The organism is Agromyces tropicus (assembly GCF_039531345.1).
Taxonomy (GTDB): Bacteria; Actinomycetota; Actinomycetes; order Actinomycetales; family Microbacteriaceae; genus Agromyces; species Agromyces tropicus.
In genome coordinates this window covers 677,785-789,290 of the sequence record NZ_BAAAPW010000002.1, presented here as the reverse complement: position 1 = coordinate 789,290, position 111,506 = coordinate 677,785, and the positions used below count along the sequence as shown (strand labels likewise).

Below are 111,506 nucleotides of genomic sequence, written 5' to 3'. Positions count from 1 at the left end.
CCATCCGGGGTAGGGTCGCGACAATACGCGTCCCGGGGGTGCCGATGCGACCGATCGTGGTGGACCGCAGGGTCCCACTCGTTCGCGCCGCCCTCCTGGGCACCGGGCTCGCCGCCGCGTGGGTCGTCGTGAGCCTCGTCGCATCGCCGTCGAGCGCGTCCGCCGAGGAGCGGCCGGACGGGCTGCTCGGTGCGGTCGGCTCCGTCGTCGGCGTCGTCGACGACACGCTGGACGGCGTGGTCGACGAGGTCGTCGACCCCGTCGCGGCGCCCGTCGTCTCGGCGGTCGAGCCGTCGGACCCGACCGTGGTCGAGGCGGTCGACGCGGTCGATGTCGTCGTCACGGACACCGTGGCCGCGGGCGGCGACGTCGTCTCGGAGGTCGTGGACGCCGGCCCGGCCGGCTCGCTCGTCACGCCCGTGGTCGACACGGCCGACGACCTGGTCGGCACGGTGCCGATCGTCGGGTCGCTGCTCGGCGACGACACGATCGGCACGGTCCTCGATCCGGTCGTCGGCGTGGTCGACGACGCCCTCGACGTCGTCGTGGGCGACCTCGGCCCCCTCCCCGACGACGGCATCCTGCCGTCGCTCCCGGGTCTGCAGGAGCCCGCAGGGCTGCTCCCTCCCGTCGAGCCGGTCGATGGTTCCGCCGAGCCCGCGGCACCCATGGCGGCCGCGCCCGGAGCGGGCGCGGCGTCACCGGGCGCCGGTCGGCCCGCGGCATCCGCCTCGACGGTGATCGCGTCCGTCGACTCCTCGCCGCCGGGGCTGTCGTCCGCCGCGGACGACGACCCGACGGATCCGCCCGGTCCTCCCGCCTCCCCCGCCGCGCCACCGGGTTCGTCCGGCGCGCCCGCCGGCGGCAGCGCCTCGGGGGGCGGCGGCTCCGGCGGCACGTCGGGCGGCGACGCCGCATTCGCCGCCGTGCGGCTCGACGCGCTCGCGTCGCCGGCGCTCACGTCCGTCGACGACGACCTCCCGTCGTCGCCGGTCTTCGACACCGACACCACTCCTGACTGACGGGGACCGCTCCGCCTGCCCGCAGGCGGACACGGTCGCCGCTTCCCGCCCGGGGAGCGGATCCAACCCACTCAGTCAGGAGACATCACCATGCACACCTTCGTATCGAGGGCGCTCACCGCGACCCTCTTCACCGGGGGGCTCATGCTCCTCGGGGCCGGCGTCGCCAACGCCGCGGAGTCCACGGGCGACGACGGGATCCTCTCGGGCACCCAGCTCGGGATCTCGATCGACCTGCCCGTCACGATCGGCGGCGACGCGCTGTCGGTGATCGGCGACTCGGCGTCCACGGATGCCGCGGCCGCGGCGACCGCGGACGACGACGCGTCATGGGAGCCCGTCGCCGTCACCTCCGGTGACGACGGCATCGGCTCGGGCAGCCAGGCGATCGTCGACGTGTCGGTGCCGATCACGATCAGCGGCAACGCCGTGTCGGTCGGCGACAGCACCTCGGACGGCGCGACGACGATCGTCGGCACGGACGGCGGCGGAGCCGACGTCGCCGGCGACTCTGACGACGCGGGCGGGGCCCGGACCAGCGGCGAGGACGCCATCCTCGGCGGCACCCAGGCCCTCATCGACGTGGACGCGCCCGTCACGGTCAGCGGCAACGCCGTGTCGGTGATCGGCGACAGCACGTCGGAGGGCGCGACCACGGTCGTGACCACCCGCGACGGCACCGGCAGCACCGGCGGGGCCCGGACCAGCGGCGAGGACGCCATCCTCGGCGGTACCCAGGTCCTGCCCGACCTCACCCTGCCGATCACCATCGGCGGCAACGCGGTCTCCGTCATCGGCGACAGCACGTCCGAGGGCGCGACCACGGTCGTGATCCCGGGCGGACCGACCGAGCCCGGGGACCCGGGCGACCCGTCGGAGCCCGGCGACCCCGGCGACCCGTCGGAGCCCGGTCGGCCGGGTCACCCGTCGACGCCGGGCGGCGGTCACCACGGCGGCCACGACGGCGCCGTGCCGATGGCCGCCCCGATGCCGTCGGCAGCGGTCGCGCCGGTCTCCGCCGGCACGGCTTCGCTCGCCTCGACGGGGGTCGATGCCGGGTTCTGGGAGCGGCTCGCGCTGCTCCTCGTCGTGACCGGCGGCCTGCTCGTCGGCATCCGGCGGTTCGCACTGCGTCGCTGAGACGGCGCGGGCCCGGCGTCGTCCCTCGGGGCGGCGCCGGGTCCGACCGCACGCAGCGTGCGCGCTGCGCCCACGACTCCGTGCCGCGATTCGGGCCGCGGCGCGGTCGGTCGCGCATCTGAGTCGCGACCGGGCGGGGCGGTGGTCATCGGGTTCCCACCGTCCCGCCCCTCCCCGCGCCCGGGCCACGACCCGGGCGCGGGGCGTCGGATCAGAACAGGTCGGCCGCCGACCCGAGACGGAGGAACACGGTCTCGCCCGTCGCATCCTTCAGTCCGTCGTTGTCGGTGACGGCGTAGACCCGGCCGTCGGCCGCGATCGCGAGGCCCTCGAGCTTCTCCTGCGTCCATCCGTTCACGGCCCGGAGCGCGGGCAGGACGTCGACGACGGCCGAGGTGGACAGGACGGGCAGGTCGCCGGGCGCGCCGACGCCGGCGATCCCCTCGACGCCGCCGAGCTCCACGGCGACGACGCGCTTGACCGCGGCTGCCGGGCCGTTGAGCTTGTCGCGCTCGATGACCGCGAGCGTGTCCTCGTCGACGGCCACGATCTCGGACAGGCCCATCCAGTCGCCGGGCGTCGACGTCGCGGCGAGCTGGACGCCGAACCAGGTCCAGTCGCCGGTCGCGACGTCGTAGCGCCCGATGCGGGTCACGCCCTCGCCGTCGATCGGGCCGGATGCCGCGGCCGGGTCGCTCCACAGCGGACGCTGCAGCGCCACGTAGACGACCTCGTCGCCGGTCGCGTCCGTCGTCGCGGTGACGCCCTCGAGGCCCCACTTGCCGACGTGGGAAGAGATGTCGGCGGGCAGTGCGATCGACTCGACGATCGCACCCGAGGCATCCGTCCGAATGAGCGCGTTGCCCGCTCCGGTGGTCCCCTCCGAGGCGAGCCAGAATCCGCCCTGCGGCCGGGCGAAGATGCCCTCGACGTCGAGCGACGCGGGCGCGCCGCCGTCGGTGACCTCGAGCGCGTCCGTGATGCGCGCCGGCGAGCCCGTGACGTCGACGGTGAAGATCGAGGTCGTCTTCAGCGCCGAGTCGTTGGCGGTGTAGAGCGTGCCCGCATCGGCCGGGTCCGCCGACAGCGCGCCCAGCGCGAGCCAGCCGATGGCCTGCCCGTCGACCGCGTCGGAGACGAGGCTCGGCTGCGAGGTGTCACCCGCGCCGAAGCCGAAGAGGGACACGCTCGCGCGCACGCCCGCGTCGGCCTCGTCGACCTCGCTCGACACGGCGAGCAGGTCGTGGCCCGGGATCGGCAGGATGCCTTCGGGGCCGTTGGTCGCGAAGAGGGTCTGCACGAACTCGGGTTCGACCGGGTCGCTCACGTCGTAGACGACCACGATGTTGCTGCGCTCGCTCGCGACGAAGGCGTACGGCGTGCCGCCGAACTCCGCGACGGCGAGCCCCTCGGGCTCGGGGCCCTTCTTGCCGGCGCGGTCGTCGTTGTAGACCCCGTGGGCGATCGCGAGCTGCTCGTAGGAGGTGCCCGCGTCCCAGGCGAGCTCCCCCGTACGGACGTCGAAGATCGACCAGCCGCGGGTGCCGCCGAACAGGTCGCCCTCGTTCGCGGTCGCGACGTGGTGCTCGTCGACCCAGGCGATCGAGTCGGGCTCGCGCGGCACGTCCACGAGCGATCCCGACGCGTCGATGCGCTTGTCCTTCGTCGTGTCGAAGCCGGTCGCGGTGAGCGTGCCCGTCGAGAAGGCGCCGGTCAGCTTCCGGGTGCGGACGTCGACGAGTGCGACGCCGTTGTTCTCCTGCATCGTCACCGCGAGCGTGCCGTCTGGGCCGAAGGCGACGTACTCGGGCTCGGGGTCGGTGGGGGCGTAGAGGCCGGCGTCGGCGAGCGTCGCCTGCGCCGACGGCGACGAGAACGACACGGGCTGCGCCTTCCAGCTCGAGGGCTTCGCGGCCGTGAGCTTCACGACCTGGACGAAGCCGCCCGGCGCCTGCGGCAGGCCGCCCTCGACGCCGTCGACCTCGATCTCCTCGTCGCGCTGGTTCTCGATCGCGATGGCCGCGACCTTGCCGTCGTGCGAGATCGCGATGGAGTCGGGCTGGCCGCCGAGGTCGATGCTCGCGACACGCTCGCGGTCCGACAGGCGCAGCACGTCGAGGCGGCCCTTCGGCTCGGTGAACGCGCCGCCGGTCTCGTCGACCACGACGAGCACGTGGTCGCCGACGATCGCGACCGAGGTGGGCTGGTCGTCGGCGTGGCCGAGCTCGGCGAGGTCGACGGTGCCGAGTCCGGTCGGCTGCGACGGGTCGGTCAGGTCGAGGAAGCCGATGCGCTTGCCCGCGGCGTCCGTGTACACGAGGGTGCGGCCGTCCTCGCTGACCGCGGAGATCTCGGCGACGGTCTCGTCGGCCGGGTCGACACCGGCGGGCACGTTCTGGAAGACCGGGTAGGTGGCCAGGCGGCCGAAGGCGGATGCCGCGGCCGGCGTCTCCTCGGCGAGCGCGGGCGTCGCGGCGGCGCCGCAGGCGAGCGCGGTCGCCGTGAGCATCGCGGCGACGGGCAGGGTGCGTGAAGGCATGGTCGCTCCGGGGTCGGTGACTGGGATCGACCCAAGATCCCGCCCCGGGGCGACGGCGGGGTGAGCGCGAGGTGAACGGTCGGGACCGGCGTGATGAACCCGTGAGGTGCGCGGGCGCCGGGGTCCTGCCCGGCGCCTCAGCCGGCGGCTGGGCCGGGCACGACGCCGGCGGCCGGGAGCAGGACCCCGTCGATGAGCGACACGAGGTAGCCGGAGTCGACCGGCCGGCGCTCGACGAGCAGCCGGAAGGCGACCATCGCGGGCGTGATCGAGGCGATGAGGTCGACGTCGACGTCGTCGCGGACCTCGCCCCGCTCGATCGCACGGCGCAGGAGCGCGCGGTTCACGGCCGCGCGCGGTTCGATGATCGCCGCGTGGGCGGCGTCCGCGAGCTCGGGCGTGGTCGAGATCATGCCGAAGAGGCCGGCCATGATGCGGAGCTTGCGCTGCGCCTCCTCGATCGTCTTGGGCCGGATCATCGCGACGAGGTCGCCGCGCAGCGTGCCGGTGTCGGGCAGGTGGTCGGCGTCGAGTTCGGAGGCCTTCATGCAGGCGACGGCGTCGAGCACGAGGTCGGCCTTGGACGGCCAGCGACGGTAGATCGTCGCCTTGCCCGCCCGCGCCCGGGTGGCGACCATGTCGATCGTCATGCCCTCGAACCCGGTCTCGGCGAGCACATCGATGGCGGCCTCGAGGATCTCGGGGTCGCGGGTGTGGTCGCGCTTGCGGCCGAGCCGCGCGGGCGCGGCATCGGACGCCACGTCGTCGCCGAGGGACTCGGCCGGAGCCTCGGGGTCGACCCGCGTCACGTCGGCCTCCTCTCGCCGTCGACCTGATGTTGCTGCCATGTTACTTCAGGAACTGAATATATCCGGAACTGTCGAGTTTCGTTTAGAGTGGCTCGCATGTCATCTGCTCCGACCGATTCCGCGACCGACGTCGCGACGCCCGGCACGGCTCCCGCCCGGCGCTGGTGGACCCTCGCCACCGTCGCCCTCGCGCAGCTCATGGTGGTGCTCGACGCCACCGTGGTGAACATCGCCCTGCCCGCCGCCCAGGCCGACCTCGGCTTCTCCGACGGCGACCGCCAATGGGTCATCACCGCCTACTCCCTCGCCTTCGGCAGCCTCCTGTTGCTCGGCGGACGCATCTCCGACCTCTGGGGCCGCAAGCGCACCTTCCTCATCGGCCTCGCGGGCTTCGCCGTCGCCTCGGCGCTCGGCGGCGCGGCGCCCACCTTCGAGGTGCTCGTCGGCGCCCGCGCGCTCCAGGGCGCGTTCGGCGCCCTGCTCGCCCCCACCGCCCTCGCGGTCCTCACGACCACCTTCACCATCCCGCGCGAGCGCGCCCGGGCCTTCGGCGTCTTCGGCGCGATCGCGGGCGCCGGCGGGGCCATCGGACTGCTCCTCGGCGGGTTCCTGACCGAGCAGTTCGACTGGCGCTGGAACCTGTACATCAACGTCGTCATCGCGGTCGTCGCCGCCATCGGAGCGATCGTGTTCGTGCGCCACGTCGAGCGCTCGGGACCGCGGCCCAGGCTCGACCTCCCGGGCACGGTCCTCGTCTCGGGCGCCCTCTTCCTGCTCGTCTACGGCCTCTCGAACGCCGAGACCGACGGCTGGGACTCGCCCCTCTCGTGGGGCCTGCTCGCGACGTCCGCCGTACTGCTCATCGCGTTCGTGCTGTGGCAGCGGCGGGCGCGGCATCCGCTGCTCCCCCTGCCGATCGTGCTCGACCGCAACCGCGGCGCCGCCTACCTCTCGGTGCTCATCGCGGGCGCCGGCATGTTCGGCGTCTTCCTCTTCGTCACCTACTACCTGCAGACCTCGCTCGGCTACTCACCGATCCAGACGGGGCTCGCGTTCCTGCCGATGATCGCGATGCTCGTGCTCGCCGCACAGCTGTCGACGAGCCTCTTCGTCCCGCGCTTCGGGCCGAAGGTCATGGTGCCGTTCGGCATGCTGCTCGCGGCGACCGCGCTCGTGATCCTCACGCACGTCGACGCGGACAGCGCGTACGCGATCGACATCATGCCGCCGCTCATGCTGTTCGGCTTCGGCATGGGCTCGATCATGCCCGCGTCGATGCAGTCGGCGACGCTGGGCGTCGACCGCGCCTTCGCGGGCGTCGCGTCGGCGATGGTCAACACCAGCCAGCAGGTCGGCGGGTCGATCGGCACCGCGCTGCTCAACACGCTCGCCGCGACCGCCGCGACCGACTACCTGGCGGCGCACACGCCGCCGAGCGCGCAGGTCGCCGCGGATGCCGCGATCCACAGCTATGCGGTCGCGTACTGGTGGGGTGCGGGCTTCTACCTGCTCGGGGCCGTCGTCGCCGCGCTGCTGTTCCGTCGCCGCGGCGACGGGCTGTCGCTCGCGCAGCCACGGCCGCGGGCACAGGATCACGCGGACGAGCCGGAGCCCGTCGCGGTCGGTTGAGCACTCAGACCACGGCGGTCAGCACGCCCTGGTCGGGCACGGGCGTCCGCGCGAGCGAACCCCATGCCCGCACCAGGGCCTGCACCGCGGCCTCGGTCGTCTCGGGCGAATAGCAGATCGGCAGCCGCAGGAAGCGCTCGAACGCGCCGTCGATGCCGAACCGCGGGCCCGCGGCGACGATCAGCCCCTCGGTGCGCGCCGCCAGTGCGAGCTGCGAGCTGACCGGGGCGCCGAGGCCGACCCACGTCACGATACCGCCGTCGACGTGGGGCACGTGCCACGCGGGGAACGCGTCGCCGAGCAGCTCCTCGAGGCGGTCACGCCCGGCGCGCAGCTGCTCGCGGCGGAGCTCGAGGATGTCGTCCATGCGGGCCAGCAGCCGCGCGACGACGAGCTGCTCGAGGATCGGCGTGCCGAGGTCGCCGGGGGAGCGGACGGCGAGGAGGCGCCGGATGAGCGGCCGGTCGGCGCGGATCCAGCCGACGCGCACGCCACCCCAGACGGTCTTGCCCACCGAGCCGACCATGACGGCCGGGCCGTAGGCCGCGAGCGGCTTCAGGTCGGCGGCGCGATCGATGTCGAGCTCCGCGGTCGTCTCGTCGGCGATCACGACCGTGCCCTGCCGCGCGGCGGCGTCGAGCACCCGCTCGCGCGCGTCGGCGCTCAGCGAGCGGCCCGTCGGGTTGTGGAAGTCGGGCATGAGATACGCCGCGACCGGGTTGGCGTGGCCGATCGCCCGCACGAGGTCGCCCGCCTCGTCCGGGGCGCCGAACCCCTCCGGACCCGCGTCGTGGGGCGAGGTCGCCACGGTGACGAGTCGCGCGCCCGCACCGCGGAAGGCCTCGTACGCGTGCGGGTAGGTGGGCACCTCGATCAGGGCCCGGTCGCCGCGACCCACGAGCGCCCGGGAGAGCAGCGCGATCGCGTGCTGCGCGCCGATCGTGACCATGACCTGGTCGGGGCTCGTCGGCAGGCCGCGGGCGGTGTACCGGTCGGCGATGGCCGCGCGGAGCTCCGGGATGCCGAGCTGCTCGTAGCCGCTCTCGCCGAGGTGGAGCGGGAGGTCGTCGACCGCGGCCCGCGCGATCTCGGGGAGCCACGGGAGCGCCGGGAGGGCGGCCTTCGAGAAGTCGACGTAGTCGGCCGCCGGCGGCGCCGGCAGGATCGCCGGGGCACCGGGCAGGCGGGCGACGCTCCCGGAACCGCGGATGCTGTGGAGCATCCGCTGCTCGCGCAGTTCGCGGTACGCGGCGGTCACGGTCGTCCGGCTGAGGTGCAGCCGCTCGGCGAGGTCGCGCTCCGCCGGCAGCCGGGTGTCGACGGGGATCCGCCCGTCGAGGATGAGCAGTCGGATCCGGTCGGCGAGCGCCCGATAGGCGCTGCCGCCGTCGCCGCGCCAGTCGCCGAGCAGGGTGTCCAGCGCGCGGGCGCTCAGGGTGGCATCCATGATGCGGGCCACTTTAGGCGAATTGGCTTCTTGCCGAAAGGCCAATCTGAGGATTGGATTGCCACCATGCCGTTCCGTACCCTCCGCACCGCCGACACCGCGCCCGTCTTCGCGCGCCGGCTCGCGCAGCTCTTCATCGGCCTGTACCTCTACGGCCTCGGCATCGCGCTCATCGTCCGCGGCGAGCTCGGCGTCGCCCCGTGGGACGTCCTCACGCAGGGCATCGCGAAGCAGACGGGCCTCGGCTTCGGCCTCATCACCGTCATCACGAGCGGCATCGTGCTGCTGCTGTGGATCCCGATCCGGCAGCGACCCGGCTTCGGCACGCTCATGAACGCGCTGCTCGTCGGCCCGTTCGCGGACCTCTCCCTGTGGATGATCCCCACCGGGCTCGACCTCTGGGCGCGGATCGTGATGCTCTTCGGCGGCATCCTCGTGCTCGCCGTCGCCACGGGCCTGTACATCGGGGCCCACTTCGGCCCCGGGCCGCGCGACGGCCTGATGACCGGGCTGCACCGCCGGACCGGCTGGAAGATCTGGGTCGTCCGCACGGGCATCGAGGTCACCGTCCTCGTGACCGGGTTCTTCCTCGGCGGCAACGTCGGCATCGGCACGCTCGCGTTCGCGCTCCTGATCGGCCCGCTCTGCGGCTGGACCATCCCGATGTTCGCCGTCCGGCGCGAGGCATCGGCACGTCGTCGGCCGCGCGCCGCGCGCGAGCTCCCGCCCGCCACCGGCGCCACGCCCGCGCAGGCCTGAGCCGGGCTGCGGGCGTCGGCCGGCGAACCGACGGATGCCGCGGGGCGCGCTCCCGCGGCATCCGCTACAGGTTCGCCTCCGCGTACACGCGGAGCGCGTCGCGGACGAACGCCGCGCCCTGTTCGCCGCCGTAGTTGGCCGCGAAACGCGGGTCTGCGACGTACATCTCGCCGAGGCCCTCGACGTACGCCCTGACGTCGCCGCCGGGCGTGGTCGCGGGCGTGCCGGGGATGCCCGTCAGCCACTCGACGTGGCGCTTCGCGAGCGCCTGCGCCTCCGCACTGCCGGGCGCGATGCCCGATGCGGCGGCCGCCGTCCAGTCGCGGCCGAGGGCGGCCGTGCGCTCCTTCCAGGCACGACGCTCGTCGTCGCCCATGCCGCGCCACCAGCGGTCCCCCGCGGCGTACGCGTCGGCGCCCCAGCGCTCCTCGACCTCCTCGCGGTACTGCGTGTGGTCGAACCCGTCCAGCATGTCCTTCGCCATGATCTGCTCACCTCCCTCCAGTGCCTCGATGGTCCGCTCGACCGACGCGACCTGCCGCGCCAGCCGGTCCTGCTCCTGTCGCAGCCACGCCAGGTGGCCGGACAGCGCGCGCGACTCGTCGGACTGCCCGTCGAGCACGTCGGCGATCGCGGGCAGGCCGAGGCCGAGCTCGCGCAGCAGCAGGATCCGCTGCAGCCGCACGAGCGCGGCGCGGTCGTAGTAGCGGTAGCCGTTCGCGCCCACCCGGCTCGGAGCGAGCAGGTCGATGTCGTCGTAGTGACGCAGCGTCCGGCTCGTGGTGCCGGCGAGCTTGGCGATCTCCTGGATCGACCAGTCCATCGGTTCCTCCTCTCTCTCTGCGCGGTGGTCGCGTGCGGATGACTCCACCGTAGAAGTTGACGTCGCGTCAATGTCAAGCGGGAATCCGCGGCGTCTCCGCACGTCGCGCGCGCCCGCCGTCGTGCACCCCGCCTCCACCGCCCCCAGGTTCGGGAGGAACTTCCGAGCGGATTCCGGCGCGCCGCGCGGCGCGCGCCCGCGTGTCGCTCGGAACCTCCTCCCGAACGCGGGTGGGGGCGGGGGGCGGGTGAGGGGCGGGGGTCGGGTGGGGCGCGGGCGGGGCGCGGGTGGGGCGCAGGTGGGGGAAAGAGGGGAGGGCGCGGCGGGAGGGCACGGGGGGGCGGCCCCCGCCGACCCCCGCCCTTGACGCCGCCGCAAACGCGATATATCGTGAATCTCACTAACGCGATATATCGCGAATCGCGCCCGGAGGGCGCAGGGCGCGGCATCCGCCCCGCCGCAACCAGAAGGAGCACACGCAATGGCCATCGAGAAGTGGGTCGTGAACCCCGGCGAGACCCGGGTCATCGACCTCGAGCTCGTCCGCAAGCTCAAGGTCGGCCTCATCGGCGGCAAGGTCGACGTCATCGCGCACGACGAGCCCGGCGCGCGCGTCGAGGTCTCGAGCGTCACCGGCAAGGACCTCATGATCCAGATCGACGGCGACGCGCTCGAGATCGACCACGCCCAGCTGCGGTGGGACAACTTCCTCGAGGTCTTCAAGGGCTTCCGCGGCAGCGCCAAGGCCGAGGTCTCGATCCTCGCGCCGCGGCACGTCGCCATGAAGCTCGGCGTCGTCTCGGGCGACGCGCTCGTCTCGGGCTTCGACGACGACGGCCGGTTCAGCTCGGTCTCGGGCGAGCTCGTCATCGACAACCACGCGGGCGACATCGAGTGCTCGACCGTCTCGGGCGAGGTCTCGGTCGGCGACCACACCGGCAAGGTCGTGGCCCACACGGTCTCGGGCGACGTCACCGTCACCGGCGACATCCACGCGTTCAAGGCCGATACCGTCTCGGGCGACATGATCGTCGACTCGCGCGGCACCCCCGGGCGCATCGACACGAACACGGTCTCCGGCGACCTCACCGTCCGCTTCGACGCAGGCAGCGGCGCCCGGTACCGCGTGAACACCGTCAGCGGCTCGCTGCTGCTCGACGACACGCAGATCAAGGGCACGCTCGGCAAGGGCTTCGAGCGCGTGACCGGCGAGCTGGAGGGCACCTGGCTCGACCTCGGCGCCAACAGCGTCTCGGGCAACATCTCCGTGATCCGCCGTCAGCCGGCCTCGGCTGCGGCGAACGCGACGGGCGAGTCGACGGATGCCGCGGGCGCGGCCGCGCACGACGCCGACGCGTCGCACGGCCCGGCCGGCGAGGCATCCGCATGACCCCGCCCGTCTTCGCCCACGGCAACCTGCGCCTGTACCTGCTGGCGCTGCTCGAGGAGCAGCCGCGGCACGGGTACGAGCTCATCCAGGCCCTCTCGGAACGGTTCGGCGGCACGTACTCGCCGAGCGCCGGCACGATCTACCCGCGCCTCGCCAAGCTCGAGGAGGAGGGCCTCGTCGCCAAGCGCACCGACGGCCGCAAGTCGGTCTACGAGATCACGGACGCGGGGCGGGCCGAGCTCGACTCCCGGCGCCACGAGCTCGACGCGATCGAGGAGGACGTGACCGACTCCGTGCGCCGCATGGCCGAGGGCGTCCGCGCCGAGGTCGACACCGCGATGCGGAGCCTCCGCGCCGAGCTCGCCTCGGCGGCACGGGAGGCGAAGAAGGCCGCGACCGAGACGAGCGCGACCGTGAACCTGCACGCCGACTCGAACCGCGCCGTGCACGAGGCCGACCTCGTGCTCACGGAGTTCCGCCAGCAGCTGCGCGTCGAGCTGCGGCGCCAGGCCCACCGCGGCCGGGTGTCGGCCGACACGGTCTCGCTGCTGCGCACCCGGCTCGCCGACGTGAAGGCCGAGATCGTCCGCGAGCTCGCCCAGCGCTAGCACCACCGTCGTCCCCCACGGATGCCGCCGGCACGCGATGTCGGCGGCATCCGCTTTCATGGGGGGCATGTCCGACGTGTCGCTGCGCCCGTGGTCCGACGACGACCTCGACCTGCTGCGCCGTACCAATGCGCCCGAGCTCACGGCGAACCTCGGCGGGCCCGAGTCCGACGAGCAGGTCGCCACCCGGCACGAGCGGTACCTGCGGGGCTGGCGCGACGGCTCGTCGCAGATGTACGCCATCACGACGCCCGACCACCCGGAGGGCGTCGGGGCGATCGGCTTCTGGCCGCGCGACGAGGGCGGCCGGGCGCTGTTCGAGGCGGGCTGGACGGTGGTCGCCGCACACCAGGGTCACGGCATCGCGCGCGCCGCACTCGACCTGCTCGTGGCCGAGGCCCGTGCGGCCGACCCGGCGCGGGCGCTCGCGGCCTACCCGCGGGTCGACAACGAGGCCTCGAACGCCCTGTGCCGGCGCGCCGGCTTCGTGCTCGAGGGCGTCGAGGAGTTCGAGTACCCGAAGGGCACGTGGCTGGCGTCCAACGTCTGGGTGCTGCCGCCCGAGGCCGACGCGACGGCGTAGCCACGGTCCGCACCGCCGGGCGCCGGAACGCCCTGCCGACGCCTAGATCATCGCCATGATCTGCCGCGCGATCATGCGCCCGGCGCGGCTCGCGCCGATCGTCGACGCCTGCGGGCCGTACCCGGCGAGGAAGATCCGCGGATCCTGCCACGCCGCACCCTGGCCGACGGTCACGCCGCCCGCCTTCTCACGAAGCCGCAGCGGGGAGAGGTGGCGCAGCTCCGGCCGGAAGCCGGTGGCCCAGATGATGGCGTCGGCACGCGCCGAGCCGCCGTCGTCCCACACGACGCGGTCCTCCTCGATCCGGTCGAACATCGGCTTCGCGACGAGGAGGCCGCGCTCGATGCCCGCGGCGATGCGGCGGCTCTTGGGCACGCCCGTGCCGCTGACGACCGAGGGGAGCGCGCGGCCCGCCCGGGCCGCCTCGTCCTGGCGCGAGACCGCCGCCGAGGCGCCCTCGAGGTCGAGCTCCTGCCGGTCGAGCCAGTCGATGGGGCGTCGGGACACCCAGGTGAGCCCGGATGCGACGCCCTCGAGCTCGAGCATGAACCCGATGGCCGACGTGCCGCCGCCGACCACGACGACGTTCTGGTCGCGGAAGTCCTCGGCGGACCCGAAGTCGGAGGTGTGCAGGTGGCGCCCGCCGAAGTCGGCCATGCCGGGGTAGTAGGGCACGAACGGCGAGCCCCAGGTGCCCGTCGCATTGACGAGGAACTGCGTTCGCAGTTCCCCGCCAGGCACCTCGGGCGGCGGCGCCGCCTCGAACGTCCTCCGTCTTCGACCGAAGAACCCGCGCGACTTCAGCTCCTCCACGGGTTGCGGGCTGAGGTCGCGGTACTCGATCCGGAGGTCGACGCCGTCGTTGGTGACGCGGCGCACGTCGACGGGCCGGTGCACCCGGAATCCGTAGTGCTCCTCGTACCGGCCGTAGTACTCCGCGACGACGTCCTTCGCGGGCATCGTGCGGTCGGCGGTCTCGAAGCTGAGGCCGAGCTCCCCCAGGCCCGGCAGGTCGTTCACCTTGTGCGCCGTTCCCAGGCGCAGGGACGACCAGCGATGCTGCCACGCGCCACCCGGTCCGGGGGCGCGGTCGAGCATGACGAAGTCCTCGTCGGCGACGAGTTCGAAGCGCCGCAGGTAGTAGGCGACGGACAGCCCCGCCTGTCCAGCGCCGACCACCGCGACCTTCACGCGGTCGGGGATCGCATCCACCCCTCCATCCCACCATGTCCTGAGGGTCCGCGTCGGCCGTTCCGTGGTGTCCACAGCGCCTCCACAGCGCCGCCGCGTCGGCCGAGCCCGGGTCGGGGCGGTGGTAAACTGTCGGCCGGGATTGTTCATTATCAGAAGAGCCGGGTGACGACCATCCCATCCGGCCAGACGTCGTAAGGGGGTCACGCATGGGGCGCGGCCGTCAGAAAGCCAAGCACACCAAGGTCGCACGGGAACTGAAGTACTTCAGCCCGGCCACCGACTACAGCGCGCTCGAGCGCGAGCTCACGGCTTCCCACCACGACCACAGCGACGAGGAGCTCGCCAAGTGGTCGGAGTACGCCGACGACGACTCCTACGTGACCGACGACGGGTCCCACCGCTCCTGATCCCCTCCGCGTGAGCCGTGCCGACCCGGCCGGCTGACGTTCCGAGGTGCGCGCACCCGCGCGATGCCGTCTCCCGCGGCTCGCGCCGGGTCGAGTCGATCCTCCGCGTCCCCGACGCGGGGTCACGTCGTCGTGCGCTCGCGCAGCATCCGCCGCAGGCCGATCCCGGTCACCAGTGCCATGACCACGGCCATGCACAGGCCGGATGCCGCGAACAGCGCGAACACGACCGGCGCCGGGGTCGACAGGCCGACCATCGGCGACGGCGCGAACGTGAACGGCAGGCCGGCGAGCCAGGCGACCATGCCGATCGGCACCCACCGCCATGCGCGCGGCACGCCCGCGCCCGCCAGCACGGGCCACTGCGCGAGCGGGATGCTCGCGAGGAGCACCAGGCCGGCGATGCCGGCGATGACCCACGTCGCCGGCGCGCCCCAGTCGACCGTGGTCCCGGCGTCGGCGAGGGTGGACGGCAGCATCCCGATCGCCCACGCCCCCGACGCGGCGGCGGCGGTCACGGCGATCCAGCGCCCGATGGGGACGGCCGCGGCGCTCCCCCGAAGCGCGAGCGACTGGCCGGCGCCGAGCAGCGCGCCCTCCCCCGCACCGACGGCGACGAGGAGCAGCCACGCGGGCCAGCCGGCGAGGCCGGCGGCATCCGCGAGCGCGAACGCCGTCACGGGCAGCAGGAAGCCGACGGATTCGCCGAGCACCGTGCCGGCCGTCCATCGCCCGAGCCGGAACGGCCGACCCGGCGGGGACGGCCGCGCGGCCTGGGCCCCCGTGGCGGCCGTTCGCGTTCCCATGACCCGATCGTGGGGCGGGCCCGGCCCCGCGGCCACGGCCGATGGTCCCGCCTGTCTCAGCCCGCCGCGTGCGCCGAGGTCGTGGCCGACGCGAGCGATCCCCACGCGAGGATCGCGAACACGATGCGGGCGGCCGCGACGATCCACGGGATCGGCAGGTCGAAGCCGATCCAGAAGACCGCCTCGACCGGCAGCGTCGCGAGGCTGAGGACCGCTCCGATGCGCCAGCCCTGCCAGAGCAGCCATGCGGCGAACCCGACGACGAGCGTCGTGACCGCGAACGCCACGAGCAGGCCGGCGAACATCGGCGGTGCGAACTGGTCCGACCAGCGACCGCCGTACACGGTGAACAGCCCGAAGAACGTCGGCAGCCGACCGGTGGCGACGTGGTACGCGGCGATCGGGATCGCCGTGACGCCGAAGCCGACGACGTACACCCACGTGAGGACGGCGTCGATGCGGGCGAAGACCATGGCGCACCTCCACGGGGCGGACGATGGCCGCATCCTACGCCGGTGCCGATCACCCGACGTCGATCCGGCGGGGAGGTCGTGGCGGTGCGGTCGGCGTCAGCCGACCGACGCGCGCCAGGCGGCGGTGGCCTCCGCGAAGCGCTCGAGCTCGTCGAGCGTGCCGCCGGCGGTGATGGCCCGCAGCACGACCTCGTCGACGACGTCGTACGCCGCGAGCGTTCCGGCGCGGTCCATGGTCGCGTCGATCGCGTGGACGCCCAGCCGGCGGAAGTTGGCCGCGTACGACACGTACGACTCGTACCGGTCGGCCTCCTTCTGCAGTGCCGCCCGCGCGGCGCCGTCGGCGATCGTGCGCACGTAGAGCACGCCGCGCACGTCGTCGGCTCGCGTTCCCGCGTCACGGCGCAGGTCGGCCATCGCGTCCGCCGCGGCCGTGGGCGTCAGCCAGTTCAGCACGACCTCGTCGGCCTCCTCCGCCGCGAGCCGCCGCATCCGCGGCCCCAGGGCGCCGACCGCGATGCTGGCGTCCGTCCGGGCGCGGAGCGCCGCGATGCCGTCGCGCACGGCGGCCACCGCGTGGGACGCGCCGCCCGATCCGATGCCGAACGTGGTGCGACGGGCGGGGATCCCGTCGAGGTCGAGCCCCTCGACCGGCCGCCGATCGAGCGGGATCACGCCGGTCGCGAGGCGAAGCGTCGTCGTGACCTCGGCGACCTCGCGCAGGCCGGCGAGCGAGTCGCCGCCGGGCACGTCGTTCAGCCACAGCCCGTCGAATCCGAGCGCCTCGAGGCGCGGCGCGAGCGCGCGCAGCGTCTGGGCACCCGTGGTCCCGGGCAGTCCGATCGAGACGGCGGCGCGCACCGGGTCAGCCCGCGTACTCGCCGACGAGCCGCACGGCGCCGCCGTCGACGCCCTTGGCGCCCTGCTCCCAGCCGGGCGCCGCGGCGTCGTGGGCGCCGATGGAGACGGTGCCGACCTGCCAGGCGGGCAGGCCGAGCGCGTCGAGCTCGGCGACGACGGATGCCGCGGCGTCGGCGGAGACGACGGCGAAGAAGCCGATGCCCAGGTTCCAGGTGCCCTCGGTGGACTCGAGCGTCGTGCCCGCGAGGTCGTTGAGCACGCGGAACACCGGTTGCGGCGACCAGGTCGCGCGGTCGACCTCGACCCACGAGCCGCGGGGGAGCACCCGGGCGAGGTTCGCGGCGATGCCGCCGCCGGTCACGTGCGAGAGCGAGTGCACGGCTCCGCCGAGACGCTCGTCGGCGAGCAGCTTCACGAGCGGGCCGGCGTAGAGGCGCGTGGGCTCGAGCAGCGCCTCGCCCCAGGTCGTGCCGAGGTCGGCCGAGACGTCCCCGTACGAGAGCCCGGCCGTCCCGAGGATGTGCCGCACGAGTGAGAACCCGTTCGAGTGCAGTCCGCTCGAGGCGATCGCGAGCACGGCGTCGCCGTGCCGCACCCGCTCGGCGCCGAGCGCCCGATCGGCCTCGACGACCCCGACCGCGGCACCCGCGACGTCGTAGTCGTCGGCGCCCATGAGGCCCGGGTGCTCCGCGGTCTCGCCGCCGACGAGCGCGGTCCCGGTCTCGGCGCAGGCGCGCGCGATGCCCGTGACGATCGCGGCGATGCGGTCGGGCACGACCTTGCCGCACGCGATGTAGTCGGTCATGAACAGCGGGGTCGCCCCGACCACCACGATGTCGTCGACCACCATGCCGACGAGGTCCTGGCCGATGGTGTCGTGCACGTCGAGCGCCTGCGCGATCGCGATCTTGGTGCCGACGCCGTCGGTGGACGTCGCGAGCAGCGGGCGGCGGTAGTCCTTGGCGAACGAGAGGTCGTAGAGCCCGGCGAAGCCGCCGACGCCGCCGAGCACGTTCGGCCCGTGGGTCTTCGCGACCGACTCCTTCATGAGTTCGACGGCGAGGTCGCCGGCGGCGGTGTCGACTCCGGCAGCGGCATAGGACGAGTTGGCGCTCACCCGTCAAGGGTACCCGCGCGCGGCTGCGCGCCTGGGGCCCGCTGTCGGCGGCCGGACGTAGAATTCGGGCATGCACGCGGGTGCCACGCCATCGTGGGTGATTCGCGAGAACGCGAGCACCGGGGCACTGATCGCGCTCTACCTGCGCGAGGTGCTCGGCATCGCCTCGCCCGCCGAGTTGCCGCGCCTGCGCGACATCGGTCCGATCGGCGATGCGTCGCGCGACATCGACGCCCACGACGTGCTCGAGAAGCAGTGGCGCGAGTGGTGGTCGATGACCGTCGAGCCCGAGGAGCATCCGTCGCCGGTGCCGCTGGAACTCGTCGACGAGTACGGCACCGCCGTCGCGCTGCCCGTCTCCGGCGCGGAGCTGCTGGCCGAGGCGATCCGCCCGCACGCCGAGGCGGCGACGGCGTGGGCGGAGTGGGCGCACGAGCGCTATCGCACGGCGAGCGCGGCGCGCTCGGGCGACACCTACCGGGCGTACGCGGGGTCGATCGCGGAGCACGAGCGCGAGGTGGGCCGGCGTGCGCACTCGTTCGAGCTCAACGTCGAGGTGCTGCCGCTCGCGGCATCCGGCATCTGGTGGATCGGTCGCAAGACCGTCGCGGTCACCGACTCGCTGCGCTCCGATGCGGCGGCGTTCGACGTCGCGATCCACCCGATCATCGCCGAGCTCGCCTGAGCCGGCCCGCGGTCGGCCGCGTGGCAGACTCGACCGCATGAGCATCTGGTTCGACGAGCCCTCATTGGAGTGGGCGAACTCCCGCAGCGAGCACGCCCTGATCCGAGCCCTCGGCATCGAGATGACCGAGGTGACCGACGACTCGCTGAAGGGGCGCATGCCCGTCGACCAGCGCACCCGCCAGCCCGCCGGCGTGCTGCACGGCGGCGCCTCGGTCGCCCTCGCCGAGACCCTCGCGAGCTGGGGGGCCTCGTTCACGGTCGACCCCGCGAAGTACTACTGCGTGGGCATGGAGATCAACGCGAACCACGTGCGCCCGGTCTCGGAGGGCTGGGTGTTCGGCGAGGCGCGCCCGATCACGCGCGGCCGCACCACGCAGGTGTGGGACATCCGCATCACCGACGAGCAGGATCGCCTCGTCTGCGTCTCGCGGTGCACGATGGCGGTGCTGCCGACCCCGTCGCAGTACTGACGCCGGCACCGACGCGTCGGTATCGTGGGGCCGTGAAGCCGTTCGTGCTCCTCGCGACCCGCGCAGAGGACCAGCCCGCCGACGAGGAGTACGCCCTCTTCCTCCGCGGCACCGGGCTCGACGAGCGGGACCTGATCCGGGTGCGCCTCGAGGCGGGGCCGATGCCGCGGTTCGACCTCGACGCCCTGTCGGGCATCTTCGTCGGCGGCGGCCCGTTCAACGCGTCCGATCCGCCCGAGCGCAAGTCCGCCGTCCAGCATCGGGTCGAGGCGGAGTTCGCGGCACTCCTCGACGAGGTCGTGGCCCGCGACTTCGCGTTCCTCGGCGCCTGCTACGGCGTCGGTACCGTCGGCGCGCACCAGGGCGCCGTGATCGACGCCACCTACGCCGAGAAGATCGGCGTCGTGCCGGTCTCGCTGACCGACGCGGGCGCGGCGGATCCCCTGCTGGCCGGACTCCCGCCGACGTTCAACGCGTTCGTCGGCCACAAGGAGGCGATCCGGAGCCTTCCGGGGTCGGCCACGCTGCTCGGCTCGTCGCCCGAGTGCCCGGTGCAGGCATTCCGCGTCGGCGCGAACGTCTACGCGACCCAGTTCCATCCGGAACTCGACCTCGAGGGCATCCAGGTCAGGATCCGCGCGTACGCGAGCTACGGCTACTTCGGCGCCGACGAGCTCGAGTTCACGCTCGCGGCGGCGGCACGCGCCGTCGTGTCGGAGCCGAGCCGGATGCTCCGGACCTTCGTGGAACTGCACGCGCGATAGCGGTGCGCGAGGCCGACGGCCTCACCCGTGCGACGCGAAGACCCCCCGCAGCCGGGGCCACGCCGCGGCGCGGACGAACACCGGGATCCGTTCGATCGGCACGTCGGCCGTGATCTCGGCATCGCCGGCGATCTCGCCGGTCCATGCGTCGACCCACTCCCCCGGCGGCAGCGCGACCGCGTGCGCCGTCTCGCCCTCCTCGACGACCGGCGAGACGAACAGGTCGCGTCCGAGGAACCACTGCAGCGGATGACTCCACGCGGTCTCCAGCGACGGGTGGTCGAAGTACACGGGGCGCATGAGCGGCGCCGAGGTGCGCACGCTCTCGGCCGCCTCGGCCGCCAGGTACGGCACGAGTCGCTCGCGCAGATGGGCGAACGCACGGAACACGGGCACGATGCGGTCGTCGCCCGTCTGCTCGGCGATGTTCCAGGGCGTGCGGTCCCGTGAGGGCGTGCGGTGGTGGTTGAACTCCGAGTGGTACTGCATGATCGGCACGAAGGTCGACGCCGCGGCCGCCCGCAGGTACAGCTCGGCCGAGGGCAGCGGGCCGGAGAACCCGGCGAGGTCCCAGCCCCAGTAGAGGATGCCGCTCGCGGCGGCCGAGAGCCCCGCGAACATCGACCAGCGGAACGCCTCCCACGTCGAGTCCTCGTCGCCCGCCCAGAACGCGCCGTGCGCCTGCGACCCCGTGAAGCCCGCCCGGCTGAACGTCACGGGCGCCTTGCCCGCCGACCGGAGCAGGTCGCCGTACGCCTTCGCGTAGGCCACCGGGTAGCGGTTGTTCCCCTCGTCGCCGCGGGTGCCGTCGAGGTACGCGAGCTCGCGCCCCCAGGCGTGCTCGCCGCCGTCGGTCTTGAAGCCGTCGATGCCGACCTCCTCGAGGAGGTACCGGCGCTTCTCGGTCCACCACCGCGCCGCGCGTTCGTCGGTGAGGTCGGGCATGGTCGAGAGCGGGAACCACCAACCGCGGTTCCGGTACGGCCGCAGCCCGCCACGGGCGTCCGGCTCGCGGATGAGCACGCCCTCGCGGGCCGCGGCGAGCGCGTCGGCGCGCGCCTGGCCGGTCGGGTGCGGGCGCGCCTTGAGGAGCGGGATCTGCCAGAGGTGCACCCGGATGCCGCGGTCGTGCAGTTCGTCGACCATGCCCTTCGGGTCCGGCCACGCCCCGTCGGCGGGGAACGTGAAGTCGGCGAGCCGGTGCGGCGCGCCGTCCTCGGCGACCTCGTACTCGGCGTCGCGGAACGCCGTGAAGGTGCGCTCGTCGCTCCACGCCTCGATCACGATCGACCCGACGGGCACGTCGTGCTCGCGGTGCAGGTCCATCTGCCGCATGACCTCGGCCTGCGTGTTCCACTCGTTGCCGCTCGCCCAGAGCCGGAACACCCAGTCGGGCAGCTCCTCCGGGCGGCCCGCCTCGTCGAGGAAGGCGTCGAGCACGGCCCGGGGCTCGCCGTCGAAGAACGCGACGTCGACCGCGGGTTCGCCGCGCGCGGCATCCGCCTCGACCTCGACCGCGAGCCGGTCGGCGTCGGTCGCGCCGACGTCGAACCAGGTGCGGCGGGAGGTGCGGATGTGGAGACCCCACCCGTCGCCGCCCACCACGTGCGCGAACGGCATGGGCAGGTACGTCTTCCGCTCGGCGCCCTGCGACTTGTACTGCTCGAACACGACCGCGTCGAGCTCGGTGCCGCGGTGGTCGAGCCGGTCGTAGCGCTCGCCGAAGCCCGTGACGTGCTCCCCGGGGGCGAGCGGCAGCGCGAACCGGACGCGGCGCACGCGCGCGCCGTCCGTGAGGATCCGGACGCTGCCGGGGACGACTCGGCTCGCACCGCTCGTGGCCACGACCTCGTCGGGCGCGTCGCGCCAGTCCGAGACCGTCGCGTCGAACCAGCGCGTGTGCTGCTCCTCGCCGCCGGCGGTCCGGCCCGCCAGGCGGTAGCGGATGGCGCTGCCGGCCTCGGGCGCCGGGAACCCGGTCGCCCAACCGCCGGAGCTGCGGGCGAGCCGCGCCTGCGCGGACGCGAGGTGGCCGCCGTCGACCGTCTGGCCGCGCGAGGTGCTCGCGACGCGCGCCAGCGGATGCCGCTCGACGCGCCGGCCGCCCGCGGCGTCCACGACCTCGACCTCGGCCTCGACGGCCTCGACGTCGGGCGTCGCGCGCACGCCGAGCCGGAGGGGCTCGCCGGCGACGGGGTCGAGCGGCCAGCGCTGCTCCGTGTCGACCGAGTACGGGTGGCCGGAGCCGAGCGGACGGTGGCGGATCATTCGGGGGCCTCCTCGGGGGCGGCGGTGTCGAGTTCGACGGCGAGGCGGATGAGCATGGCGTGGGACCAGAGCAGCGGGTCGGCCGACGGCCCCCACCGCTCCACCCACTCGTCGACGCGGGCGGCGTCGAGCAGGTGCCGTTCGACCTGTTCGGGCATCGACCCGTCGGGCCCCGCGGTTCCGGCGGCCCAGTCCAGCAGTTCGCGCGCCCGGTCGAGGTCGCCGGCGCGCGCGTGCGCGAGGCCGAGGAAGCACGAGAGCAGCGGCCACTGCCCTCCGCCGAAGTAGGTGTCGCCGAGGTAGCGGTGCACGCCGCCGTCGACGGTGAGGTCGCGCTCGATGGCGTCGAGCGTGGCGGCGCCGACCGCGGATGCCGCGGGCACGACCTCGAGCAGCCCGACGACCGCGGCCAGGCTGGCGTCGACGGCCGACGACCCGAGCCACTTCGTCAGGTGCCCGTCGGCGGTGCCCCGGGATCGGATGGCGGCCTCGACCGCGTCGGCGGTCGACGAGGCACGCGCGCATCGCTCGCCGTCGAGGGCGCCGGTCCGGACCGCCGCGCGAAGTCCGGCGGCGATGCAGCCGAACGTGGAGACGTGCGCGTGCTCGGCGTGCTCCTCCCACCAGTCGTAGCAGGGCCGGTCCCACGACGAGACGAGGTAGTCGACGGTCAGGGCGATCGCCGTCGCCCACCGCGTGGCATCCGTGCCGTGCCGCCGCACGTGCTCGCCGGCCGCCCAGAGCCACGTCCCGTAGCCGTCGAGCTGGAAGTCCCACCAGTCGGCGTCGCCCTCGCGACCGTCGAACGTGAACCGGGTCGCGAGCATCTCGGCGTCGGCGGCGGGCTCGCCGCTCGCGGCGCCGTCGACGATCGCGCGGATCCGATCGGCGCGGGCATCGACCACCGCGGCGCACCAGTCGAGGAACCGCTCGGCCGACTCGTGGCGGCCGTACGCCGACATCGCGTCGGCGATGAACGCGCCGTCGCGGAACCAGCTGTACCCGGCGTAGGCGGAGAACGTCGGGCTCGCGGGGTACGCGCCGCCGTCGTCCTGGAGCGACGCGATGAGGTCGGCGCTCGAGGCCGTGAGCGCCGCGATCTCGGGTCGGGCGGTCGTGGGAAGGGTCATCGTGGTGCTGCCTTCGTGCGTGGTGGATGGGTGGGGCCGGGCGCATGGACGACGCCCGGCCCCGAGATGCTACGAGCGCTCAGCCGCCGATGGCGGCGTTGATCCGCTCCTCGGCCGAGTCGAGCGCCTCCTGCACGGTCTTGCGACCGGCCTGCGCCTCGACCAGCTCCTCGGTCATGATGTCCTGCATCTCCTGCTGACCCTGCGCCACGACGGGCGGCAGCGCGACCTGCTCGAGCGAGTCGAACACGGCCTGCCGGTTCTCGGGGTTCCCGAGCGTGAGGTAGCTCTCGAGCGCCGCCTCGTCGGAGGTCGCCGGGAGCTCCCAGCCGGCGTCGAGCCGCGTCTGCACCATCACGTCGCTCGAGGTGAGGAACTCGGCGAACGTCGCCGCCGCATCCTGGTGCTCCGAGCCCGCGGAGACGCCGACCGCGTTCGAGAACAGCGCACTCGCCTGCTGGGCGTTGCCCGGCTCGACCGCGATGTCCCAGCCGAAGGGCGCATCGGCGAAGGCGCCGAACATCCAGATGCCGGTGTGCAGCATGGCGAGCTTCCCGTCGAGGAACAGGTTGGTGTCGAAGTCCGGCGTGCCCTGGCCGTCCTCGATCGTCGGCATCGTCGTGCCGCTCTTGCCGACCAGCCACTCGGCGGCCTCGACGCCCTCGGGCGTGTTGAACGCGACCGCGGTGCCGTCGGCGTCGAGGAACTCGCCGCCGTTCTGCGCGAGCACCTTGTAGAACTCGTAGAAGCTCACCGGCTGGTGGTCGCCCCAGACCCCGGCGCCCTCGTCGGTGAGCTGCTCGGCCGCGGCCTGCTCGTCGGACCAGGTCCAGTCGCCCGTGGGCGTGTCGACGCCCGCGGCCTCGAACAGGTCGCGGTTGTAGAAGAGCACGACGGTGGAGAACGAGCTCGGCAGCGCGTACTGCGCGCCATCCGCCTGGTACGCCTCGAGCACGCTCTGGCGGTACACCGACGGGTCCTCGACGTCGATCTCGGCGAGCACGCCGTTCGCCTGGTACTGGGCGAAGTTGGCGTACTCGATGTCGAAGACGTCGGAGACGGTGCCGGCCGCGAGATCGGTCTGGAGCGCCGTGCCGTAGTCGGCGTACGGGAGCGTGGTCACCTCGACGGTGATGTCGGGGTTCTCCGCCTCGAACGCGTCGACGATGGCCTGGAGGTTCTCCTCGTTTCCGCCGTTCGAGATGAAGTTCGTGTAGCTGATCGTGACGGGGCCGTCGGCCTCGCCGGAGCTGTCGCCCGCGGCGCAGCCGGTCAGGGCGAGGGCGGTGGCGGCGACGAGGCCGACGCCGGCCAGTGCTGTGGTCCTCATGGTGCGTATCTCCTTCGATCGGGATGAGGCGTGGTGCCGGGTGGGTGGTGGACGGTCGGGATGGGGCCGTCCGGGTCGGGGCGCGGGTGCGTCCTCACTTGAGGCCGGTGTTCGCGACCCCCTGGATGACGTACTTCTGGGCGAACAGGTAGACGGCGAGCATCGGGAGGATGCTCACGACCGAGCCGGCCATGACGATGTCCCACTGGGTCGTGTACTGGCCCTGCAGGCCGGCGAGGGCGACGGGCAGGGTCTGCAGCTCGGGCGAGCGCAGCACCACGAGCGGCCACAGGAAGCTGTTCCAGCTGCCCATGAACGCGAACACCGCGAGGGTGGCGAGCGCGGGCCGGATGTTCGGCAGGATGACCGTCCAGAAGATCCGGAAGTGCCCCGCCCCGTCGAGCGCCGCGGCCTCGTCGAGCTCGAACGGCACCTGGTTCATCGCCTGGCGGAGGAGGAACACCCCGAACGCCGCCGCGAGCGTGGGCAGCAGGGCGCCGAGGTAGGTGTCGACCAGGCCCCAGGCGCGCAGCTCGGCGAAGAGCGGCACGACGAGCACCTGGAGCGGGATCATCATCGTGGCGAGGTAGATGCCGAAGACGACCGTGCGCCCGCGGAAGGGCAGCCGGCTGAACGCGTAGGCGGCGGTCGCGCTCGTCACGAGCTGGGCGAGCGTCGTGACCGTCGCGAGCAGCAGGCTGTTGCCGACGACCCGCGCGAACGGCAGGTCGGCGAACAGGCGCTGGTACGCCTCGAGGCTCGCGTCGGCCGGGATGAGCGACGGCGTCGAGCTCAGGCCGCTGCCGGGGGTCAGCGAGGTGACCACCGTCCAGTAGAACGGGAAGAACATCGCCAGGGCGCCGACCACGATCACGACGTGCAGCAGCACGCTCCGGGCGCCGGCCGCCCGGGCCGCCTCGGTGCGACGACGGATGCCGCCGGCCCGGGCCGTCGTCGGTGCGAGCGTCGTCTCAGCCATAGTTCACCCACCTGCGCTGGCCGCGGATCTGGATGACCGTCACGGCGAGGATCACGACGAACAGGAGCCACGAGAGCGCGGACGCCTCGCCCGCCTTGCCGTACCGGAACGTCAGGTCGTAGATCTGCTGCACGACGACCTGCGTCGCGCCGCCCGGCCCGCCCCCGGTCATCGCGTACACCTGGTCGAAGACCTGGAAGCCGTTGATGAGCGAGATCACGATGACGAAGAAGGTCGCGGGGGAGAGCAGCGGCAGCGTCACCGAGAACAGCCGGCGCCACCAGCCGGCGCCGTCGACGCGGGCGGCGTCGAGCAGTTCCGGGTCGATCGCCTGGAGCCCCGCGAGCAGGATGACCATGACGAAGCCGAGGTCCTTCCACGCCGAGGCGAGGATGATCGACGGCATCGCCCAGGCCGGGTCGGTCCACCATCCGGGACCGTCGATGCCGAACCAGCCGAGGACGGTGTTCACGACGCCGTTCGACGGGTTCAGGAGCCACCGCCACACGAGGGCGACGACGATCCAGCTCGTGATGACGGGCAGGAAGTAGACCCCGCGGAGGAGCGTGCGGCCACGCAGTGCGGTGTTCAGCGCGAGCGCGATCGCGAGCCCGCCGACGTACACGAGCGGCAGGTAGCCGACGATGTACGACAGCGTGTGCAGGAACACGTCCGCCGTCTCGGGGTCGGAGAGCAGGTTCGCGTAGTTCTCGAGGCCGACCCACGTCGCCGGGGCGAGCAGGTTCCACTCGGTGAGGCTGATCCACGCCGCGGCGACCATGGGCGCCAGCACGAAGAGCACGAGCGGCACCGCGCTGGGCAGCAGGAACGCCAGCACCGTGAGCGTGTACCGGAGGCGACGGCCGCGCCGGTTCCGCCCGACGGGGCGCGGCGGCCGGGCGCGCCGGGTGGTCGCGCGCTCGGCGTCGCGGACCTCGGCGGCGGCCTCGCCGACGAGCGCGGTCATGACGACACCACCTGCCCGGCGAAGCGGGCCCGGATCAGGCGGCCCTGGTCGCCCGCGGACCCGGCCGCGTCGAAGGGCGTCGCGAGCACCAGTGCCGCGGCGCCCTGCGCCCAGCTCTCGTCGGTCCAGGTCTCGATCTCGACGGGCAGGCTGCGCCGGTGGCGCAGCAGGTGCGACCGGAAGGCGGGCTCGAAGCCCGGCGCCCAGTGCCGCCAGCCGGCCGTGCCCTCGCCGAGGACCACGACGAACGCCGGGTCGACGGTGTGCACGATGCCGGCCAGGGTTCGGCCGAGCAGGTGGCCGGCCGCGCGGTAGACCTCGAGGGCGGCCCCGTCGCCGGCGTCGGCCGCGGCGAGCAGCGCGTCGATCCCCGCGCCGTCGGGGAGGATGCCGCGTTCGCGGGCCTCGCGGACCAGCGCGGCTTCGCCGATGAACGCCTCGAGGCAGCCGTCGTTGCCGCAGCTGCAGCGCGGGCCGTCGTCGGCGACGGGAACGTGCCCGATCTCGCCCGCGCCGCCCGAGGCCGCCCGGAGCACCGCGCCGTCGACGACGATGCCGGCGCCGACGCCCGTGCCGATGGTCACGACGAGGAAGTTGTCGTGCGATCGGCCGAGACCGAAGAGCCGCTCCGCGACGGCGAGCGCGTTGACGTTGTTCTCGACGACGACCGGGAGCCCGGTCGCGCGTCGCAGCGCTTCGCCGAGCTCGACGCCGGTCCAGCCCAGTTGCGCGGAATCGACGACCCCGCTCCCGGGGCGGTCGACGCTGCCGGGCACGCCGACGCCGAGGCCGAGGACGGTCGCTCCGTCGCCGGCGGCGACGAAGCCGCGGATCCGCTCGACGAGCTCGGCGATGAACGTGCTCGCGGTGGCGTCGAAGGGCTCGCTGGCCGACCGGACCACCCGGCCGTCGACCCCGACCTCGACGAAGGCGACGTGGTCGGCGACCACCTTGACGCCGATCGCGCGCCCGGCGGACGTCGCGAGGCCGAGCATCCGAGCCGGGCGACCGCCGTTGGACGGCGCCTGCTCGAGTTCGACGAGGAGGCCGTCCGCGAGCAGGTCCTTCACGAGCTGGGTGATGAGCGCTGGCGAGAGGGAGAGCACCCGGGCGAGCTCGGCCCGCGAGGCCGGGCCGTCGGCACCGAGCCGCGCGAGGATCGCGGAGCGGTTGACGTCGGTGCGGGTGGTGGAGTGGATCGCCATCGATGCCTCCGGGTCGTGGGACCAGGGTCCCGGGGAAGGTCTGGAGTTAATTTAGAACTAAACAAAGTTAGAAAGCAAGACCCGGTCCCGAACACGACGAAGCGCCCCGCACCGGTCCCTCGGTGCGGGGCGCTCCGCGCTCGGTCGGTCGGGCGCTCAGCCCGCCGCGGCCGTGGCGTAGGTGGCCTGCGCCACCGAGCCGTAGTACGGCCCGAACATCACGTTCGGGATGTTGTTGTAGCCGAAGCTGTTCACCGAGTTCTGGGCGCCGTTGCCCATGAACCAGGGGCCGCCCGACGAGCCGCCGGTCATGTCGCAGGGGATCCCCTGCGACTGCGTCTGGCCGTACGGGTCGTCGGTCGCCGTGCCCGAGCACGACTTCAGCGTCTGCCCGTTGAAGGGCGCCGCGGCCGGGTAGCCGAAGGCGTCGTAGGAGAGCCCGCGCGCCTGGTTGAAGGCGATCGCCGTTCCGCCGACCGTCGACTGGAGGGTCTTGCCGGCGAGCGTGCCGACCGTCGCGAACGCCGTGTCGTACGTGATGTCGCCGCCCTTCGTCCACTGCCTCGGCGCCGCGAGCGAGGTCGCGACCCACTGCCCGTAGGGCGCCGCGCCGTTCTCGTAGGCCGGCACGAACGTCCAGTTCGTCGCGTAGCGGCCGTGTCCCTCGTGGACGCAGTGCGCCGCGGTGGCGACGACGCTGCCGTTCGCCGAGCTCACCGCGTTGCCCGAGCACACGTAGTTGCGACCGCCGAGCGTGAAGAACACCTTGCCGATGTTCGACACCGGGGACTCGCTCGCCGCCATCAGCTCGATGTCGCCGACGGGCGCCGGCTTGCCGTACGTGACGGGTGCGCCCGCAGCGACGTCCGCCGCCGGCGTCGACGCCGACCTCCCGGCGAGCAGCGCGTCGGCCGGGATCGCCGCACGCATGCGCTCGGCGGTCCAGTAGCCGGCGGCGGCCGCGCGCTCGGCGGCCGGCACGTCGTGCCGGTCGACGCCCGGCGGCACCGACGGCGGTGCCGCCGAGGCGGCGGTCGGTGCGGCGAGCAGGCCGCACGCGACGAGGGCGACGCCGGCGAGTGCGGCGCGCATGGAGGTGAGCTTCATGGAAGAGCCCTTTCCAGACAGGCGGCGGCGGTCCCCCCAGTCGGTCGCCGACGCCGCGAGATGCGAATGCCGGAGAGCGTGGCACATGTCCCCCGTTCGGGGGGAGGGCTCCGCGCACGGTTCGGGGATCCCGACAACAAGTCCGTGCCGACCGAAGAATGCGCCCCACGCGTGTGCCCCGCGGGGTATGTTCTGAGGTTGGCCCGAACCCCGCTCACCCCAGCGTCGAGGGCCTCCGGCGCGCACTCGGACCACCCGGTGCTCAGGTGAGCAGCGGCATCCGCACAGCCGGCTCACACGCGCGCGTGTGCGAGGATGGATCGTCCAGCTCGGACGCTTCACCCACCTCCCGAGGAGCCATCGCTCGCATGTGCGGCATCGTCGGCATCGTCTCCACCGAGCCCGTCAACCAGCAGATCTACGACAGCCTCCTCCTCCTGCAGCACCGCGGGCAGGACTCGACCGGCATCGCGACGGCCGACGGCCCGATCTTCCACATGTCCAAGGCCCGCGGCCAGGTGCGAGAGGCGTTCCGCACGCGCGACATGCGATCGCTGCTCGGGAACATGGGCCTCGGCCACGTGCGGTACACGACCAAGGGGGCCGCTGAGCGCGAGGAGGAGGCGCAGCCGTTCTACGTGAACGCGCCGTACGGCATCATCCTCGTGCACAACGGCAACCTCACGAACACCCGTGAGCTCTCCGAGGACCTCTTCCGCATCGACCGTCGCCACGTGAACTCCACGAGCGACACCGAGATGCTGCTCAACGTGCTCGCGACCGAGCTGCAGGGCCAGATCACCGGCCTCGACCTCGACCCCGACCAGGTCTTCAACGCGGTGTCGCAGGTGCACGAGCGCGTCGAGGGCTCGTACGCCGTCATCTCGATGATCGCCGGCCACGGCCTGCTCGCGTTCCGCGACCCGTGGGGCATCCGGCCGCTCATCCTCGGCAAGCGCCTCACCGCCGCCGGGAAGCCCGAGTGGATCGTGGCCTCCGAGTCGCTCGTGCTCGAGAACGGCGACTACGAGGTCGTGCGCGACGTCGAGCCGGGCGAGGCGATCTTCATCACGCTCGACGGCGAGATGATCTCGCGCCAGTGCGCCCGGACCACGCGCCTCGTGCCGTGCTCGTTCGAGTACGTCTACCTCGCCCGTCCCGACTCGATCATGAACGGCATCTCGGTGTACGAGGCCCGGCTGCGGATGGGCGACCGGCTCGCCAGCACCATCGCCACGCACATGGACCACGGCGACATCGACGTCGTCATGCCGATCCCCGACTCGTCGCGCCCGGCGGCCATGCAGGTCGCGCAGAAGCTCGGCATCGAGTACCGCGAGGGCTTCTACAAGAACCGCTACGTCGGCCGCACGTTCATCATGCCCGGGCAGGCCCAGCGCAAGCGCTCGGTGCGCCAGAAGCTCAACGCGATGGGCATGGAGTTCAAGGGCAAGAACGTCCTGATCGTCGACGACTCGATCGTGCGCGGCACCACCTCGAAGGAGATCGTCGAGATGGCGCGCGCCGCCGGCGCGAACAAGGTCACGTTCACCTCGGCGGCCCCGCCCGTGCGGTTCCCGCACGTCTACGGCATCAACATGCCCAGCCGGCAGGAGCTCATCGCGCACGGCCGCAAGATCCCCGAGATCGCACGCGAGCTGGGCGCCGACCACATGATCTACCAGGAGGTCGCCGACCTGCGGGCCGCGATCACCGAGGGCACCGGCATCCAGGAGCTCGACCTGTCGTGCTTCACGGGCGACTACGTCACCGGCACGGTGACCGAGGAGTACCTCGAGTGGGTGGAGCGCACCCAGCTCAGCTGAGCCGCCCGCCTCTCGGGCGACCTCAGGGTTCGACTGCGACGATGGCGCCATGGACGCGACCGAGCGCGATCCGCACGCGGAGGCTCCAGCGGCCTACCTCGGCGTCTACGACGCCGACGGCGGCCTGCTCGGCGACCTCGCCTACGTCGTCGGGCACGTCGTCGGCCGCGCCGAGTGCGCGCTCTGCGACGTGACCCACACCTGGCACCGCAAGCCCGAATGGGATCGGATGGTGGCCCGACTCGGCGTGCCGTTCACGCTGACCTACCGCAACCGGGTGACGGATGCCTCGGTGCTCGCCGCGATCCGCGAGTGCGGCCTGCCGCTCGTGCTCGAGCAGGACGACGCCGGGACATGGCATGCGCTGCTCGGCCGCGAGGAGCTCCGTGCGGCGGGCGGCTCGGTCGCGGCGTTCGAGCAGCAGCTCCGCCGGGCCCGCGCGCGCTGAGCGCCGTCAGGCCGCGGACTCGTCGTCCGGGTAGTGCGTCGACTCGTGCTCGGCGACGGCGGTGCCCCGGCGGCGGGCCAGCACGCGGTCGATGACGAGCGCGGCCACGCCGCCGAGCGCGAGGCCGCCCGCGCCGCACCACAGCAGCAGGAAGCCGAAGACCTGGGCTCGGTCGTACTGCGGGTTCTCCGGGAAGACGAACGTGAGGACCAGGGCGACGAGCACGCCGACGACGACGCCGAGCAGCAGGAAGCTGCCGTACCGCGGCGCCCGGCGGACGGTCACCGCATCGCTCGACACGTCGGTCTCGAGGCGCTCGCCGGCGTCGGGGTCGACCTCCATGCGCTCGACCTTCGGGTGCGCCTCGCCGCCGGGCGCGGCCGGCTCGACCGACGCGTCGGGCGACGGCGCGCCGCCCTCGGCACCGGCGGCGCCCGTCTCGGGGTCGGCGGGGTCGGGTCGGTTCGCATCGCTCACGCGTCCATTCTCGCGCACTCCGCCGGGGCGCTCCTGCGAGCGCGCGGGCGACCGCCCCGAGCCGGCGGGCGCACGGGTCAGCCGAGGCGGGCGGCGTCGATCACCGGCACGACGCCGTCGAGGTCGGCGCGCTGCCCGGACGCGTGCACGTTCCCTGCGGCGCGGGCGTCGGCCCAGGTCAGCCCGCCCGTGGCGAGCGCGAGCCAGGTGGCGGCATCCGTCTCGACGACGTTGGGCGGCGTGCCCCGCGTGTGCCGCGGGCCCTCGATGCACTGCACGGCCCCGAACGGCGGCACGCGGACCTCGACCGTGCCGCCCGGCGCCTGCTCCGCGAGCAGCTGGAGCGTGTAGCGGACCGCCGTCGCGAGCGTCGCCCGGTCGACGGATGCCGCGGCTCCGGCGCGCACCACGGCGCCCACGGCGTCGCGCCCGTCGACGTCCCCGATCCTGCGTGGCATGCCCCCATCCTCCCCCACGCGCCGGGCCCTCCCGCCCCGTCTGGCGGAGGGGCGGTCCGGTAGCCTGAGCGGGTGAGAATCCTCGTCCTCGGTTCCGGCGCGCGCGAGCACGCCATCATCCTCGCCCTGCTCGACGAGGAGGCCGGGCACGAGCTGATCGCCGCACCCGGCAACGCCGGCATCGCGGGCTCTCCCACCTCGTCGGCCCGGGGCAGCGTCGAGACGATCGCGCTCGACCCGACCGACCCCGTCGTGGTCGCCGACTACGCCATGGACAACGACGTCGAGCTCGTCGTCGTCGGCCCCGAGGCCCCGCTCGTCGCGGGCGTCGCCGACGCGCTGCGGACCCGCGGCATCGCGGTCTTCGGCCCGGGGAAGGCGGCCGCCGCGCTGGAGGGCTCGAAGACCTTCGCCAAGCGCGTCATGGAGTCCGCGGGCGTTCCGACCGGCCGCGCGAGCCTGGTCGACTCGCTGCCGAAGGTCGAGGAGACGCTCGACGAGTTCGGCGCCCCGTACGTCGTGAAGGCCGACGGCCTCGCGGCCGGCAAGGGCGTGCTCGTCACCGAGGACCGCGACGCCGCGCTCGCGCACGCCGCCCACTACCTGCAGCAGGGCCCGGTGCTCGTCGAGGAGTTCCTCGACGGCCAGGAGGTCTCGCTGTTCCTGCTGTCGGACGGCTCGAACGTGCTGCCGCTCTCGCCCGCCCAGGACTACAAGCGCCTCCGCGACGGCGACGAGGGGCCCAACACCGGCGGCATGGGCGCGTACTCGCCGCTGCCGTGGCTCGACGACCGCGTCGGCGGCGAGGAGGCCTTCGTCGACGAGGTGATCGAGACGATCGCGCAGCCGACCGTCCGGCAGCTGGCCGAGGAGCAGACCCCGTTCATCGGGCTGCTCTACGCCGGCCTGATCCTGACCAGCCGCGGCATCCGCGTCATCGAGTTCAACGCGCGGTTCGGCGACCCCGAGACGCAGGTCGTGCTGCCGCGGCTCGCGACGCCGCTGTCCGGGCTGCTCTACGCCGCCGCGACCGGCGGCCTCGGCGAGCTGCCCCGTCCGGAGTTCCGACCGGATGCCGCCGTCACCGTCGTGCTCGCGAGCGAGGGGTACCCGGAGTCCCCCGAGACGGGCCGCCGGATCGACGGGCTCGAGGCGGCGTCGGGCGTGCCGGGCGTGCACCTGGCGCACGCCGCCACGGCGGTCGGCTCGACCGAGGACGATGCGGAGCCGCACCTCATCGCGACCGGCGGCCGCGTGCTCAACGTGGTCGCGCTGGGCGACGACTTCGCCGAGGCGCGCCGCCGCGCCTACGAGGCGATCGGGCGGCTTCGGCTGGACGGCGGCCAGTACCGCACCGACATCGCCGCGCGCGTCGCGGACTGACCCGGCCCGCGGTCCGCGTCGACGCCGGCCCGCGGCATCCGGATTTCGAGAGGAGACGAGGATGGACGCCACCGGCGACCTCGACGGCTGGACCCACGTGTACTCGGGCAAGGTGCGCGACCTGTACGTGCCGACGTCCGCGATGTCGGACGACGACACGTGGACGGGCGACCCGATGGGCATCTCCCCCGTCGTCCTGGTCGTCGCCAGCGACCGGGTGAGCGCGTTCGATCGCGCGCTCGAGCCCGCGATCCCCGGCAAGGGCGCCCTCCTCACCTCGCTCACGCGCTGGTGGTTCGACCAGCTGCCGGAGGTGCCGAACCACCTCGCCTACGCCGAGGACGACCGCTACCGGGACCTCCCGCCGGTGCCCGCCGAGGTCGCCGACCGCGCGATGCTCTGCCGGACGCTGGACATGTTCCCGATCGAGTGCGTCGTGCGCGGCTACCTGACCGGCAGCGGGTACGCGGAGTACGCGGCGACCGGCGCGATCGGCGGCATCCCCCTGCCCGAGGGCCTGCAGGACGGCGACCGAATCCCCGAGCCGGTCTACACCCCGGCCTGGAAGGCGCCGATGGGCCAGCACGACGAGAACATCTCGTACGAGCGCACGGTCGAGCTCGTGGGCGAGACGGTGGCCGAGCAGCTGCGGGCGATCTCGCTCGAGGTGTTCGCCCATGCGTCGCAGGTCGCGGAGGAGCGCGGCCTCATCCTCGCCGACACGAAGTTCGAGTTCGGCGCCGACCGCGAGCTCGGCATCGTGACCCTGGCCGACGAGGTGCTGACGAGCGACTCAAGCCGGTACTGGGACCTCGAGGCGTACCTGACGGGCGGCACCCCGGAGGTCCGGATGGCGAGCTTCGACAAGCAGATCGTGCGCAACTGGCTGGCGGCGAACTGGGACCAGGAGGAGCTCGAGGATCCGCCGACGCTCCCGACCGAGATCGTCGAGCAGACCGCCGAGCGCTACCGCTCGCTCGTCGAACGGCTCACGATGGGGCTGTAGGGAATACCCGTCGAGGGGACGAGGTTGAAATGGTTGTGCCTACAACTGATTCGGATGCCACGCCCGACCGCCTCGCCGCGGACACCGCCATGGGGCCCGTGACCCTGCGGGTCGCCGACCTCGACGCCATGATCCGGTACTACCGCGACGGCGTCACCCTCGAGCTGCTCCGGCAGGACGGCCCGGTCGCCGTGCTCGGCCGCGGGTCCACGCCCGCCGTGATCCTCGAGCACGCCCCCGAACTGAAGCACGCCTCCCCCCGCAGCGCCGGCCTGTTCCACACCGCGATCCTGTTCGACACGCGCGAGGCCCTCGCCACGGCGCTCTTCTCGGTCGCCTCGAAGCACCCCGGCACGTTCACGGGCAGCGCCGATCACCTCGTGAGCGAGGCGTTCTACTTCGACGACCCCGAGGGCAACGGCGTCGAGCTCTACTTCGACCGGGACCGCTCGACCTGGAGCTGGACCCACGGCACGGTCGAGATGGCGACCATCTTCCTCGACCCGAACGGCTACCTGCGGGAGCACCTGACCGAGCGGGCGACCGAGGCCGCCACCGCCGGCACCGGCCTCGGCAGCGCGGGTGTCGGCCACGTGCACCTCTCGGTCGGCGACGTGGCGAGCGCGCGGGAGTTCTACGTGCAGCGCCTCGGGTTCGACCAGACCGCGACGTACGGCGACCAGGCGCTCTTCGTCTCCGCCGGCGGGTACCACCACCACATGGCCATGAACACGTGGAAGAGCCTCGGCGCCGGACGCCGGCAACTCGCGCTCGGGCTCGGCAAGGTCGAGATCGTCGTGCCGACGGCCGACGACCTGGGTGAACTCGGTGAGCGGATGTCGCACTTCCGCGTGCCCTCCCGAGACGACGGCCGCACGCTGACGTTCGACGATCCGTGGTCGAACGTCGTCGAGGTGCGCACCACCGACTAGGAGCGGCGCCCCCGGCCCCTTCGCGCCCCGCTTGTCCGGTCGCGCGACAGGACGACCGGACGGGGGATCAGTCCTCGGGAAGCTTCCGGTGGGACATGTCGTGGAACTCCTGGAAGTCCAGCGCGGCACCGGGCAGGTCGGTCGTGTCCGGTCGCGCCCGCAGGCCGTCGAGCACGACGGCCAGCTGGCGCCGCCAGAAGGGCACGTAGGCGCCGCCGTACTGGCCGAGCGAACCGAGCATGTCGACGAGCACGCTGAGGTCGACGCTGGTCACGTCGGGCCGGAGCGAGCCCTCGGCCTGCGCCCGGGCGACCACGCCGTCGGCGAAGGCCTGGAGCTCGGCGCCGGGTCGGTGGTCGGGGTCGAGTTCGGCCACGCGCCGCATCACGGCGGGAAGGTACGGGCGCTCGATGAGCCAGGCGGACAGGCGCTCCAGCCACATCTCGATCGCCTGCCAGCCGGACTCGGCCTCCACGATCTCGGCGGTGAAGCTCCGCAGGTCGTTCACGCCGGAGTCGTACAGCTCGCGGATCAGGGCGTCACGCGTGGGGAAGTGGCGGTAGACGGTGCCGGCGCCCACCTCGGCCCGGTTCGCGAGCTCGTCGAGGGGTGCATCGATGCCGCGCTCGGCGAACAGGCGCCTCGCCTCGGCGAGGAGCCGTTCGTGGTTGCGCCGGGCGTCCCGGCGCGACGACACCGTGGTGGTCACGAAACCAGCCTACGCCCGCGTCTTCGGCGTGTGTCCGGATCCGGTAACATTCGGAGGGTAGCCTCCGAATCCCTACGCGGGGGGCACGCCCACTCGGGGGAGGGGGCGTCGGTGCGGCGGGTGAGGACGATGGTTCCGAAGCCGGGGGGCTCCCGCCGCACCCTACTCCAGGGTCTCGATCCGGACCTCGACCGTCTCGCCCTCCTCGATGCCCTCGGCATCGCGGACGGCCCGCTTCAGCGGCAACGCGTAGCGCCCGCCGCCCGGGAAGATCGACGTGCGCCACGTCGTGTCGCCGATGGTCGCCGACACCCGGACCGATCCGAAGCCGCGCGGCACCCGCGGACGGTCGGCGATGTCGGCCGAGGGCCCTTCCGGCACGTCTACGAAGAACCACGAGTCGCTCGCGCGCTCCTGCCACCGGTAGACGGTGGAGGTGAATCGATACGACTCGGCCATGGCCCGAGCCTATTCCCGGCCGGCGACGTCGCGAGCGTCCGGGACCCCGGACGGACGCCCGACCATCGGCCCTGACGCGGTGGACCGGGCGCTGGCTAGGCTGGCGGCGTGGCAGCACCGAACGACGAACCGCAGGTCGACCGGAGCGGCGGGGAGCCCGACGGCGTCGAGGCCAACACCCGGCGCATCGAGGCATCCGTCGTCACCGACTTCAGCGACCGCATGAGCTACGGGGGCTACCTCGACCTCGACACGCTGCTCGCGGCGCAGCGACCCATCTCGCGGCCCGAGCACCACGACGAGCTGCTGTTCATCATCCAGCACCAGACGACCGAGCTCTGGCTCAAGCTCGTGCTGCACGAGCTCGAGACGGCGTGCGAGCTGATGCGCGCGGACGACCTCGCACCCGCGCTGAAGTGCATCGCGCGCGTCAAGCACATCCAGAAGACGCTCACCGAGCAGTGGTCCGTGCTGGCGACGCTCACGCCGAGCGAGTACGCGCAGTTCCGCGGCGTGCTCGGGAACGCGAGCGGCTTCCAGTCGTACCAGTACCGCGCCGTCGAGTTCACGCTCGGCAACAAGAACGCGCGCATGCTGCGGGTCTTCGACGCCGACCCGGTCGCGAGCGAGATCGTGCGCCGCGCGCTCGAGGCGCCGAGCCTCTACGACGAGTTCCTGCGCCTGCTCGCGCGCTCGGGCTACGACATCCCCGCCGAGGTCCTCGAGCGCGACGTGACGCAGGCGTGGACGTACCACCCCGACCTCGTGCCCGTGTTCGCCGCGATCTACGCCGACCCCGACCACAACTGGTCGGCGTACGAGACGTGCGAGGAGCTCGTCGACCTCGAGGACAACTTCCAGCTCTGGCGCTTCCGGCACCTGAAGACCGTCGAGCGCATCATCGGGTCGAAGGCCGGCACCGGCGGGTCGAGCGGCGCGCCCTTCCTCCGCCGGGCACTCGAGCTGACGTTCTTCCCCGAGCTCTACGCGGTGCGCACCGAGATCCCCGGGTGAGCACGATGACGGATGCCGCGCCCCACACCGGCGGCCTCGGGCCCCTCGCCCGTCGCGTGCGGCGGTCGCTGAACGGCGACCATCCCGGCGAGACCGGCATCATGCTGCCGCCGCTCATCGACCACCACGTGCACCTCCAGCTGGCCTCCGCCGAGGCCGGGGTCGCGCGCGGCATCGCGGCGGTCGTGGACCTCGGCGCCGACCCGGGGGCGATCGCGACGATCGCGCGCGCCGACGGGCTCCCCCACGTCCGCTACGCCGGCGCGTTCCTCACGGCGCGCGGCGGGTACCCGTCGACCCGCCCATGGGCGCCGGCCGGCAGCGTGCGCGAGCTCGACCCGGTCGACGACGACGCCGACGCCGCACGCGAGCGGCGCCATCACGCGCTCACGGGCCCCGTCGAGGCCGCCGTCGGCGAGCAGCTGCGGTTCGGGGCCTCGGTCGTCAAGGTCGCGCTCAACCCCGCGGCCGGGCCCGCCTTCGATCGTGCGACGCTCGACGCCGTCGTCTCCGCCGCCCACGCGGCCGGGCTGCCCGTCGCGGTGCACGCGGAGGGCGCCGGCACCGCCGCCCTCGCGATCGCGGCCGGCTCCGACGTGCTCGTGCACGCGCCGTTCAGCGAACGGCTCGACGACGAGCTCGTGGCACGCGCCGCCGCGGCCGGTCAGGCGTGGATCTCGACGCTCGCGATCCACGTGCGCGACGACGCCGAGGTCGCCGAGGTCGCGATCGACAACCTGCGACGCTTCCACGCGGCCGGCGGCCGCGTGCTCTACGGCACCGACCACGGCAACGGCGAGCTCGAACCGGGCGTGAACGCGCTCGAGGTCGCGGCGCTCGTGCGGGCCGGGCTCGCGGCATCCGACGTCATCGCCGCGCTGGCCGACCCGTGGCCGGAGCGCACGCCCGACTGGGCCGACGCGGGCGTCGCGACGTTCGTGCCCGGCCCGGCGCCGGCCGGCGACGACCTCGCCGACGCCGACGCCGTCGCCGCGTGGCTCACCACGGCACGGATCGTGCCCACCGAGGAACTGGAGCTCCGCTGACCATGGACCACCTGCTCGCCTTCGCCCGTCGCCAGGACCGTGCCGACGGCCTCGCGCACCTCCGCAAGCGCTTCGTGGGCGCCGACACCGACCTCGTCTACTTCGACGGCAACTCGCTCGGGCGTCCGCCGGCCTCGGCGATCGATCGCGTCGAACGCTTCATGCGCGAGGAATGGGGCGGGCGGCTCATCCGCGGCTGGGACGAGTCCTGGCTGCAGCTGCCCTACGAGATCGGCGACCGCATCGGCCGCACCGTGATCGAGGCGACCGCCGGGCAGACCGTCATCGGCGACTCGACCACCGTGCTCATCTACAAGCTCGCACGGGCCGCGGTCGACGCCCAGGTCGCGCGCGACCCGCAGCGCCGCGAGATCGTCGTCGACCGTGACAACTTCCCGACCGACCGGTACGTGCTCGAGGGCATCGCGAACGAGACCGGATGCCGGCTGCGCTGGATCGACGTCGACCTCGAGCGCGGCGTCACCTCGGAGCAGCTCGCCGAGGCGGTGGGCCCGCAGACGGCGCTCGTCGTGCTGAACCACGTCTCGTACCGCTCGGCCTACCTCGCCGATGCGCCGGAGCTCACCCGGATCGCGCACGACGCCGGTGCGCTGGTGCTCTGGGACCTGTGCCACTCGGCGGGATCCGTGCCCGTGCACGCCGACCGGTGGGAGTTCGACCTCGCGGTCGGCTGCACCTACAAGTACCTCAACGGCGGGCCCGGCTCGCCCGCGTTCGCCTACGTCCGCGACGACCTCCAGGCGGTGCTGCGGCAGCCGATCCAGGGCTGGTTCGGCACGGCCGACCTGTTCGCGATGGGCCCCGAGTACGTCCCGGCGCCGGGCATCCGGCGGTTCGTGAGCGGCACGTCCCCCATCACGGGCATGATCGCGATGCAGGAGACGCTCGCGATGATCGAGGACGTCGGCATGGCGGCGATCCGCGCCAAGTCGGTCGCCCTGACCTCGTACGCGATCGAGCTCGCCGACGAGTGGCTCGCGCCGCTCGGCGTGACGATCGGCTCGCCGCGCGACGCCGAGGAGCGCGGCGGACATGTCATCCTCCAGCACGACGCCATGCGCGAGGTCACCGCGCGGCTCTGGCAGCGCGACGTGATCCCCGACTACCGCGACGTCGGCGGACTGCGCGTCGGCCTCGCACCGCTGTCGACCAGCTTCGAGGAGGTGCACCGCGGGCTCGAGGCCACGCGGGACGTGCTCCGCGGGGTGCTCGCCGAGCGCGCCGGCCTGGGCTAGGCGGCGCGCGTCGCCCCGGCCTCGGAACGCCTCGCCGGACGTCGGCCGAGCAGCACGGCGATGATGACGGCGAGCGCGAGTCCGGACTCGAAGACGGCCGAGAGCCACAGTTCCGGTGCCGTGATCACGAGTGAGACGCCGAGCACCACGTGCATCGCGGAGATCGCGAGCACGAGCGCCCTCCCGGCCTCGACGCGCCGACCGCGGGCGAGGAGCACGCCGACGGCGACCGTCACGCCCATGAGCATGTTGTAGACCCCGACGTTGCGGGTCCAGAGGGCCACGGCGTCGTACTCGCCGGGCTCGATGAGGAAGATCGCGTACAACGCGGGCTCCCGGAAGAAGAACGTCTCGAGCACGCCGACCACGAGGAGCGTGAGCGCCTCGATCGCGGCGAGCACCTGTGCCACTCCACCCATGCGGCGCATTCTCCTCGCCATCGCGGCGGGCGGCCACCCCGGGTACCACGCGTTCCGGGGGCATGCAATCCCCGCCTGGAGTTCACGCGCCCGGAACATGGCACGCGTAGCATGGCCGGACACGCGAGGCAGATGGAAGGGACGATTCCATGACGGATGCGACGCAGGAGCAGGTCGAGGAGCTCGACGAGCAGGTCGAGGCGGCCATCGAGAACGCCGAAGCCGCGGCGGAGGAAGCCGAGGCGGCCGCCGAGGCCGCCGCGGACGAGGTCGCGGACCGGATCGACGAACTCGCCGAGGCGGCCAGCGCGGCGGCCGCGAAGGCGGCCGCCGCCGCCTCGGACGCCGCCGCGCAGGCGAAGGCGCTGGCGTCGGACGCGATCGACGACGCCGGCGAGTTCCTGGACGACGCGACGGAATGGGTCCAGGCGAAGTACCGCGAGAACCCGGCGCTCGTGCTGGGTGTGGCCGCAGCCGCCGGCGCTGCGCTGCTCGTGGGCATCGGCGCGATCGTCCGCGCCGTGACGCGCGACTGATCCGCAGGTGACGCGCGCGGACGGGGGCACGGACGCACGGACGCCGGGCCTCCGGCCGTGGTCGATGGTGCTCGGGCTCGGGTTCGTGAGCCTGTTCATCGACATGGTCTCGGACGGGGCCATCTCGGTCGGCGGCGCGCTGCTCCAGCAGCTCGGCGCCTCCGCCGCGCTCGTCGGCGCGATCACCGGCACGGCGACGGCCGTGGCGCTCGTGCTGCGCCTGGTCACCGGGCCGTGGGCCGACCGGACCCGCGCGTACTGGGGCTTCTCGATCGCCGGATACGCGATGAGCGCGATCAGCGTGCCGCTGCTCGCGCTGACGCCCTCGCTCGGTGCCGCCGCCCTCGCCACCGCGAGCGGGCTGCTGCTCGCCGAGCGCACCGGCAAGGGCGTCCGCGGGCCGGCGAAGACGGTCCTGCTGGCGGATGCCGCGGGCGCGGTCGGTCGCGGACGCGCCTTCGGCGTGCACAAGTTCCTCGACCAGGTCGGAGCCTTCGCGGGGCCGCTGCTCGTCGCCGGCATCGCGGCCGCGACCGGCGAGCTGTGGCCGGCGTTCCTCGCGCTCGCGGTGCCCGCGGCGACCGCCATGGTGCTGCTCGTCTGGCTGCGTGCGCGCGTGCCGGACACCCGCGTCTACGCCGACCCGGAGACGGCGCCCGCACCGCAGGCGGATCCCGCACCGCAGGCGGCCGCCGCCGCGCCGGACGAACCGGCGCCGCCCGCGCGTCGATCGCCCGCTGCCCTGCTCGCCGGGATCGCCGCGGTGCCGGAGCACGTGCGTACGACCTTCCTGCTCTTCGCGGCGTTCGCCGCCCTCACGACGTTCGGCCTCCTCAGCTTCGGCGTGCTCTCGTTCCACCTGGTCGCCGCCGACCTCGTGCCCGTGGCGGGCGTGCCCCTGGTCTACGCGGTGGGCATGGCGACCGCCGCCGTCGGCGCACTCGCGACGGGCTGGGCGTACGACCGGATGGGCGCCGGCATCCTCTTCGCCGTCCCGCTGCTCACCGCCTTCGTGCCGGGCCTCTCGCTCGGCGGCAGCGTCGGCGTCGTCGTCGCGGGCGTGGCGATCTGGGGGCTGGCCACCGGCGTGCAGGACTCGACGGTCAAGGCGCTCGTCGCCGACCTCGTTCCGGCCGGCCAGCGCGGCTCCGCCTACGGGTGGTTCGCGGTCTTCCAGGGCGTCGGCGCGCTCGCGGGCGCGACCGTCGCGGGCGTGCTCTACGCCCAGCTGCCCGTGCTCGTGGGGCTCGTCGTCGCGCTGCAGGTCGCGGCGGCCGTACTGCTCGCCGTCGTGCTGCGACGGCGCCGCAGCGAACGCGCCGACGCCTGAGCAGGCGACGCTCCCGGCGACGCTACGCCGCGAGCTCGGCGATCCGCGCGAACTCCGACCGGAGCGCGCCGGCGAGCAGGTGCGCGTCGACCGCCTCGGCGTCGCAGTGCACCGAGCAGTGCAGCATTCCGTCGTACGAGAGCGCGGCGACGCCCAGGCGGACGTCGCCCTGGATCGCCGATACCGGCCAGGCGCGCTCGAGCCGGGCACCCGCGAGGGCGAGCGGCCGCGTCGGCCCGCGCACGTTCGTCACGAACATGACGACGAGGCGCTGTCGGCGGGCGAGCCGGAGGAACACTCGAGCGCCGAGCCGGGTCCGGGTCAGCTCGAACGTGCCGCGTCGCCGCGCGTCGTCCTTCGCATCGCGCGTGAGCGCGGCGATCCGCTCGAGTCGCCGGCCCGCGTCGGGCTCCCCCGTCGGCAGCTGCACGAGCATGACCCCGACGGCGTTGCCGGATCGGCCGCGGGCGGGGAGCGCGACCGGCACGCTCGCCGGCAGCACGTCGGGGACCGCCTCGCCGCGGGCGCGCAGGGCCGTCTCCGTCGCGGCCGCCACCGCGGCGAGGAGCGCGTCGTTCAGGCTCGCGCCGACCGTCGCGGCGCCGGCGGCGAGCCCGCCGATCGGCGCCTCGGCGAACGCGACGCCGCGCCACGCCCCGATCCGTCCCAGCAGGACGGTCGGCGCGACCGGGCGACGGAGCATCCCGGACGTGCGGCCGATGCCCGAGGCGACGGATGCCGCCATGCTCGCGAACGACCGGCGGGCGGGCCCCGAGCCGCCGACCGGGTCCGGCTGCCGGCCGGCCCCGTCATCATCCGCAGCGGCGAGCACGCGCTCGACGAGCCGCACCGCGGCCACCCCGTCGGCCAGCGCGTGGTGGATGCGGAGCACCATCCCGACGCGCCCGCGGCCCAGGCCCGGCACGAGGAGCAGCTCCCAGAGCGGCCGATCGGTCGGCATCGGGGCGACCATGAGCCGGGCGCACCGCGTCTCCAGCCCGTGGACGCCGTCGACCGGATCCACCAGCCGGACGCGGTCGTCGAGGTCCGCGTCCACGGGCTCCCACTCGAGCACCCGCCCGCGGCGCACGACTCGCTGCGCGAGGCGCGGCAGCGCAGGGATGCGGGCGGCGAGCGCCGAGCGGACCGCACCGACGTCGACGGCGCCGTCGGGTCCGACCGCGCCGCCGGGAGCGAGGATCCCTGCCATCAGGAACGCGTTGACCTGGTCGGGCGCGTCGATCACGAGGTTCGACGCGTCGGCGGGTGACAGACGTTCGCGATGCGAGGCCGAGGCGACCACGGCCGCAGTCTACGGCGGGCGACGGGACGGCGCCGGGCGACGGATAGAATCGAGGCATCCACACCCTCGACACCGAACGGAGAACCGCGGTGCCCACCATCGTCGTCGACGTGATGCCCAAGGCCGAGCTGCTCGACCCGCAGGGGAAGGCCGTCGCCGGCGCCCTCTCCCGCACCGGGCACGGTTCCATCAGCGGGGTCCGCGTGGGCAAGCGCTTCGAGCTCACCGTCGACGGGCCCGTCGACGACGCGCTGCGGGCCGAGGTCGCCGCGCTGGCCGAGAACGTGCTCTCGAACTCCGTCATCGAGGACGTGGTCGGCATCCACTACGAGCAGACCAACGCCGAGCTGGCGGGCGAGGCGGCGGGCCACCACGACGGCTACGACGCCCCCGCGGGCGAGACCCACTGAGGCGCGCGGTCATGCGCATCGGCGTCATCACGTTCCCCGGCTCGCTCGACGACCGCGACGCGCAGCGCGCGGTCCGGCTCGCCGGCGGCGAGCCCGTCGCGCTCTGGCACGGTTCCCACGACCTCGAGGGCGTGGACGCCCTCGTCCTGCCGGGCGGCTTCAGCTACGGCGACTACCTCCGCTGCGGCGCGATCGCCTCGCTGAGCCCGATCATGACCGAGGTCGTCGACGCGGCGAACCGCGGCATGCCCGTGCTCGGCATCTGCAACGGCTTCCAGATGCTGACCGAGGCGCACCTGCTCGAGGGCGGGCTCATCCGCAACGACCACGGCTCGTTCATCTGCCGCGACCAGGTGCTGCGCGTCGAGAACGCGTCGACCGACTGGACGGGCGAGTTCGAGGCCGGGCAGCAGATCACCATCCCGCTGAAGAACGGCGAGGGCGGGTTCATCGCCTCGGAGGAGACGCTCGACCGGCTGGAGGGCGAGGGCCGTGTCGTCTTCCGCTACGTCGACGTGAACCCGAACGGCTCGCTCCGCGACATCGCGGGCATCACGAACGAGCGCGGCAACGTGGTCGGCCTCATGCCGCACCCCGAGCACGCGGTCGAGCCGGGCTTCGGCCCCGACACGGCCGCGGCCATGCGCTCGGGCGTCGACGGACTGGGCTTCTTCACCAGCGTCATCCGTCGCACGCTCGTCGAGGCGTAGCCTCCGGGCTCGACCACGCCACGTCAAGGCCCCTCGCCCGACGGCAGCCCTCCCATAGGCTTTCCAGCGGGAGGTGCCGATGCCGACATCCGATGGGGCCCGCCGCTGGTGGGCCACGTTCTCCGAGTCGATCTCGTCACGGATCTGGCCCCTGCCCGTCGCCGCGATCGTCGGTGCGGTCCTGGCCGGCATCCTGCTTCCGGTCCTCGATGCCGCCGTCGACGAGAACCTGCCCGCATGGTTCCAGGCGCTCCTCTTCGGCGGAGGGACGGACGCCGCGCGGGCGGTGCTCACGACGATCAGCGGCTCGCTCATCACGGCGACCTCGCTGACGTTCTCGCTCACCGTGGTCGCGCTGCAGCTCGCGAGCAACCAGGCGTCGCCGAGGCTGCTGCGCACCTTCTCCTCCGACCGGATGGTGCACGGGACGCTCGCCATCTTCCTCGCGACGTTCGCCTACTCGCTCACGGTGCTGCGAACGGTCTCCGACACCGGGGAGCAGGTGCCGCGCATCTCGATCACCCTCGCCTTCGTCCTGACCCTCGGCAGCGTGGTCGTGCTCGTGCTCTTCCTGGCGCACCTGGCGAGCCGGCTCCGGGTCGAGACGATGCTGCGCGACGTCCACCGCGAGACGGGCCGCACGATCGCCCTCGTCGGTGCGGACGATCGTCCGACGGCTCCGGCGCCCACCCGTCCCGAGCACGTCGAGGTCGTGGCCGCACGTCGATCGGGGTTCGTGACCGGCATCGACCGCGATCGCCTGGTCTCCGCGGCGCGCGAGCACCGAGCCGTGGTCCGCGAGGTCGGACAGGTGGGGGCGAGCGTCATCGAGGGCACGCCGCTCGCCGAGTGGTGGCCGGGACCCGACACCGGGTCCGACGGGGGCGCCGCGGCCTCGCGCGCGGACCGGTCGGCGCTCGAGCAGGCGATCGTCGAGGCCTACCTCGTCGACTACGAGCGCACGCCGCCGCAGGACATCGGGTACGGCCTGCGCCAGATCGCGGATGTCGCGACGAAGGCGCTCTCGCCGGGCGTCAACGACCCGACGACGGCGGTGCATGCGCTGAGCCATGTGGCGGCGCTGCTCGGCGACCTCGCCGAGCTGCCGCCGACGCCCGCCGCCTTCGCCGACGAGGACGGCACGGCCAGGGTCGTTCCCGTGGGACACGACTTCGGCGACCTCGTCGAGGTCGGCGTGCAGCAGCCGCGACGGTACGGCGCCGCCGACCCGGACGTCGCAGCCCGGCTCTTCGACCTGATCGGCGACGTCGCCCGCCGCGCCACGCGGCCGGAGCATCGGCAGGTGCTCGAGGGCCAGCTCGATCGCCTCGTGGCGAGCGTGGGCGACGCGGACTACGACGCCGTCGAGCGCGCCCGGTTCGCGCGACTCGCGGCGCGCGCCCGCGACACACTCGCTGCGGCGGGTCCCGACGTCGCGTGAGGGACGCCGCCGGGCGTCCGAGCCGTGCCGCGGCACGACCCGGACGCCCCCGCTCCGGTGCCGGCGACTAGGCCGCCGCCTCCTGGGCCTCGGGCTGCTGCGGCGCGTCGCCGTTCACGCCCGCGGCGTGCCCCTCGCGGAGCGCGGCGCCGAGACCGCCGTCGACGTTCGTCCAGTACTGGAAGAAGCGCTCGCGGATGTCGTCGGCCGTGATCGCGTTCGCCTGGCCGGCGAGCGTCTCGAGGAAGCGCGCCTTCGCCTCGGCCGAGTACACGTCGCGGTAGAGCGTGCCGGCCTGGCCGAAGTCCGAGTCGTCGGCGCGCAGCGTGTACGCGGACCGCACGAGCTCGCCGTCGGCCTCCCAGCCGCCCTCGGCGGCGACGGCGGCGTCCGCCACCGGTCCCCCCGACGAGTTCGGCGCGTAGACCGGCGAGGTGGGCGCGTTGAAGTGGTAGCGCGCCGCGCCGTCCTGGGAGGAGTTGTGCACGGGGGCCGCGTGCGGCGCGTTCACGGGCAGCTGGTTGTAGTTCGTGCCGACGCGGTAGCGCTGCGCGTCGGGGTAGCTGAACACGCGGGCCATGAGCATCTTGTCGGGGCTGATGGCGATGCCGGGCACCGTGTTCGCGGGCGAGAACGCGGCCTGCTCGATCTCCGCGAAGAAGTTCTGCGGGTTCCGGTCGAGCGTGAGCGTGCCGACGGGGATCAGCGGGTAGTCCGCGTGCGGCCAGACCTTCGTCAGGTCGAACGGGTTGAAGCGGTAGTCCTTCGCGTCGTCGTAGGGCATGACCTGCACGAAGAGGTCCCACTTCGGGTGGTCGCCGCGCTCGATCGCCTCGTACAGGTCGCGGCGGTAGAAGTCGGCGTCGGCGCCGGCGATCGCCTCGGCCGTCTCGGCGTCGAGGTGCAGGTCGCCCTGCTGCGAGCGGAAGTGGTACTTGACCCAGAACCGCTCGCCCTGGGCGTTGGTCCACTGGTACGTGTGCGAGCCGTAGCCCTGCATCTCGCGCCATGACTTCGGCAGGCCGCGGTCCCCCATGAGGTAGGTCACCTGGTGCGCCGACTCGGGCGAGAGCGTCCAGAAGTCCCACTGCATGTCGGCGTCGCGGAGGCCCGATCCGGGCAGCCGCTTCTGCGAGTGGATGAAGTCCGGGAACTTGATGGCGTCGCGGATGAAGAACACCGGGGTGTTGTTGCCGACGACGTCGTAGTTGCCCTCGGTCGTGTAGAACTTCAGCGAGAATCCGCGCACGTCGCGCCACGTGTCGGGCGAGCCCTGCTCACCGGCGACCGACGAGAAGCGCAGGAGCGTCTCGGACTCGGTGCCGGGCTGGAACACGGCCGCGCGGGTGTAGGCCGAGACATCCGCCGTCACCTCGAAGCGGCCGAACGCGCCGCCGCCCTTGGCGTGGACGATGCGCTCGGGGATGCGCTCGCGGTTGAACTGGGCGAGCTTCTCGACGAGGTACCGGTCGTGCAGCACCGTCGCACCGTCGGCGCCGACCGTGAGCGAGTGCGCGTCGCTGGCGACGGGCGTGCCGGTCTGGGTGGTCGTCACGGGCGGGGTCGTAGGGTTCGACATGTCGTCCTTCTCTTCTCGGTGGGTGGATGCCGCGGCGCGGCGGTGCTCGGCGTGCGGGCACGACGAGCACCGCCCCGGTCGGGCGGTCGGCGCGCGGGCGCGCCTGGGCGAGCGGATGCGGCCGGGCTAGCCGGCGAGCTCCCGCTGGCAGTCGGCGCAGAGGCCCCAGAAGGTGACCTCCGCGGTGTGGATCGCGAAGCCGGCGCCGTCCGAGGGCGCCAGGCACGGCGGCTCGCCCACGACGCAGTTGACGTCGGCGACGGCGCGGCAGCGCGTGCACACGACGTGGTGGTGGTTGTCGCCCGTCCGGCTCTCGTAGAGCGCGGGCGACGCGGCCGGCTCGATGCGCCGGAGCAGCCCCGCATCGGTCAGCGCGCCGAGCACGTTGTAGACCGACTGCAGGGACGTGCCAGGCAGCGCCTCGGCCACGCGCGCGTGGACCGCGTCGGCGTCGAGGTGGCCGTGGTCGGCGACGGCGTCGAGCACCGCGAGCCGCGGCGCGGTCACCTTGAGCCCGGCGCCGCGGATGCGCGCGGCGGCGTCATCGGGGCGGGTCTCGGCGGACATGTCCCCAACGTACCAGTTGTTTTGAGTCACTCAAAACAACGTCGAGGGGATCGCGTTCGTGGCGGGTACCGGGCTGAGCCAAAGCCGGCGCATAGCCGCGCGGCGGACCATCGACCCATCACGGCGTGCGCCCGCACCCGTCGAACCGTTCGAAGGACCGGACATGACCACGACCGCCCAGCCCACGACGTCTGCGACGGACGACCCGACGACGACGTCCACGACCCCGACCGCTCCGACCGAGCCGCTCCCGCCGTCCGGCGGCGCCGCGGACGCCTCGTCCGACGCGGGCACCTCGGCACCCGCCCCGCCGCCGTACCGCCCGACGCCGCCTGCCGGGGCGACGCCGCCGACCGCCGATCGGCCCGCCGACGACGGCACGCGCACGCCGTGGTACCGGCGCCTGTGGCTGCTCGCCGTCGGCGCCGTCGTCATCGCGCTCGTCTTCTTCGGCGCCGGCTTCGCGGCCGGCAACGCCGCCTCGCTCGTGAACGGCCTGCTCGGCGTGCCCGCCGGCGTCCCCGCGGGCCCCGGCCAGTTCGGCGACCGCGACGGCGACGGGTTCGGCCCCGGCGGCGGGCGGCCGGGCTCCGGCGACCGCGGCCCGTTCGGGGACCTCGACGGCGACGACGACTCCGGCGCCGACACGGGCGCCCTGACGCAGTCGTTCTGAGTCGCGGCCGCGCCGCGCCGCCCCGCCGCCGGCTAGTTCGCGGAGCCGTCCGGGGCGCCGCCGCCCTCGCCCTTGCCCTCGAGCCCGTCGGGACCTCCGGCCCTGCGCGACGGATCGTCCTCCGACGGGGGCTGCACGGGGATCGCCTGGGTGAACTCGGACGCCCGCTGCTCGCCGTCGGCCGTGCCCGAGAACAGGCCCGCGCGCGAGCCAGTCACGGGCTTCGGCTCGGATCGCGGCTCGCGCTCCGCCGCGGCCTCCTCACGAGGCTCGGCGACCTCGACGGGCTCCTCGACGTCGCGGACCTCGCCGGAGCGCTCGCGGGCCGGCTCCGCACCGACCAGCACGCGCTGCAGCGGCAGTGCCGCGGCGTCCTGCTCGCGCAGCCACTCCACGAGCTCCTCGCGCACGAGGCAGCGCAGGTCCCAGAGGGCGGCGGAGTCGGCCGCGCTCACGAGCACGCGCACGCGCACGAGCCCGCCCGTGGCATCCGTCACCTGCAGGACCTTGGTGCGGCCGTCGAACAGCTCGTTGCCCTCGAGCAGGCGGTCGAGCTCCTCCCGCATCGCATCCGTCGAGATGCGCCAGTCGACGTCGAGCTCCACCGAGCCGATCAGGGCGCTGTGGTACTTCGTCCAGTTCTGGAAGGGCTTCGTCGTGAAGTACGTGCACGGCAGCACGACGGTGCGCTCGTCCCACGTCATGACGACGACGTAGGTGAGCGTGATCTCGCGGATGCGACCCCACTCCTCCTCGACGACCACCACGTCGTCGACCCGGATCGCCTCGCTGAACGCGATCTGGATGCCGGCGAAGACGTTGGCGAGGACCGACTGCGCCGCGAGGCCGGCGACGATCGACGCGATGCCCGCGGAGGCCAGGACGCTCGCGCCGACCGCGCGCACGCCCGGGAAGGTGAGCAGGATGGCGCCCACCGCGAGGATCGCGATGACCACGACGACGAGCCGCCGGACGATCTGGAACTGCGTGTGCACGCGACGCGCGACGCGGTTGTCGGCCACGTCCATCCGGTACCGGCTGACGCCGACGTCGGCGAGGAACAGGAACAGCTGGGCGACCAGCCACGCGCCGGCCGCGATCATCGCGATCAGGAACGCGTGGTCGACGGGGGGTCGCCATGCGACCCCGGGGAAGGCGAGCGCGATCGAGCCCCAGACGCCGCCGATGAGCAGGACGGTGCGGAACGGCCACCGCGCGCGGCGGATCAGGATGCCCGCCCAATCGCGGCGGCGGGCGGCCGCGCGCACGATGATCGAGGCGATCGCCGACACGATGAACGTGGCGATCACCGCGATCACGAGCGCGATGGCGAAGACGAGCATGGTCTCCCAGGCGGATGCGTCGGGCACGGGGGACTCCCTCCGGTCGGCTCACCAGCGTAGGCGGAGCCCCCGAGGGCGCCGCAAGCCGAGGGCGCTCCTCACGGGCACTGCCCAGCGTCGACCGAGGCCGCGCCGAGGGAGCACGGCGCTCCGGTCAGTCCGCGTCGCGCGCCGCGATCCACGCGCGCACGAGGCCCTGGAGCGCCGCGCGCTTGCGCTCGAGGTCGTCGGCGTCGGCGAACTTCGCCACGCGGGAGGTCTCGCCCTCGCCCTCGAGCAGGCCCTCCGGGTCGGGCAGTTCGGCGCCGCGATGGAACATGAGGCTCGCATGCGCCTTCGCCTTCGGGAAGAAGGAGGCGATGTTGCCGCGGTACGCGAACGTCGGCGCCTGCCACTTGATCGTCTCGGTCACGCGGTCGTCGGCCTCGAGCACCGCGTCGCGCACCGCCATCACGAGGTCGTGCTGCGGGTTGTCGTACCGCTCGAACCACGCGTCCACCGTCGGATCGTGCCGGACCATGCCCGCAGTATGGCACCGGGGCGCCGCCGCGGCCACCGGACCGCGCGGCGGGGGCGTCCCGCAGCGCGGGTAGCCTGAACGAATGGCCCTGAGCGAGCTCGTGACCCTCCCCGGCGGGACGTTCCGCATGGGCAGCGACCACCACTACCCCGAAGAGGCGCCGCAGCACGCGCGCACCGTCGCGCCGTTCGCGATCGAGCGCCACCCGGTCACCAACGCGCAGTTCGCCGAGTTCGTCGCGGCCACCGGCTACGTCACCGTCGCCGAGCGCCCGCTCGACCCCGTCGAGTTCGCCGACGTCCCCGAGGCCGATCGCCTGCCCGGATCGCTCGTCTTCACGCCCACCGACGGCCCGGTCGACCTGCGCGACTGGCGCCGGTGGTGGCAGTGGGTCCCCGGCGCCGACTGGAGGCATCCGTTCGGACCGGACTCCGGCATCGACGACCGGCTCGACCACCCGGTCGTGCACGTCTCGTTCGCGGACGCGACGGCGTACGCCGAGTGGGCGGGGCGTCGGCTGCCGACCGAGGCGGAATGGGAGTACGCCGCGCGCGGCGGCCTCGACGGGGCCGAGTTCGCGTGGGGCGACGAGCGCATGCCGGGCGGCGCCGTGATGGCGAACACCTGGCAGGGCGACTTCCCGTACCGCAACGCCGGATGGGGCGGCACGTCGCCGGTCGGCACGTTCGCGCCCAACGGATACGACCTCGTCGACGTCATCGGCAACGTCTGGGAGTGGACCTCGGACGCGTTCACCCCCCGGCACGTACCGCCGGATGCGGCATCCGTCGACCGCGGCGAGCGCCGCGACCTGCTCTCGGGCGCCGCACCGTCGCGTTCGATGCGGACGACCAAGGGCGGGTCGCACCTCTGCGCGCCGGAGTACTGCCGCCGCTACCGCCCGGCGGCGCGCTCTGCGCAGGCCGAGGACTCCGCGACGACGCACCTCGGCTTCCGGTGCGCCGCCGACGTCGCCTGAGCGGGGATCGCTCCGAGCCGTCCTCGCGGCGCGGGCCGGACGGCGCTCCCGCTGGGGCGGGCGGCGGGGCATGATGGGTCGCAGCCGCTGATCGAAGGAGATCGCATGGTCCACAGCCCGTCGCCCGACATCGACGTCCCGGACGTGTCCGTCCACGAGTACCTCTTCGGCGGCCTGGACCCGGCCGCGCTCGACGACGCCGCGCTCATCGACGGCACGAGCGGGGCCGTCACGACGTACCGCCAGCTGCTCGGACAGGTCGACCGGTTCGCCGGAGCGCTCGCGGCGAGGGGCCTCGGCGTCGGCGACGTGATCGCCGTGCTGTGCCCGAACGTCCCCGCGTTCGCGACGGTGTTCCACGGAATCCTCCGCGCCGGCGCCACTGCGACGACGATCAACTCCCTGTACACGCCCGAGGAGATCGCCGCCCAGCTCGAGGATGCCGGCGCACGATGGCTCGTCACCGTGACGCCGCTCCTGCCCGGCGCGTCGGCGGCCGCCGACCGGCTCGGCATCCCCGCGGAGCAGGTCGTCGTGCTCGACGGCGCCCCGGGGCATCCGTCGCTCGCGGACCTGCTCGGGGAGGGACGCACCGCGCCCGACGTCTCCTTCGATCCGGCCACGCACGTCGCGGTGCTGCCGTACTCCTCGGGCACCACCGGGCTGCCCAAGGGCGTCATGCTCACGCACCGCAACCTCGTCGCGAACGTCGCGCAGTGCCGCGCGACGATCGGCCTCGCCGAGGGCGACCGGGTCCTCGCCGTCCTGCCGTTCTTCCACATCTACGGCATGACCGTGCTGCTGAACTTCGCGCTCCGCCAGCGCGCCGCGCTCGTCACGATGCCCCGGTTCGACCTCGCCGAGTTCCTGCGCATCGTGAGCGAGCACCGTGCGACGTGGCTGTTCGTGGCGCCGCCGATCGCCGTCGCGCTCGCCAAGCACCCGATGGTCGACGAGTTCGACCTCTCGAGCGTGAAGGTGGTGTTCTCCGGCGCCGCGCCGCTCGACGGCGCGCTCGCCGAGCTCGTCGCCTCGCGGCTGGGCTGCACGGTGTGCCAGGGCTACGGCATGACCGAGACGAGCCCGGTGACGCACGTGATCCCCGTCGACCGCACCGACCTCGACCGCTCCAGCATCGGCGTGCTCCTGCCGAGCACCGAGGCGCGCATCGTCGACCCGGAGTCCGGCGACGACGTCCAGGTGCCCGACGACGGCACGGCGAGCGCACCCGGCGAACTGCTCATCCGCGGGCCGCAGGTCATGGCGGGCTACCTGAACCGGCCCGACGCGACCGCCGACATGCTCGACCCCGACGGATGGCTCCACACCGGCGACGTCGCGACCGTGACGGCCGACGGGGTCTTCCGCATCGTCGACCGCCTGAAGGAGCTCATCAAGTACAAGGGCTACCAGGTCGCGCCTGCCGTGCTCGAGGCGGTGCTGCTCGGCCACCCCGCGATCGCCGACGCCGCGGTGATCGGCACGCTCGACGCCGACGGCCAGGAGGTGCCGAAGGCCTTCGTCGTCGTGCAGGCCGGGCAGTCGCTCGACGAGGAGTCCGTCATGTCGTTCGTCGCCGAGCACGTCGCACCGCACGAGAAGGTGCGCGTGGTCGAGTTCATCGAGCAGGTGCCGAAGTCGGCGTCGGGCAAGATCCTGCGGAAGGACCTCCGGGCGCGGGAGGCCGCCGCGCGCGGCTGAGCGGGACGGCCCGCGGCCGCGCCGTGGCCGCGGAGCGGGCTCAGTACTGCAGCAGGCTGCGCACGTCGTAGCGGTCGTCGAGCCGGGCGCGTCCACCGAGCGCGTCGAGCTCGATCGCGACCGAGATGCCGGCCACCTGCCATCCGGCGCGCTCGATGAGGCGCGCCGCCGCCAGTGCGGTGCCGCCCGTGGCGAGCACGTCGTCGACGATCAGTACCCGGGCGGCGGGCGCCAGCTCGCCCTCGTGCACCTCGAGGGCGGCCGAGCCGTACTCGAGGTCGTACTCCTCGCGGAGCACGGCGCGGGGCAGCTTGCCCGCCTTGCGGACCGGGAGCACGCCGGCGCCGCACAGCACCGATGCGGCGCCGGCGAGCAGGAAGCCGCGCGCCTCGACGCCGGCGAGGTGATCGAAGCGGCCGGCGAACGGCGTGGTCAGTGCCTCCGAGAGCGCGTGGAACGCGGGCCCGTCCGCGAACACCGGCGTCAGGTCGCGGAACACCACGCCGGGCTCGGGGAAGTCGGGGATCGTCGCGAGCTTCGACTCGACGAGCTCGCGGACCTGCGCGTCGTTCACCGGATCACCCTACTGCGGCGCTCCGTCCATCCTTCGTTCGATGCGGGCGGACCGCCGGTTTGCGAGGATGGGGCGGTGAGCTCCCCCGATGCGAATGCGAACCCGACGCCCGCCACCATCTCCAACACGCTCCACCTCCCACCCGTCACGACCCCCGTGACCTCGGTCGCGCCCGGCCTCACGCCGAAGCGGCTGTTCCGGATGCTGGCGATCGCCGAGGCGATCACGTGGACGATCCTCATCACCGCGCTCATCATGCGGGCGACGCTCGGGCTCGACTGGGCGGTGCTGGTCGGCGGCTCGATCCACGGCTTCGTCTTCCTGGCGTACGCGTTCACGGCGGCGCTCGTCGGCGTCAACCAGCGGTGGCCGTTCGGGCTCATCCTGCTGGGCGTCGTGTTCGCGATCGTCCCCTATGCGACCATCCCGTTCGAGGTGTGGCTCCTGCGCCGCGACAAGCTCGACGGGCCGTGGCGCCGGCAGCCCACCGATCACCCCGCCGACGGCAACGCGGTCAACCGGATGCTGCACTGGTTCCTCGCGCGCCCGCTGCTGCTGACGGTGCTCGCCGTGCTCGGCATCGCCGCCGTCTTCACGATCCTGCTGCTCATCGGCCCGCCCGGCGGGCGCGACTGACGACCCGCCGCGCCACGCTCGCTGGACTGCGTTTCTCAGGAGGGTTCTCCGCGATCCGCACGTTCCTCAGGACGACACGCCGCTCCGCGTCGCGACCCGCCGGATAACTCCTGAGAAACGCACGACGGGCCGACGGGCACGACGAAGGGCGGGGCGGATGCCGCGGCATCCGCCCCGCCCTCGTCCGTGGGCTACGGGGTCCGGGTCACTCGATCGTCACGCGGTCGATCGAGTGCGTGCCCGTGCCGGCGAAGGTGAGCGAGTAGCCCTGTACGTCGGTGAGGGTCAGCCCGTCGTCGGGCGCCCCCGCCGGCTGCTCGTCGGCCCGCTTGAAGGCATCGAACGGGATCGTCACCTCGTGCCATCCGACCGTGCGGTCGGTGATGCCCGCGACGAACCGCTCGGCCGTGTCGGGCGCCTGGTACAAGCGCACGTAGTCCACCGTGAGCGACTGCGGGAACTCGAGGTCGTCGCCGAGGGCGCCGCCGAAGTTGCCGCCGACCGCGATGTTCGTGATGAGCGAGAACGGGTGGTCGAAGACCCACTCGTTCGGCGCGACATCCGCCGGGTCGGCCTGATGGTAGGCGATGCCGTCGACCTCCCAGACGATCTCGTCGGGCGTCCACTCGACGGCGAACTCGTGCCAGCCGTCGGGCACGGGCGCACCGAAGTCGTAGATGCCGCCGTACGACTGGCCGCCCGAGTAGCCGGGGCCGTGGATCGTGCCGAAGATCTCGTTCGGCAGGCGTCCGACGTACTCCATGATGTCGATCTCGCCGGTCTGCGGCCATCCGACCTCGCGGAAGTCGGTGCCGAGCGACCACACCGCCGGCCAGATGCCGCTGCCCTCGGGCAGCTGCACGCGCGACTCGATGCGGCCGTACTCGAACTCCTGCTTCTGCTCGGTGATCAGGCGCGCGGAGGTGTACTCGCACGGGCCGTACCAGCACTCGAGGCCTTCCGCCTCGCCGTCGACCTCGCGGGCCGTGATGACGAGGTTGCCGTCGCCGTCCAGCGCCGCGTTGTCGGTGCTGTCGGTGTAGTACTGCCGCTCGTCGTTGCCCCAGCCCCAGCCGCCGGTCTCGTACGTCCAGTTCTCGGGGTTCGCGGGCGCGCCCGCGGGGCCGTCGAACTCGTCGCTCCACGCGAGCTCCCAGGTGTCGGGGCCGGCGTCGGGCGCCGGGTCGTCCTGGATGCCGACCGTGATGCGGGTGGGCTTCCCGGTGCCGTTCACCATGAAGCTGATGCCATCGGCGTCGGACCAGTCCTGGCCGCCTGCGAACTCGCGCGTCATCGTGGCGGTGCCCGTGTGCGTGAAGTCGGCGACGCCCTCGTAGGCGGCCTGGCCGTCGTACGCGTCGGCGTCGTCCGCCGCGATCTCGCGCGTCGTGAGCTCGGCGTCGCCCGTGACGTCGTACAGCCACGGCTCCGTCTCGAAGTCCTCGACGAGCGTCGGGTCGATCGGATCGTCGTCCTGGATGCTGACGGTGGCGGTGCGCACGAAGCCGAACTCGGCGCCCTGCGGGTTCGAGAGCCGGACGAGGAACGTCTCGTCGACCTCGTGCTTGCCGTCCTCGATGGTCGGCAGCTCGATCGTCGCCTCGCGCTCGCCCGCCGGGATCGTGACCTGCCCGCTCGCGGGGGTGAAGTCGCGGTCGGCGGTCGCCGAGAGGTCCTCGGTCGCGGTGCGTGCCTCGGTCGCCTCGGAGGCCCAGTCGACGGTGACGTCGGTCTCGGCGAGACGGTTCAGGCGGATGACGCCGGTCGCCGTGTCGCCCTCGTCGACCTCGTACCCCGACCGGTCGAATCCGACCGACAGCGCCGGCGGCTCGGCCTCGCCGTAGACGAGCACGTCGTCGTAGAGGAAGGTCTGCGGCGTCGTCGTGCGGAGCGACCCGAACGCGTACCCGTGCATGTCGGTGAGGGTCAGCCCGTCGTTGGGGGCGCCGTTGCCGATGTTCTTGCGCGAGAACTCGTCGAAGTCGAACGTGAGGAACTTCCAGCCGCGCCAGTCGTCGGAGAACGAGACGACGAAGCGCTCGGCGTCGTCGGTCGTCGAACCCGGGTTGCGGTTGTCGAGCAGGTCGAGGAAGAGGTCGGTGCCCGAGCCGTTGCCGTACATCCAGAAGCCGATGCCCTCGTAGGTCGACCAGTCCTCGGTCGTCCAGGCGTCGGCGGCCTCGTTCGTGAAGTTGCGCACGACGACGCCGAAGCTCGTCACGTCGAAGTCGGCCTGCAGCACGTCGTTGCCCTCGGGGGCGCCCGGCACCGGTGCCGGCGGGGCGTCGGTGCGCTCGAACGCGACGGTGCTGCTCGGGTCCTGCGCCTCGAACCAGCCGACGGGGATGCCGCCGGCGTCGCCGCGCACGAGCGGCGACTCGTGGTCGTCGACGATCGTCGTCCGGCCGCTCGGCGGCCCGACGACCTCGCCGTCATCGTCGAGGATCGTCACCTCGAGGCTCGCGAGCGAACCGAGCTGGGCGCCCGACGGGGCGGCGAGCTCGAGCGTGAAGGTCTCGTCGGCCTCCTCGGCGTCGTCGGCGGTCGTGGCGATCTCGACGGTGCGGGTCGTCTCGCCCGGGGCGAACTCGACGGTCGTCGTCGGGTCCGCGTAGTCGCCGTCCGCGAGCGTGGCGGTGCCGTCGACGGCGCCGAGCTCGACGGTCACGGGCACGTCGGAGGGCAGGTCGAGCCGGACCTCGACGTCGAACGCGTCGCCCTCGATGGCCGAGACCGCACTCGTGGAGAACGACACCGACGGCGTGAGGTCCGAGTCGGAGAAGGCGGCGATGTCGTCGATGCGGATCGTGTCGGCGCCGTTCACGGCCGGGATCGCGTAGCCCCAGACGGAGGTCAGTCCGAGTCCGTCGTCGGGCGCGCCGCCGGGCTGGTAGTCGGTCGCGCGCGTGAACGCCGACCAGGGCAGGCGCACCTCCTGCCATCCGTCGACGTCGTCGACGACGTCCACGTCGAAGCGCTCGGAGGCGTCGGCGTTCGCCCCGCCGTCGAACAGCTCGACCTGGTAGACGGCACCGCTGCCCGAGCCGTCGACCATGAGGGTCACGCCGTCGAAGGCGCTGAGGTCGCGTGCGCCGGCGAACGTCTGGCCGATGCCGCCGAACGAGCCCGGCGCGGTGACGTCCCAGCCGTACGAGACGACCTTCGTCGGCCCGGACTGGCCGGGCTTGGCGTCGGGCGAGTCCGCGGCGACGTCGACGATGCCGAAGCCCGCCGAGCCGTACGAGAAGAACCCGTCGGGTGCGCCGCCCTCGAAGTCGGCGATGACGGCGATGCTGCCCGCCGCGGATGCCGGCGCGGACGCCGCGAACGGTGCCGCGACGACGGCTCCGGCCACCAGTGCTCCCACGCCTCGGCGTGAGAGCGCTCTCATTCTCGAGTCCATTCGTGCTCCATTGCAGTTGGGGAAGGGATCGACCGAAGTGGTCCCGGACAGGGTAGGCAGCCCGTCGCGGTTCGCACAAGCCCCTAGTGAACACTGGGATCGCGGATCGCGCTGTCCGGTTGCGGCGCCCGGTACCCGGGAAACCGCTCACCGGAGGTCGACGAGAGAGAGCGCTCTCACAACATATTCGGCCTCGAGCATCGCGAGCCTCGACGCACGGGCCGCACGAACCAATGCCCGGACAACGGCCGAACTGCCGGATCGCATGCGACGAGCGCGAGGCGACGAGAATGGCCGCATGCCGATCCTCAACAGGGACATGCAGGTCTGCATCTCGCTGTCGGGCCGCCCGTCGAACCTCGGCACGCGGTTCCACAACTTCCTCTACGACGAACTCGGGCTGAACTTCCTCTACAAGGCGTTCACGACCGACGACCTCGAGGGCGCGATCCGCGGCATGCGCGCACTCGGCTTCCGCGGCTGCTCGGTGTCGATGCCGTTCAAGGAGGCCGCGATCCCGCTCGTCGACGTCATGGAGGACTCCGCGGCGGCCATCGAGTCGGTCAACACGATCGTCAACGACGACGGCCGGCTCACGGCATCCAACACCGACTACGAGGCGGTCGCGCAGCTCATCGCCGAACACGGCCTCGACCCTGCCGCGCGGGTCGTCGTTCGCGGGTCGGGCGGCATGGCGAAGGCCGTCGTCGCCGCGTTCCGCGGCGCCGGGTTCGACGACCTCACGGTGCTCGCCCGCAACGCCGGGGCCGGGCCGGCGCTCGCGGAGAAGTACGGCTACGCGTGGGTCGCCGAGGACCCCGAGGCATCCTTCGACGTCATCGTGAACGTCACGCCGCTCGGCATGCAGGGGGCGGATGCCGCGGCACTCGCGTTCGCCGAGCCGTTCATCTCGCGCGCCACGACGGTCTTCGACGTGGTCGCGTTCCCCGCCGAGACGCCGCTCATCGCGGCGGCCCGCGCCGCGGGCACCCCCGTCATCACCGGCGCCGAGGTCGTGGCCCTGCAGGCCGCCCGCCAGTTCGAGCGCTACACGGGCGTCGCGCTCACGCGCGACCAGGTCGAGCGCGCCGCCGCCTTCTCCCGCGCCGAGCCCTGACCGAAGCGTTTCACCTTTCTCAGGAGCGGCCGGCTCGAGCCGCGTGTTTCTCAGGAGGACACGCCGCTAACAGACGCGACACGCCGGATAACTCCTGAGAAGGGCGAGGGGGTGGGCGGTGGCGGGGAGGGCCTGCTCAGGTGAGCACGGCGGGTAGACTCGGGGGGACCGGCATCCGCCCGCGGCATCCGTCTCGCCGCCGTTTCCAGGAGCTCGCCACACCGTGACTGACGCACCCGCCACGACCGCTGCCCACGACGAGGCCGCAGCCCCCTCGACGCCGGTGCTCGACACCGTCGAGGTCGCCACCGCGACCCCCGAGAAGGAGCAGCCCTACGCGGCGCTCGGCGTGAAGCCCGACGAGTACGAGCGCATCCGCAACATCCTCGGCCGTCGCCCGACGAGCGCCGAACTCGCCATGTACTCCGTCATGTGGAGCGAGCACGCGTCGTACAAGTCGAGCAAGGTGCACCTGCGCCAGTTCGGCAAGAAGGTCACGCCCGAGATGAAGCAGCACCTCATCGTGGGCATCGGCGAGAACGCCGGCGTGCTCGACATCGGCGAGGGCTGGGCGGTCACGTTCAAGATCGAGTCGCACAACCACCCGAGCTTCATCGAGCCCTTCCAGGGCGCCGCGACCGGCGTCGGCGGCATCGTCCGCGACATCATCTCGATGGGCGCCCGCCCGGTCGCCGTCATGGACGCCCTGCGCTTCGGGGCCATCGACGACCCCGACACCGCGCGCGTCGTGCACGGCGTGGTCGCCGGCATCAGCTTCTACGGCAACTGCCTCGGCCTGCCGAACATCGGCGGCGAGACCTGGTTCGACCCGACGTACCAGAAGAACCCGCTCGTGAACGCGCTCGCCGTGGGCGTGCTTCGCCACGAGGACCTGCACCTCGCGAACGCCAAGGGCGTCGGCAACAAGGTCGTGCTCTTCGGCGCGCGCACCGGCGGCGACGGCATCGGCGGAACGTCGATCCTCGCGTCCGACACGTTCGCCGAGGGCGGCCCGACCAAGCGCCCCGCGGTCCAGGTCGGCGACCCGTTCGCCGAGAAGGTGCTCATCGAGTGCTGCCTCGAGCTCTTCCAGGGCGACCTCGTCGAAGGCATCCAGGACCTCGGCGCGGCCGGCATCTCGTGCGCGACGAGCGAGCTCGCGGCCAACGGCGACGGCGGCATGTCGATCGTGCTCGACGACGTGCTGCTGCGCGACCCCACGCTCACGCCCGAGGAGATCCTCATGTCGGAGAGCCAGGAGCGCATGATGGCGATCGTGCGCCCCGAGAAGCTCGCCGGCTTCATGGAGGTCGTGCAGAAGTGGGACGTCGAGACGAGCGTCCTCGGCGAGGTGACCGACACGGGCCGCCTCAGCATCACGTGGCGCGGCCAGGAGATCGTGAACGTCGACCCGCGCACGGTCGCGGTCGACGGCCCCGTCTACGAGCGGCCGATGGTCGTTCCGTCGTACCTCGAGGCGCTGCAGGCCGACACGGCGGCGTCGCTGCCGCGCCCCGCGGACGACGCCGGCGACGAGCTCCGCGCGCAGTTCCTCCAGCTGGTCGGCTCCCCGAACCAGGCGGATGCCTCGTGGATCACCAACCAGTACGACCACTACGTGCTCGGCAACACGGCCCTCGCCGCCCCCGACGACGCCGGCATGATCCGCGTCGACGAGGAGTCCGGGCTCGGCGTCGCGGTCGCGACCGACGCGAACGGGCGCTACTGCCAGCTCGACCCGCGTGCGGGCGCGCAGCTCGCGCTCGCCGAGGCGTACCGCAACGTCGCCGCGACCGGCGCGACGCCGATGGGCATCTCCGACTGCCTGAACTTCGGCTCCCCCGAGAACCCCGAGGTCATGTGGCAGTTCGCCGAGGCCGTCACGGGCCTCGCCGACGGATGCCTCGAGCTGGGCATCCCCGTCACCGGCGGCAACGTCAGCTTCTACAACCAGACCGGCGACGTGCCGATCCACCCGACCCCCGTCGTCGCGGTGCTCGGCGTGATCGACGACGTGGCGCGCCGCATCCCGTCGGGCTGGCAGGACGACGGCCACAACATCTACCTCCTGGGCGAGACGTACGCCGAGCTCGACGGCTCCGCGTGGGCGGGCGTCGTGCACGACCACCTCGGCGGCACCCCGCCGTTCGTGGACCTCGGCCGCGAGCAGCGGCTCGGCGAGCTCCTGCGCGCCGCGGCGCTCGAGGGCCTCGTCGACTCCGCTCACGACCTCTCCGACGGCGGCCTCGCGGTCGCGCTGGCCGAGGGCGTGGGCCGCTTCGGCGTCGGCGCCCGCGTGTTCCTCGGCGAGGTCACCGAGGACGCCGGCATCGACCTCGCGACCGCGCTCTTCTCGGAGTCGACCGGTCGCGTGATCGTGACCGTGCCGCGCGAGGACGACGTGCGCTTCCGCGGGCTGTGCGAGGGCCGCGGCTACCCCGTCCGCCGTATCGGCGTGACGGATGCCGCGTCGGGCGCGCTCGAGGTGCAGGGCGCCTTCACGGTGCCGATCGACGAGCTGCGGTCGGTCAACCGCGCGCCGCTGGCCGACGCGTTCGGCCCGGTCGTCGGGTACTGACCGGGTCGGCGGCCGACGGATGCCGGACGGCGAGCGCCAGACGTACTCCGAGGAGTACGCCGCCGCGCACGGCACGTTCGCGCTGATCCCGGCCGCGTACGTGTTCCTCGTCGACGGCGATCGGGTGCTGCTGCAGCGCCGCGCGAACACCGGGTACTACGACGGATGGTGGGCCGCGTCGGCGGCGGGCCACGTCGATCCAGGCGAGTCGGTGCCGGCCGGCGCCGTGCGCGAGACGCGCGAGGAGATCGGCGTCGACGTCGCCGAGGCCGACCTCGAGCCGATCACGGCGATGCACCGCACGGCGCCGACGGGCCTGCCGATCGACCAGCGCCTCGACGTGTTCTTCGTCACTCGGCGCTGGCTCGGCGAGCCGGTGCTCGCCGAGCCGGACAAGGCGAGCGCGCTGGAGTGGTTCCCGCTCGCGGCCCTCCCGGACGACGTCGTGCACCACGAGCGCTTCGCACTCGAGGGCTGGCGCGACGGCGGACTGCCCGCCGTGACGGCGTTCGGATTCTGATGGAGGCCGTGGTCGGGGCCGTCGGCGCGCTGTTCGCGGCGGCGCTCGTCGTCGGCATGACGGTGCGTGCGTTCCGTGCGCCGCGCGGGCACCGGATGCGCGCCGCGTTCGGGCCGATCATGGGTGCGGGCGAGACGTGGCAGGAGCTGCACACCGGGCAGCGCGGGCTGCGGGACTCGGTGCTGGAGTCGAACGCGGAGCAGGAGCAGCGCCCGGCGAGGACCGACGCCGACGACGGGCCCGGGGGCCGACCGGCCTGACCGACGACCTCAGGCACCCTGCGGCGGGTGCACGAGCAGGTCGACGCGTTCGGCGAGGTAGGCGTCGAGCGGCAGCATCGCGTCCGCGAACGCGGGGTTCCATCGCACGCCGACGAACCGGCTGCCGTCCTCGCCCCGCAGGAGCCGCAGCGGCCCCTCGCCTGCGGCGAGGGCGGCCGTGTCGAGCGGCAGCGGCTCGGCGTCGAAGTCGACCGTCTCGCCCTCAGGTATCCCGCCCTTGATCGCGGCAGCGCGGTACGCGCGATGCTCGGCGACCGATCCGGCGGTGATGCTCTTGCGGACCGCCCGCTCGGCGCGCACGACGCGGCCCGTCGCGAAGAGGCGACCCTCGGCATCCAGCAGCAGCACGCCGAGCCGCCAGACCGGGCCGACGACGTGCATGCGCGGCGCACGCGGCACGCCGAGCACGCGCCGGCCCGGGACGAACTCGGCGAGGGTCTCGGTGCGTGCGGATGCCTCGGCGAGCACCCGTGCGGCCCGCTCGACGGCCTCGCGCGCCCGCGCCACGGCCGCAGCGGCATCCGCATCGTCCATGTGCCCGAGCCTACGCACGCCGAGCCCGGGCGCCCCGCTGCCCGCCCGCGCCGCGCCGCGCGCGCCGCTCACCGCCCGCCGCTCACCGCTCACCGCTCACCGCTCACCGCTCGCTGCTCACCGAGTGTCCAAGAAGTGCCGCTCGACGGAACGGCTGCCGACATCGGCTGGACACTGGGCGTCCCGGAGGCGAGGTGGGTGGGTAGGGGCAGCGGATGGCGCGTGCGCGGCCGGGTGGGCGGTGGCGCGGGCGCGGCCGGCGCGCTCAGCGCGTGCGCTCGATGAGCGCGAGCAGCGCCAGGCCGTACGCTTCGGCCGCCTCGGGGTGCTCGAACGCGAGCGCCTCGCCGCCGACCTCGATCTCGACCTCGAAGGCGTCGGGCAGCCGGCGCAGGCCGCGGAACGTGGCCCGCAGCAGTTCGCGGAGCTGGTCCTCGCGCGGCAGCCAGATCGCGTCGCCGATCGCCACGGAGTCGAGCGCCCACTCCGTCGTGCCGTTGAAGCCCAGGATCGTGCCGGTCTCGTGCCGGTGCGTCTCGATCGTCATCTCGCTCACCGTGAACGTGTCGGCCTCCGCCTCGGCCTCGACGTTGCTCGGCAGGTCGAGCTGGAACCGGTCGCCCGAGAGCGGATGCCAGACGAGCCCGGCGTCGCGCAGCTGCAGGGCGAGGTCGCGGCTGATCATGCGGCCACGCTACGCGCTCACCGCTCCTCGCGCCGCTTGCGGATGCGCGCGGGACCCAGCCCCGCGCCGAGGCCGACGATCACGATGCCGGCGAAGAGGAACCCGTAGCGACCGCTCAGCACGCCGAACACGCCGAGCACGACGCCGACGACGACCACGACGCGCGCGATCCGCAGCCGCACGCCGGGGCGGGACCACCACTTCGACAGGGCGTCGCCGATCATGCCCGCACCGCCGGGACCTCGAACGGGCGACCGATGGCCTCCTCGGCGGCCGCCCACACGCGGGCGCCGATGCGCGCGTCTCGGCTCGTGCGCGTCGACGCCGCGAGCGCCGGACGCCCCTTGACCAGCCAGACCGGCCCCCAGTACTGGCCGCCCTCGACGTCGTCGGCCGTCACCGCGTGCACGATCGGCTCCGCACCGCGGTGCTTGCCCTGCGCCCACGCCGCCTGGAGGGCGTCGGCGAAGCGGTCGGTGCGGTTCGGCTCGTTCACGCCCGGGACGCGCGGCGTGCGCCCGGAGATCGAGTACCCGGGGTGGACGACGAGGCTGTGCACCCGCGGGGTGGCGGATGCCGCGCCGACGGCCTCGGCGGCATCGGTCGCCGCACGGCGCAGGCGCCGGTCGAGCTCGAACGCGAGCGACGTGGCCGCGATCTTCGACTGGGCGTACGCGCGCCACGCGTCGTACGAGCGCGCGAGCTGGAGATCGTCGACGCGGAACGTCGAGAGCCGCATCGAGAGCGAGCCGAGCGTGACCACCCGCGCACCGCGCGACAGGTGGGGCAGGATCCCCTCGAGCAGCGCGAAGTGGCCGAGCACGTTCGTCGCGAGCACGAGCTCGTTGCCGTCGACGGACTCGTGCCGCCGCGAGGGCGTGTGCACCATTCCGGCGTTCAGCACGACGGCGTCGAGCGGCGCGCGGTCGAGCAGCCGGTCGACGCCGGCGCGCACCGAGTCGAGTGACGACGTGTCGATGACGAGCGTGTCGACGGCCGCGCGCGGCATCCGCTCCCGGATCGCGGCGACCGCGGCGGCGAGCCGCCCGGGGTCGCGTCCGGACAGGGTGACGTGGGCGCCCGCCCGGGCGAGCCGGGCGGACGTGAAGAACCCGAGCCCGGCGTTCGCACCGGTGACGAGCACCTCGCGTCCGGCCTGCGGCGGCACCGCCGCCGGATACCAGTTCACGGGCGGTCCGTCCCGTCGGCGAGCTCCTCGTGGTGGCGGATGACCTCGGCGACGACGAAGTTGAACCACTTCTCGGCGAAGGCGGGGTCGAGGTGCGCGTCCTCGGCGAGGGAGCGCAGCCTCGCGATCTGCCGCTTCTCGCGATCGGGGTCGCTCGGCGGCAGCCCGTGGCGGGCCTTGAGCCGCCCGACCTGCTGGGTGAACTTGAACCGCTCGGCGAGCAGGTGGATGAGCGCCGCGTCGATGTTGTCGATGCTCGAGCGGATGCCGAGCAGCTCGGCGATCGCGGCGTCGCGCTCGCGCGCGGCATCGGGGCCGGTCGCGGCGGCGTCGCGGTCGGGGGTCTCGGCGGTCATGCTTCGACCCTAGGCGACGCGGGCGGCCCGGCGGACCGCCCGCGTCACGGTCGGCTCGCGGCTCAGCGCCCGGTCGACGGCACCGCGGAGCGGAACGTGCGCAGACGCAGGCTGTTGCCGACCACGAACACGCTCGAGAAGGCCATCGCAGCGCCGGCGAGCATCGGGTTCAGCAGGCCGAGCGCGGCGAGCGGGATCGCCGCCACGTTGTACGCGAATGCCCAGAACAGGTTGCCCCGGATCACGCGGAGCGTCCGCCGCGACAGCCGGACGGCGTCGACGGCCGCGAGCAGGTCGCCGCGGACCAGGGTGAGGTCGGCGGCCTCGATGGCCACGTCGCTCCCGGTGCCCATCGCGACGCCGAGGTCCGCCTGGGCGAGCGCGGCGGCGTCGTTCACGCCGTCGCCGACCATCGCGACCGTGCGCCCCTCGCCCTGGAGCCCCGCGACCACGCCCGCCTTGTCGGCGGGCAGCACCTCGGCGACGACGCGGTCGATGCCGACCTCGGCCGCCACCTGCCGGGCGACGGTGGCGTTGTCGCCCGTGAGCAGGACCGGCTCGAGCCCGAGTCGGCGCAGGCGGGCGACGGCGTCGGCGCTCGTGGGCTTCACGGCGTCGGCGACGCTGAGCGCGCCGCGCACCACGCCGTCCCAGGCGACGACGACCGCCGTGCGGCCGGCCGCCTCGGCCTCGGCGACGGATGCCGCGACCCCGGCGTCCGGCCGGATCGCCCACTCCCCGAGCAGGGCCGGCCGGCCGACGAGCAGCAGGCGGTCGTCGACCACGCCGTGCACGCCGAGGCCCGGGCGGTTCTCGAACGACGACGGCGTCGGGAGCGGGCCGACGCGTTCCGCCGCGCCGGCGGCGATCGCCGCGGCGACCGGGTGCTCCGACGCGTGCTCGAGGGCGCCCGCGAGACGCAGCAGCTCGGCCTCGCCGACGCCGTCGGCGGGGTGCACGCCCGCGAGCGACATCCGCCCACTGGTCACGGTGCCGGTCTTGTCGAGCACGATCGTGTCGACCCGACGCGTCGACTCGAGCACCTCGGGGCCCGTGATGAGCACGCCGAGCTGGGCGCCGCGGCCGGTGCCGACGAGGAGCGCGGTCGGCGTCGCGAGCCCGAGCGCGCAGGGGCAGGCGATGATGAGCACCGCCACGGCCGCCGTGAACGCCGCCGCGGCGGGGAACCCGGCGACGAGCCACGCCACGAGCGTGCCGACGGCGATCACGATCACGATCGGCACGAACACCCCGGCCACGCGATCGGCGAGCCGCTGCACGCGGGCCTTGCCGGCCTGCGCGTCCTCGACGAGCCGCGCCATCTGCGCGAGCTGCGTGTCGGCCCCCACGCGGGTGGCGCGGACCACGAGCCGCCCGCCCGCGTTGACGGTCGCGCCGATGACGGCGTCACCCGCCTCGACCTCGACGGGCACCGACTCGCCGGTCACGAGCGACGCGTCGACGGCGCTGCGACCCTCGACCACCTCGCCGTCGGTCGCGATCTTCTCGCCGGGCCGCACCACGAACGCATCGCCGACGGCGAGCCGCTCCACGGGGATGCGCGTCTCGAGGCCGTCCCGGAGCACCGCGACGTCCTTCGCGCCGAGCTCCAGCAGCGCGCGCAGCGCCGCCCCGGCCGCGCGCTTGGAACGCTGCTCGAGGTACCGGCCGAGGAGCACGAACATCGTGACCCCCGCGGCGACCTCGAGGTACAGGTTCGAGCCGCCGTCGCTCGGGGCGACGGTGGACTCGACGCCGTGGACCATGCCGGGCGTTCCGGCGGTGCCGAGGAAGAGGGCGTACAGCGACCAGGCGAACGCCGCCGACACGCCGAGAGACACGAGCGTGTCCATGGTCGCCGCACCGTGCCGGAGGTTGACGAGCGCCGCCCGGTGGAACGGCCAGGCCGCCCAGGTGACGACCGGCGCGGCGAGCGCGAGCGAGGCCCACTGCCAGGAGGTGAACTGGAGGGCGGGGATCATCGCGAGGAGGATCACCGGGACCGCCAGCACGACCGAGCCGATGAGGCGGGTCCGGAGCGTTCGGAGCTCGGCGTCGGCGCGGGATTCGCCGTGGAGGCCACCGGGCGCGGCGGCGCCCTGGCCCGACCGGTCGGCGACGGACTCGCCCGGGCTGCCCATCGGCTGCGGCACGGCCGGCGGTCGGAGCTCGGCGCGGTAGCCGGCCGCCTCCACTGCGGCGATGAGCTCGGCCGCCTCGACCGCATCGGGCGCCGTGACCCGGGCCTTCTCGGTCACGTAGTTCACGGTTGCGGCGACGCCGTCGAGCCGGTTGAGCCGCTTCTCGACGCGCATGGCGCACGACGCGCAGGTCATGCCGCCGATCTCGAGCTCGACGACGCGCGCGCCGGCGGCGGGGCCTGCGAGATCGGTCGGGCCCGTCATACGCGCGCTGCGGAGTAGCCGGCCTCCTCGACCGCGGCGAGCACGCCGGCGTCGTCGAGGTCGGCGGGCGCCGAGATCGTGAGGGTGCCCGCGGTGGCGGAGACGCGGATGTCGGCCACGCCGGCGACCTGCTCGACCTCTTCGCGGACGGACAGCTCGCAGTGTCCGCACGTCATGCCGGTCACCTGGTACTCGCGCTGCGACATCGGATGCTCCTCGTCTGTATCGGGTCGGAATCGAGGGTACCCCACTGGGGTACCTGATCCTCCAGAACGGTATACCCCATAGAGGTACTACGCAACCCGGTGCGGGACGGGAGGCGCACCCGCATCCGCCGGGCGCTCGCGCTCCCACCACTCGGCGAGCGCGAGCACTCCGCGATCGGCGAACCGCGGGCCCGCGATCTGCAGCGCGATCGCGCGGCCGTCGGTGGTCGTGCCCGCGTTCACGCTCGCCGCCGGCTGGCCCGATAGGTTGTACGGGAGCGTGAACGCGATGTGGGCCATCCCGAGGTCCTCCTCGCCCCACGGCATGGGCCGCTCCGCGGGGAACGCCGCCATCGACGCGACCGGCGAGAGCACCGCGTCGAACCCCGCGGTCGCGAGCACCGTCCGATGCCGCAGCTCGCCGAGGTCGTCGTACGCGGCGAGCACGTCGGTGCCCGAGACGTCCGCCCCGGGCGCGACCCAGCGCGCGATGTACGGCAGCACGCGCGCCCGCGCCGGCGGCGCGAGCTCGTCGTACGTGCGCCGGAATCGCACCCGCCAGAACCGGTCGACCTGTCCGAGCAGGTGATCGTCGATGAACGGCGCGAGCTCGACGACCTCGGCGCCGGCCGCCGCGAACCGCTCGGCCGCCGTGCGGACCGCCGCCGCGACCTCCGGGTCGACGGGCAGTCCCGCGCCGGCGTCGAGCTGGAGGCCGACGCGGAGCCCGCGGACGTCGACCCGGAGGTCGGCCCAGTCGATCGCCTCGTACGGCAGCGACGTGTGGTCGCGCACGTCCGGACGGGTCACGACCGCCATCGCCGCGGCGAGGTCGCCGACCCGCCGGGCGATCGGCCCGCCCGCTCGCCCGAGGTACGGCGGATCGATCGGCACGCGGCCCGCGCTCGGCTTCAGGCCCGCCAGCCCCAGCCACGCCGCCGGGAACCGGATCGACCCGCCGATGTCGGTGCCGAAGTGGATGGGGCCGAGTCCCGCCGCGGCCGCCGCACCGGCGCCCGCACTCGACCCGCCCACCGTGAGCGACGGATCGAGGGGGCTGCGCGTGACGCCGTGCAGGCTCGAGACGCCCGACGAGAGCATGCCCCAGTCGGGCATGGTCGTCGAGCCGAGCACGACGGCGCCCGCCTCGCCGAGGCGGGCCGGGATCGGCGAGTCGACCGTCGGCACGACCGGATCGGTCGCCGCCGAACCCGACCTCGCGGGAACCCCCGCGCGGGTCATGTTCTCCTTCACCGTCACCGGCACGCCGTCGAGCGGGCCGAGCGGCACGCCCCGGCGGAAGCGGTCGGTGCTCGCCGCGGCATCGCGTCGAACCTGCACGGGATCGTGGTCGGCGAACGCGTTCACGACCGGCTCGAGGCGCGCGATGCGCGCGAGCGCGTCCTCCGCGACCTCGCTCGGCGTGGTCCGTCCGGCGCGGTACGCCTCGGCCAGCTCGGCCGCCGACGCCGTCGCGTCGATCGCCCCGTCGGGCTGCGGGATGCTCGTCACGTGCTCACCCAAGCACATCGGCCCGTGCGAGCACAGGGCCCCGCGTCAGGCCGGGCTCGGCGACCGGCGTGCCGGCGGCATCCGCACCCGGCCCTGGGCGAGGAGGATGCCGAGCATCACGACGAGTGCCCCGACCGGCTCGTTCCAGGACAGCGGCTCCCGGAGCACGAGGACGCCGAGCGCGACCCCGACGACCGGGGTGACGTAGGTGACCGTCGACGCGTTCGTCGGGCCCCAGTCGCGGATCACGCCGATGTTCCAGACGTACGCCAGGCCCGTGCCCAGGATGCCGAGGACGGCGAGGCTCGCCACGATCGGCAGGTCGAGCGCGACCGGCCCGACCGCGAGCAGCGGCGTGAGGAGCAGCATCACCGCGGCCCCCATGCCGACCTGGAGGAACGCGAACGTCGTCTGCGCGATCGGCCGACCGCTCAGGAACCTGCGCGTGTAGCCGAACATGATGCCGTAGCAGGCGGTCGCCCCGAGGCATGCGAGCTGCCCGACGAGGCTGCCGGCGAGCTCCGCGCGCCACGGCGCGATGATGACCACGACGCCGGCGATGCCGACGAGCACGCCGAGCCAGCGGGATGCGTCGAGCTTCTCGACGCGGAAGGCGAGCGTCGCGATCAGCGCGGTCATGATCGGCGTCGTCGCGTTCAGGATGCTGGCGAGGCTCGACGTGACGCTCTGCTGCGCCCACGAGAAGAGGAGGAACGGGATGACGCAGCCCACGACGCCGATGACGAGGAAGTGCAGCCAGACGATCGGCTCGCGGGGCAGCACCGGGCCGCGCTCGACGCGGGGCCGCACGGCGAGGACCACGAGGCCGAGCGTGAGGCCGCCGAGGACCGTGCGGGTCCAGGCGACCTGCGTGAACGAGACGCCGCCGAGTGCGACGGTCATGAAGAGGAAGCTCGCGCCCCAGACGAGGCCGGCCGAGAGGAACTGGGCCCACGTGCGCAGGCCGCCGCGGCGCGGGGCGCCGGGTCGTGCGATGACGCCGGCCGCAGCGCCGGCAGGAGCGGTCCCGGTGGTGGGACGCGAGTCGGATCGGGTGGTCACCGGCCCACCGTACGACCGTCGCCGCACCGCGGCGAGGGCTCCGGAACGCGATGTCCGGAACCCGCCGAAGGATGGCAGGGGGGAACCGGCCCCGGTGCCGATCGCGCTCCGCCCGCCTAGGCTTGCGCCATGACCACCCACTTCGACGTCATCGTCCTCGGTGCGGGTCCGGGCGGCTACGTCGCCGCCATCCGCGCCGCCCAGCTCGGCCTGAAGGTCGCCGTGATCGAGGAGAGGTACTGGGGCGGCGTCTGCCTCAACGTCGGCTGCATCCCCTCGAAGGCGCTCCTGCGCAACGCCGAGCTCGCGCACATCTTCCACGCGCAGGCCTCGACCTTCGGCATCTCGGGCGACGTGCACTTCGACTTCGGGGCCGCGTACGACCGCAGCCGCCAGGTCTCCGAGAAGCACGTCAAGGGCGTGCACTTCCTCATGAAGAAGAACGGCATCACCGAGTTCGACGGTCGCGGCTCGTTCACGGGGCCGAACGGCATCGACGTCGCGAAGTCCGACGGCTCGGTCGAGTCCCTGACGTTCGACCACGCGATCATCGCGACGGGCTCGAGGGTGCGCCTGCTGCCGGGCGTCGAGCTCTCGGACAATGTGGTGACGTACGAGACGCAGATCCTCACCCGCGAGCTGCCGGGCTCGATCGCGATCGTCGGCGCGGGCGCCATCGGCATGGAGTTCGCGTACGTGCTGCGCAACTACGGCGTGGACGTGACCGTCATCGAGTTCCTCGACCGCGCCCTCCCGAACGAGGACGCCGAGGTCTCGAAGGAGATCACCCGCCAGTACCGCAACCTGGGCATCCCGATCCTCACCTCCACCAAGGTCGAGTCCGTCACCGACCAGGGCTCGAAGGTCACCGTGAGCTACACGGGCTCCGACGGGCAGAACGGCTCGCTCGAGGTCGACAAGGTGCTCATGGCCGTCGGGTTCGCCCCGAACGTCGAGGGCTTCGGGCTCGACGCCACCGGCGTGGAGCTCACCGAGCGGGGCGCCATCGCGATCGACGAGCGCATGCGCACGAACGTGCCGCACATCTACGCCATCGGCGACGCGACCGCGAAGCTCATGCTCGCGCACGTCGCGGAGGCGCAGGGCGTCGTCGCGGCCGAGACCATCGCCGACGCCGAGACCATGGAGCTCGGCGACTATCGGATGATGCCGCGCGCCACCTTCTGCTCGCCGCAGGTCGCCTCGTTCGGCCTCACCGAGCAGCAGGCGCGCGACGAGGGCTACGACGTGATCACCGCCAAGTTCCCGTTCACGGCGAACGGCAAGGCGAACGGGCTCGGCGATCCCGTGGGCTTCGTGAAGCTCGTCGCCGACAAGACCCACTACGAGCTGCTCGGCGGCCACCTCATCGGACCCGACGCCTCGGAGCTGCTGCCCGAGCTCACCCTCGCGCAGAAGTGGGACCTCGGCGCGCTCGAGCTCGCCCGCAACGTGCACACCCACCCGACGCTCTCGGAGGCGCTGCAGGAGGCCTTCCACGGCCTCACCGGCCACATGATCAACATGTAGGCGGTGTGCCGCGCGTTCTGCGGCAGCGCCCTCTGCGGCCGCGTGTTCTGCGGCCGCGCGCTCGCACGTACGGGAGGAGTTTCCGGGCGACACGCCGCCCGAACGGATGGCGCAGCGGCGCGCCATCCGGATCCTCCTCCCGGACCGTGCTCGAGTAGGAACCGGGTGCCCCGGCACCCCCGTGGAGAGGAGCGTTCGGTGAACCTGTTCATGATCATCCTCGGCGCCGTGCTCGCGATCGCCGGCGCCATCTGGACGCTCCAGGGCATCGGCGTCCTGCCCGGCTCGGTGATGTCCGGGGTCACGATGTGGGCCGTGATCGGCCCGATCGTGGCGATCGGCGGGCTCGCGCTGCTCGGGGTCGGGCTGGCCCGCCGCCGCCGCTCGCGCTGAGCGCCGCCGCGCCGCGCCGCGCCGCGCCGCATCCTGCAGCTGCTCGGGAGGAACTTTCCGCCGACACGCCGGCAGCTCCGGGTGCCGAGCCCGCGTGTCAGCCGGAAGTTCCTCCCGAGCGGATGGCGAGCCCGGCGTCGGCGGCACGATGGCAGGGCCGCACGGCGGCACGGCGGCAGGGCGGCACGACGGCAGGGCGGCACGGCGGCTCGCCGCCCGCACACCGGCGCAGCGCAACGGGGGCGGATGCCGGGCCGTGAGCCCGAGGCATCCGCCCCCGTCGTGCCGGCGACGAGGTCGTGGGCAGGCGGTCCCACCCCGTCGCAGTCGTGTCCGGCGGCCGCCCGCTACCCCATCCCGGAGCGGCCGCCGGAGTCCCTAGTGACTCACCGCCTTCTCGGCGCCGAGCCCGGTGAGCGAGCGGACCTCCATCTCGGCCTGCTTCTCCGGGCTCTCGACCGTCTTGTCGAACACGCTCACGATCCAGCCCAGGAGGAAGGCCAGCGGGATCGAGATGATGCCCGGGTTCGACAGCGGGAACCAGGCGAAGTCGATCGCCTCCGTCTTCAGCATCGACGTCTCGGAGCCCGAGACGACCGGCGAGAAGACGATGAGGAGGATCGCCGAGATGAGGCCGCCGTACATGCTCCAGAGGGCGCCCTTCGTGGTGAAGCCCTTCCAGAACAGTGAGTAGACGATCGTCGGCAGGTTCGCCGAGGCGGCCACCGCGAACGCCAGCGCCACGAGGAACGCGACGTTCTGGCCGTTGGCCCCGATGCCGCCGATGATCGCGACGACGCCGATGATGACGACCGTGCGCCGCGCCACCTTGACCTCGGCACCGGCCTCGGGCTTGCCCTTCTTCACGACCGACGCGTAGATGTCGTGCGCGAACGAGGCGGCCGCCGTGATCGTCAGGCCCGCCACGACCGCGAGGATCGTCGCGAACGCGATCGCCGAGATCAGGCCGAGGAGCACCGGGCCGCCGAGCGCGAACGCGAGCAGCGGCGCCGCCGAGTTCGGGCCGCCCGGCGCGCCGGCGATGACCGACGGGCCGACCAGGGCCGCCGCGCCGTAGCCGAGCACCAGCGTGAAGACGTAGAAGATGCCGATCAGCCAGATCGCCCAGACGACCGACTTGCGCGCCTCCTTGGCCGTCGGGACCGTGTAGAACCGCATGAGCACGTGCGGCAGCGCGGCCGTGCCGAGCACGAGCGCGAGGCCGAGCGAGATGAAGTCGATCTTCGTGGTCTCGGAGGCGCCGTACTTCAGGCCCGGGTCGAGGATCGCCGGGTTCTCCGCCACGGCGACGGCCTTGTCGAGGAGCGCCGAGAAGTCGAACCCGTTGAGGGCGAGCACCCACACCGTCATGACGCCGGCACCGGCGATGAGCAGGACCGCCTTGATGATCTGCACCCAGGTGGTGCCCTTCATGCCGCCGACGAGCACGTAGAGGATCATGAGCCCGCCGACCACGGTGATGACCACGGCCTGGCCGACCTGGTCGCCCACGCCGAGCAGCAGCGACACCAGGCCGCCGGCGCCCGCCATCTGGGCCAGCAGGTAGAAGAAGCAGACCACGAGCGTCGTCGTCGCCGCGGCGATGCGCACCGGCCGCTGCCTGAGCCGGAAGCTCAGCACGTCGGCCATCGTGAACTTGCCGGTGTTGCGCAGCAGCTCGGCGACGAGCAGCAGCGCGACGAGCCACGCGACGAGGAAGCCGATCGAGTAGAGGAATCCGTCGTAGCCGTTGATCGCGATGGCGCCGACGATGCCGAGGAACGAGGCCGCCGACAGGTAGTCGCCCGCGATGGCCGAGCCGTTCTGGCCGCCCGTGAACGAGCGTCCGGCCGCGTAGTAGTCGGCCGCGGTCTTGTTGTTCCGGCTCGCGCGGAACACGATCACCATGGTGATCGCGACGAACGCGCCGAAGATGCCGATGTTGAGCCAGGGGTTGCCGGGCGACGTGCTCGCCGCTTCGAGGTGGAACATCAGCGCACCGCCCCCTCGGTCTCGAAGTCGCCGGACTCGATCTCGGTGCGGATCTTCTCCGAGCGCGGGTCGAGCCGCTTGTTGGCGTAGTGGACGTACCACATGGTCACGGCGAAGGTCGTGACCACCTGCGCGATGCCGAGGACCATCGCGACGTTCACGCTGCCGAACACGCGCGTCGACATGAAGTCGTGCGCGTAGACGGCGAGGAGCACGTACGCGAAGTACCAGACCAGGCACGCCGCGAGCACGGGGAAGACGAAGCTCCGATGGGTCGTGCGGAGCTCCTGGAACTCTGGTGATTGCTGCACTGCGCGGTAGTCGACGTGACTCAGGTCGTGCTCCGCGCTCAGGGCCTCGTTGCCCATGGCGTCTCTCCTTCGAGGGGGGTGCGGCACGGGGCGGGCCCCGCGTCGCTGCGGTCGCAATTGCGTCCATGCTGGCGAGCCGCCGACGTCGACGGGGGGCTCGACCGCTCGTCGTCGGTGAACGGCGCCGACGGTGCGACGAACGGCGGGGAGCGACGACGAACGACGGCTACAGTGACCTCCATGCCCGAGTCGATGCTGCTCGTCGCCGCCGCCGGCGTCGTCGCGGGCGCGCTCGCGGTCGGCGTCGTCGTGGTGCTGCGGCGCCTCGCGGTGCAGTCGAAGGAGCTCGGCACCGACGCCGAACGGGCCACCTACGAGACGCTCCACCTTGCCTCGCGGGCGGCGAAGCACCTTCGCGGCGACATGACCGACACGGATGCCGCGCGCGCCGCGAAGCACCTGCGCGCGATGCTCGGCGCCGACACCCTCGCCCTCGTGATGACCGGCGGCCCGGTCGCGGTCGACGGGGACGAGACCCTCGTCTCGGCCGCGGAACGCCTCGCCGGGGAGGCGGTCGAGACCGGGCGGCCGCAGGTCGAACGGCGGGTGACGACGCCGTCGGGCGAGGCGGATGCCGCGGCCGCCCCGATCGTCGCCGACGGCGTGCCCGTCGGGGCCATCGTCGCGTTCGCCGGTCGGGTGCGCGCCGGCCTCGTGCGGGCGACCGGCGAGGTCGCGGAGTGGGTCGCCGCGCAGGTCGAGCTCGGCGAACTCGACGCCTCGCGCGCGGCGCTCGCCGAGCTCGAGGTGCGCGCGCTGCGCGCGCAGATCAGCCCGCACTTCATCTACAACTCGCTGAACGCGATCGCGTCGTTCATCAACACCGACCCGGCGACGGCGCGCGAGCTCGTGCTCGAGTTCGCCGACTTCACGCGGTACTCCTTCCGTCGGCACGGCGACTTCACGACGGTCGCCGAGGAACTGCGCTCGATCGACTCGTACCTGCGGCTCGAGCGCGCCCGGTTCGGCGACCGGCTGCGGGTCACGCTGCAGGTCGCGCCCGAGGTGCTCTCGACGGTCGTCCCCTTCCTGTCGATCCAGCCGCTCGTGGAGAACGCCGTGCGGCACGGACTCGAGGCGAAGGAGGGCGGCGGGCGCATCACGATCACCGCCGAGGACCGGGGGGCGTTCGCCGAGATCACGGTCGAGGACGACGGCGTCGGCATCGACCCCGAGGTCGCCGCCGAGGTGCTGGCCGGCGGCACGCCGGGCGAGCACGTCGGGCTCCGGAACGTCGACGCCCGGCTCCGCCAGGTCTACGGCGACGAGCATGGGCTCGTCGTGGAGACGAACGTCGGTGCGGGCACGCTCGTGCGCATGCGCGTGCCGAAGTCGCAGCCCGGCCGTTCCGCGGCATCCGTCGACGCCCCCCAGGGCCGGCCCGCCGAGCCGGATGGGAGACTGGTGCCGTGATCTCGGTCCTCATCGCCGACGACGAGCAGCCCGCCGTGGACGAGCTCGCGTTCCTGCTCGGCCAGGACCCCCGGGTCGGCACCATCCACCGGGCGACGTCGGGGGCGGAGGCGATCCGGATCCTCACGCGCGAGCCCGTCGACGCGGCGTTCCTCGACATCCACATGCCCGGGCTGTCCGGCTTCGACCTGGCGCGGGCCCTGCAACGGTTCGAGCACAAGCCGGCGTTCGTCTTCGTCACGGCCGACGAGGAGGGGGCGCTCGAGGCGTTCGACCTCGCCGCCGTCGACTACCTGCTGAAGCCCGTCCGCACCGAGCGGCTGCACCGCTCGGTGACCCGCGTCGTCGAGGCCATGGGCCAGGCGCAGGCGACGGATGCCGCGGACGCCCGCCCCGAGATGGTCGCCGTGACCCTCGGCGGGACGACCCGCATGATCCGCCGCGACGACGTGCGCTACGTGCAGGCGCAGGGCGACTACGCGCGGCTGCACACCGACGAGGCCAGCTACCTCGTGCGCGTGCCGATGGCCGACCTCGAGCGCCAGTGGGCCGACGCGGGCTTCGTGCGGGTGCACCGGTCGTACCTGGTCGCGCTCCCCCATGTCACGCGCGTGCGGCTCGGCGGCGAGCGGCCCACCATCGCGGTCGGGCAGGCCGAGCTCCCGGTGAGCCGGCGGCTCCTGCCCGGGCTCCGCGAGCGACTCGAGGCGGCGACGCCGCGGGCCCGGTCGTGACCGGCGAGCCCCCGGCCGACCCGCCGCCGCGCGTCCGCGTCACCGCGCCGCGCGCGGGTGCGGCATCCGCCCGCCCGTCGGCGCCCACCCGCGCGGGTGCCCGCGGCGCGGCCTCCCCCCACGACGCCCCCGGCGACGTGCAGTCGGTGTACGTGCGCTCGCTCATCCGCTCGCAGCTCCGACTCGGCCTGATCTGCGCCGCGGGCTTCGCGATCACGACCGCGGCCTTCGTGATCGCCGTCGCGCTCGTGCCGGCCCTCGACGAGGCGTTCGTGGCCGGCGTGCCGGCGTCGTGGCTGCTGCTCGGCTTCGGCGTGTACCCGCTCGCGATCACGGTCGCGGTGCTCTACGTGCGCGCCGCCGCCCGCAACGAGGCGCGCTACCGATCGCTCGCGGAGGACCGGTGAACCCCGCGATCGGGTACGCCGCGATCGTCGCGGTCGCACTCGTGTCGGTGCTGATCGGCTTCTACGGCCTGCGGATCTCGCGGACGACGAGCGACTTCTACGTCGCCAGCCGCACGGTGCCGCCCTGGTGGAACGCCTCCGCGATCGGCGGCGAGTACCTCTCGGCGGCATCCTTCCTCGGCATCGCCGGCCTCATCCTGCTGACGGGGTCGAGCGCCATGTGGTTCCCGATCGGCTACACCGCCGGGTACCTGATGCTGCTGCTCTTCGTGGCGGCACCGCTGCGCCGCTCGGGCGCCTACACGATCCCCGACTTCACCGAGGCCCGGCTGGAGTCGGCGACCGTGCGGCGGGTGACGAGCGTGCTCGTCATCGTGATCGGCTGGCTGTACATCGTGCCGCAGCTGCAGGGCGCGGCGCTCACCGTTCGGATCACGACGGGCCTGCCGAGCTGGGTCGGCTCGGTCGCCGTCGCCGCGCTCGTCGCGATCGTCGTCGCCGCGGGCGGCATGCGCGCGATCACGTTCGTGCAGGCCTTCCAGTTCTGGCTGAAGCTCGCGGCGATCGCCATCCCCGTGGTCGCGCTGCTGCTCGTGACCGGGGCGATCGAGCCCGAGCTGCCGCCGGCGCAGGCGTTCCCCGCCGCCGACGGGCCGGGCGGCCTCGACCTGTACCGGACCGTGTCCCTCATGGTGGCGCTGCTGCTCGGCACGCTCGGCCTGCCGCACGTGCTCGTCCGGTTCTACACGAACCCCGACGGGCCGACCGCGCGGCGCACGACCGTCATCGTGCTCGTGCTGCTGTCGGTGTTCTACGCCTTCCCGACCCTGTTCGGGCTGTTCGGGCGCGCGTTCGCCCCCGACCTCGCGAATGCGGGCGACGCCGACGCCCTCGTGCTCGTGCTGCCCGACCGCCTCGTGCCGGGTGTCTGGGGCGACCTGCTGACGGCGCTCGTCATCGGCGGCGCGTTCGCCGCGTTCCTCTCGACCTCGTCGGGCCTCGTCGTCTCGGTCGCGGGCGTGATCTCGCAGGACCTGCTCGGCGGCAGCGTGCGCGGCTTCCGCATCGCGGCGTTCGCCTCGACCGCGGTGCCGCTGCTCGTCGCGTTCCTCACCGAACCGGCCGGCCTGGCCGGCAGCGTCGGGCTCGTGTTCGCGTTCACGGCGGCGACGCTGTGCCCGGTGCTGCTGCTCGGCATCTGGTGGCGCGGCCTCACGGCGCGCGGCGCGGTCGCGGGCATGGCGACGGGCGCGGTGCTCTCGGGTGCGGCGATCCTCGGCGGCGCCCTGGTCACGACCTCCGCCCCCGCGTTCCGCGCGGTCGTGGAGCAGCCGGCCGCCTGGTCGGTGCCGATCGCCGTGCTCGTGACCGTGCTCGTATCGCGGGCCGACCGACGGCGGATGCCGCGCGGCACCGACGCCTTCCTCGCGAGGCTGCACCTCCCGGAGCGCGACCGGGGGTGAGCCGCCGGCGGCGGGCGCGGGTGCGGGCGCCCGGTGGCGTGCGTCAGTCGCGCTCGCCGAGCACCACCGGCCGGTCGCCCCACGCCGCGAGCCGCCCCTCGAGCCCGGCCCGCACGGCGGGCCACTCGTCGGCGAGGATCGCGTATACCGCGGTGTCGCGCCAGGTGCCGTCCGGGCGGCGCATCGCGCGGCGGTGGACGCCCTCGAACGTCGCCCCGAGCTTCGCGATCGCGGCGCGCGAGCGCGCGTTCACGGCATCCGCCTGCAGCTTCACGCGGCCGAAGCCGTGGTCGAACGCCAGCCTGAGCATGAGCAGCTTCACCTCGGGGTTCACGACCGTGCCCCACACGCGCGGGTCGAAGCCGGTCCAGCCGATGTGGGCGGCCTCGTTCGGCAGGTCGAGGTCACCGAGCTTGGAGGCCCCGACGATCGTCCCGTCGTCCGGGCCGCCGCGCAGGCGGACCGCGAACGGGATCGCGTCGGCCGCCGGCGTGTACGAGCCCCGTGCGAACGTCTCGAACGCCGCGTCATCCGCCGGCAGCGCCGACGGGCCGCCCGCGAACCCGCCGGCGAACACCTCACGGCGCCCGATCGCGGCGCGCAGCGCCGGGAAGTCGTGCTCGGTGAGCGGGGTCAGGGCGACGTGGCGCCCCTCGAGGGCGTGGACGAGCGGGCGCGTGGCGGGCACCCGGCAAGTCTGCCACCCACGCCCCGTCGCGCGGGACGCGCGCGGAACGGGAGGAATTTCCCGCCGACACGCCGGCGCGAACGGATGCCGCGACGGCGCGCCGCGCGGAAGTTCCTCCCGAATGGCGGGCGGAGAGGGCAGCGGGGGGCGGCGTGGGTCGGCAGGACTCGGCGGTGGGACCGCGGGGCCGGACCGGCTCAGTCGAGCAAGTCGTGCAGCTGGACGATCTCGTCGCGGCCGGGGCCGACGCCGATCGCCGAGAACCGCGCGCCCGACATCGCCTCGAGCTCGCGCACGTAGCTCTGCGCGTTCGCGGGGAGGTCCTCGAACGACCGCGCCCCCGAGATGTCCTCGGTCCAGCCGGGGAACTCCTCGTACACGGGCTTGGCGTGGTGGAAGTCGGACTGCGAGACCGGGACCTCCTCCATGATCACGCCGTCGACGTCGTACGCGACCGCGACGGGGATGCGGTCGAGGCCCGTGAGCACGTCGAGCTTGGTCAGCACGAAGTCGGTCACGCCGTTGATGCGCGCGGTGTAGCGCGCGATGGGCGCGTCGTACCAGCCGGTGCGGCGCCGGCGGCCCGTGGTCGTGCCGAACTCGTGGCCCTTGTCGGCGAGGAACTCGCCCCACTCGTCGAACAGCTCAGTCGGGAACGGACCCGAGCCGACCCGCGTCGTGTACGCCTTGACGATGCCGATGACGCGGTCGATGCGGTTCGGGGCGATGCCCGAGCCGGTGACGGCGCCGCCCGAGGTCGCGTTCGACGAGGTCACGAACGGGTAGGTGCCGTGGTCGACGTCGAGCATCGTCGCCTGGCCGCCCTCGAAGAGCACCGTGTCGCCCGCGTCGAGCGCGCGGTGCAGCAGCAGCGACGTGTCGGTCACCATCGGCCGCAGGCGGTCGACGTAGCCGAGCAGCTCGTCGACGACCTCGTCGACCTCGATCGCACGCCGGTTGTAGACCTTGAGCAGCAGGTGGTTCTTCTGGTCGAGCGCGCCCTCGACCTTCTGCCGCAGGATGTTCTCGTCGAACAGGTCCTGCATGCGGATGCCGACGCGGTTGATCTTGTCGGCGTAGCTCGGTCCGATGCCGCGGCCCGTGGTGCCGATCTGGCGCTTGCCGAGGAAGCGCTCGGTGACCTTGTCGAGGGTGCGGTGGTACTGGGTGATCAGGTGCGCGTTCGCCGAGATCTTCAGCTGCGAGGTGTCGACGCCGCGGGACTCGAGCCCCTCGATCTCCTCGAAGAGCACCTCGATGTCGACGACCACGCCGTTCGCGATGACCGGCGTGACGCCGGGCGTGAGGATGCCCGACGGCAGCAGGTGCAGGGCGTACTTCTCGTCGCCGACGACGACGGTGTGCCCGGCGTTGTTGCCGCCGTTGAACTTGACCACGTAGTCCAGGCGCGAGGAGAGCAGGTCGGTCGCCTTGCCCTTGCCCTCATCGCCCCACTGTGCTCCGATCAGCACGACTGCGGGCATGTCAGTCCTCTCGTGCCGCACCCGGCGCGGCGGATTCGTCGGACGGGTCGCCGGCGGTCGCCTCGGGCGACGGGATCGGCGGCAGGGGATCCGTGATCACGCTGATGACCTGCGTGGGGGTGAACTCGGAGGCGATGCGGGCGGGTGCCTCGGCATCCGCGGCCTCGAGGTCGGCGGCGGCCCGCGCGGCGCGGTCGGCGAGGCCGAGGCGCGCGGCGGCGCGGCGCTCGGCGTCGAGCGCCCGCAGGTACGCGCGGTTCGGCTCCTCCGCCCAGCGCACGGGCGAGCCGGGCGCCCAGCCGGACGCCTCGAGCTGCCGACGGGCGAGGTCGACGGCGACCACCGAGTAGGCGAAGGCGTCGAGGGCCCGGCCCTCGGAGTCGGCGAGGTCGGCGAGTTCGGTCCAGGCGAGCGGCGACGACGGGTGCTCGCTCACGACTCCGGACATGGACGCCCGGTCGGCCGCGTCGAGCGCGCGCCGGACCTCGGGTTCGTCGGCGAGCACCGCCTCGGCTTCGGTGGGTGGCTGGTCCTGAGTCACACTCAACCGTATCGCATGGGGTTCTCGCGGCCCGGGGTGCCGCGGTGCCGATCAGGCGCGTCCGTGGGGCCGTTCGGAGCGCACCGCGGGCGTCGCCCCGGCGAGCGCGGGACCGAGCCCGAGGTCGACGAGCACGACGCGGCCGGCATCCCGCGACGCCGGCTCGAGCAGCAGCCCCGCCTTGACGGCGCCCATGGTCACGGTCACGTCCGCCGGCAGCACGGTCGGGTCGGGCACGGTGCCGTCGTCCGGGGAGACGCCACTCGGCAGGTCGACGGCGACGACGAGCGGATGCCTCGCGGCGCCGCCGGCACCCGTGACCCACTCGGTCCCGAGCACGTCGCGCACGCGCGCCACGACCTCGCGCGCCCGGCCCCGCAGCGCAGGGCTCGCGGCCGCCCCGATGCCGAGGATCCCGTCGACGAGCACGTCGGCCGACCGGACCACCTCGTCGAACGCGTCGCCGTCCGGATCGAGGTCGGCGGCGCCCGCCCGGTGCGCCGCCGCGAGCCCGGCCTCGTGGATGCGAGCGCCGACCGACACGATCCGCACGTCGGCGCCCCGCTCGGCCAGGTGCGCCCCGGCGAACAGCGCGTCGCCGCCGTTGTCGCCGGACCCGGCGATCACGACGACCAGCGCGCGGGACGCGGCATCCGTCGGTCGCGACCGCGCGACGAGCAGCCGGCCGATCTCGTCGGCGAGCGCGGCCGCGGCGCGCTGCATGAGCGGTTCGCCCGCCTCGAGCAGCGGCAGCTCCGCCGCACGCACCTGGGCGGCCGTGTACCCGTCGCCGGGCGACGGTGCGGCGGCTGGCGTGTCGGTGCTCACGCGCCCGAGCCTACGCCGCGGCATCCGCTCGGCTCAGCGGCCCGGCGATCCGCGCCCGAGCACCCTCCGACCCCCGGCGTTTCTCAGGAGGATTCGCACGGTCGACGGTGTTCCTCAGGAGGACACGCCGCACCTGACGACGACCCGCCGGATAACTCCTGAGAGGCGCATGCAGCCGCCCGCGGGCGGGGGGACGGCGGAGGGGCCGGGCCCGGTGGGCCCGACCCCTCGGTCGCTTCGCTCAGGTCGTCACTGGACGACGTTGAACGCGTTGACGTTGCCGGCGCCGTAGAAGCTGTTGCGCTCCCCGCCCGTGCAGGTCGCCGCGTAGCCGGGGCGCGGCTCGTACACGCCGTCCGGGCACTCCAGCGGGGTCGCCGTGCGCTCGAGGAACGACGCGAGCTGGCCGACCTTCATGTCCGGGTGCGCCGACAGCGCGAGCGCCGCGACGCCCGCCGCGTGCGGTCCGGCCATCGACGTGCCCTGCGACCAGCCGTAGCCGCCCGGCACGGTCGAGAGGACCGCGTCGGTGATGGTGGAGACGGCCCCGTTCGTGCGGAAGCGGGTGTCGCCACCGGGAGCGGTCACGTCGACGACGCCCTGGCCGTACGACGAGTAGTAGCTCTTCGCCTCGGTCGGGCCGACGGCCGACACCGTCACGACGCCCGGCGCCTCGGCCGGGAGGTCACGGCAGGCTCCGGTGATGGTGCGGTCCTCGACGGGGTAGCTGCCGTCGTTCGGGCTGCCGTCGTCGATGAACTTGTGCTGCAGGTCGACGTTGCTGTTGCCGGCCGACGCGATCGTCAGCGTGCCCTTCGACTGCGAGTAGCTCAGTGCGCGCTGCACGGCCTGCCAGACGGGACGCTGGCGCGGGTCGTTGACGCAGTTGAACTCCCACGGGTCGATGTAATAGCTGTTGTTCGTGATCGGCATGCCGTGGTCGGCGGCCCAGAGGTACGCGCAGACCGCGGCCTCGGGGTAGATGTAGCCGTCGTCGTTCACGACCTTGACCGAGGCGACCTTCACACCGGGCGCGACGCCCGCGATGCCGACGCCGTTGATCGCCGCGGCGATCGTGCCGGCGACGTGCGTGCCGTGCGACGAGGTCGTGTTCTTCCACGCCGCGGGGTCGGTGTCGACGACGCCGCCGAGGCACGACGCGCTCTGGTCGAAGGCGACCTGCGAGGCGAGGTCGGGGTGGGTCCAGTCGATGCCCGAGTCGAGCACGCCGACGACGACCGACGGGTCGCCGGTGGTCACCTCGTGCGCCTCGGGGACGTCGATCTGCTCCATGTCCCACTGGTAGCTCCAGTAGGGCTCCGCAGTGGGGTCACCGGACGCCTCGAGCGCCGACTCGTCGAGCACCTCGATGGTCTCGTCGTCGATCAGCGTCGTGCCGAGCCCGTCGGTCGACGCCACGGACTGCACGCCGCCGCCGACCACGGACGACTCGAACGCCGTGTTCGTGGACGTCGCGACGAGCACGCCGATCTGGTCGTAGCTGGCGACGACGGTGCCGCCGGCGGACGCGACGCGCTTGGCCGCGGCCGTCGTGTTCGCGCCCTGCGGCGCGAGCACGAGGTAGGTGTGCTCCGGCCCGGCGGCCGCGGCGGGTGCCACGGCGGTGCCGATCAGGCCGACGGCGAGGGCGACGGCGGATGCCGCGCCGATCACCTTGTGGTTCCTCATCCTGTCTCCATTCGGTGGGTGGAGTCACCGCCGACCGCGTCGGCCGACGGTCCGGCCCGTCCAGTGGATGCAACGACAACGCGACCCTGGTCGGGTCGCGCAGGCCGGTGGCCGAAGCCTATCCACGACCCTCGTCCGGGGGATAGCCCTTGCCCGGGTCCGGTTCCGCGGGCGTCGTCTCGCGCGTGCGCGCGCAAGTAGGCTTGAGCGCATGTCGAAAGTCCTCACGAGCCTCCCCGCCGGCGAACGCGTCGGCATCGCATTCTCGGGAGGTCTCGACACCTCCGTCGCGGTGGCGTGGATGCGCGAGAAGGGCGCCGTGCCCTGCACCTACACCGCCGATCTCGGCCAGCCCGACGAGCCCGACGTCGAGGCGGTGCCGGGTCGCGCCCTCGAGTACGGCGCCGAGCTGAGCCGACTGGTCGACGTGAAGACCTCGCTCGTCGAGGAGGGCCTCGTCGCCCTGCAGTGCGGCGCGTTCCACATCCGCTCCGGCGGGAAGACGTACTTCAACACCACGCCGCTCGGCCGTGCCGTCACGGGCACGCTGCTCGTGCGCGCGATGATGGAGGACGGCGTCGACATCTGGGGCGACGGCTCGACCTACAAGGGCAACGACATCGAGCGGTTCTACCGCTACGGCCTCATGGCCAACCCGCGCCTGCGCATCTACAAGCCGTGGCTCGACAGCGCGTTCGTGACCGAGCTCGGCGGGCGTCGCGAGATGAGCGAGTGGATGCAGGCCCGCGACCTGCCCTACCGTGCGTCGGTCGAGAAGGCGTACTCGACGGATGCCAACATCTGGGGCGCCACGCACGAGGCCAAGAAGCTCGAGGACCTCGACGCCGGGATCACGATCGTCGAGCCCATCATGGGCGTGCGCTTCTGGGACGACTCGGTCGCGATCGAGGCCGAGGACGTCACGGTGCGCTACGTCGAGGGCCGCCCGGTCGCGCTCAACGGCGTCGAGTTCGACGACCCGGTCGAGCTCGTGCTCGAGGCGAACCGCATCGGCGGCCGCCACGGCCTGGGCATGAGCGACCAGATCGAGAACCGCATCATCGAGGCGAAGTCCCGCGGCATCTACGAGGCGCCCGGCATGGCGCTGCTGCACATCACGTACGAGCGCCTGCTCAACGCGATCCACAACGAGGACACGGTCGCGAACTACCACAACGAGGGTCGCCGCCTCGGCCGCCTCATGTACGAGGGCCGCTGGCTCGACCCGCAGTCGCTCATGCTGCGCGAGTCGATCGTGAAGTGGGTGGCGTCCGCGGTGACCGGCGAGGTCACGCTGCGCCTGCGCCGCGGGGACGACTACACGATCCTGAACACGCACGGCCCGGCGCTGAGCTACCACCCCGACAAGCTCTCGATGGAGCGCGTCGGCGACCAGGCGTTCGGCCCGGAGGACCGCATCGGCCAGTTGACGATGCGCAACCTCGACATCGCCGACTCGCGTGCCCGCCTCGAGCAGTACGCGAACCTCGGCATGGTGGGCGGGGCCACGGCGCAGCTCGTCGGCGAGATCGCGGCAGGCCAGGCCGCGCAGATCGCGGCGGGCGAGGCCGAGACCGAGCTCGACGCCGCGACGGATGCCGCGAACGAGGCGGCCGCGTTCGACCTCGGCACCGACTGACCCGTTCGGCTCTCGCGCGCGCGACCCCGTCGGTGCCATACTCGGCGACATCCGCGCGCGGCGGTGACGCTGCGCGCCTCGCGACCGCTCGGGGAGGCTGCGATGCACGACGGTGACGACCGACAGGGCGGCGCGGAGTGAGCGGCGGGGAGTGGGCCGCCGTCGTCGGCGGGCTCGTGATCCTCGTCGACCTGGCGATCCGCATCGCGGCGCTCATCATCATCCCGCGCGACCGCAAGCCGACGGCGGCGATGGCGTGGCTGCTGGCGATCTTCCTGATCCCGTTCGTCGGCATCCTGCTGTACCTGCTCATCGGCAACATCCGGTTGCCGAAGCAGCGGATGGCGCGGCAGCAGGTGGCGGATCGGATGATCGCCGAGCGGGCCGACCGCGTCGACCTCGTCGCCGACCACGACGCCTGGCCGGCCTGGTTCGACTCGGCGGTCGCGCAGAACCGTCGGCTCACCGGCCTGCCCGCGACCTCCGGCAACCGGGCGACGCTGATCGACGACTACCAGGGCTCGATCGACGCGATGGCGGCGGACATCGCCACCGCGACGCGCTTCGTCCACGTCGAGTTCTTCATCGTCGCGTTCGACGACACGACGCGCGGCTTCTTCGCGGCCATGGAGGAGGCGGTGCGCCGGGGCGTCCGGGTGCGGCTGCTCATGGACCACATCGCCTCGTCGAAGGTCCCGTTGCACAAGGCCACGGTCGCCGAGCTCGACCGGATCGGGGTCGAGTGGCACTACCTGCTGCCCGTGCGGCCGTTCAAGGGCGACTGGCAGCGTCCGGACCTGCGCAACCACCGGAAGATCGTGGTCGTCGACGGCGTCGTCGGGCACGCGGGCTCGCAGAACCTGATCGACCGCAGCTACGACTCGCCGAAGAACCTCAAGCGCGGGCTGATGTGGCAGGAGCTCGTCGCCCGCATCACTGGTCCCGCGGTCGCGGAGCTCAACGCGGTCTTCCGCTCCGACTGGTACGCGGAGACCGGCGAGATCCTCGGGGACGACGCGAACGTGCCCGCCACCGAGATCCCGGTCGACACGTCGCCCGAGGCGCTCGACTGCCAGGTGGTGCCGAGCGGCCCGGCGTTCGAGAGCGAGAACAACCTCCGGCAGTTCCTCACGCTGGTGAGCGCCGCCCAGGAGCGGGTCATCATCACGAGCCCGTACTTCGTGCCCGACGAGGCGATGGTCTACGCGATCACGTCGGCGAAGCTGCGGGGCCTCGACGTGCAGCTGTTCGTGTCGGAGATCGGCGACCAGGGCGGCGTGTGGCACGCCCAGCGCTCGTACTACCGGGCGCTGCTCACGGCCGGCGTGCGGATCTGGCTCTACCCGGGCCCGTACATCCTGCACGCCAAGCACCTCTCGATCGACGACGACGTCGCCGTCATCGGCTCGAGCAACATGGACATCCGCTCGTTCGCGCTGAACTTCGAGGTCACGATGCTCGTGCGCGGCGCGTCGTTCGTCGCGGACATGCGCGCGGTCGAGGCGAAGTACCGGGAGCTCGGGCGCGAGCTGACGCTGGAGGAGTGGAACCGGGAGCCTGCGACGGCGACGTTCCTCGACGGCATCGCGCGGCTCACCTCGGCGCTGCAGTAGGCGGGCCGGCATCGCCCGGCTGGGCGTTCGCTGCGCGTTCACGATAACTTGCACACTGATGTGCACGTTCGTCGTACACTGGTCGCATGCCGTCCGACACCGACGCGGGCCGTCGCACTCCCCGTCGGGACGCGGCGGAGAACCGCGAAGCCCTCCTGAACGCCGCCGTGGCGACGCTCGCGGCCGACCCCGAGGCCTCGCTCGAGGCCATCGCGGCCGCCGCCGGCCTCAGCCGCCGCGCGCTCTACGGCCACTTCGCCGGACGCGACGAGCTCATCGCCGCGCTCATCGACCGCGGCGCCGAGCGACTCGTCGCCGCCGCCGGCACCATCGACCACGCCGACGCGACCGTCGCGATGGCGCTCCTCGGCGCCCGCCTCTGGGACGCCGTCGAGCACGTGCGCCTGCTCGCCCAGGTCGCGCTCCGCCGGCCGTACGTCGAGCGCGCCGCCTCGGCGCTCGCCCCCGTGCGCGAGCGCCTCGCCGCGCTCGTCGAACGCGGGGTCGCCGACGGCAGCGTCCGCAGCGACATCCGCCCCGCCGTGCTCGCACGCCTCGTCGAGGAGTCGGCGCTCGCCGTGCTCGCCGAGGCCGCGCGCGTCGGCCTCCCCCACGACGAGGGCCGGCGACTCGTCATGCTCGCCGCCCTCGGCACCGCCGGGCTCTCCTGGCGCGAGGCGGGCGCGCTCATCACCGACACTCCGGAACTGACCGAGGAAGCATGAGGATCGACCTCCACGGCGTCGCCAAGGGACGCCGGGGCCGGGCGCTGCCCGCCACCACCATCGGCTACGAATCGGGCCGCGCCACGCTCGCGCGCGCCGAGACCGAGCAGCGGCCGACCGTGCTCGGACTGCTCGCGTCCGGTCGCATGCGGCCCGACGCCGGCACCGTCACGGTCGACGGCCGGGCGGATGCCGCGAGCATCCGCCGCCGCATCGCGCTCGTGGACGCCCCCGACGTCTCCGACCCGGCGCCGAACGTCACGGTGGCCGGCGTCGCCGCCGAGGAGCTCATGTTCGCCGGCATCCCGTCGAACCCGGTGTCCGTCTCGCGGTGGCTCGCCGACCTCGGCCTCGACGGGCTCGCGCGCACCCCGATCGCGAACGTCGACCCGCTCGATCGGCTGCGCCTGCTCACCGAGCTCGCGCTGCTGCGGGACGGCGTCGAGGGCCTCGTGCTCGTCTCGCCCGACCGCCATGGCGGGGACCCCGCCGAGTGGTGGTCGCTCGCGCGCAGGCTCGCCGACCGCGGCTACGCCGTGCTCGTGATCGCCGGCGACGCGGCCGCCGCGGCCATCGCCGCCGCCGACCTGCTCGAGCGACTGCACGGTTCCGACGAGGGCGACGACGAGTTCGCACTCGCCGAAGGGGGACTCGCGTGAAGGTCCCCCAGATGATCGCCGCCGAGCTGCGGCGGCTGACCTCGACCCGGATGTCGGTGCTGGCGCTCCTCGCCCTCGTCGCCGTGCCCGTGCTCTACGGCGGCCTCTACCTCTGGGCGAACCAGGACCCGTACGCGAAGTTCCCCGAGGTGCCGGTCGCGCTCGTCGTCGAGGACGAGGGCACGCCCGCCATCGACGACGCACCCGCGCGCAACGTCGGCGACGAGGTCGCCGACGAGCTCATCGCCGACGGCGCGTTCGACTGGCACCGCGTCTCCGCCGAGGAGGCCGCAACGGGCCTCGACGACTCCACGTACGACTTCGCCATCACGCTTCCCGCCGACTTCTCCGACGCGCTCGCCTCCCTCGGCACCGACGAGCCCCGGCAGGCCGAGATCCTGCTCTCCACGAACGACGCCAACAGCTACCTGGCCGGGACCATCGGCGCACAGGCGGTCGAGCGGATCCGCGCGACCGTCGCCGAGCAGGTCGGCCAGGAGGCCGCGTCGCTGCTGCTCGACTCCATCGCCGACATCCGCAGCGGCATCGTCGACGCCGCGGACGGGGCGGCGCAGCTGGCGGACGGCGCCGGCACCGCGGTCGACGGTGCGGAGCAGCTCGGCGCCGGAGCTTCCCAGCTGTCCGACGGGGCGGCCCGGGCCGCCGACGGATCGGCGCAGCTCGCCGACGGCACCGCCCGGCTCGCCGACGGCTCGGCCGAGCTGGCGAGCGGGGCGGCGCAGGTCGCCGACGGCAACGCGCAGCTCGCGGCATCCGCCGACCGCGTCGGCAGCGCGGTCGACGAGGCCGCCTCGGCCGTGCCCGAGGCCCGGCGGGCCATCGCCGACGAACTCGCCGCGCGCGGGGTGGACCAGGCGACGATCGACGCCGCGCTCGCGAAGCTCGACCCGGTGGGCGACCGCATCGCGGCCGGCAACGACCGCGTGCAGGGTGTCGTCGGCGACATCGACCGCCTCGCAGAGGGAAGCCGGCACGTCGCCGACGGGAGCGCGCAGCTCGCCGCGGGCGCGCGCGATGCCGCGTCCGGGGCCGCGCAGCTCGCCGACGGCACGGCGCAGCTGGCCGACGGCTCCGCGCAGCTGTCGGCCGGGCTCGGCGCGCTCGAGGACGGGCTGGGCGAGCTCGCCTCCGGCGCGGGCACGCTCCGCGACGGACTCGACGACGGCGCGGCCGAGATCCCCGACACCGACCAGGCCACGCGCGACGCGCAGGCCGAGACGATCGCCGACCCCATCGCGCTCGAGACCGACTCGGCCACGCACGCCGAGAACTACGGCGCCGGGCTCGCACCGTTCTTCGCCGCGCTCGCGGGCTGGATCGGCATCTACGCGCTCTTCCTCATCGTCAAGCCGATCTCGCGCCGGGCGGTCACGGCCCTGCACTCGCCCGTGCGCATCACGCTCGCGGGCTGGCTGACGCCCGGCCTCCTCGGCGCCGTGCAGATGGCGGCGCTCTACCTGGTGCTCGCGTTCACGCTCGGCTTCCCGATGAGCAACCCGCTCGGGACGCTCGGCGTCATGGTGCTCGCGTCGGCGACCTACGCGGCGATCATCCTCGCGCTGAACGTCTGGCTCGGCTCGGTCGGGCAGTTCCTCGGCCTCGTGCTCATGGTGCTCCAGCTCGTGACGGCGGGCGGCACGTTCCCGTGGCAGACGCTGCCCGCACCGCTCGCGGCGCTGCACCACGTGCTGCCGATGGGCTACGTCGTCGACGCCATGCGCCAGGCCATGTACGGCGGCGACCTCGCCCGGGCGGGCGCCGACACGCTCGTGCTGGCGGCATGGCTCGTCGGCGCGTTCGTGCTCGCCGCGATCGGCGTGACGCGCATGACGCACTTCCGCACGCTCCGGGACCTGCAGCCGAGCCTGATCGGCTGAGGCGTCCGGACCGCCCCGGGCGGCGCGGCCTACGCCGGCGTCTGCTGGTGCGCGGCCACGTGCCACGCGCCGTCGTCGTACAGGTAGGTGGTCGACATCCGCAGGTCGGCGACGTCGTCGCCGCGGCGGGCGACGGCGCGGTAGGCGAGGATCCCGGCGCGGTCGCCGAGCCGCACCACGGCGGGCTCGTGGATCTCGTAGGCCTCCCACGGCGGCGCGCTGCGGAACGCCGCGATCACGTCGTCGCGACCGAGCACCGCGCCCTCCACGATCATGAGCGCGTCGCGGGTCATCGCGCGGGCGTAGTGCTCGCCGCCGTGACCGGCGAGGATGGCGCGCCATCCGGAGTGCTCCTCGTGCAGGAGCCGGGCGGGAAGATCGTCGGTGATCTCGGTCATGCCGCCACGCTACGCCGGAACGACCCGCCGCGCACGGGCGACGTCAGTGCGTGGTCGCCCAGCGGCTGCGGTCGGGGGTCGCCCGCTCGCGGGCCAGCGTGCCGGACGGGATCCCGAGTCGCGCCTCGGCGACGCCGAACGCCATCCGGTCGGCCTCGTCCTCGTCGATGAGCCCGAGCGCGTGGTGCTGCACCGCGATGCCGTCGATGACGGCGGTGAGCACGCTCGCGTCGCCCTCCGGGTCGGCGCTCGACCCGATGCCGGAGGCGTCGATGCGGCGGATGATGCCGGCCAGCCGCACGTAGGACTCGCGCTGGTGCCGGGTCAGCGAGGCGTGCAGCTCGGCGTTGCGGGGCGCCTCGCTCCAGGCGTCGATCCAGACGAACCAGTGGTCGCGCGGGGTCGTCGTGAGCCAGTCGGCGAGCGCCGTGATCGGCTCGAGCGTCGTGGCGAGCTCCTCGTCCTCCTCGGCCTCGGCGAGCACGGCCGCGTCGAACGCGGCGGCCATCAGCTGCTCGCGCGTCGAGAAGTAGTGGCGGATGAGCCCGTGGACGACGCCCACCTCGGCCGCGACGTCGCGCAGCGTGACCCGCGCGAAGCCGTCCCGCGCGACGAGCCGCAGGGTGGCCGCGATGATCTGCTCACGACGCTCGGCGGGGTCCAGTCGGGTGGCCATCCGCCCATGGTAGGTGCTCTTGTCCGGACGGACAATCGCGCTCGCGGCCGCGCGTGCCCCCGCGGGCGGGCGGGCGGGCTCAGGGCCGCGCGTGCCGCCGGATCCACTCGTGCATGACGATCGCGGCGGCGGCCGCCGCGTTGATCGAGCGCGTCGAGCCGTACTGCGTGATCTCGACCGTGCGGTCGGCGGCGGCGAGCGCCTCGGGGCTGAGCCCCGGACCCTCCTGCCCGAACAGGAGCACGCAGCGTTCGGGGAGCTCGGCCAGGTCGACCGGTTCAGAACCCTCGACGTTGTCGACGGCGATGACCGGCAGCCCCTCGCCGCGGGCCCAGGCGACGAAGTCGGCGACGTCCGGGTGGTGCATGAGGTGCTGGTACCGATCGGTCACCATCGCACCGCGCCGGTTCCAGCGCCGCCGGCCGATGACGTGCACGGTCTCGGCCGCGAACGCGTTCGCCGTCCGCACGATGGACCCGATGTTGAGGTCGTGCTGCCAGTTCTCGATCGCGACGTGGAACGGATGCCGCCGCGTGTCGAGGTCGGCGACGATCGCCTCGAGCCGCCAGTACCGGTACCGGTCGACCACGTTGCGCCGATCGCCGTGCTCGAGCAGGTCGGGATCGAAGCGCGGGTCGTCCGGCCACGCGTCGCGGCCGCCGGGCCAGGGGCCGAGCCCGTGCAGCGGGAGCTGCGGCTCGTGCTCCTCGCGGGGCGGCGTCGCATCGCGGTCCGAGCCGGCGCCCGCGGCATCCGTTCGATCGTCGCTCACGCGACCACGCTAGCCCGGGCGCGTCGGGCCTGCGCCGCCGGCACGGGCGAGGGGTCCGGCGCGCACGCCGGGCCCCTCGCGACGGGCCGGGTCGTTCAGCCCTCGAACTCCACGTTCCCGCGGCACGCGATGCCGGGGCTCGGCACGTGGGGGTCGTCCTTCAGCCCGGCGCGCACGTACATGCCGTAGCTCTGCACGTGTCCGCCGGTGACGAAGTCGTCGTCGAACCCCGGCGGGTTGGCCTCGATCTCGTCGGGCACGTCGCGGCCCGAGTAGGCGCACGCCGAGTGCGCCTTGTGGGCGCCGGGGATGGGCTCGCCCTTGCCGTTCGTCTCGCCCGCGAACGCGGCTCCCGCCGCGCCGCCGACGACGAGCCCGAGTGCGACCACGCACCCGATGAATGCCCGCTTCATCAGCCACCTCCGTGTGACGTGACGGCCGCGGTCGCTGGGGTCGCGCACTCGGGCGTGGGTGATCCGGTCGTCCTTCCGAGAGGGAAGGTACTCCTCCCGCTCGGCGCGGCAACGCCCCCGAGCGAGGGACGACGGGCGGGCGCACGGGCAGAGTTTTCGGTGCGCCGAAAAACCGCTACGATTTCGGCATGCCGAAAACTCCGCTCGACACCGACGTCGCGCCGCCCACCGGTCCCGCACGCACCCGGCGGGACGGGTCGGCGCGCCCCGCCTCCGTCGCCCGGCTCGCCTGGCTGATCGGCCCCGCGCTCGTCGCGGGCGTGGCCTACCTCGACCCGGGCAACGTGGCGAGCAACATGACCGCCGGAGCGCAGTACGGCTACCTGCTCGTCTGGGTGGTCGTGCTCGGCAACGTCATGGCGTGGCTCATCCAGTACCTGTCGGCCAAGCTCGGCATCGTCACCGGCGAGAGCCTGCCCGAGGTGCTCGGCCGCCGGCTCCGCAACCGGTGGGGCCGCCGCGCCTACTGGCTCCAGGCCGAGCTCGTCGCGATGGCGACCGACCTCGCCGAGGTGATCGGCGGCGCGGTCGCGCTCAACCTGCTCTTCGGCATCCCGCTCATCTGGGGCGGTCTCATCACGGGCGCCGTCTCGCTCGTGCTCCTCGTCGTGCAGACCCACCGCGGCCCTCGGACCTTCGAGTTCGTCATCATGGGCCTGCTCGTGATCATCGCCGTCGGCTTCTCCGTCGGCGTGTTCATCGCCCCGCCCGACCCGGCCGGCTTCGCCGCCGGACTCGTCCCGCGCTTCGAGGACGCGAACTCCGTGCTCCTGGCCGCCTCGATCCTCGGCGCGACGATCATGCCGCACGCCATCTACGCGCACTCGGCGCTGAGCCGGGACCGGTTCGTCGCCGGCCGCACGCCCGGCCGCCACGAGCGGGCGGCCGGAGCGGCGACGGTACGTGAGCCCGGGACCGCGACGAGCCTTCCCACCGACCGGCTCGTCCGCGCGACGCGCTGGGACGTGACGATCGCGATGGCGATCGCCGGCACCGTGAACCTCTGCATCCTGCTCCTCGCCGCCGTCAACCTGGCGGGAGTCGAGGGCACCGACAGCCTCGAGGGCGCCTACGCCGCGCTCGACACCGCACTCGGCCCCGTCATCGCGACCCTGTTCGCCGTCGGGCTGCTGGCGTCGGGCCTGGCGTCCACGTCGGTCGGCGCGTACGCGGGCGCCGAGATCATGCACGGCCTGCTCCACGTGCGGATCCCGATGGTCACCCGCCGCCTCGTCACGCTCGTGCCGGCCCTCGCGATCCTGGGCCTCGGGTTCGACCCGACGCTGTCGCTCATCCTCAGCCAGGTCGTGCTCTCGTTCGGCATCCCGTTCGCGCTCGTGCCGCTCGTCTCGCTGACGGCACGCTCCGGCGTGCTCGGCCGCTGGCGCAACCACTGGGCGACGACGCTCGCCGGCATCGGCGCTTCGATCTTCCTCATCACGCTGAACGGGGTGCTGCTCTGGCTCGTGTTCACGGGCGCCTGAGCGCGGGATCGCGGAGCGTGCGCGGGTAGTCTGGGCGCGATGCCCCCCTCCGCCAGCCCCGCGATCGAGGACTACCTCAAGACGGTGTACGCCCACACCGAGTGGCAGCCCGAGCCCATCACGCCCTCGGTGCTCGCGTCCGCGCTCGGCGTCGCGCCCTCGTCGGTCACCGAGATGGTGAAGAAGATGGCGGCGCAGGGCCTCGTGCAGCACGTCCCGTACGGCGCCGTGCGGCTCACCGACGCCGGCCGCGCCCGCGCGCTCGCGGTCGTGCGCCGCCACCGGCTCATCGAGACGTGGCTCGTCCGCGAGATGGGCTACGCGTGGGACGAGGTGCACGACGAGGCCGAGGTGCTCGAGCACGCCGTCTCCGACCGGCTGCTCGAGGCCATCGACGAGCGGCTCGGGCGCCCCGAACGCGACCCGCACGGCGACGCCATCCCCCGCGCCGACGGCACGCTGGTCACCGAGCCCGCAGTGCGCCTCGACGAGGCCACGGCCGGCCACGTCGGCCGCGTCATCCGCATCAGCGACCGCGACCCCGCCCTCCTGCGGGAGCTCGAGTCGGCGGGCGTGGGCCCCGGCAGCGAGGTGCGGGTCACGGATGCCGCGGGCGGCGCCGTCGGCGTCGCGATCGGCGACGCGGCGCACGCGATCCCCGCGTCGGCGGCGGCCGCGATCTGGATCACCGCCTGAGCGTTTTCCGAACCCCCTCCCGCCGGAGCCGTTCGTCGGGGAGGATGTGGGGATGGGCGGTGCGGAGAAGATCACTCCCGAACTCACGGATGCGCAATGGGGGCGCCTGCGGCGCTACGGCGTGCCCACGGACACCGAGGCGGGCGACGTGCTCTTCCGCGCCGGCGACCGCTGGGTCGACCTGATCCTGGTCGAGTCCGGTGAGGTGGAGGTCGTGCGCGAGGCGCTGTGGTGGTCCGAGGAGACGGTGCTCGCGCGGCTCGGGCCGCGGACCTTCGTGGGCGAGCTCGGCCTGCTGAACGGCCAGCGCGCGTTCCTCACGGCGCGGGTCACGGAACCCGGCAGCGTCGTCCGCATCGACCACGACGCGCTGCAGCGCATGATGGCGGAGGACGACGAGCTCTGCGACCTCATGCTGCGCACGCTCTGGGCGCGCCGCGAGCTGCTGCGCACGGGCCCGGCCGCCTGGACGCTCAAGATCATCGGGTCGTCCCGCTCGGGCGAGTCGCTCGCCCTGCAGCGCTACGCCGAGCGGCTCGAGCTCGTGCACACGTGGGTCGACGTCGAGGACATCGCCGAGCACCCGGGCATCTGGGACCACGGCTTCACGCGCGACGACCTCCCCGTCGCCATCGTGCAGGGCGAGAACGTGCCGAGGGCGACGCCGGGACAGGTGGCCGAGCTCATGGGGCTCGCCTACTCGGCCGACGACGACCTCGAGTACGACCTCGCGGTCGTCGGCGCCGGCCCGGCCGGGCTCGCCGCCGCGATCTACGGCGCCTCGGAGGGCCTGCGGACCGTGCTGCTCGACGCCGTCGCGCCCGGGGGGCAGTCGGCGACGACCTCGCGGATCGAGAACTACCTCGGCTTCCCGTTCGGCGTGAGCGGGGACGCCCTGACCTCCCAGGCGTCGCTGCAGGCGTTCAAGTTCGGCGTGCGGATCGCGGCCCCGTGCCGGGTCGTCGAACTCGAGGCCGACGAGGGCGTGCGGCGGCTGCTGCTCGCGGACGGCACGATCGTGCGCGCGAAGGCCGTCATCGTCACCACGGGCGTGGCGTACCGGGAACTCGCGCTCGATCGATGGCGGGACTTCGAGGGCGCCGGCATCCACCACGCCGCCACCGCGCTCGAGATCCGCCAGGTCGCCGGCTCCGACGTCGTCGTCGTCGGCGGCGCCAACTCGGCCGGGCAGGCGGCCCTCGCGCTGGCGGCGAGCGGATGCCACGTGCGGATCGTCGTGCGATCGGACGACCTCTCCACCAGGATGTCGAGCTACCTCGTCGACCGCATCCGCGAGGACCCGCGGATCGAGGTGCTCACGGGCACCGAGGTCGCCGCGCTGCACGGCGACGACCAGCTCGATCGGGTCACCGTGCGCGGCGCGACCGACGCGACCGTCGACTGCCGTGCGCTCTTCTGCTTCATCGGGGCGGTGCCGGCGACCGACTGGCTCGCCGACCTCGAGCGCGACGACCACGGGTTCGTCCGCACCGGGGCCGACGTCGTCGACCTCGGCGATCCATGGAGATCCATCGGGAGGGTGCCCTTGCCATTCGAGACCTCGGTGCCGCGCGTGTTCGCGGCAGGAGACGTGCGACGGGGGTCGATGAAGCGCGTCGCCGCCGCCGTCGGCGAAGGATCCAGCGCCGTCGCGTCCGTGCACCGGGCGCTCGCCGCGGTGGAGGTGCTCGCATGACCGCCCAGGCGCCCGCCCCGGCGCCATCGGGCACGGGCTGCACCGAGTGCCTCGAGCACGGCGGCTGGTGGTGGCACCTGCGTCGCTGCGTGGAGTGCGGTCACGTCGGCTGCTGCGACTCCTCGCCGGCACAGCACGCGAGCGGCCACGCCCGCGAGACCGGCCACGCCGTCGCCGCGTCGTTCGAACCGGGCGAGGAGTGGTTCTGGGACTACGCCGCCTCCGAGTACTCGGATCCGGTGCCCCTCGCGCCGCCGCGGTGGCGCCCCGAGGACCAGGCGTGCCCCGGCCCCGAGGGCAGCGTCCCGCCGGACTGGCGGCGGCGGCTTCACCGCTGACCGGACCGGGTGCGGCGTCGCACGAGCGGCATCCGCCGTTCATGGTGCTGTGATGCGCGCGGCCTAGGCTTGGCCCATGGCGAAGCGCGAAGAGGTCGAGGCCTGGCTCACCGACATGGACGGCGTGCTGGTGCACGAGAACCACCCCCTCCCGGGTGCGGCCGACCTGCTGCAGCAGTGGGAGGACTCGGGCACGCCCTACCTGGTGCTCACGAACAACTCCATCTTCACGGCGCGCGACCTGTCGGCCCGACTTCGCGCGTCCGGCCTGCACGTGCCGGAGGAGCGGATCTGGACGTCGGCCCTCGCGACCGCCGACTTCCTGAAGCAGCAGGTGCCGAACGGGTCCGCGTTCGTCATCGGCGAGGCCGGAATCCTCACCGCGCTGCACGAGGCCGGCTTCATCATGACCGAGACGAACCCCGACTTCGTGGTCGTCGGCGAGACCCGCAACTACTCGTTCGACGCGATCACGAAGGCCATCCGCCTCATCGGCGCGGGCGCGCGGTTCATCGTCACCAACCCGGACGCGACCGGCCCGAGCGCCGACGGCCCGCTGCCGGCGACGGGCGCCATCGCGGCGCTCATCACCAAGGCGACCGGCAAGGACCCGTACGTCGTCGGCAAGCCGAATCCGATGATGTTCCGGTCGGCGCTGAACAAGATCGGCGCGCACTCGGAGCACACGGCCATGATCGGCGACCGCATGGACACCGACATCGTCGCGGGCATCGAGGCCGGCCTGCACACGGTCCTCGTGCTGACCGGCATCAGCGACCAGGCCGAGATCGAGAAGTACCCGTTCCGCCCCGACGAGATCCTCGACGGCGTGTTCGAGCTCGTCGCGGACGCCCCGATCGAGTCCGACCTGTAGCCGTCGGGCGAGGCGGATGCCGCGGCGCGGGCCGCGCGGCATCCGTGCACGTGCGCGTCAGGCGAGGTCGATCTCGCGGCCGCCGTCCCACGGCTCGGTCCAGCCGAGCGCCTCGAACAGCGTGTCGAGCACGAGCGCGGTGAAGCCCCACACCAGGCGGTCGGCACCCGCGCCGTGCACGAGGAAGCCGGGGCCGCGCCACTCCTCGCCGTCGCGCCGGAGCACGGTCGTGCGCCGGTTGCCCGGGTCGAGCAGGTCGGCGACGGGCGTGCGGAACACGGCGGACGACTCCGCCACGTCGACGGCGCGGACAGGAGACGGTGCACGCCACCACCCGAGGACCGGGGTGACGAGGTGCCGCGAGTACGCCAGCGGGATCGGGTCGAGCTCCCCGAGCACCTCCACCCCGGCCGGGTCGAGCCCGGTCTCCTCGCGCGCTTCGCGCAGCGCCGCGGCGACCACGTCGGCGTCGCCGGGCTCGACCCGGCCGCCGGGGAAGGCGATCTGGCCGGCGTGCGACGACAGCGTGTCGGCGCGCGCCAGCAGCAGGACGTCGAGGTCGCGCGAGACCGCCGACGCCTGTGCCTCGTGGTCGCTCGGCAGCCCGTCGAGCACGCCGAACAGGATGAGCACGGCAGCCTCCCGGGCCGCATCGGGGTCGAGCGGCGGGCGGGCGCTGCGCCAGACGCCCCGGAGGACGTCGTCGTCGGCCATGCGGGAGAGCTGGTCCCGGGCCGATCCGGCCGCGTCGTCGCGTGGGGTCACCCGTCGAGGGTAGCGCGGCTCGGCGCGGGGCCTGCTAGGGCCGGGGGCTGCCGTCGTCGTCCGCGTCGGGTCCGTCGTCGCGCGGCTCCTCGTCGCGCGGCTCGTCCTCGGGCTCCCGCCGCGACCAGCGGCTCTCGTGCAGGAAGACCTGCGTGACGATGACGAGCACGGCGATCACGATCGCCCCGACCCAGAACGTCCAGTCCACGCGATCCCCCTCAGGCCAGCCGTTCGACGGCGGTCGCGACCGCGTCCCAGAAGCGCTCGACGTCGATCCCGACCACGACGTGCGCGTTCGGCTCGCGCCCGAGCATGTCGCCGAGGTCGACGCTGGTGGCCCCGACGGTCTCCGCGCCGAGGAGCTCGACGTCGAGCCGGGTCCGCACGACCTCGACCGAGTCGGGGTCGGCGAGCACGGCGACCGCCACGGGGTCGTGGAGCGGTCCGTCCGGCATGCCGAAGACCTCGTCGTTGGTGCGGCAGAAGAACTCGAGCAGCTCGTCCCCGAACGCGGCCGTGCGGGTGCCGAGCGCGGCGAGGCGCGCGCGCACGTCGGGCGTGACGAGGGCGCGGTGGGTGACGTTCAGTCCGACCATCGTGAAGCGCACGCCGCTGCGCACGACCTGGTCGAGCGCCTCGGGATCGACCCAGGCGTTGAACTCGGCGTAGGGCGTCGCGTTGCCGCGGTCGGTGGAACCGCCCATCCAGACGACCTCGCGGATCCTCGGAGCGAGCTCGGGACGGTCGCGGAGCAGGACGGCGACGTTCGTGATCGGCCCGGTCGCGATGATCGCCACGGGCTCCGATGCCGCCTGCAGCGTGTCTGCGATGAGGTCGGTCGCGCCGCGATCGTCCAGGCGCACGGGCGAGGCGCCGCGATCGGGGTCGGGCAGTTCCGGCCCGCCGAGGCCGTTCTCGCCGTGGATCCACTCGGCCGTCGAGAGCTCCCGGGCGAGCGGTCCGCGCGCGCCCGCGGCGACGGGCACGTCCGCGACGCCGGCGACCGAGAGCGCCACGCGCGCGTTGCGGCTCGTGTACTCGAGCGGGACGTTGCCGCCCACCGTGGTCACGGCGAGCAGCTCCAGGGCCGGATGCCCGGCCGCGAGCCAGAGGGCGAAGACGTCGTCGTGCCCGGGGTCGCAGTCGACGATCACGGGAACGGTCATCGGTCCTCCTCCAACCGGCTCGCGAGCGCGAGCACGTCGTCCCGGGTCCCGTACGAGTCGACGGTCCCGTGGGCCTGCACGGCGATGGCGCCGGCCGCCGCCCCGGCCAGCAGCGCACGCCCGAGCGGATGCCCCTCGGCGAGCATCGCGACGAGCGCACCCGTCGCGGCATCCCCCGCGCCCGTCGTGTCGACGGCCTCGACCGCGGGCGCGTGGACGACCGTGGCACCCGATCCGTCGGCCGCCACGGCGCCGAGTGCCCCGAGGGTGATGACGACCGACCGCGCGAGGTCGCCCGCGGCGGAGACCGCCACGTCGCGCCAGGCCTCGGCGGAGGCGTCCGGTGCCAGGTCGACGCCGAGGCCGAGGGTCCGCGCCTCGTGCGCGTTCACCACCAGCGGATCGGCGACGGCCAGGGTCGCCGCATCCACCGCGACCGGGGGCGCGAGGTTCAGGACGAGTCGCGTGCCGGCCGCCGCGCAGGCGCGGGCGAGCGCGTCGATCGTCGGCACGGGCAGCTCGCCCTGCGTGAGGACCACGTCGGCGGATGCGATCAGATCCCGCACGGCGTCGACCGCCGCGGGACCGAGGTCGGCGTTCGCGCCGGAGGTCACGACGATCGTGTTCTCGCCGGAGGCCGACACCGTGATCTGGGCGATGCCGGTGGGCCGGTCGGGGACCGTCTCGACGGCGTCGACCGGGAGCCCGAAGCGGGCGAACGCGGCACGCGCGACCTCGGCCGCGGGGTCGTCGCCGAGGCGCGCCACGAGCTCGACCCGCGCGCCGCAACGGTGCGCCGCGATCGCCTGGTTCGCGCCCTTGCCGCCGAGGGCGACCCGGTGGTCGTGCGACCGGATCGTCTCGCCCGGTCGCGGGAACGCCGCGACGTAGCTGGTCGCGTCGACGTTGACCGAACCGAGGACGACCACGCGGCTCACTGCTGGACGGGACCCTCTCCGGCCACGCTCGCCGTGAGGGCGCCCCCGCCGGAGCGCTCCACGAAGCAGAAGTAGTCGCGCATGCCCGAATCCCACTGCTCGGCCGTCACCGGGTAGGCGGTGAACATCTGCAGGTCGCTCACGAGCCCGGCGATCGGCGGGTTGAGGATCCCCTCGGCGGCGCACAGCTCCTGGGACTGGGCGGCGAGCGCCTCCTCGCCCGGGAAGTCGGCGTCTTCGGCACCCGGGAAGGCACCGCGGTACACGAGCTGGCCGTCGTGGGGCGTGTCGCAGTCGATGACGGTGAACTCCTCGGCCCACGCGGACTCGAACGGCTCGACGCACTCCGTGCCGTACAGGGTGTCCCAGACGTGCACGCCGGGTGGCTGGGGCCCGGTGGGCTCCGGAGGGGCCTCCTGCGTCGGCTCGGGAGCCGCGGCCGGCTCCTCGGCGCCCCCGAGCATGCGGGTGCCGAAGGCGAAGATCGCCACGGCGGCCACGACGAGCGCGAGCCCGCCCGCGACCCAGGCGAGGACCTTCACGGTGGAGCGGTCGCCGCCGTCGCCCGACCCGGACGGTGGGCCCTGCCGGCCGCCGCGATCGGAGCCGCCGGAGCGATCGTCGCGTCCGTAGGCGTCGTCGCGGTCGGAGCCGGAACGGTCGGAGCCGGAACGGCCGTAGCCGGATCGGTCGTAGCCGCCGCGGTCGTAGCCACCGCGGTCGTAGTCGCTGCGCTGGTAGTCCGTGCGGTCGTAGCCGCGCTCGCGAGGGGCGAGGTCGATGCCGCCGCTCATGGCGTCGCGCTCGCCCGGCGGGACGACGCTCATCGGGCCGGTCGCTCCGAAGCCGGCACCGCCGAACAGCGCGGCGAGCCCGTCATCGCCCCCGGCGTCCCGGCCGCGCTCCGGCACGGTCCCGCGCTCGTCGTCACGGGCGTCGAACCCGCGGCCGTCGCGGCCGCCGCGGACGTCGTCGCGATCGTACGGGTCGCGTCGCTCGTCGAACCCGCGATCATCGCCCATGCCGGGTGCACGCGGGTCGTCGGCGGGCGCGCCGCCGAACCCGAACGGGTCGACCTCGACATCGGACCCGGCGGCGGCGGCACCGGCCTGGGCGCCGCGACGCGGCCCCGGGCCGTCGTCGCCCTCGTCCTCGACCGGGACCCGCGGGTCCCGGCCCTCGGGATCGGGCGTCAGGTTCCAGAGGAAGCCCGCCTCGGCGAACTCCCGGGCGCGCGGCGACTCGGCGTCGTCCCACGCGTCGGACGGGGCGTCCGCCGCGCCGGGCGCGGCGCGGCCGGCGTCCTGACCAGGTTCCTCGCGCGCCGGCAGGTCGTCGGCGTACCAGCGGACCTCGTCGACCGGCGGTTCCTCGTCGCGCGCGACCGACTCGCGCCAGTCGTCCGACCGTCCGGTCCATCCGTCGCCCGGGGTCCCGTCGGCGTGCCCGTCCCGCCAGAGGTCGCGCGGGTCGTAGGCCTCCTCCTGCGGCGGCGCGGTCGCCGAGCCGAAGCCGTCGTCGAAGCGACCGGTGTCGGCATAGGCGTCCGGACCGAAGCCCGACCGGTCGTCCCGGTACCCGGGGTCGCGATCCTGGTCGAAGGCGCCGCCCTCGAAGAGTCGACGTGGGTCATCGTCCTGATCGCCGTAGCCGTAGCCCGCGTCGTCCCGGTCGTACGCCGCGTCGGCCCGGCCGTAGCCGGACTCGTCGTAGCCGGACTCGTCGTAGCCGGACTCGTCGTAGCCGTCGTCGTACCCGCCGCCGTGGCCGGCGGCCCCGGGCGCGGCGGGATAGCCGTCCCCGCTCCGGCCCGATCGCTCGTCCGTGCCGTAGCCGCGGTCGTCGCGGTATGCACCGCCGTCGGCGCCGCGATCGTCGCGCTGCGGCTCGTCGCGGCCGTCGCCGCGACGCCCGTCGCGCGGGTCGCGCGCGGCGTCGCGCGGATCGTTCGTCACACGGCCGAACGCGTCCCGGTCGTCGTACGGGTCCGCGTACCCGTCGCGAGCGTCCGTCGTCGGCACCGGGTACCCGGATGCGTCTGCGTAGCCTGCGGCGTCGGCGTAGCCCGCGGCGTCGGCGTAGCCCGCGTACGCGGGACGATCCGCCCACGCGTCGCGGTCGGCATCGTCGGCGGGCGCATCGTACGCGTCGTCCTCGTCGGCGCCGGCGTCGCGCTGGTCCGCCGACGGGGCGACGTCCTCGTTCAGGGCGGACCAGAGCTCGTCGGCGAAGTCGGTGCTCTGCGCGCCCGCGACCGACGGTGGGACGGGCGTGAAGGACCGCCGCGCGACGGGCGGCGGGGTGAAGCCCTCGAACGGCGAGGATGCGGAGTCACCGGAGGCGACGGGCCCGGGAGCCGAGTCGCGGCGGCCGGACTCCGGCTCGACCTCGGGTGCGTGCTCCGCGCGCGGCTCGGCGCGCTCCTCGCGACGCTGGGCCGGGGCCGCGGGGTCCGAGAGCTGGCGGAACGCGGCCCGGAGGCCCTCCTCTGTGTCGATCGGCTGCTCGCCCCACGTCAGCGCCATGCTGGCCGGCGGGGTCACCGGACCGGGCGGGGCGACTGGCGGAGCCGGCGGCGGCGTGGGCGCGCCGCCGAAGGCGGGCGGGACGGGGCGGCCGCCGACGGGCGGCTCGACCGACGTGAGCCGCTCGGTGCCGGCGGGCGGCGACGGGATGCGCGGGGGCTCCGGGTGCGCCGGCGGGGTCCAGGCCGGGCGGTTCCAGTCCGACTGGTTCCACGCGGGCGGTCCGCCCTGCGGCGGTGCGGACGGCGCGGAGTCGGCGCGCTCGATGGGCTCGCCGACGACCGGGAGCGCACGCGTCGGCGCGTCGTGCGCGGGAGCGGGTTCGGCCACGGAGAACCAGTCGAGCGACTCCTCGCTGCGCCGGCGGGGCCGCTCGGCGGGCGGCGCCGACTCGGGCGCACGGGGCGCGGGGCGCTCGCCATAGCCGTCGACCGGGGGCGGTGCGACGGGCGGCTGCGAGGCCGGGCGGCCCTCGAGGTCGGGTCGGCGACCACTGCCGAGCTGGCTCATCAGCCAGTCGGTCTCCTCGGATCCACTCGAGCCGTAGCGCCCGTCGCGTTCACTCATGCCAGTCCCAAGTCCTTCAAGCCGATGGCAGCGAGGTAGGGGACCCCCGCCGCTTCGATGACCTCTCGTGCGCCGGTGTCCCGGTCGACCACGACCGCGACCGCGGCGATCTCGGCGCCCGCGGCGCGCAGGGCCTCGATCGCCTTGAGGGGCGATCCGCCCGTGGTCGAGGTGTCCTCGAGCACGATCACGCGGCGCCCCGCGACATCCGGTCCCTCGACCTGCTTGCCCCGACCGTGGTCCTTCGGCTCCTTGCGCACGACGAACGCGTCGTACGAGAGGCCGCGCGCCGCGCCCTGGTGGAGCACGGCGGTCGCGATCGGGTCGGCGCCCATGGTCATGCCGCCGACGGCGGCGACGTCCGGGACGTCGGCGATGAGGTCGAGCATCACCTGGCCGATGAGCGGTGCGACGCGGTGGTCGAGGCTCACCTTGCGGAGGTCGACGTAGTACGTCGCCTTCTTGCCGCTGGTCAGCGTGAAGTCGCCGTGGAACACCGCCTCGTTCGAGATGTGCTCGACGAGCTCGCGGCGGGCCTCAGCGGAGCGGGGGTTCCGGGAAGTCACCCGAATACTCTACGTCGTGCTTCCTGAGAGCCCGAGGGCCGGTTCCGGCGCCCGAGCGGGCGAGGTCACGGACCCGGACGCCGACGGCGCGAACCCCGCTGGCTCGCCGCATCCGCGATCCGCGACAGCATCGGCTCGTCGGACGGGCCGAGCACGGTCGGCAGGTCGACGTGGAACTCGGCGATCCCCGATGCGCTCCGCCGGGCGAACCGGTAGAGCGCCGAGCCGATGAGGACGCCCAGCGCGATCGACATGACCGTGGCGAAGGCGGCCGAGACGTCGTCGATGCCGGCGGACTCGGCGACGGCGCCCTCCGTCACGCCGATGAGGCCGGCGGCCCCGGGGACGAGGACCCAGAAGGCGGGGAGGAAGACGATCTGCGAGGGCACCCCGCCCCTGCGGAGGTCCTCGATCCAGAGCACCAGCGGCGTCACCGCGAGCGCGCCGACGAACCCGCTGACGGTCGGGCCCACGAGCAGCGCGCCCAGCTGCTGCGCGCCGTACGCCACGACGAGCGCGAGCACGACCCACCAGAACGCCGTGCCGGGTGCGGCGAAGTGGAGGTAGACGCCGAGCCCGTAGAGCACGAGGCCGATGCCGGCCACCCACCACGGAAGGGTCTGCTGGACCTCCCGGGGCACGTACTCGTCATCGCCGATCCCCACGATCGTGCCGGCGGCGAGGATGCCGAACGCGAGCAGGGCGAGCTGGACGATGCCCGAGCCCAGGCGCGACGTGCCCGCGACCATCTGCCCCGCGGCCAGCTCGCGCACGCCGGTCGTGAGCAGTGCGCCGGGGAGGAAGGTCGCGAGCGGCGCGATGAGCACCCGGAGCGGATCGCCCACCTGCACGATCGGCGCCAGGAGGAAGACGATCAGGGCGCAGACGAAGGACGCGACGACGGGAAGCACGAGCGAGAGCGTCCCGGACCGGGAGAGCTTCGCGACGCCGATGATCGCGCCGAGGCCGAACCCGAGCAGGGCGGCCTGCCAGCTCGGCGCGAGCAGCAGCACGAGCCCCATGGTGAGCACGGCGTGCCCCAGGGTGCGCATGAACCAGTGGCGCGAGGGCGGCATCGCGCCGATCTCGTTGAGGCGCCGGATGCCGTCGACCGCGGTGACCCGCGCCTCGCGCGCCTCGCGGACGAGCCGGCTCATCGCCGCGATCTGGTCGAATCGGAACGTCGTCTGGACCGTCTTGAGCGCGACGCGCGACGAGTCGTCGCCGCCGGTCCGCACGAACGTGATCGTGGGCAGCACCACGACGTCGACCTCCTCGAGGCCGTACGCATGGGCGATGTCGATGATCTCGATGCGGATCCGGTCGGTGGACTCCGCGGACGCGGTCATGCCCTCGGCGAGGCCGAGGAGGAAGGTGCGCAGCACCGCCGGGTCCTCGGCACGGGACTCGGCGTCGGCGGCATCGGGCGTGGTCGGGGTGGTGGGCATCCGGCGCTCCTCGTTCGCACCGGGCGGCGGTCGGGCGGGGCCCGGGGCCCGGTCGTCGTCACGCTAGCCGCACGGGCCGCCCGAGTCGAGGCGGGACGGCCGCCGAGGACATGACGAAGGGCCGCCCAGCGGGGTGTCCCTCCCCCGCACGGCGGCCCTGCTCGGAGCGCTGGGCTCCGCGTGACGCGCGACCTAGACGGTGCGCGCGAACGTCTCGCGCGGCTGGCGGCGGTATCCGTCGCGGGCGACGAGGACGATCGAGCCGACGATGCCGGCGATCGAGGCGGTGGCGAGCATGGCGAACACGGTGAACACGGCGGTTCCTTTCGAAGGAGATCGGTGATGTCGGGCGATTCCGGTGCGCCCTTGCACGTGTCCGACTCCTCAATCATGCACCTTCGAACCGTTCAGCACAATCGCACAGAACTTCACTGACCATGTAGCATGACTACATGGATGTGCGACGACTCGACCTGCTCCGCGAACTCGCCGAACGCGGCAGCGTGACGGCCGTCGCCGAGGCGACGGGGCGCACGCCCTCGGCGGTGTCGCAGCAGCTCAAGGTGCTGGAGCGCGAGGCCGGCATGCCGCTCACCGAGCGCAGCGGTCGCGGCATCGTGCTCACGAGCGCCGGGCACGCGCTGGCGCGCAGCGCGACCGAGGTCGCGGTCGCCCTCGAGCGCGCCTCGTCCCTGTGGGACGAGTTCCGCAACCACCCGAGCGGCGAGGTCACGCTCCTGACGTTCCCCACCATCGGGGCCACGGTCCTCCCGCAGGTCCTCTCCGACCTCCGATCGGTGGCCGGGCTCGTCGTGCGGGCGACCGACCTCGACCCGGAGCTCGCCGAGTTCCCCGACCTCACGAACGACTACGACATCGTGCTGGCGCACACCATGCCGGGCGAGCTCCCGTGGGGCGGCCGAGGCCTGCGGGCACTGCCCCTGCTCACCGAACCGCTCGACATCGGGCTGCCCGCCGACCACCGCCTCGCCGGTCGATCGCACGTCACGCCCGCCGACCTCGTCGACGAGACCTGGCTCGGCGTGCCGCCCGGCTTCCCGTTCGAGCGGATCCTCCACGCCATCGAGCAGGCGGGCGGGCGGCGAGTCGAGGTGAGCCAGCGCTTCAGCGACATGCGCATCATCGAGGCCTTCATCGGCGCCGGGCTCGGCATCGCCTTCGTCCCCCGGTACACATCGGGCGTCCTGCCGTCGAACCTCGTGCTCAAGCCGCTCCGCGGCGTGCCCTCGGTGCGCCAGATCTTCGCCCTCGTGCGTCCCGACGTCGCCGAGCGGCTCGCGGTGCGCACGGTGCTCGAGGTGCTCGTGGATCGCGCCGCACGCCTGGAGCAGGCCTACGACCATCCGTCGCGAGGGTCCGGGGCGGACCGGGCGGCGCAGGAGCCGGGCACGGCGGATGCCGCGGACGCGGCGGATGCCGACCGGTCCGGGCGCCCGGCGGTCGACGCGGCCGCGCCCACCCCGCACTAGCGTCGGGTCGCCGCGCGCGCCGGCGGCCGCAGCCCATCGGCGAGGTCGGTGCGTGCGAGCGCGTTGACCGCGCGGAGCGCGCCGCCCTCCGCCCGGTACTCGAAGAGGCTCATGCCCGCGCGGTCGGCGAACGCCACCCCGCCGTCCGAGTACGTGCCGCTCGTGAAGAAGAGGGGCCGTCGGCCGTCGTGCGCGGCGACGCCGGCCAACTCGCGGATCTGTGCGACCGGCACCGAGGCGCGCTCCGAGAGGTTCTTCACCTGCGCGATGCAGTGGGCGCTCACCACGTCGACGCCCCCGTCGCCCGAGAAGCGAGTGACCTCGGCGTCGACCGCGCCGAGGTGGCGCATCCAGTCGGCGACCAGCTCCTCCGCGCCGCGGTGCGAGACCCCGTACGGCTGCGGGCCCGGCCGGGGCCACAGGGGCGGCAGCGGGTCCGCCGGGGCCCGTCGGCCGGGTCGCGCCGCCTCGGCGCCGGCGGCGACGAGTGCGACCTCCGCCACCTCCGACGCGAGCCCGGCGAGCAGCTCGCCGTGCCGATCGCGCACCCACCGCTGCACCACGACCAGCACGGCGGCCGCCCAGGCGAGCACCGCGACGCACCACGCCGGACCCACGACGAGCGGCAGGGGGAAGCCGGGCCGCTCGACGAGCGCGAGCGTCGCGCCCGCCGCGACGACCCAGGACGCCGCATAGGCGACCCACCACCACCTGGTCGGCATGCGCGCCGGCGCATGGGCGCGTGCGAGGCCCGGCGCCGCCGCGCGGCACGCCTGCGCGAGCGTCGCGGTGACCACGACCGCGGGGACGCCGAGCGGTGCCCGTCGGCCGAGCGAACGACCGAGCGCGACGGCGGCCTCGGCGAGCGGCGGGGTGAGCACGATCGGATACTAGGAGCGGCATACGACACGGCCTGCCGGCTCCGGCCGGGAGGACGTCGGCCCGTCGGCCGTCCGGGCCTCGACCGGCGGTAGCATCCGAGGATGCCCGACGACGTGATCCTCTTCGACGTGCGCGACGGACTCGCCCACGTCACGCTCAACCGTCCCGCCCGGCTCAACGCGGTCGATCCCGAGGCCATCGGGCGCTGGCAGGCGCTGGCGCACGAGATCGCGGATCGCGACGACATCGGCGCCGTACTCTTCGACGCCGCCGGCCGGGCGTTCTGCGCGGGCGGCGACGTCGTCGCCATGTCCGAGCTGGCCGCCGCGGCGACCGGCGACGCGCGCCCCGCGGACCTGGTCCGCGGCCTCGCCGATCGCATCCACGAGGGCCACCGCGTGCTGCGCGAGAGCACGAAGCCGATCGTCGCCGCCGTCCAGGGCCCGGTCGCGGGCGGCGGGCTCGGCTTCATGCTCGTCGCCGACCTCGTCGTGGCATCCGATCGGGCGACGTTCGCGAGCCGCTACAGCGACGTCGGGCTCACCCCGGACTGCGGCGTCAGCACGCTCCTGCCCGAGGCGGTCGGCGTCCGCCGGGCGCTCGAGCTCACGCTGACGTCGCGCACGCTGTCGGCGAGCGAGGCGCTCGACTGGGGACTCGTCGCGGAGGTCGTCGCGCCCGAGGCGCTCGCCGGCCGCGCCCGCGAGATCGCCGACGGATGGCTCGCCGGCGCGACGCACGCGTTCGGCCAGGCGAAGCGGCTCGTGCACGCCGGGCGCGCCCGCTCCTTCCAGGCGTCGCTCGACGACGAGGCTGCGACCATCGGCGCCGCGATCGAGACCCCGGAGGCGCAGGCCGCGATCGCCCGCTTCGCGGCGCGCACCACCTCGCGGTGAGCGAGGATCCGGACCGCAGGCGCGTGGCAGCGGTCTCCCCCGCCGGCGGCGGGGGCGCCTGAGCACGGATCGGGCCGGGCGTGCAGCGCCCGGCCCGATCCGACGGCTCAGCCTGCGGCGGACGCCGGCACCTCGCCGAACCCGTCCGCGAGCAGCCGGCGCAACGCGTCGATCGCCGATGCGGCATCCGGCCCGCTGCCGTCGAGGCGCACCGAGTGCCCCTGCTTCGCACCGAGCGACATCAGCCCGATCATGCTCCGCGCCGGCACCGGTCCGCTGCCCGTGGTGAGGTTGGTCACGTCGACGACGGCGTCGAACCCGCCCGCGGCCTGGACCAGGAGCGCCGCCGGCCGCGCATGCAGGCCCTCGGGGTTGACCACCACCTCGTCGACGGAACTGGGCTCGGCCGGCGGGGACGGCACCGGATCGGGGGCCGACGGCGCCTGCTCGCGCTTCGCGTCCAGGGCCGCGGCCGACTCGCGGGCGACCTCGTCGAGCGACGCCCCCGTCGCGGCCAGCACGAGCCCCGCCGTGATGCCCTCGACGAACGGCCCCGTGCCGACGACGACCTCCGTGGCGGACTCGCGGAGCTCGAGGGCGAGCCCGGCGCTGAGCACGGCCGAGCCGAGGTCGGTGACCACGAGGACGCCCGGAACCCCCTGACCGGCCAATTCGTCGATCGCACCGGCGACGGCCGTGGCATCCGTGCCGAACCGGTCGGCCGATCCCGCCGCGATGCGAACGGGCGGCGGCGCCCCGTGCACCATCTGCATCCCGAGCTCGACCGCGGCCTCGGCGAGCCGGGGACTGTGCGAGACGACGACCATCCCGATCATCCGACGCCCTCCGACCGCGCGTCCGCCAGGGACTGCACGAGGATCGCGGCGGAGGTCGCACCCGGATCGAGGTGCTCCGCGCTGCGATCGCCCAGGTAGCTGGCCCGACCCTTGCGCGCGACGAGCGGGATCGTCGCGTCGCGTCCCAGGGCGGCCGCGTCGGCGGCGGCCCTCAGGGACTCGGCGAGCGGATGACCCTCGGCGGTCGCCGCGCTCAGGGTGTCGGCGGCGGGCTGGAGCGCGTCGACCATGGTCTTGTCGCCCGGTTCCGCACGCCCGCGCGCGACCACCCCGGCCACGCCGGCGCGGAACGCCTCGGCCAGGACCGCGGCGTCGAGCTCGGTCGCCGGTCCCACCGACTTCGCCATCTCGAGGAACAGCGTGCCGTAGAGCGACCCGCTGGCCCCACCGACGGTCGACACGAGCGCCATCCCGGAGGACTTCAGCACGGCTCCCGCATCGCCCGGCGGCGCCTCCTCGAGCCGGCGGCGCACCGCGCCGGTGCCCCTGGCGATGTTGGTGCCGTGGTCGGCGTCGCCGATGGCGGAGTCCAGCTCGGTCAGGTGCTCGGCCTCCGCGCTGATCCGTTCGTCGAAGCGGAGCATCCACGCCACGAGGTCGTCGACCGTGAGGCGGCCGTCCTGCGACGCCGTCATGCCTACGCCCCCCATCGGAGCGCCGCCGTGCTCACGGGCGCGTCCCAGAGCCGCAGCATCTCGTCGTCGGCCCGCAGGAGCGTGAGGGAGCATCCGGCCATGTCGAGGCTCGTGATGTAGTCGCCCACGAGCACGCGTGCGACCGTGATGCCGCGCTCCTCGAGCAGGGCGGCGACCGCGCCGTACATCAGGTAGAGCTCGATGAGCGGGGTGCCGCCGAGGCCGCTGAGCATCGCGATCACCGGGGCTCCGGTGAAGTCGTGGTCCGCCAGGATCGCCGATACGAGGGTCTCGGCGATCTCGGACGCGGAGGCCAGCGGCGCCCTGGTCCGGCCGGGCTCGCCGTGGATGCCGACGCCCATCTCCATCTCGTCCTCGGGGAGGTCGAAGCTCGGCTTGCCCACCGACGGCAGCGTGGCGCTGGTGAGTGCGACGCCCATCGAACGGCCCTGCTCCGAGACGCGCTCGGCGATCGCGTGCACGGCGTCGAGGTCGGCGCCGGCCCGGGCGGCGGCACCGGCGATCTTCTCGACGAGCACGGTCGTGCCGACGCCGCGGCGGCCGGCTGTCCACGTCGAGTCCTCGACGGCGACGTCGTCGGCGACGAGCACCGTCTTCACCGCGATGCCCTCCGCCTCGGCGAGCTCGGCGGCCATCTCGAAGTTCAGCACGTCGCCCGTGTAGTTCTTGACGATGAAGAGCACGCCGGCGCCGGTGTCCACCGCCTGCGCGGCGGCGAGCATCTGGTCGGGGGTCGGCGACGTGAAGACCTCGCCGGCGCAGGCGGCGTCGAGCATCCCGGGGCCGACGAAGCCGCTGTGCAGCGGCTCGTGGCCGGAGCCGCCGCCGGAGACCAGCGCGACCTTGCCCGGCTCCGGCGTCGCCCGTGCGACCACCCGATGGGCGATGTCGACGGCGAGTTCCGGGTGGGCGGCGGCGACCCCCTTCAGGGCGTCGACGAGCACCTCCGACGGTGCATCGATGAGCTTCTTCATGCGCGTGCCTCCTCTTCGACGAGCGCTTCGGTCAGGGTCGTGCGGTCGGCCCGCGTCCGCGAGACCAGGCCGAACGCGACGCCGGCGAGGATGCCGCCGGCCAGCTCGGCGATCACGTAGACCGGCCACTGCTCCCACTGCACCGAACCGCCCAGGAGCTGCTGCACGAGCATGGGGCCGGTGGTACGGGCGGGGTTGATCGAGG

Annotated in this window: 111 protein-coding genes (1 of these 111 running past the window's edge); 50 read left to right on the top strand and 61 right to left on the bottom strand. The window is 73.6% G+C overall.

Going from position 1 to position 111,506, the window contains the following annotated elements:
• The first annotated feature begins 56 nt into the window (after positions 1–56).
• Both ABD230_RS09505 and ABD230_RS09500 read left to right on the top strand, forming a co-directional pair.
• Positions 57–1,022: a hypothetical protein gene (locus ABD230_RS09505; RefSeq protein WP_344372303.1), complete on the top strand. Its 966-nt coding sequence runs from the start codon at positions 57–59 to the stop codon at positions 1,020–1,022.
• A gap of 90 nt (positions 1,023–1,112) precedes the next feature.
• Positions 1,113–2,162, top strand: a complete 1,050-nt coding sequence (locus tag ABD230_RS09500; protein WP_344372299.1) for an autotransporter outer membrane beta-barrel domain-containing protein — start codon at positions 1,113–1,115, stop codon at positions 2,160–2,162.
• Between the two features lie 211 nt (positions 2,163–2,373).
• Here ABD230_RS09500 and ABD230_RS09495 read toward each other — a convergent pair whose 3' ends face one another.
• Both ABD230_RS09495 and ABD230_RS09490 read right to left on the bottom strand, forming a co-directional pair.
• Positions 2,374–4,701 carry an esterase-like activity of phytase family protein gene (locus ABD230_RS09495; protein ID WP_344372295.1) on the bottom strand — a complete coding sequence of 776 codons (2,328 nt, stop codon included), beginning with the start codon at positions 4,699–4,701 and terminating at the stop codon, positions 2,374–2,376.
• Positions 4,702–4,838: 137 nt separating this feature from the next.
• Positions 4,839–5,510: a TetR/AcrR family transcriptional regulator gene (locus ABD230_RS09490; RefSeq protein ID WP_344372290.1), complete on the bottom strand. Its 672-nt coding sequence runs from the start codon at positions 5,508–5,510 to the stop codon at positions 4,839–4,841.
• A 96-nt stretch (positions 5,511–5,606) separates the two neighbouring features.
• Between ABD230_RS09490 and ABD230_RS09485 the strand changes: the two genes are divergently transcribed.
• Entirely contained in the window at positions 5,607–7,139 is a 1,533-nt protein-coding gene (locus ABD230_RS09485; protein WP_344372287.1) for an MFS transporter, read from the top strand.
• A gap of 4 nt (positions 7,140–7,143) precedes the next feature.
• On the opposite strand, the gene yczR is transcribed toward ABD230_RS09485, so the two are convergent.
• Positions 7,144–8,586, bottom strand: coding sequence for a MocR-like transcription factor YczR (yczR, locus tag ABD230_RS09480; protein ID WP_344372285.1), 1,443 nt, complete (start codon positions 8,584–8,586; stop codon positions 7,144–7,146).
• Between the two features lie 66 nt (positions 8,587–8,652).
• Here yczR and yczE point away from each other — a divergent pair, with 66 nt between their 5' ends.
• Complete coding sequence (gene yczE / locus ABD230_RS09475; RefSeq protein WP_344372283.1) at positions 8,653–9,345, top strand: membrane protein YczE; 693 nt, start codon at positions 8,653–8,655, stop codon at positions 9,343–9,345.
• 64 nt (positions 9,346–9,409) lie between these two features.
• On the opposite strand, the gene ABD230_RS09470 is transcribed toward yczE, so the two are convergent.
• Positions 9,410–10,168, bottom strand: coding sequence for a MerR family transcriptional regulator (locus ABD230_RS09470; RefSeq protein ID WP_344372280.1), 759 nt, complete (start codon positions 10,166–10,168; stop codon positions 9,410–9,412).
• A 481-nt stretch (positions 10,169–10,649) separates the two neighbouring features.
• Here ABD230_RS09470 and ABD230_RS09465 point away from each other — a divergent pair, with 481 nt between their 5' ends.
• The 3 genes from ABD230_RS09465 (at position 10,650) to ABD230_RS09455 (ending at position 12,749) form a co-directional block, all read left to right on the top strand.
• Complete coding sequence (locus ABD230_RS09465) at positions 10,650–11,558, top strand: DUF4097 family beta strand repeat-containing protein (RefSeq protein WP_344372277.1); 909 nt, start codon at positions 10,650–10,652, stop codon at positions 11,556–11,558.
• A complete protein-coding gene (locus tag ABD230_RS09460; protein WP_344372274.1) occupies positions 11,555–12,166 on the top strand; it encodes a PadR family transcriptional regulator in 612 nt (203 codons plus the stop codon). Before ABD230_RS09465 ends, ABD230_RS09460 begins: the two co-directional genes overlap by 4 nt.
• Positions 12,167–12,233: 67 nt before the next feature.
• Positions 12,234–12,749 (top strand): GNAT family N-acetyltransferase, encoded by a 516-nt coding sequence (locus ABD230_RS09455; RefSeq protein ID WP_344372271.1) that lies wholly within the window; start codon positions 12,234–12,236, stop codon positions 12,747–12,749.
• Between the two features lie 42 nt (positions 12,750–12,791).
• On the opposite strand, the gene ABD230_RS09450 is transcribed toward ABD230_RS09455, so the two are convergent.
• Positions 12,792–13,961 (bottom strand): NAD(P)-binding domain-containing protein, encoded by a 1,170-nt coding sequence (locus ABD230_RS09450; RefSeq protein ID WP_344372269.1) that lies wholly within the window; start codon positions 13,959–13,961, stop codon positions 12,792–12,794.
• A 188-nt stretch (positions 13,962–14,149) separates the two neighbouring features.
• Between ABD230_RS09450 and ABD230_RS09445 the strand changes: the two genes are divergently transcribed.
• Positions 14,150–14,350: a DUF3073 domain-containing protein gene (locus ABD230_RS09445; protein ID WP_344372266.1), complete on the top strand. Its 201-nt coding sequence runs from the start codon at positions 14,150–14,152 to the stop codon at positions 14,348–14,350.
• A gap of 122 nt (positions 14,351–14,472) precedes the next feature.
• Here ABD230_RS09445 and ABD230_RS09440 read toward each other — a convergent pair whose 3' ends face one another.
• The 4 genes from ABD230_RS09440 to purM form a co-directional block, all read right to left on the bottom strand.
• Positions 14,473–15,156 carry a hypothetical protein gene (locus tag ABD230_RS09440; RefSeq protein ID WP_344372263.1) on the bottom strand — a complete coding sequence of 228 codons (684 nt, stop codon included), beginning with the start codon at positions 15,154–15,156 and terminating at the stop codon, positions 14,473–14,475.
• 56 nt (positions 15,157–15,212) lie between these two features.
• Positions 15,213–15,629 carry a hypothetical protein gene (locus ABD230_RS09435; RefSeq protein WP_344372260.1) on the bottom strand — a complete coding sequence of 139 codons (417 nt, stop codon included), beginning with the start codon at positions 15,627–15,629 and terminating at the stop codon, positions 15,213–15,215.
• Between the two features lie 96 nt (positions 15,630–15,725).
• Positions 15,726–16,490, bottom strand: a complete 765-nt coding sequence (locus tag ABD230_RS09430; RefSeq protein ID WP_344372257.1) for an LLM class flavin-dependent oxidoreductase — start codon at positions 16,488–16,490, stop codon at positions 15,726–15,728.
• A 4-nt stretch (positions 16,491–16,494) separates the two neighbouring features.
• The gene (gene purM / locus ABD230_RS09425) at positions 16,495–17,607 is read right to left on the bottom strand and encodes a phosphoribosylformylglycinamidine cyclo-ligase (RefSeq protein WP_344372254.1); all 1,113 of its coding nucleotides are present in this window, start codon (positions 17,605–17,607) and stop codon (positions 16,495–16,497) included.
• 70 nt (positions 17,608–17,677) lie between these two features.
• Between purM and ABD230_RS09420 the strand changes: the two genes are divergently transcribed.
• The 3 genes from ABD230_RS09420 to ABD230_RS09410 are packed head-to-tail and all read left to right on the top strand — an operon-like array spanning position 17,678 to position 19,528.
• Entirely contained in the window at positions 17,678–18,292 is a 615-nt protein-coding gene (locus tag ABD230_RS09420) for a zinc-binding alcohol dehydrogenase (RefSeq protein WP_344372249.1), read from the top strand.
• A gap of 37 nt (positions 18,293–18,329) precedes the next feature.
• The gene (locus tag ABD230_RS09415) at positions 18,330–18,764 is read left to right on the top strand and encodes a hotdog fold thioesterase (protein WP_344372246.1); all 435 of its coding nucleotides are present in this window, start codon (positions 18,330–18,332) and stop codon (positions 18,762–18,764) included.
• Between the two features lie 32 nt (positions 18,765–18,796).
• Positions 18,797–19,528 carry a glutamine amidotransferase gene (locus ABD230_RS09410; protein WP_344372240.1) on the top strand — a complete coding sequence of 244 codons (732 nt, stop codon included), beginning with the start codon at positions 18,797–18,799 and terminating at the stop codon, positions 19,526–19,528.
• A gap of 21 nt (positions 19,529–19,549) precedes the next feature.
• Here the strand turns inward: ABD230_RS09410 and ABD230_RS09405 are convergent, their stop codons facing one another.
• From ABD230_RS09405 to ABD230_RS09375, 7 genes are all read right to left on the bottom strand, one after another.
• Positions 19,550–21,796 (bottom strand): glycoside hydrolase family 31 protein, encoded by a 2,247-nt coding sequence (locus ABD230_RS09405; RefSeq protein ID WP_344372236.1) that lies wholly within the window; start codon positions 21,794–21,796, stop codon positions 19,550–19,552.
• The gene (locus ABD230_RS09400; RefSeq protein ID WP_344372234.1) at positions 21,793–22,926 is read right to left on the bottom strand and encodes a glycoside hydrolase family 15 protein; all 1,134 of its coding nucleotides are present in this window, start codon (positions 22,924–22,926) and stop codon (positions 21,793–21,795) included. The genes ABD230_RS09405 and ABD230_RS09400 overlap by 4 nt, the downstream gene beginning before the upstream one ends.
• Before the next feature lie 79 nt (positions 22,927–23,005).
• Entirely contained in the window at positions 23,006–24,256 is a 1,251-nt protein-coding gene (locus tag ABD230_RS09395) for an ABC transporter substrate-binding protein (protein ID WP_344372230.1), read from the bottom strand.
• A 94-nt stretch (positions 24,257–24,350) separates the two neighbouring features.
• Positions 24,351–25,235, bottom strand: coding sequence for a carbohydrate ABC transporter permease (locus ABD230_RS09390; RefSeq protein WP_344372227.1), 885 nt, complete (start codon positions 25,233–25,235; stop codon positions 24,351–24,353).
• A complete protein-coding gene (locus tag ABD230_RS09385; RefSeq protein ID WP_344372223.1) occupies positions 25,228–26,202 on the bottom strand; it encodes a carbohydrate ABC transporter permease in 975 nt (324 codons plus the stop codon). Before ABD230_RS09385 ends, ABD230_RS09390 begins: the two co-directional genes overlap by 8 nt.
• Positions 26,199–27,407 (bottom strand): ROK family protein, encoded by a 1,209-nt coding sequence (locus ABD230_RS09380; RefSeq protein WP_344372220.1) that lies wholly within the window; start codon positions 27,405–27,407, stop codon positions 26,199–26,201. Before ABD230_RS09380 ends, ABD230_RS09385 begins: the two co-directional genes overlap by 4 nt.
• 156 nt (positions 27,408–27,563) lie before the next feature.
• Positions 27,564–28,514: a trypsin-like serine peptidase gene (locus ABD230_RS09375; RefSeq protein ID WP_344372217.1), complete on the bottom strand. Its 951-nt coding sequence runs from the start codon at positions 28,512–28,514 to the stop codon at positions 27,564–27,566.
• A gap of 368 nt (positions 28,515–28,882) precedes the next feature.
• On the opposite strand from ABD230_RS09375, the gene purF reads away from it, so the two are divergent.
• Complete coding sequence (gene purF, locus ABD230_RS09370) at positions 28,883–30,340, top strand: amidophosphoribosyltransferase (protein ID WP_344372214.1); 1,458 nt, start codon at positions 28,883–28,885, stop codon at positions 30,338–30,340.
• Positions 30,341–30,389: 49 nt separating this feature from the next.
• Positions 30,390–30,788: a hypothetical protein gene (locus ABD230_RS09365; protein ID WP_344372210.1), complete on the top strand. Its 399-nt coding sequence runs from the start codon at positions 30,390–30,392 to the stop codon at positions 30,786–30,788.
• A 6-nt stretch (positions 30,789–30,794) separates the two neighbouring features.
• Here the strand turns inward: ABD230_RS09365 and ABD230_RS09360 are convergent, their stop codons facing one another.
• Positions 30,795–31,265, bottom strand: a complete 471-nt coding sequence (locus ABD230_RS09360) for a hypothetical protein (RefSeq protein WP_344372207.1) — start codon at positions 31,263–31,265, stop codon at positions 30,795–30,797.
• A 77-nt stretch (positions 31,266–31,342) separates the two neighbouring features.
• The gene (locus ABD230_RS09355; RefSeq protein ID WP_344372204.1) at positions 31,343–31,723 is read right to left on the bottom strand and encodes a sterol carrier family protein; all 381 of its coding nucleotides are present in this window, start codon (positions 31,721–31,723) and stop codon (positions 31,343–31,345) included.
• Positions 31,724–31,795: 72 nt separating this feature from the next.
• Between ABD230_RS09355 and purD the strand changes: the two genes are divergently transcribed.
• From purD to ABD230_RS09340, 3 genes are all read left to right on the top strand, one after another.
• A complete protein-coding gene (purD, locus tag ABD230_RS09350) occupies positions 31,796–33,106 on the top strand; it encodes a phosphoribosylamine--glycine ligase (RefSeq protein ID WP_344372201.1) in 1,311 nt (436 codons plus the stop codon).
• Positions 33,107–33,167: 61 nt separating this feature from the next.
• A complete protein-coding gene (locus ABD230_RS09345; protein WP_344372198.1) occupies positions 33,168–34,112 on the top strand; it encodes a phosphoribosylaminoimidazolesuccinocarboxamide synthase in 945 nt (314 codons plus the stop codon).
• 89 nt (positions 34,113–34,201) lie between these two features.
• A complete protein-coding gene (locus ABD230_RS09340; RefSeq protein ID WP_344372196.1) occupies positions 34,202–35,044 on the top strand; it encodes a VOC family protein in 843 nt (280 codons plus the stop codon).
• Between the two features lie 67 nt (positions 35,045–35,111).
• Here ABD230_RS09340 and ABD230_RS09335 read toward each other — a convergent pair whose 3' ends face one another.
• Positions 35,112–35,753, bottom strand: coding sequence for a TetR/AcrR family transcriptional regulator (locus tag ABD230_RS09335; protein ID WP_344372192.1), 642 nt, complete (start codon positions 35,751–35,753; stop codon positions 35,112–35,114).
• 162 nt (positions 35,754–35,915) lie between these two features.
• Positions 35,916–36,212 carry a DUF1905 domain-containing protein gene (locus ABD230_RS09330; protein ID WP_344372188.1) on the bottom strand — a complete coding sequence of 99 codons (297 nt, stop codon included), beginning with the start codon at positions 36,210–36,212 and terminating at the stop codon, positions 35,916–35,918.
• A gap of 108 nt (positions 36,213–36,320) precedes the next feature.
• Between ABD230_RS09330 and kynA the strand changes: the two genes are divergently transcribed.
• The 3 genes from kynA to ABD230_RS09315 are packed head-to-tail and all read left to right on the top strand — an operon-like array spanning position 36,321 to position 39,528.
• Positions 36,321–37,226, top strand: a complete 906-nt coding sequence (gene kynA / locus ABD230_RS09325) for a tryptophan 2,3-dioxygenase (RefSeq protein WP_344372185.1) — start codon at positions 36,321–36,323, stop codon at positions 37,224–37,226.
• A gap of 5 nt (positions 37,227–37,231) precedes the next feature.
• A complete protein-coding gene (locus tag ABD230_RS09320) occupies positions 37,232–38,272 on the top strand; it encodes an amidohydrolase family protein (protein WP_344373285.1) in 1,041 nt (346 codons plus the stop codon).
• Between the two features lie 2 nt (positions 38,273–38,274).
• The gene (locus tag ABD230_RS09315; protein ID WP_344372181.1) at positions 38,275–39,528 is read left to right on the top strand and encodes a kynureninase; all 1,254 of its coding nucleotides are present in this window, start codon (positions 38,275–38,277) and stop codon (positions 39,526–39,528) included.
• Here ABD230_RS09315 and ABD230_RS09310 read toward each other — a convergent pair.
• Positions 39,525–39,947, bottom strand: a complete 423-nt coding sequence (locus tag ABD230_RS09310; RefSeq protein ID WP_344372178.1) for a DUF1304 family protein — start codon at positions 39,945–39,947, stop codon at positions 39,525–39,527. The genes ABD230_RS09315 and ABD230_RS09310 overlap by 4 nt on opposite strands.
• 149 nt (positions 39,948–40,096) lie before the next feature.
• Here ABD230_RS09310 and ABD230_RS09305 point away from each other — a divergent pair, with 149 nt between their 5' ends.
• Positions 40,097–40,483, top strand: a complete 387-nt coding sequence (locus ABD230_RS09305; protein WP_344372175.1) for a hypothetical protein — start codon at positions 40,097–40,099, stop codon at positions 40,481–40,483.
• Positions 40,484–40,490: 7 nt separating this feature from the next.
• Positions 40,491–41,813: an MFS transporter gene (locus ABD230_RS09300; RefSeq protein ID WP_344372172.1), complete on the top strand. Its 1,323-nt coding sequence runs from the start codon at positions 40,491–40,493 to the stop codon at positions 41,811–41,813.
• A gap of 22 nt (positions 41,814–41,835) precedes the next feature.
• On the opposite strand, the gene ABD230_RS09295 is transcribed toward ABD230_RS09300, so the two are convergent.
• Complete coding sequence (locus ABD230_RS09295) at positions 41,836–43,116, bottom strand: wax ester/triacylglycerol synthase domain-containing protein (protein ID WP_344372169.1); 1,281 nt, start codon at positions 43,114–43,116, stop codon at positions 41,836–41,838.
• An 89-nt stretch (positions 43,117–43,205) separates the two neighbouring features.
• Between ABD230_RS09295 and purS the strand changes: the two genes are divergently transcribed.
• The 3 genes from purS to ABD230_RS09280 all read left to right on the top strand — a co-directional run bounded on the left by purS (position 43,206) and on the right by ABD230_RS09280 (position 45,677).
• Positions 43,206–43,526: a phosphoribosylformylglycinamidine synthase subunit PurS gene (gene purS / locus ABD230_RS09290; protein WP_344372165.1), complete on the top strand. Its 321-nt coding sequence runs from the start codon at positions 43,206–43,208 to the stop codon at positions 43,524–43,526.
• An 11-nt stretch (positions 43,527–43,537) separates the two neighbouring features.
• A complete protein-coding gene (gene purQ / locus ABD230_RS09285; protein WP_344372162.1) occupies positions 43,538–44,236 on the top strand; it encodes a phosphoribosylformylglycinamidine synthase subunit PurQ in 699 nt (232 codons plus the stop codon).
• A gap of 79 nt (positions 44,237–44,315) precedes the next feature.
• Positions 44,316–45,677 (top strand): DUF2254 domain-containing protein, encoded by a 1,362-nt coding sequence (locus tag ABD230_RS09280; protein WP_344372159.1) that lies wholly within the window; start codon positions 44,316–44,318, stop codon positions 45,675–45,677.
• Between the two features lie 67 nt (positions 45,678–45,744).
• Here the strand turns inward: ABD230_RS09280 and ABD230_RS09275 are convergent, their stop codons facing one another.
• Entirely contained in the window at positions 45,745–47,256 is a 1,512-nt protein-coding gene (locus ABD230_RS09275) for a catalase (RefSeq protein ID WP_344372156.1), read from the bottom strand.
• Positions 47,257–47,382: 126 nt separating this feature from the next.
• Positions 47,383–47,823 (bottom strand): Fur family transcriptional regulator, encoded by a 441-nt coding sequence (locus ABD230_RS09270; protein ID WP_344372153.1) that lies wholly within the window; start codon positions 47,821–47,823, stop codon positions 47,383–47,385.
• A 163-nt stretch (positions 47,824–47,986) separates the two neighbouring features.
• On the opposite strand from ABD230_RS09270, the gene ABD230_RS09265 reads away from it, so the two are divergent.
• Positions 47,987–48,496, top strand: a complete 510-nt coding sequence (locus ABD230_RS09265) for a hypothetical protein (RefSeq protein WP_344372150.1) — start codon at positions 47,987–47,989, stop codon at positions 48,494–48,496.
• A gap of 32 nt (positions 48,497–48,528) precedes the next feature.
• On the opposite strand, the gene ABD230_RS09260 is transcribed toward ABD230_RS09265, so the two are convergent.
• Positions 48,529–49,866 (bottom strand): mechanosensitive ion channel family protein, encoded by a 1,338-nt coding sequence (locus ABD230_RS09260; RefSeq protein WP_344372147.1) that lies wholly within the window; start codon positions 49,864–49,866, stop codon positions 48,529–48,531.
• A gap of 127 nt (positions 49,867–49,993) precedes the next feature.
• Positions 49,994–50,359, bottom strand: a complete 366-nt coding sequence (locus ABD230_RS09255) for a DUF1801 domain-containing protein (protein ID WP_344372142.1) — start codon at positions 50,357–50,359, stop codon at positions 49,994–49,996.
• Positions 50,360–50,441: 82 nt separating this feature from the next.
• On the opposite strand from ABD230_RS09255, the gene ABD230_RS09250 reads away from it, so the two are divergent.
• A complete protein-coding gene (locus ABD230_RS09250) occupies positions 50,442–51,338 on the top strand; it encodes a formylglycine-generating enzyme family protein (protein WP_344372136.1) in 897 nt (298 codons plus the stop codon).
• A gap of 105 nt (positions 51,339–51,443) precedes the next feature.
• Positions 51,444–53,039 carry an AMP-binding protein gene (locus ABD230_RS09245; protein WP_344372133.1) on the top strand — a complete coding sequence of 532 codons (1,596 nt, stop codon included), beginning with the start codon at positions 51,444–51,446 and terminating at the stop codon, positions 53,037–53,039.
• 40 nt (positions 53,040–53,079) lie between these two features.
• Here the strand turns inward: ABD230_RS09245 and ABD230_RS09240 are convergent, their stop codons facing one another.
• Positions 53,080–53,613: an adenine phosphoribosyltransferase gene (locus ABD230_RS09240; RefSeq protein ID WP_344372130.1), complete on the bottom strand. Its 534-nt coding sequence runs from the start codon at positions 53,611–53,613 to the stop codon at positions 53,080–53,082.
• Between the two features lie 75 nt (positions 53,614–53,688).
• On the opposite strand from ABD230_RS09240, the gene ABD230_RS09235 reads away from it, so the two are divergent.
• Positions 53,689–54,249 carry a DUF3817 domain-containing protein gene (locus tag ABD230_RS09235; protein ID WP_344372126.1) on the top strand — a complete coding sequence of 187 codons (561 nt, stop codon included), beginning with the start codon at positions 53,689–53,691 and terminating at the stop codon, positions 54,247–54,249.
• A gap of 205 nt (positions 54,250–54,454) precedes the next feature.
• Here ABD230_RS09235 and ABD230_RS09230 read toward each other — a convergent pair whose 3' ends face one another.
• Positions 54,455–57,604 (bottom strand): carbohydrate binding domain-containing protein, encoded by a 3,150-nt coding sequence (locus ABD230_RS09230; RefSeq protein WP_344372123.1) that lies wholly within the window; start codon positions 57,602–57,604, stop codon positions 54,455–54,457.
• Between the two features lie 346 nt (positions 57,605–57,950).
• Between ABD230_RS09230 and ABD230_RS09225 the strand changes: the two genes are divergently transcribed.
• From ABD230_RS09225 to ABD230_RS09210, 4 genes are all read left to right on the top strand, one after another.
• Positions 57,951–58,769 carry a shikimate 5-dehydrogenase gene (locus tag ABD230_RS09225; protein WP_344372120.1) on the top strand — a complete coding sequence of 273 codons (819 nt, stop codon included), beginning with the start codon at positions 57,951–57,953 and terminating at the stop codon, positions 58,767–58,769.
• 223 nt (positions 58,770–58,992) lie between these two features.
• Positions 58,993–61,347 (top strand): phosphoribosylformylglycinamidine synthase subunit PurL, encoded by a 2,355-nt coding sequence (gene purL, locus ABD230_RS09220; RefSeq protein WP_344372116.1) that lies wholly within the window; start codon positions 58,993–58,995, stop codon positions 61,345–61,347.
• A gap of 19 nt (positions 61,348–61,366) precedes the next feature.
• The gene (locus ABD230_RS09215) at positions 61,367–61,867 is read left to right on the top strand and encodes an NUDIX hydrolase (protein ID WP_344372113.1); all 501 of its coding nucleotides are present in this window, start codon (positions 61,367–61,369) and stop codon (positions 61,865–61,867) included.
• Positions 61,867–62,127: a hypothetical protein gene (locus ABD230_RS09210; protein ID WP_344372110.1), complete on the top strand. Its 261-nt coding sequence runs from the start codon at positions 61,867–61,869 to the stop codon at positions 62,125–62,127. The genes ABD230_RS09215 and ABD230_RS09210 overlap by 1 nt, the downstream gene beginning before the upstream one ends.
• Positions 62,128–62,136: 9 nt before the next feature.
• On the opposite strand, the gene ABD230_RS09205 is transcribed toward ABD230_RS09210, so the two are convergent.
• The 9 genes from ABD230_RS09205 to ABD230_RS09165 all read right to left on the bottom strand — a co-directional run bounded on the left by ABD230_RS09205 (position 62,137) and on the right by ABD230_RS09165 (position 69,998).
• Positions 62,137–62,682: a hypothetical protein gene (locus tag ABD230_RS09205; protein WP_344372107.1), complete on the bottom strand. Its 546-nt coding sequence runs from the start codon at positions 62,680–62,682 to the stop codon at positions 62,137–62,139.
• Between the two features lie 265 nt (positions 62,683–62,947).
• Positions 62,948–63,367 (bottom strand): pilus assembly protein CpaE, encoded by a 420-nt coding sequence (locus ABD230_RS09200; RefSeq protein ID WP_344372104.1) that lies wholly within the window; start codon positions 63,365–63,367, stop codon positions 62,948–62,950.
• Between the two features lie 17 nt (positions 63,368–63,384).
• Entirely contained in the window at positions 63,385–63,591 is a 207-nt protein-coding gene (locus tag ABD230_RS09195; RefSeq protein ID WP_344372101.1) for a hypothetical protein, read from the bottom strand.
• Positions 63,588–64,556: an SDR family NAD(P)-dependent oxidoreductase gene (locus tag ABD230_RS09190; protein WP_344372098.1), complete on the bottom strand. Its 969-nt coding sequence runs from the start codon at positions 64,554–64,556 to the stop codon at positions 63,588–63,590. Before ABD230_RS09190 ends, ABD230_RS09195 begins: the two co-directional genes overlap by 4 nt.
• Entirely contained in the window at positions 64,553–64,912 is a 360-nt protein-coding gene (locus ABD230_RS09185) for a chorismate mutase (RefSeq protein ID WP_344372095.1), read from the bottom strand. The genes ABD230_RS09190 and ABD230_RS09185 overlap by 4 nt, the downstream gene beginning before the upstream one ends.
• A 62-nt stretch (positions 64,913–64,974) precedes the next feature.
• Positions 64,975–67,317: a heavy metal translocating P-type ATPase gene (locus tag ABD230_RS09180; RefSeq protein WP_344372092.1), complete on the bottom strand. Its 2,343-nt coding sequence runs from the start codon at positions 67,315–67,317 to the stop codon at positions 64,975–64,977.
• Entirely contained in the window at positions 67,314–67,523 is a 210-nt protein-coding gene (locus tag ABD230_RS09175; RefSeq protein WP_344372088.1) for a heavy-metal-associated domain-containing protein, read from the bottom strand. Before ABD230_RS09175 ends, ABD230_RS09180 begins: the two co-directional genes overlap by 4 nt.
• An 87-nt stretch (positions 67,524–67,610) precedes the next feature.
• Positions 67,611–69,035, bottom strand: coding sequence for an amidase (locus ABD230_RS09170; RefSeq protein WP_344372086.1), 1,425 nt, complete (start codon positions 69,033–69,035; stop codon positions 67,611–67,613).
• Positions 69,036–69,080: 45 nt separating this feature from the next.
• Positions 69,081–69,998 (bottom strand): DMT family transporter, encoded by a 918-nt coding sequence (locus tag ABD230_RS09165; protein WP_425546220.1) that lies wholly within the window; start codon positions 69,996–69,998, stop codon positions 69,081–69,083.
• A 228-nt stretch (positions 69,999–70,226) separates the two neighbouring features.
• On the opposite strand from ABD230_RS09165, the gene lpdA reads away from it, so the two are divergent.
• Together lpdA and ABD230_RS09155 are read left to right on the top strand one after the other, a co-directional pair.
• Positions 70,227–71,627, top strand: a complete 1,401-nt coding sequence (gene lpdA / locus ABD230_RS09160; RefSeq protein WP_344372078.1) for a dihydrolipoyl dehydrogenase — start codon at positions 70,227–70,229, stop codon at positions 71,625–71,627.
• Between the two features lie 198 nt (positions 71,628–71,825).
• Positions 71,826–72,020 carry a hypothetical protein gene (locus ABD230_RS09155; protein WP_344372075.1) on the top strand — a complete coding sequence of 65 codons (195 nt, stop codon included), beginning with the start codon at positions 71,826–71,828 and terminating at the stop codon, positions 72,018–72,020.
• Positions 72,021–72,398: 378 nt separating this feature from the next.
• Here the strand turns inward: ABD230_RS09155 and ABD230_RS09150 are convergent, their stop codons facing one another.
• Together ABD230_RS09150 and ABD230_RS09145 are read right to left on the bottom strand one after the other, a co-directional pair.
• The gene (locus ABD230_RS09150) at positions 72,399–74,012 is read right to left on the bottom strand and encodes a solute symporter family protein (RefSeq protein ID WP_344372072.1); all 1,614 of its coding nucleotides are present in this window, start codon (positions 74,010–74,012) and stop codon (positions 72,399–72,401) included.
• Positions 74,012–74,380, bottom strand: a complete 369-nt coding sequence (locus ABD230_RS09145; protein ID WP_344372069.1) for a DUF485 domain-containing protein — start codon at positions 74,378–74,380, stop codon at positions 74,012–74,014. The genes ABD230_RS09150 and ABD230_RS09145 overlap by 1 nt, the downstream gene beginning before the upstream one ends.
• A 183-nt stretch (positions 74,381–74,563) precedes the next feature.
• Here ABD230_RS09145 and ABD230_RS09140 point away from each other — a divergent pair, with 183 nt between their 5' ends.
• The 4 genes from ABD230_RS09140 to ABD230_RS09125 are packed head-to-tail and all read left to right on the top strand — an operon-like array spanning position 74,564 to position 78,400.
• The gene (locus tag ABD230_RS09140) at positions 74,564–75,796 is read left to right on the top strand and encodes a sensor histidine kinase (protein ID WP_344372066.1); all 1,233 of its coding nucleotides are present in this window, start codon (positions 74,564–74,566) and stop codon (positions 75,794–75,796) included.
• Positions 75,793–76,530 carry a LytR/AlgR family response regulator transcription factor gene (locus tag ABD230_RS09135; protein WP_344372062.1) on the top strand — a complete coding sequence of 246 codons (738 nt, stop codon included), beginning with the start codon at positions 75,793–75,795 and terminating at the stop codon, positions 76,528–76,530. Before ABD230_RS09140 ends, ABD230_RS09135 begins: the two co-directional genes overlap by 4 nt.
• Positions 76,527–76,937 carry a DUF485 domain-containing protein gene (locus ABD230_RS09130; protein WP_344372059.1) on the top strand — a complete coding sequence of 137 codons (411 nt, stop codon included), beginning with the start codon at positions 76,527–76,529 and terminating at the stop codon, positions 76,935–76,937. Before ABD230_RS09135 ends, ABD230_RS09130 begins: the two co-directional genes overlap by 4 nt.
• Positions 76,934–78,400 (top strand): sodium/solute symporter, encoded by a 1,467-nt coding sequence (locus ABD230_RS09125; protein WP_344372056.1) that lies wholly within the window; start codon positions 76,934–76,936, stop codon positions 78,398–78,400. Before ABD230_RS09130 ends, ABD230_RS09125 begins: the two co-directional genes overlap by 4 nt.
• 43 nt (positions 78,401–78,443) lie before the next feature.
• On the opposite strand, the gene ABD230_RS09120 is transcribed toward ABD230_RS09125, so the two are convergent.
• The 5 genes from ABD230_RS09120 to ABD230_RS09100 all read right to left on the bottom strand — a co-directional run bounded on the left by ABD230_RS09120 (position 78,444) and on the right by ABD230_RS09100 (position 83,630).
• Positions 78,444–79,088 (bottom strand): GNAT family N-acetyltransferase, encoded by a 645-nt coding sequence (locus ABD230_RS09120; RefSeq protein WP_344372053.1) that lies wholly within the window; start codon positions 79,086–79,088, stop codon positions 78,444–78,446.
• A gap of 197 nt (positions 79,089–79,285) precedes the next feature.
• Positions 79,286–80,572: an adenylosuccinate synthase gene (locus ABD230_RS09115; RefSeq protein WP_344372050.1), complete on the bottom strand. Its 1,287-nt coding sequence runs from the start codon at positions 80,570–80,572 to the stop codon at positions 79,286–79,288.
• Position 80,573: 1 nt separating this feature from the next.
• Positions 80,574–81,113, bottom strand: coding sequence for a DUF3151 family protein (locus tag ABD230_RS09110; protein ID WP_344372048.1), 540 nt, complete (start codon positions 81,111–81,113; stop codon positions 80,574–80,576).
• 51 nt (positions 81,114–81,164) lie between these two features.
• Positions 81,165–81,941 (bottom strand): NAD(P)H-hydrate epimerase, encoded by a 777-nt coding sequence (locus ABD230_RS09105; protein ID WP_344372045.1) that lies wholly within the window; start codon positions 81,939–81,941, stop codon positions 81,165–81,167.
• Positions 81,942–82,190: 249 nt separating this feature from the next.
• Positions 82,191–83,630 carry a S8 family peptidase gene (locus ABD230_RS09100; RefSeq protein ID WP_344372042.1) on the bottom strand — a complete coding sequence of 480 codons (1,440 nt, stop codon included), beginning with the start codon at positions 83,628–83,630 and terminating at the stop codon, positions 82,191–82,193.
• Positions 83,631–83,841: 211 nt separating this feature from the next.
• On the opposite strand from ABD230_RS09100, the gene argG reads away from it, so the two are divergent.
• The 5 genes from argG (at position 83,842) to ABD230_RS09075 (ending at position 90,164) form a co-directional block, all read left to right on the top strand.
• Complete coding sequence (gene argG / locus ABD230_RS09095) at positions 83,842–85,269, top strand: argininosuccinate synthase (protein ID WP_344372037.1); 1,428 nt, start codon at positions 83,842–83,844, stop codon at positions 85,267–85,269.
• Between the two features lie 137 nt (positions 85,270–85,406).
• Complete coding sequence (gene cls, locus ABD230_RS09090; RefSeq protein WP_344372034.1) at positions 85,407–86,882, top strand: cardiolipin synthase; 1,476 nt, start codon at positions 85,407–85,409, stop codon at positions 86,880–86,882.
• 86 nt (positions 86,883–86,968) lie between these two features.
• Entirely contained in the window at positions 86,969–87,607 is a 639-nt protein-coding gene (locus tag ABD230_RS09085) for a TetR/AcrR family transcriptional regulator (protein ID WP_344372031.1), read from the top strand.
• The gene (locus ABD230_RS09080; RefSeq protein WP_344372028.1) at positions 87,604–88,266 is read left to right on the top strand and encodes a hypothetical protein; all 663 of its coding nucleotides are present in this window, start codon (positions 87,604–87,606) and stop codon (positions 88,264–88,266) included. The genes ABD230_RS09085 and ABD230_RS09080 overlap by 4 nt, the downstream gene beginning before the upstream one ends.
• Positions 88,263–90,164 carry a YhgE/Pip family protein gene (locus ABD230_RS09075; protein ID WP_344372024.1) on the top strand — a complete coding sequence of 634 codons (1,902 nt, stop codon included), beginning with the start codon at positions 88,263–88,265 and terminating at the stop codon, positions 90,162–90,164. The genes ABD230_RS09080 and ABD230_RS09075 overlap by 4 nt, the downstream gene beginning before the upstream one ends.
• A gap of 29 nt (positions 90,165–90,193) precedes the next feature.
• Here ABD230_RS09075 and ABD230_RS09070 read toward each other — a convergent pair whose 3' ends face one another.
• The 4 genes from ABD230_RS09070 to ABD230_RS09055 form a co-directional block, all read right to left on the bottom strand.
• The gene (locus ABD230_RS09070; protein ID WP_344372021.1) at positions 90,194–90,562 is read right to left on the bottom strand and encodes a nuclear transport factor 2 family protein; all 369 of its coding nucleotides are present in this window, start codon (positions 90,560–90,562) and stop codon (positions 90,194–90,196) included.
• Positions 90,563–90,605: 43 nt separating this feature from the next.
• Positions 90,606–91,238: a TetR/AcrR family transcriptional regulator gene (locus ABD230_RS09065; RefSeq protein ID WP_344372018.1), complete on the bottom strand. Its 633-nt coding sequence runs from the start codon at positions 91,236–91,238 to the stop codon at positions 90,606–90,608.
• A gap of 79 nt (positions 91,239–91,317) precedes the next feature.
• A complete protein-coding gene (locus tag ABD230_RS09060) occupies positions 91,318–91,923 on the bottom strand; it encodes a TrmH family RNA methyltransferase (protein WP_344373282.1) in 606 nt (201 codons plus the stop codon).
• A gap of 182 nt (positions 91,924–92,105) precedes the next feature.
• A complete protein-coding gene (locus tag ABD230_RS09055) occupies positions 92,106–92,423 on the bottom strand; it encodes a hypothetical protein (RefSeq protein ID WP_344372015.1) in 318 nt (105 codons plus the stop codon).
• A gap of 188 nt (positions 92,424–92,611) precedes the next feature.
• Between ABD230_RS09055 and ABD230_RS09050 the strand changes: the two genes are divergently transcribed.
• From ABD230_RS09050 to ABD230_RS09030, 5 genes are all read left to right on the top strand, one after another.
• The gene (locus ABD230_RS09050; protein WP_344372012.1) at positions 92,612–93,967 is read left to right on the top strand and encodes an Nramp family divalent metal transporter; all 1,356 of its coding nucleotides are present in this window, start codon (positions 92,612–92,614) and stop codon (positions 93,965–93,967) included.
• A 39-nt stretch (positions 93,968–94,006) separates the two neighbouring features.
• Entirely contained in the window at positions 94,007–94,663 is a 657-nt protein-coding gene (locus tag ABD230_RS09045) for a metal-dependent transcriptional regulator (protein ID WP_344372009.1), read from the top strand.
• A gap of 52 nt (positions 94,664–94,715) precedes the next feature.
• Entirely contained in the window at positions 94,716–96,359 is a 1,644-nt protein-coding gene (locus tag ABD230_RS09040; RefSeq protein WP_344372005.1) for an FAD-dependent oxidoreductase, read from the top strand.
• On the top strand, positions 96,356–96,697 hold the full coding sequence (locus ABD230_RS09035) for a UBP-type zinc finger domain-containing protein (RefSeq protein ID WP_344372001.1): 342 nt from the start codon (positions 96,356–96,358) through the stop codon (positions 96,695–96,697). The genes ABD230_RS09040 and ABD230_RS09035 overlap by 4 nt, the downstream gene beginning before the upstream one ends.
• Positions 96,698–96,773: 76 nt before the next feature.
• Positions 96,774–97,571 (top strand): HAD-IIA family hydrolase, encoded by a 798-nt coding sequence (locus ABD230_RS09030; RefSeq protein ID WP_344371998.1) that lies wholly within the window; start codon positions 96,774–96,776, stop codon positions 97,569–97,571.
• A 57-nt stretch (positions 97,572–97,628) separates the two neighbouring features.
• Here the strand turns inward: ABD230_RS09030 and ABD230_RS09025 are convergent, their stop codons facing one another.
• The 8 genes from ABD230_RS09025 to ABD230_RS08990 form a co-directional block, all read right to left on the bottom strand.
• On the bottom strand, positions 97,629–98,285 hold the full coding sequence (locus ABD230_RS09025) for an NUDIX hydrolase (protein ID WP_344373280.1): 657 nt from the start codon (positions 98,283–98,285) through the stop codon (positions 97,629–97,631).
• A gap of 85 nt (positions 98,286–98,370) precedes the next feature.
• On the bottom strand, positions 98,371–98,544 hold the full coding sequence (locus ABD230_RS09020; protein WP_344371996.1) for a hypothetical protein: 174 nt from the start codon (positions 98,542–98,544) through the stop codon (positions 98,371–98,373).
• Positions 98,545–98,554: 10 nt separating this feature from the next.
• The gene (locus ABD230_RS09015) at positions 98,555–99,502 is read right to left on the bottom strand and encodes a nucleoside hydrolase (protein ID WP_344371993.1); all 948 of its coding nucleotides are present in this window, start codon (positions 99,500–99,502) and stop codon (positions 98,555–98,557) included.
• On the bottom strand, positions 99,499–100,440 hold the full coding sequence (locus ABD230_RS09010) for a ribokinase (protein ID WP_344371988.1): 942 nt from the start codon (positions 100,438–100,440) through the stop codon (positions 99,499–99,501). Before ABD230_RS09010 ends, ABD230_RS09015 begins: the two co-directional genes overlap by 4 nt.
• Positions 100,437–103,532 (bottom strand): hypothetical protein, encoded by a 3,096-nt coding sequence (locus tag ABD230_RS09005; RefSeq protein WP_344371986.1) that lies wholly within the window; start codon positions 103,530–103,532, stop codon positions 100,437–100,439. The genes ABD230_RS09010 and ABD230_RS09005 overlap by 4 nt, the downstream gene beginning before the upstream one ends.
• Positions 103,529–104,098: an orotate phosphoribosyltransferase gene (gene pyrE / locus ABD230_RS09000; RefSeq protein WP_344371983.1), complete on the bottom strand. Its 570-nt coding sequence runs from the start codon at positions 104,096–104,098 to the stop codon at positions 103,529–103,531. The genes ABD230_RS09005 and pyrE overlap by 4 nt, the downstream gene beginning before the upstream one ends.
• Positions 104,099–104,163: 65 nt before the next feature.
• Positions 104,164–105,546, bottom strand: a complete 1,383-nt coding sequence (locus ABD230_RS08995) for a threonine/serine exporter family protein (RefSeq protein WP_344371981.1) — start codon at positions 105,544–105,546, stop codon at positions 104,164–104,166.
• A gap of 192 nt (positions 105,547–105,738) precedes the next feature.
• Positions 105,739–105,861, bottom strand: a complete 123-nt coding sequence (locus ABD230_RS08990) for a hypothetical protein (RefSeq protein WP_344371979.1) — start codon at positions 105,859–105,861, stop codon at positions 105,739–105,741.
• Positions 105,862–105,998: 137 nt separating this feature from the next.
• Here ABD230_RS08990 and ABD230_RS08985 point away from each other — a divergent pair, with 137 nt between their 5' ends.
• Entirely contained in the window at positions 105,999–107,036 is a 1,038-nt protein-coding gene (locus ABD230_RS08985) for a LysR family transcriptional regulator (protein ID WP_344371977.1), read from the top strand.
• Here the strand turns inward: ABD230_RS08985 and ABD230_RS08980 are convergent.
• On the bottom strand, positions 107,033–107,917 hold the full coding sequence (locus ABD230_RS08980; RefSeq protein ID WP_344371975.1) for a restriction endonuclease: 885 nt from the start codon (positions 107,915–107,917) through the stop codon (positions 107,033–107,035). The two genes, ABD230_RS08985 and ABD230_RS08980, sit on opposite strands and share 4 nt — an antisense overlap.
• Before the next feature lie 102 nt (positions 107,918–108,019).
• On the opposite strand from ABD230_RS08980, the gene ABD230_RS08975 reads away from it, so the two are divergent.
• Positions 108,020–108,814 (top strand): enoyl-CoA hydratase/isomerase family protein, encoded by a 795-nt coding sequence (locus ABD230_RS08975; RefSeq protein WP_344371972.1) that lies wholly within the window; start codon positions 108,020–108,022, stop codon positions 108,812–108,814.
• 107 nt (positions 108,815–108,921) lie between these two features.
• On the opposite strand, the gene ABD230_RS08970 is transcribed toward ABD230_RS08975, so the two are convergent.
• The 4 genes in view from ABD230_RS08970 to ABD230_RS08955 are tightly spaced (at most 5 nt apart) and all read right to left on the bottom strand, a layout consistent with a single transcriptional unit that may run on beyond the window.
• Positions 108,922–109,641 (bottom strand): HPr family phosphocarrier protein, encoded by a 720-nt coding sequence (locus ABD230_RS08970; RefSeq protein ID WP_344371969.1) that lies wholly within the window; start codon positions 109,639–109,641, stop codon positions 108,922–108,924.
• A gap of 5 nt (positions 109,642–109,646) precedes the next feature.
• Positions 109,647–110,306, bottom strand: coding sequence for a dihydroxyacetone kinase subunit DhaL (dhaL, locus tag ABD230_RS08965; RefSeq protein WP_344371966.1), 660 nt, complete (start codon positions 110,304–110,306; stop codon positions 109,647–109,649).
• Between the two features lie 2 nt (positions 110,307–110,308).
• Positions 110,309–111,301: a dihydroxyacetone kinase subunit DhaK gene (gene dhaK, locus ABD230_RS08960; RefSeq protein WP_344371964.1), complete on the bottom strand. Its 993-nt coding sequence runs from the start codon at positions 111,299–111,301 to the stop codon at positions 110,309–110,311.
• On the bottom strand, positions 111,298–111,506 hold the 3' end of the coding sequence (locus tag ABD230_RS08955) for an MIP/aquaporin family protein (RefSeq protein WP_344371962.1). 547 nt of this gene lie beyond the right edge of the window; only the last 209 of its 756 coding nucleotides appear in the window; its start codon lies beyond the right edge, outside the window; its stop codon occupies positions 111,298–111,300. Before ABD230_RS08955 ends, dhaK begins: the two co-directional genes overlap by 4 nt.

What these genes read in the sequence shown, in the direction of transcription:
- dhaK (WP_344371964.1), bottom strand. Translation starts at nt 111,301, where the DNA reads ATGAAGAAGCTCATCGATGCACCGTCGGAGGTGCTCGTCGACGCCCTG.
- ABD230_RS09375 (WP_344372217.1), bottom strand. Translation starts at nt 28,514, where the DNA reads ATGAAGCTCACCTCCATGCGCGCCGCACTCGCCGGCGTCGCCCTCGTC.
- ABD230_RS09195 (WP_344372101.1), bottom strand. Translation starts at nt 63,591, where the DNA reads ATGATCGGCGACGCCCTGTCGAAGTGGTGGTCCCGCCCCGGCGTGCGG.
- ABD230_RS09175 (WP_344372088.1), bottom strand. Translation starts at nt 67,523, where the DNA reads ATGTCGCAGCGCGAGTACCAGGTGACCGGCATGACGTGCGGACACTGC.
- ABD230_RS09445 (WP_344372266.1), top strand. Translation starts at nt 14,150, where the DNA reads ATGGGGCGCGGCCGTCAGAAAGCCAAGCACACCAAGGTCGCACGGGAA.
- ABD230_RS09395 (WP_344372230.1), bottom strand. Translation starts at nt 24,256, where the DNA reads ATGAGGACCACAGCACTGGCCGGCGTCGGCCTCGTCGCCGCCACCGCC.
- ABD230_RS09310 (WP_344372178.1), bottom strand. Translation starts at nt 39,947, where the DNA reads ATGGGTGGAGTGGCACAGGTGCTCGCCGCGATCGAGGCGCTCACGCTC.
- ABD230_RS09150 (WP_344372072.1), bottom strand. Translation starts at nt 74,012, where the DNA reads ATGTTCCACCTCGAAGCGGCGAGCACGTCGCCCGGCAACCCCTGGCTC.
- purQ (WP_344372162.1), top strand. Translation starts at nt 43,538, where the DNA reads ATGCGCATCGGCGTCATCACGTTCCCCGGCTCGCTCGACGACCGCGAC.
- ABD230_RS09320 (WP_344373285.1), top strand. Translation starts at nt 37,232, where the DNA reads ATGACGGATGCCGCGCCCCACACCGGCGGCCTCGGGCCCCTCGCCCGT.
- ABD230_RS09365 (WP_344372210.1), top strand. Translation starts at nt 30,390, where the DNA reads ATGGACGCGACCGAGCGCGATCCGCACGCGGAGGCTCCAGCGGCCTAC.
- ABD230_RS09250 (WP_344372136.1), top strand. Translation starts at nt 50,442, where the DNA reads ATGGCCCTGAGCGAGCTCGTGACCCTCCCCGGCGGGACGTTCCGCATG.
- ABD230_RS09470 (WP_344372280.1), bottom strand. Translation starts at nt 10,168, where the DNA reads ATGGACTGGTCGATCCAGGAGATCGCCAAGCTCGCCGGCACCACGAGC.
- ABD230_RS08985 (WP_344371977.1), top strand. Translation starts at nt 105,999, where the DNA reads ATGGATGTGCGACGACTCGACCTGCTCCGCGAACTCGCCGAACGCGGC.
- ABD230_RS09265 (WP_344372150.1), top strand. Translation starts at nt 47,987, where the DNA reads ATGACCACGACCGCCCAGCCCACGACGTCTGCGACGGACGACCCGACG.
- ABD230_RS09025 (WP_344373280.1), bottom strand. Translation starts at nt 98,285, where the DNA reads ATGGCCGACGACGACGTCCTCCGGGGCGTCTGGCGCAGCGCCCGCCCG.
- ABD230_RS09420 (WP_344372249.1), top strand. Translation starts at nt 17,678, where the DNA reads ATGCACGCGGGTGCCACGCCATCGTGGGTGATTCGCGAGAACGCGAGC.
- ABD230_RS09500 (WP_344372299.1), top strand. Translation starts at nt 1,113, where the DNA reads ATGCACACCTTCGTATCGAGGGCGCTCACCGCGACCCTCTTCACCGGG.
- ABD230_RS09225 (WP_344372120.1), top strand. Translation starts at nt 57,951, where the DNA reads ATGCCGATCCTCAACAGGGACATGCAGGTCTGCATCTCGCTGTCGGGC.
- ABD230_RS09355 (WP_344372204.1), bottom strand. Translation starts at nt 31,723, where the DNA reads ATGCCACGCAGGATCGGGGACGTCGACGGGCGCGACGCCGTGGGCGCC.
- ABD230_RS09005 (WP_344371986.1), bottom strand. Translation starts at nt 103,532, where the DNA reads ATGAGTGAACGCGACGGGCGCTACGGCTCGAGTGGATCCGAGGAGACC.
- ABD230_RS09045 (WP_344372009.1), top strand. Translation starts at nt 94,007, where the DNA reads ATGCCCCCCTCCGCCAGCCCCGCGATCGAGGACTACCTCAAGACGGTG.
- lpdA (WP_344372078.1), top strand. Translation starts at nt 70,227, where the DNA reads ATGACCACCCACTTCGACGTCATCGTCCTCGGTGCGGGTCCGGGCGGC.
- ABD230_RS09485 (WP_344372287.1), top strand. Translation starts at nt 5,607, where the DNA reads ATGTCATCTGCTCCGACCGATTCCGCGACCGACGTCGCGACGCCCGGC.
- ABD230_RS09405 (WP_344372236.1), bottom strand. Translation starts at nt 21,796, where the DNA reads ATGATCCGCCACCGTCCGCTCGGCTCCGGCCACCCGTACTCGGTCGAC.
- ABD230_RS09270 (WP_344372153.1), bottom strand. Translation starts at nt 47,823, where the DNA reads ATGTCCGCCGAGACCCGCCCCGATGACGCCGCCGCGCGCATCCGCGGC.
- purF (WP_344372214.1), top strand. Translation starts at nt 28,883, where the DNA reads ATGTGCGGCATCGTCGGCATCGTCTCCACCGAGCCCGTCAACCAGCAG.
- ABD230_RS09380 (WP_344372220.1), bottom strand. Translation starts at nt 27,407, where the DNA reads ATGGCGATCCACTCCACCACCCGCACCGACGTCAACCGCTCCGCGATC.
- ABD230_RS09080 (WP_344372028.1), top strand. Translation starts at nt 87,604, where the DNA reads ATGAGGATCGACCTCCACGGCGTCGCCAAGGGACGCCGGGGCCGGGCG.
- ABD230_RS09245 (WP_344372133.1), top strand. Translation starts at nt 51,444, where the DNA reads ATGGTCCACAGCCCGTCGCCCGACATCGACGTCCCGGACGTGTCCGTC.
- ABD230_RS09085 (WP_344372031.1), top strand. Translation starts at nt 86,969, where the DNA reads ATGCCGTCCGACACCGACGCGGGCCGTCGCACTCCCCGTCGGGACGCG.
- ABD230_RS09390 (WP_344372227.1), bottom strand. Translation starts at nt 25,235, where the DNA reads ATGGCTGAGACGACGCTCGCACCGACGACGGCCCGGGCCGGCGGCATC.
- ABD230_RS09385 (WP_344372223.1), bottom strand. Translation starts at nt 26,202, where the DNA reads ATGACCGCGCTCGTCGGCGAGGCCGCCGCCGAGGTCCGCGACGCCGAG.
- yczR (WP_344372285.1), bottom strand. Translation starts at nt 8,586, where the DNA reads ATGGATGCCACCCTGAGCGCCCGCGCGCTGGACACCCTGCTCGGCGAC.
- ABD230_RS09100 (WP_344372042.1), bottom strand. Translation starts at nt 83,630, where the DNA reads ATGAGGAACCACAAGGTGATCGGCGCGGCATCCGCCGTCGCCCTCGCC.
- ABD230_RS09140 (WP_344372066.1), top strand. Translation starts at nt 74,564, where the DNA reads ATGCCCGAGTCGATGCTGCTCGTCGCCGCCGCCGGCGTCGTCGCGGGC.
- ABD230_RS09465 (WP_344372277.1), top strand. Translation starts at nt 10,650, where the DNA reads ATGGCCATCGAGAAGTGGGTCGTGAACCCCGGCGAGACCCGGGTCATC.
- ABD230_RS09255 (WP_344372142.1), bottom strand. Translation starts at nt 50,359, where the DNA reads ATGGTCCGGCACGATCCGACGGTGGACGCGTGGTTCGAGCGGTACGAC.
- ABD230_RS09345 (WP_344372198.1), top strand. Translation starts at nt 33,168, where the DNA reads ATGGACGCCACCGGCGACCTCGACGGCTGGACCCACGTGTACTCGGGC.
- ABD230_RS09440 (WP_344372263.1), bottom strand. Translation starts at nt 15,156, where the DNA reads ATGGGAACGCGAACGGCCGCCACGGGGGCCCAGGCCGCGCGGCCGTCC.
- ABD230_RS09415 (WP_344372246.1), top strand. Translation starts at nt 18,330, where the DNA reads ATGAGCATCTGGTTCGACGAGCCCTCATTGGAGTGGGCGAACTCCCGC.
- ABD230_RS09330 (WP_344372188.1), bottom strand. Translation starts at nt 36,212, where the DNA reads ATGGCCGAGTCGTATCGATTCACCTCCACCGTCTACCGGTGGCAGGAG.
- ABD230_RS09340 (WP_344372196.1), top strand. Translation starts at nt 34,202, where the DNA reads ATGGGGCCCGTGACCCTGCGGGTCGCCGACCTCGACGCCATGATCCGG.
- ABD230_RS09400 (WP_344372234.1), bottom strand. Translation starts at nt 22,926, where the DNA reads ATGACCCTTCCCACGACCGCCCGACCCGAGATCGCGGCGCTCACGGCC.
- ABD230_RS09050 (WP_344372012.1), top strand. Translation starts at nt 92,612, where the DNA reads ATGCCGAAAACTCCGCTCGACACCGACGTCGCGCCGCCCACCGGTCCC.
- ABD230_RS09495 (WP_344372295.1), bottom strand. Translation starts at nt 4,701, where the DNA reads ATGCCTTCACGCACCCTGCCCGTCGCCGCGATGCTCACGGCGACCGCG.
- ABD230_RS09280 (WP_344372159.1), top strand. Translation starts at nt 44,316, where the DNA reads ATGCCGACATCCGATGGGGCCCGCCGCTGGTGGGCCACGTTCTCCGAG.
- ABD230_RS09035 (WP_344372001.1), top strand. Translation starts at nt 96,356, where the DNA reads ATGACCGCCCAGGCGCCCGCCCCGGCGCCATCGGGCACGGGCTGCACC.
- ABD230_RS09070 (WP_344372021.1), bottom strand. Translation starts at nt 90,562, where the DNA reads ATGACCGAGATCACCGACGATCTTCCCGCCCGGCTCCTGCACGAGGAG.
- ABD230_RS09145 (WP_344372069.1), bottom strand. Translation starts at nt 74,380, where the DNA reads ATGGGCAACGAGGCCCTGAGCGCGGAGCACGACCTGAGTCACGTCGAC.
- dhaL (WP_344371966.1), bottom strand. Translation starts at nt 110,306, where the DNA reads ATGACGGCGTCGCAGGACGGCCGCCTCACGGTCGACGACCTCGTGGCG.
- argG (WP_344372037.1), top strand. Translation starts at nt 83,842, where the DNA reads ATGTCGAAAGTCCTCACGAGCCTCCCCGCCGGCGAACGCGTCGGCATC.
- ABD230_RS09315 (WP_344372181.1), top strand. Translation starts at nt 38,275, where the DNA reads ATGGACCACCTGCTCGCCTTCGCCCGTCGCCAGGACCGTGCCGACGGC.
- ABD230_RS09055 (WP_344372015.1), bottom strand. Translation starts at nt 92,423, where the DNA reads ATGAAGCGGGCATTCATCGGGTGCGTGGTCGCACTCGGGCTCGTCGTC.
- ABD230_RS09305 (WP_344372175.1), top strand. Translation starts at nt 40,097, where the DNA reads ATGACGGATGCGACGCAGGAGCAGGTCGAGGAGCTCGACGAGCAGGTC.
- ABD230_RS09460 (WP_344372274.1), top strand. Translation starts at nt 11,555, where the DNA reads ATGACCCCGCCCGTCTTCGCCCACGGCAACCTGCGCCTGTACCTGCTG.
- ABD230_RS09215 (WP_344372113.1), top strand. Translation starts at nt 61,367, where the DNA reads ATGCCGGACGGCGAGCGCCAGACGTACTCCGAGGAGTACGCCGCCGCG.
- ABD230_RS09455 (WP_344372271.1), top strand. Translation starts at nt 12,234, where the DNA reads ATGTCCGACGTGTCGCTGCGCCCGTGGTCCGACGACGACCTCGACCTG.
- ABD230_RS09210 (WP_344372110.1), top strand. Translation starts at nt 61,867, where the DNA reads ATGGAGGCCGTGGTCGGGGCCGTCGGCGCGCTGTTCGCGGCGGCGCTC.
- ABD230_RS08995 (WP_344371981.1), bottom strand. Translation starts at nt 105,546, where the DNA reads ATGCCCACCACCCCGACCACGCCCGATGCCGCCGACGCCGAGTCCCGT.
- ABD230_RS08970 (WP_344371969.1), bottom strand. Translation starts at nt 109,641, where the DNA reads ATGGTCGTCGTCTCGCACAGTCCCCGGCTCGCCGAGGCCGCGGTCGAG.
- ABD230_RS09040 (WP_344372005.1), top strand. Translation starts at nt 94,716, where the DNA reads ATGGGCGGTGCGGAGAAGATCACTCCCGAACTCACGGATGCGCAATGG.
- ABD230_RS09115 (WP_344372050.1), bottom strand. Translation starts at nt 80,572, where the DNA reads ATGCCCGCAGTCGTGCTGATCGGAGCACAGTGGGGCGATGAGGGCAAG.
- ABD230_RS09180 (WP_344372092.1), bottom strand. Translation starts at nt 67,317, where the DNA reads ATGACGGGCCCGACCGATCTCGCAGGCCCCGCCGCCGGCGCGCGCGTC.
- yczE (WP_344372283.1), top strand. Translation starts at nt 8,653, where the DNA reads ATGCCGTTCCGTACCCTCCGCACCGCCGACACCGCGCCCGTCTTCGCG.
- ABD230_RS09185 (WP_344372095.1), bottom strand. Translation starts at nt 64,912, where the DNA reads ATGACCGCCGAGACCCCCGACCGCGACGCCGCCGCGACCGGCCCCGAT.
- ABD230_RS09015 (WP_344371993.1), bottom strand. Translation starts at nt 99,502, where the DNA reads ATGACCGTTCCCGTGATCGTCGACTGCGACCCCGGGCACGACGACGTC.
- ABD230_RS09200 (WP_344372104.1), bottom strand. Translation starts at nt 63,367, where the DNA reads ATGATCAGCCGCGACCTCGCCCTGCAGCTGCGCGACGCCGGGCTCGTC.
- ABD230_RS09435 (WP_344372260.1), bottom strand. Translation starts at nt 15,629, where the DNA reads ATGGTCTTCGCCCGCATCGACGCCGTCCTCACGTGGGTGTACGTCGTC.
- ABD230_RS09275 (WP_344372156.1), bottom strand. Translation starts at nt 47,256, where the DNA reads ATGTCGAACCCTACGACCCCGCCCGTGACGACCACCCAGACCGGCACG.
- ABD230_RS09205 (WP_344372107.1), bottom strand. Translation starts at nt 62,682, where the DNA reads ATGGACGATGCGGATGCCGCTGCGGCCGTGGCGCGGGCGCGCGAGGCC.
- ABD230_RS08975 (WP_344371972.1), top strand. Translation starts at nt 108,020, where the DNA reads ATGCCCGACGACGTGATCCTCTTCGACGTGCGCGACGGACTCGCCCAC.
- ABD230_RS09065 (WP_344372018.1), bottom strand. Translation starts at nt 91,238, where the DNA reads ATGGCCACCCGACTGGACCCCGCCGAGCGTCGTGAGCAGATCATCGCG.
- ABD230_RS09030 (WP_344371998.1), top strand. Translation starts at nt 96,774, where the DNA reads ATGGCGAAGCGCGAAGAGGTCGAGGCCTGGCTCACCGACATGGACGGC.